The sequence below is a fragment of the Streptomyces viridiviolaceus genome (assembly GCF_014650995.1).
GTDB lineage: Bacteria > Actinomycetota > Actinomycetes > Streptomycetales > Streptomycetaceae > Streptomyces > Streptomyces viridiviolaceus.
This window is the reverse complement of record NZ_BMWA01000005.1, coordinates 199,338-314,680: the sequence shown is the minus strand read 5'-3', so window position 1 is coordinate 314,680 and position 115,343 is coordinate 199,338. Positions and strand designations below refer to the sequence as shown.

General features: G+C 73.3%; 92 protein-coding genes and 2 pseudogenes (2 of these 94 cut by a window edge). 44 read left to right on the top strand and 50 right to left on the bottom strand.

Annotation, left to right across the window (positions count from 1 at the left end):
• Positions 1–259, top strand: partial view of a DUF4142 domain-containing protein gene (locus IE260_RS09205; RefSeq protein WP_189869993.1) — the final stretch only. Its footprint begins 482 nt before the window's first position; the window shows 259 of its 741 coding nt (coding positions 483–741); its start codon lies off the left edge, out of view; the stop codon is at positions 257–259.
• Between the two features lie 24 nt (positions 260–283).
• Here the strand turns inward: IE260_RS09205 and IE260_RS09200 are convergent, their stop codons facing one another.
• Positions 284–1,042: a LysR substrate-binding domain-containing protein gene (locus IE260_RS09200; protein ID WP_189869992.1), complete on the bottom strand. Its 759-nt coding sequence runs from the start codon at positions 1,040–1,042 to the stop codon at positions 284–286.
• Between the two features lie 109 nt (positions 1,043–1,151).
• Between IE260_RS09200 and IE260_RS09195 the strand changes: the two genes are divergently transcribed.
• Positions 1,152–1,541: a DUF5997 family protein gene (locus IE260_RS09195; protein WP_189869991.1), complete on the top strand. Its 390-nt coding sequence runs from the start codon at positions 1,152–1,154 to the stop codon at positions 1,539–1,541.
• A gap of 97 nt (positions 1,542–1,638) precedes the next feature.
• Positions 1,639–2,067: a DUF2267 domain-containing protein gene (locus IE260_RS09190; protein ID WP_189869990.1), complete on the top strand. Its 429-nt coding sequence runs from the start codon at positions 1,639–1,641 to the stop codon at positions 2,065–2,067.
• A 37-nt stretch (positions 2,068–2,104) separates the two neighbouring features.
• Here IE260_RS09190 and IE260_RS09185 read toward each other — a convergent pair whose 3' ends face one another.
• The 4 genes from IE260_RS09185 to IE260_RS09170 all read right to left on the bottom strand — a co-directional run bounded on the left by IE260_RS09185 (position 2,105) and on the right by IE260_RS09170 (position 4,851).
• Positions 2,105–2,635 carry an ATP-binding protein gene (locus IE260_RS09185; RefSeq protein ID WP_189870057.1) on the bottom strand — a complete coding sequence of 177 codons (531 nt, stop codon included), beginning with the start codon at positions 2,633–2,635 and terminating at the stop codon, positions 2,105–2,107.
• A gap of 5 nt (positions 2,636–2,640) precedes the next feature.
• A complete protein-coding gene (locus IE260_RS09180; RefSeq protein WP_189869989.1) occupies positions 2,641–3,132 on the bottom strand; it encodes a DUF1360 domain-containing protein in 492 nt (163 codons plus the stop codon).
• A gap of 97 nt (positions 3,133–3,229) precedes the next feature.
• Complete coding sequence (locus IE260_RS09175; protein ID WP_189869988.1) at positions 3,230–3,616, bottom strand: DUF2267 domain-containing protein; 387 nt, start codon at positions 3,614–3,616, stop codon at positions 3,230–3,232.
• Positions 3,617–3,690: 74 nt separating this feature from the next.
• Positions 3,691–4,851 carry an MGDG synthase family glycosyltransferase gene (locus tag IE260_RS09170; RefSeq protein WP_417847133.1) on the bottom strand — a complete coding sequence of 387 codons (1,161 nt, stop codon included), beginning with the start codon at positions 4,849–4,851 and terminating at the stop codon, positions 3,691–3,693.
• A 169-nt stretch (positions 4,852–5,020) separates the two neighbouring features.
• Between IE260_RS09170 and IE260_RS09165 the strand changes: the two genes are divergently transcribed.
• From IE260_RS09165 to IE260_RS09155, 3 genes are all read left to right on the top strand, one after another.
• Complete coding sequence (locus tag IE260_RS09165; RefSeq protein ID WP_189869987.1) at positions 5,021–5,872, top strand: SDR family NAD(P)-dependent oxidoreductase; 852 nt, start codon at positions 5,021–5,023, stop codon at positions 5,870–5,872.
• Between the two features lie 16 nt (positions 5,873–5,888).
• A complete protein-coding gene (locus IE260_RS09160) occupies positions 5,889–6,809 on the top strand; it encodes a DMT family transporter (RefSeq protein ID WP_189869986.1) in 921 nt (306 codons plus the stop codon).
• 300 nt (positions 6,810–7,109) lie between these two features.
• Positions 7,110–7,871, top strand: a complete 762-nt coding sequence (locus tag IE260_RS09155; RefSeq protein WP_189869985.1) for a polysaccharide deacetylase family protein — start codon at positions 7,110–7,112, stop codon at positions 7,869–7,871.
• Positions 7,872–8,086: 215 nt separating this feature from the next.
• Here IE260_RS09155 and IE260_RS09150 read toward each other — a convergent pair whose 3' ends face one another.
• Genes IE260_RS09150 through IE260_RS09135 form a run of 4 tightly spaced genes read right to left on the bottom strand, consistent with a single transcriptional unit; the run spans position 8,087 to position 12,909 of the window.
• The gene (locus IE260_RS09150) at positions 8,087–9,229 is read right to left on the bottom strand and encodes an XdhC family protein (protein ID WP_189869984.1); all 1,143 of its coding nucleotides are present in this window, start codon (positions 9,227–9,229) and stop codon (positions 8,087–8,089) included.
• Positions 9,222–11,357: a xanthine dehydrogenase family protein molybdopterin-binding subunit gene (locus IE260_RS09145; protein ID WP_189869983.1), complete on the bottom strand. Its 2,136-nt coding sequence runs from the start codon at positions 11,355–11,357 to the stop codon at positions 9,222–9,224. The genes IE260_RS09150 and IE260_RS09145 overlap by 8 nt, the downstream gene beginning before the upstream one ends.
• Complete coding sequence (locus IE260_RS09140) at positions 11,354–12,346, bottom strand: FAD binding domain-containing protein (protein WP_189869982.1); 993 nt, start codon at positions 12,344–12,346, stop codon at positions 11,354–11,356. The genes IE260_RS09145 and IE260_RS09140 overlap by 4 nt, the downstream gene beginning before the upstream one ends.
• A complete protein-coding gene (locus IE260_RS09135) occupies positions 12,343–12,909 on the bottom strand; it encodes a (2Fe-2S)-binding protein (RefSeq protein ID WP_189869981.1) in 567 nt (188 codons plus the stop codon). Before IE260_RS09135 ends, IE260_RS09140 begins: the two co-directional genes overlap by 4 nt.
• A gap of 254 nt (positions 12,910–13,163) precedes the next feature.
• Here IE260_RS09135 and IE260_RS09130 point away from each other — a divergent pair, with 254 nt between their 5' ends.
• The gene (locus IE260_RS09130) at positions 13,164–13,745 is read left to right on the top strand and encodes a TetR/AcrR family transcriptional regulator (RefSeq protein ID WP_229880574.1); all 582 of its coding nucleotides are present in this window, start codon (positions 13,164–13,166) and stop codon (positions 13,743–13,745) included.
• A 68-nt stretch (positions 13,746–13,813) separates the two neighbouring features.
• On the opposite strand, the gene IE260_RS09125 is transcribed toward IE260_RS09130, so the two are convergent.
• The gene (locus IE260_RS09125) at positions 13,814–14,668 is read right to left on the bottom strand and encodes a response regulator (protein WP_229880571.1); all 855 of its coding nucleotides are present in this window, start codon (positions 14,666–14,668) and stop codon (positions 13,814–13,816) included.
• Complete coding sequence (locus IE260_RS09120) at positions 14,665–16,311, bottom strand: sensor histidine kinase (RefSeq protein ID WP_189869979.1); 1,647 nt, start codon at positions 16,309–16,311, stop codon at positions 14,665–14,667. Before IE260_RS09120 ends, IE260_RS09125 begins: the two co-directional genes overlap by 4 nt.
• 489 nt (positions 16,312–16,800) lie before the next feature.
• Between IE260_RS09120 and IE260_RS09115 the strand changes: the two genes are divergently transcribed.
• From IE260_RS09115 to IE260_RS09105, 3 genes are read left to right on the top strand one after another with little or no spacing between them, the layout of a single operon-like run.
• Entirely contained in the window at positions 16,801–17,787 is a 987-nt protein-coding gene (locus IE260_RS09115; RefSeq protein WP_189869978.1) for a Bug family tripartite tricarboxylate transporter substrate binding protein, read from the top strand.
• Entirely contained in the window at positions 17,784–18,320 is a 537-nt protein-coding gene (locus tag IE260_RS09110) for a tripartite tricarboxylate transporter TctB family protein (RefSeq protein WP_189869977.1), read from the top strand. The genes IE260_RS09115 and IE260_RS09110 overlap by 4 nt, the downstream gene beginning before the upstream one ends.
• Before the next feature lies 1 nt (position 18,321).
• Positions 18,322–19,815 (top strand): tripartite tricarboxylate transporter permease, encoded by a 1,494-nt coding sequence (locus IE260_RS09105; protein ID WP_189869976.1) that lies wholly within the window; start codon positions 18,322–18,324, stop codon positions 19,813–19,815.
• Positions 19,816–19,911: 96 nt separating this feature from the next.
• Here the strand turns inward: IE260_RS09105 and IE260_RS09100 are convergent, their stop codons facing one another.
• Entirely contained in the window at positions 19,912–20,877 is a 966-nt protein-coding gene (locus tag IE260_RS09100) for a hypothetical protein (protein WP_189869975.1), read from the bottom strand.
• A gap of 7 nt (positions 20,878–20,884) precedes the next feature.
• The gene (locus tag IE260_RS09095; RefSeq protein WP_189869974.1) at positions 20,885–21,382 is read right to left on the bottom strand and encodes a hypothetical protein; all 498 of its coding nucleotides are present in this window, start codon (positions 21,380–21,382) and stop codon (positions 20,885–20,887) included.
• 215 nt (positions 21,383–21,597) lie between these two features.
• Between IE260_RS09095 and IE260_RS09090 the strand changes: the two genes are divergently transcribed.
• Together IE260_RS09090 and IE260_RS09085 are read left to right on the top strand one after the other, a co-directional pair.
• Positions 21,598–24,141, top strand: a complete 2,544-nt coding sequence (locus IE260_RS09090) for a CHAT domain-containing protein (protein ID WP_189869973.1) — start codon at positions 21,598–21,600, stop codon at positions 24,139–24,141.
• Positions 24,141–33,401 (top strand): hypothetical protein, encoded by a 9,261-nt coding sequence (locus tag IE260_RS09085; protein ID WP_189869972.1) that lies wholly within the window; start codon positions 24,141–24,143, stop codon positions 33,399–33,401. The genes IE260_RS09090 and IE260_RS09085 overlap by 1 nt, the downstream gene beginning before the upstream one ends.
• Positions 33,402–33,850: 449 nt before the next feature.
• Here IE260_RS09085 and IE260_RS09080 read toward each other — a convergent pair whose 3' ends face one another.
• Complete coding sequence (locus tag IE260_RS09080) at positions 33,851–34,276, bottom strand: secondary thiamine-phosphate synthase enzyme YjbQ (RefSeq protein WP_189869971.1); 426 nt, start codon at positions 34,274–34,276, stop codon at positions 33,851–33,853.
• 98 nt (positions 34,277–34,374) lie between these two features.
• On the opposite strand from IE260_RS09080, the gene IE260_RS09075 reads away from it, so the two are divergent.
• Positions 34,375–35,454 (top strand): NAD(P)-binding domain-containing protein, encoded by a 1,080-nt coding sequence (locus tag IE260_RS09075; RefSeq protein WP_189869970.1) that lies wholly within the window; start codon positions 34,375–34,377, stop codon positions 35,452–35,454.
• A gap of 12 nt (positions 35,455–35,466) precedes the next feature.
• On the opposite strand, the gene mltG is transcribed toward IE260_RS09075, so the two are convergent.
• Both mltG and IE260_RS09065 read right to left on the bottom strand, forming a co-directional pair.
• Positions 35,467–36,342, bottom strand: coding sequence for an endolytic transglycosylase MltG (gene mltG, locus IE260_RS09070; RefSeq protein WP_189869969.1), 876 nt, complete (start codon positions 36,340–36,342; stop codon positions 35,467–35,469).
• Between the two features lie 43 nt (positions 36,343–36,385).
• On the bottom strand, positions 36,386–38,188 hold the full coding sequence (locus IE260_RS09065; protein WP_189869968.1) for an ABC transporter ATP-binding protein: 1,803 nt from the start codon (positions 38,186–38,188) through the stop codon (positions 36,386–36,388).
• 104 nt (positions 38,189–38,292) lie between these two features.
• Between IE260_RS09065 and IE260_RS09060 the strand changes: the two genes are divergently transcribed.
• Positions 38,293–38,757: a MarR family winged helix-turn-helix transcriptional regulator gene (locus tag IE260_RS09060; protein ID WP_189869967.1), complete on the top strand. Its 465-nt coding sequence runs from the start codon at positions 38,293–38,295 to the stop codon at positions 38,755–38,757.
• A gap of 15 nt (positions 38,758–38,772) precedes the next feature.
• Here IE260_RS09060 and IE260_RS09055 read toward each other — a convergent pair whose 3' ends face one another.
• The gene (locus IE260_RS09055; RefSeq protein WP_189869966.1) at positions 38,773–39,522 is read right to left on the bottom strand and encodes a hypothetical protein; all 750 of its coding nucleotides are present in this window, start codon (positions 39,520–39,522) and stop codon (positions 38,773–38,775) included.
• Positions 39,523–39,756: 234 nt separating this feature from the next.
• On the opposite strand from IE260_RS09055, the gene IE260_RS09050 reads away from it, so the two are divergent.
• The 4 genes from IE260_RS09050 (at position 39,757) to IE260_RS09035 (ending at position 44,999) form a co-directional block, all read left to right on the top strand.
• Positions 39,757–41,652 carry an ABC transporter ATP-binding protein gene (locus IE260_RS09050; protein ID WP_189869965.1) on the top strand — a complete coding sequence of 632 codons (1,896 nt, stop codon included), beginning with the start codon at positions 39,757–39,759 and terminating at the stop codon, positions 41,650–41,652.
• Complete coding sequence (locus IE260_RS09045; protein WP_189869964.1) at positions 41,649–43,430, top strand: ABC transporter ATP-binding protein; 1,782 nt, start codon at positions 41,649–41,651, stop codon at positions 43,428–43,430. Before IE260_RS09050 ends, IE260_RS09045 begins: the two co-directional genes overlap by 4 nt.
• Positions 43,431–44,195: 765 nt before the next feature.
• On the top strand, positions 44,196–44,666 hold the full coding sequence (locus IE260_RS09040) for a DUF5709 domain-containing protein (RefSeq protein ID WP_189869963.1): 471 nt from the start codon (positions 44,196–44,198) through the stop codon (positions 44,664–44,666).
• 60 nt (positions 44,667–44,726) lie between these two features.
• The gene (locus IE260_RS09035) at positions 44,727–44,999 is read left to right on the top strand and encodes a type B 50S ribosomal protein L31 (RefSeq protein ID WP_189869962.1); all 273 of its coding nucleotides are present in this window, start codon (positions 44,727–44,729) and stop codon (positions 44,997–44,999) included.
• Positions 45,000–45,067: 68 nt separating this feature from the next.
• Here the strand turns inward: IE260_RS09035 and IE260_RS09030 are convergent, their stop codons facing one another.
• Positions 45,068–45,862, bottom strand: coding sequence for a metal-dependent hydrolase (locus IE260_RS09030; protein ID WP_189869961.1), 795 nt, complete (start codon positions 45,860–45,862; stop codon positions 45,068–45,070).
• Positions 45,863–46,007: 145 nt separating this feature from the next.
• On the opposite strand from IE260_RS09030, the gene IE260_RS09025 reads away from it, so the two are divergent.
• Both IE260_RS09025 and IE260_RS09020 read left to right on the top strand, forming a co-directional pair.
• Positions 46,008–48,521 (top strand): DEAD/DEAH box helicase, encoded by a 2,514-nt coding sequence (locus IE260_RS09025; RefSeq protein ID WP_189869960.1) that lies wholly within the window; start codon positions 46,008–46,010, stop codon positions 48,519–48,521.
• Between the two features lie 19 nt (positions 48,522–48,540).
• Entirely contained in the window at positions 48,541–49,407 is an 867-nt protein-coding gene (locus tag IE260_RS09020; RefSeq protein WP_189869959.1) for an acyl-CoA thioesterase, read from the top strand.
• Between the two features lies 1 nt (position 49,408).
• On the opposite strand, the gene IE260_RS09015 is transcribed toward IE260_RS09020, so the two are convergent.
• Positions 49,409–50,449, bottom strand: coding sequence for a DUF6397 family protein (locus IE260_RS09015; RefSeq protein WP_189869958.1), 1,041 nt, complete (start codon positions 50,447–50,449; stop codon positions 49,409–49,411).
• 137 nt (positions 50,450–50,586) lie between these two features.
• Positions 50,587–51,000 carry a roadblock/LC7 domain-containing protein gene (locus IE260_RS09010; protein ID WP_189869957.1) on the bottom strand — a complete coding sequence of 138 codons (414 nt, stop codon included), beginning with the start codon at positions 50,998–51,000 and terminating at the stop codon, positions 50,587–50,589.
• A gap of 104 nt (positions 51,001–51,104) precedes the next feature.
• On the opposite strand from IE260_RS09010, the gene IE260_RS09005 reads away from it, so the two are divergent.
• A complete protein-coding gene (locus IE260_RS09005; protein ID WP_189869956.1) occupies positions 51,105–51,533 on the top strand; it encodes a PPOX class F420-dependent oxidoreductase in 429 nt (142 codons plus the stop codon).
• A 28-nt stretch (positions 51,534–51,561) separates the two neighbouring features.
• Here IE260_RS09005 and IE260_RS09000 read toward each other — a convergent pair whose 3' ends face one another.
• From IE260_RS09000 to IE260_RS08980, 5 genes are all read right to left on the bottom strand, one after another.
• Positions 51,562–52,167, bottom strand: a complete 606-nt coding sequence (locus IE260_RS09000; RefSeq protein WP_189869955.1) for a GTP-binding protein — start codon at positions 52,165–52,167, stop codon at positions 51,562–51,564.
• Positions 52,168–52,262: 95 nt separating this feature from the next.
• Positions 52,263–52,673: a DUF742 domain-containing protein gene (locus IE260_RS08995; protein WP_189869954.1), complete on the bottom strand. Its 411-nt coding sequence runs from the start codon at positions 52,671–52,673 to the stop codon at positions 52,263–52,265.
• 22 nt (positions 52,674–52,695) lie between these two features.
• Positions 52,696–53,133, bottom strand: coding sequence for a roadblock/LC7 domain-containing protein (locus IE260_RS08990; RefSeq protein ID WP_189869953.1), 438 nt, complete (start codon positions 53,131–53,133; stop codon positions 52,696–52,698).
• Entirely contained in the window at positions 53,130–55,652 is a 2,523-nt protein-coding gene (locus tag IE260_RS08985) for a sensor histidine kinase (protein WP_189869952.1), read from the bottom strand. The genes IE260_RS08990 and IE260_RS08985 overlap by 4 nt, the downstream gene beginning before the upstream one ends.
• A 58-nt stretch (positions 55,653–55,710) precedes the next feature.
• Complete coding sequence (locus tag IE260_RS08980) at positions 55,711–56,484, bottom strand: MHYT domain-containing protein (protein ID WP_189869951.1); 774 nt, start codon at positions 56,482–56,484, stop codon at positions 55,711–55,713.
• Positions 56,485–56,636: 152 nt separating this feature from the next.
• Between IE260_RS08980 and IE260_RS08975 the strand changes: the two genes are divergently transcribed.
• The gene (locus tag IE260_RS08975) at positions 56,637–57,236 is read left to right on the top strand and encodes a class I SAM-dependent methyltransferase (protein WP_189869950.1); all 600 of its coding nucleotides are present in this window, start codon (positions 56,637–56,639) and stop codon (positions 57,234–57,236) included.
• A gap of 4 nt (positions 57,237–57,240) precedes the next feature.
• Here IE260_RS08975 and IE260_RS08970 read toward each other — a convergent pair whose 3' ends face one another.
• A complete protein-coding gene (locus tag IE260_RS08970; RefSeq protein ID WP_189869949.1) occupies positions 57,241–57,996 on the bottom strand; it encodes an alpha/beta fold hydrolase in 756 nt (251 codons plus the stop codon).
• A 125-nt stretch (positions 57,997–58,121) separates the two neighbouring features.
• On the opposite strand from IE260_RS08970, the gene IE260_RS08965 reads away from it, so the two are divergent.
• Positions 58,122–58,646, top strand: a complete 525-nt coding sequence (locus tag IE260_RS08965; RefSeq protein ID WP_189869948.1) for a PadR family transcriptional regulator — start codon at positions 58,122–58,124, stop codon at positions 58,644–58,646.
• On the opposite strand, the gene IE260_RS08960 is transcribed toward IE260_RS08965, so the two are convergent.
• On the bottom strand, positions 58,632–59,528 hold the full coding sequence (locus IE260_RS08960; protein ID WP_189869947.1) for an oxygenase MpaB family protein: 897 nt from the start codon (positions 59,526–59,528) through the stop codon (positions 58,632–58,634). The two genes, IE260_RS08965 and IE260_RS08960, sit on opposite strands and share 15 nt — an antisense overlap.
• A gap of 98 nt (positions 59,529–59,626) precedes the next feature.
• Here IE260_RS08960 and IE260_RS08955 point away from each other — a divergent pair, with 98 nt between their 5' ends.
• The 3 genes from IE260_RS08955 (at position 59,627) to IE260_RS08945 (ending at position 62,522) form a co-directional block, all read left to right on the top strand.
• The gene (locus IE260_RS08955) at positions 59,627–59,923 is read left to right on the top strand and encodes a hypothetical protein (RefSeq protein WP_189869946.1); all 297 of its coding nucleotides are present in this window, start codon (positions 59,627–59,629) and stop codon (positions 59,921–59,923) included.
• Positions 59,924–60,061: 138 nt separating this feature from the next.
• Positions 60,062–60,943: a hypothetical protein gene (locus tag IE260_RS08950; protein ID WP_189869945.1), complete on the top strand. Its 882-nt coding sequence runs from the start codon at positions 60,062–60,064 to the stop codon at positions 60,941–60,943.
• A 190-nt stretch (positions 60,944–61,133) separates the two neighbouring features.
• Positions 61,134–62,522 (top strand): tannase/feruloyl esterase family alpha/beta hydrolase, encoded by a 1,389-nt coding sequence (locus IE260_RS08945; protein WP_189869944.1) that lies wholly within the window; start codon positions 61,134–61,136, stop codon positions 62,520–62,522.
• A 3-nt stretch (positions 62,523–62,525) separates the two neighbouring features.
• On the opposite strand, the gene IE260_RS08940 is transcribed toward IE260_RS08945, so the two are convergent.
• Positions 62,526–62,708 carry a tail-anchor membrane protein gene (locus IE260_RS08940; RefSeq protein WP_086731275.1) on the bottom strand — a complete coding sequence of 61 codons (183 nt, stop codon included), beginning with the start codon at positions 62,706–62,708 and terminating at the stop codon, positions 62,526–62,528.
• 325 nt (positions 62,709–63,033) lie between these two features.
• On the opposite strand from IE260_RS08940, the gene IE260_RS08935 reads away from it, so the two are divergent.
• A complete protein-coding gene (locus tag IE260_RS08935; RefSeq protein WP_373303325.1) occupies positions 63,034–65,841 on the top strand; it encodes an SCO1167/SCO6262 family helicase in 2,808 nt (935 codons plus the stop codon).
• Positions 65,838–67,103: an SWF or SNF family helicase gene (locus IE260_RS08930; protein ID WP_189869943.1), complete on the top strand. Its 1,266-nt coding sequence runs from the start codon at positions 65,838–65,840 to the stop codon at positions 67,101–67,103. The genes IE260_RS08935 and IE260_RS08930 overlap by 4 nt, the downstream gene beginning before the upstream one ends.
• A 657-nt stretch (positions 67,104–67,760) precedes the next feature.
• Here IE260_RS08930 and IE260_RS08925 read toward each other — a convergent pair.
• Both IE260_RS08925 and xylA read right to left on the bottom strand, forming a co-directional pair.
• Positions 67,761–68,207 carry an NUDIX hydrolase gene (locus tag IE260_RS08925; RefSeq protein ID WP_189869942.1) on the bottom strand — a complete coding sequence of 149 codons (447 nt, stop codon included), beginning with the start codon at positions 68,205–68,207 and terminating at the stop codon, positions 67,761–67,763.
• 276 nt (positions 68,208–68,483) lie between these two features.
• Positions 68,484–69,647, bottom strand: coding sequence for a xylose isomerase (gene xylA / locus IE260_RS08920; protein WP_189869941.1), 1,164 nt, complete (start codon positions 69,645–69,647; stop codon positions 68,484–68,486).
• Positions 69,648–69,828: 181 nt separating this feature from the next.
• Here xylA and xylB point away from each other — a divergent pair, with 181 nt between their 5' ends.
• From xylB to exaC, 6 genes are all read left to right on the top strand, one after another.
• Positions 69,829–71,274, top strand: a complete 1,446-nt coding sequence (xylB, locus tag IE260_RS08915) for a xylulokinase (protein WP_189869940.1) — start codon at positions 69,829–69,831, stop codon at positions 71,272–71,274.
• A gap of 175 nt (positions 71,275–71,449) precedes the next feature.
• The gene (locus tag IE260_RS08910) at positions 71,450–72,658 is read left to right on the top strand and encodes an ROK family transcriptional regulator (RefSeq protein WP_189869939.1); all 1,209 of its coding nucleotides are present in this window, start codon (positions 71,450–71,452) and stop codon (positions 72,656–72,658) included.
• Between the two features lie 338 nt (positions 72,659–72,996).
• Entirely contained in the window at positions 72,997–74,010 is a 1,014-nt protein-coding gene (locus IE260_RS08905; RefSeq protein ID WP_189869938.1) for an acetamidase/formamidase family protein, read from the top strand.
• Between the two features lie 73 nt (positions 74,011–74,083).
• Positions 74,084–74,641, top strand: coding sequence for an N-acetylmuramoyl-L-alanine amidase (locus IE260_RS08900; RefSeq protein WP_189870054.1), 558 nt, complete (start codon positions 74,084–74,086; stop codon positions 74,639–74,641).
• Between the two features lie 107 nt (positions 74,642–74,748).
• Positions 74,749–76,008, top strand: coding sequence for a GAF domain-containing protein (locus IE260_RS08895; RefSeq protein WP_189869937.1), 1,260 nt, complete (start codon positions 74,749–74,751; stop codon positions 76,006–76,008).
• A 134-nt stretch (positions 76,009–76,142) separates the two neighbouring features.
• Positions 76,143–77,666, top strand: coding sequence for an acetaldehyde dehydrogenase ExaC (exaC, locus tag IE260_RS08890; RefSeq protein WP_189869936.1), 1,524 nt, complete (start codon positions 76,143–76,145; stop codon positions 77,664–77,666).
• A gap of 501 nt (positions 77,667–78,167) precedes the next feature.
• Here the strand turns inward: exaC and IE260_RS08885 are convergent.
• The 5 genes from IE260_RS08885 to IE260_RS41545 form a co-directional block, all read right to left on the bottom strand.
• Positions 78,168–79,769, bottom strand: a complete 1,602-nt coding sequence (locus IE260_RS08885) for a sensor histidine kinase (RefSeq protein ID WP_229880564.1) — start codon at positions 79,767–79,769, stop codon at positions 78,168–78,170.
• On the bottom strand, positions 79,766–80,503 hold the full coding sequence (locus tag IE260_RS08880) for a response regulator transcription factor (RefSeq protein ID WP_189869935.1): 738 nt from the start codon (positions 80,501–80,503) through the stop codon (positions 79,766–79,768). The genes IE260_RS08885 and IE260_RS08880 overlap by 4 nt, the downstream gene beginning before the upstream one ends.
• Before the next feature lie 65 nt (positions 80,504–80,568).
• Positions 80,569–82,059 carry a streptophobe family protein gene (locus IE260_RS08875; RefSeq protein WP_189869934.1) on the bottom strand — a complete coding sequence of 497 codons (1,491 nt, stop codon included), beginning with the start codon at positions 82,057–82,059 and terminating at the stop codon, positions 80,569–80,571.
• Between the two features lie 29 nt (positions 82,060–82,088).
• Positions 82,089–84,293, bottom strand: a complete 2,205-nt coding sequence (locus IE260_RS08870) for an MMPL family transporter (protein ID WP_189869933.1) — start codon at positions 84,291–84,293, stop codon at positions 82,089–82,091.
• A 184-nt stretch (positions 84,294–84,477) separates the two neighbouring features.
• Entirely contained in the window at positions 84,478–84,636 is a 159-nt protein-coding gene (locus IE260_RS41545; protein WP_229880561.1) for a hypothetical protein, read from the bottom strand.
• Between IE260_RS41545 and IE260_RS41540 the strand changes: the two are divergent.
• Positions 84,635–84,940 (top strand): annotated as a pseudogene (locus IE260_RS41540) (hypothetical protein); the annotation flags it as partial. The gene IE260_RS41545 and the pseudogene IE260_RS41540 sit on opposite strands and share 2 nt — an antisense overlap.
• Before the next feature lie 86 nt (positions 84,941–85,026).
• Here IE260_RS41540 and IE260_RS08855 read toward each other — a convergent pair.
• From IE260_RS08855 to IE260_RS08840, 4 genes are all read right to left on the bottom strand, one after another.
• Positions 85,027–85,815 (bottom strand): OBAP family protein, encoded by a 789-nt coding sequence (locus tag IE260_RS08855; RefSeq protein ID WP_189869932.1) that lies wholly within the window; start codon positions 85,813–85,815, stop codon positions 85,027–85,029.
• A 331-nt stretch (positions 85,816–86,146) separates the two neighbouring features.
• Positions 86,147–87,658, bottom strand: a complete 1,512-nt coding sequence (locus tag IE260_RS08850) for an APC family permease (RefSeq protein ID WP_229880560.1) — start codon at positions 87,656–87,658, stop codon at positions 86,147–86,149.
• Between the two features lie 129 nt (positions 87,659–87,787).
• Positions 87,788–89,155 (bottom strand): aminotransferase family protein, encoded by a 1,368-nt coding sequence (locus IE260_RS08845; RefSeq protein ID WP_189869931.1) that lies wholly within the window; start codon positions 89,153–89,155, stop codon positions 87,788–87,790.
• 70 nt (positions 89,156–89,225) lie between these two features.
• Positions 89,226–90,698 carry an aldehyde dehydrogenase gene (locus IE260_RS08840; RefSeq protein WP_189869930.1) on the bottom strand — a complete coding sequence of 491 codons (1,473 nt, stop codon included), beginning with the start codon at positions 90,696–90,698 and terminating at the stop codon, positions 89,226–89,228.
• Between the two features lie 240 nt (positions 90,699–90,938).
• Here IE260_RS08840 and IE260_RS08835 point away from each other — a divergent pair, with 240 nt between their 5' ends.
• Positions 90,939–91,556, top strand: coding sequence for a TetR/AcrR family transcriptional regulator (locus IE260_RS08835; protein ID WP_189869929.1), 618 nt, complete (start codon positions 90,939–90,941; stop codon positions 91,554–91,556).
• A gap of 215 nt (positions 91,557–91,771) precedes the next feature.
• On the opposite strand, the gene IE260_RS08830 is transcribed toward IE260_RS08835, so the two are convergent.
• The 8 genes from IE260_RS08830 to IE260_RS08795 all read right to left on the bottom strand — a co-directional run bounded on the left by IE260_RS08830 (position 91,772) and on the right by IE260_RS08795 (position 99,970).
• Positions 91,772–92,698 carry a LysR family transcriptional regulator gene (locus tag IE260_RS08830; protein WP_189869928.1) on the bottom strand — a complete coding sequence of 309 codons (927 nt, stop codon included), beginning with the start codon at positions 92,696–92,698 and terminating at the stop codon, positions 91,772–91,774.
• A gap of 54 nt (positions 92,699–92,752) precedes the next feature.
• Positions 92,753–94,108, bottom strand: a complete 1,356-nt coding sequence (locus IE260_RS08825; protein WP_189869927.1) for an MFS transporter — start codon at positions 94,106–94,108, stop codon at positions 92,753–92,755.
• Between the two features lie 66 nt (positions 94,109–94,174).
• Positions 94,175–95,617 carry an aspartate ammonia-lyase gene (locus IE260_RS08820; RefSeq protein ID WP_189869926.1) on the bottom strand — a complete coding sequence of 481 codons (1,443 nt, stop codon included), beginning with the start codon at positions 95,615–95,617 and terminating at the stop codon, positions 94,175–94,177.
• Between the two features lie 293 nt (positions 95,618–95,910).
• Positions 95,911–97,062: a M20 family metallopeptidase gene (locus tag IE260_RS08815; RefSeq protein ID WP_229880558.1), complete on the bottom strand. Its 1,152-nt coding sequence runs from the start codon at positions 97,060–97,062 to the stop codon at positions 95,911–95,913.
• Positions 97,059–97,733, bottom strand: a complete 675-nt coding sequence (locus tag IE260_RS08810; RefSeq protein WP_189869925.1) for a DUF1028 domain-containing protein — start codon at positions 97,731–97,733, stop codon at positions 97,059–97,061. The genes IE260_RS08815 and IE260_RS08810 overlap by 4 nt, the downstream gene beginning before the upstream one ends.
• Positions 97,730–98,200 (bottom strand): RidA family protein, encoded by a 471-nt coding sequence (locus IE260_RS08805; RefSeq protein WP_189869924.1) that lies wholly within the window; start codon positions 98,198–98,200, stop codon positions 97,730–97,732. The genes IE260_RS08810 and IE260_RS08805 overlap by 4 nt, the downstream gene beginning before the upstream one ends.
• 12 nt (positions 98,201–98,212) lie before the next feature.
• A complete protein-coding gene (locus IE260_RS08800; protein ID WP_189869923.1) occupies positions 98,213–99,499 on the bottom strand; it encodes a flavin-containing monooxygenase in 1,287 nt (428 codons plus the stop codon).
• A gap of 171 nt (positions 99,500–99,670) precedes the next feature.
• Positions 99,671–99,970 carry a hypothetical protein gene (locus IE260_RS08795; RefSeq protein ID WP_189869922.1) on the bottom strand — a complete coding sequence of 100 codons (300 nt, stop codon included), beginning with the start codon at positions 99,968–99,970 and terminating at the stop codon, positions 99,671–99,673.
• 111 nt (positions 99,971–100,081) lie between these two features.
• On the opposite strand from IE260_RS08795, the gene hutG reads away from it, so the two are divergent.
• The gene (gene hutG, locus IE260_RS08790) at positions 100,082–101,071 is read left to right on the top strand and encodes a formimidoylglutamase (protein WP_229880556.1); all 990 of its coding nucleotides are present in this window, start codon (positions 100,082–100,084) and stop codon (positions 101,069–101,071) included.
• Between the two features lie 116 nt (positions 101,072–101,187).
• Here hutG and IE260_RS08785 read toward each other — a convergent pair whose 3' ends face one another.
• From IE260_RS08785 to hutH, 3 genes and pseudogenes are all read right to left on the bottom strand, one after another.
• The gene (locus IE260_RS08785; RefSeq protein ID WP_189869920.1) at positions 101,188–101,760 is read right to left on the bottom strand and encodes a HutD/Ves family protein; all 573 of its coding nucleotides are present in this window, start codon (positions 101,758–101,760) and stop codon (positions 101,188–101,190) included.
• 87 nt (positions 101,761–101,847) lie between these two features.
• Positions 101,848–102,039 (bottom strand): annotated as a pseudogene (locus IE260_RS41535) (imidazolonepropionase); the annotation flags it as partial.
• A gap of 141 nt (positions 102,040–102,180) precedes the next feature.
• Complete coding sequence (hutH, locus tag IE260_RS08780; RefSeq protein ID WP_189869919.1) at positions 102,181–103,716, bottom strand: histidine ammonia-lyase; 1,536 nt, start codon at positions 103,714–103,716, stop codon at positions 102,181–102,183.
• Positions 103,717–103,845: 129 nt separating this feature from the next.
• Here hutH and IE260_RS08775 point away from each other — a divergent pair, with 129 nt between their 5' ends.
• From IE260_RS08775 to IE260_RS08745, 7 genes are all read left to right on the top strand, one after another.
• Entirely contained in the window at positions 103,846–104,619 is a 774-nt protein-coding gene (locus IE260_RS08775) for an IclR family transcriptional regulator (RefSeq protein WP_189869918.1), read from the top strand.
• A 327-nt stretch (positions 104,620–104,946) separates the two neighbouring features.
• Positions 104,947–105,897 (top strand): NUDIX hydrolase, encoded by a 951-nt coding sequence (locus IE260_RS08770; protein ID WP_189869917.1) that lies wholly within the window; start codon positions 104,947–104,949, stop codon positions 105,895–105,897.
• A gap of 134 nt (positions 105,898–106,031) precedes the next feature.
• A complete protein-coding gene (locus tag IE260_RS08765) occupies positions 106,032–107,129 on the top strand; it encodes a DNA polymerase III subunit beta family protein (RefSeq protein WP_189869916.1) in 1,098 nt (365 codons plus the stop codon).
• Between the two features lie 92 nt (positions 107,130–107,221).
• Positions 107,222–108,076: a DUF4132 domain-containing protein gene (locus tag IE260_RS08760; protein WP_189869915.1), complete on the top strand. Its 855-nt coding sequence runs from the start codon at positions 107,222–107,224 to the stop codon at positions 108,074–108,076.
• Positions 108,073–113,148, top strand: a complete 5,076-nt coding sequence (locus IE260_RS08755) for a hypothetical protein (protein ID WP_189869914.1) — start codon at positions 108,073–108,075, stop codon at positions 113,146–113,148. Before IE260_RS08760 ends, IE260_RS08755 begins: the two co-directional genes overlap by 4 nt.
• Before the next feature lie 275 nt (positions 113,149–113,423).
• Positions 113,424–114,593: an ATP-binding protein gene (locus tag IE260_RS08750; RefSeq protein WP_189869913.1), complete on the top strand. Its 1,170-nt coding sequence runs from the start codon at positions 113,424–113,426 to the stop codon at positions 114,591–114,593.
• Between the two features lie 2 nt (positions 114,594–114,595).
• Positions 114,596–115,343 carry the 5' portion of a vWA domain-containing protein gene (locus tag IE260_RS08745; protein WP_373303324.1) on the top strand. The gene runs 2,885 nt beyond the window's last position, so the window shows 748 of its 3,633 coding nt (coding positions 1–748); it begins with the start codon at positions 114,596–114,598; its stop codon lies beyond the right edge, outside the window.

The window sequence follows — 115,343 nt, the reverse complement described above, 5'->3', positions numbered from 1 at the left end:
CAACACCAAGAACGCCCTGGTGCGGCAGCTGGCCGATCAGGCCAACGACACCGTGCTGGACCACATCACGGTCCTGGAGAAGACCGGACTGGTCAACTTCGACCAGGTCAACCTCCAGCAGTCGGCCCCGCCCAGCCTGCCGAAGGCGCAGCTCACCCCGCCCGCGCCGCAGCCGGGGGAGCCGGTTCTCACCCTGACCGAGCCGCCCGGACTGGACGTCGAGACCGGTTCTCCGACGCCGAGTCCGACGGTCCGCTGAACCACCCGGCCGGGCCAGGTCACGTCATCGGCGGCGGGGTTTGCCGCGCCTGCCGCCCTTGGGGTTGTTCGAGCCGCGCCGCGCGCCCCCACCGGCCGGTTTCCTGGCCGCCGCCCCCCGCCGCGCGGCGGCGGTGCCGGTGCGCTCGGCCTTCGACTCCGCCGGGGCCGGCCGCCGGCCCCGGGTGCTGTTGACGGTCCTCCCCCGGACGATCCCGATGAAGTCCTCCACCAGGTCCGTGTGCGCCTCCTCCGGCCAGGACAGCGCCACGCCCGACCCCGGGGCGTCCGTGACCGTCCGGTACGTGAGGTCCTTGCGGTGGTGCAGCCGGGCCAGCGACAGCGGTACGACCAGCACCCCCACTCCGGCCGCGACCAGTTCCACGGCGTCCGCCGTGGTGGCGGGGCGCTCGAGGGCGGGCCGGCCCGGCAGCCGCTCCCAGCCGAGGACGTCGTCGAGGGGGTGCAGCACGATCTCGTCGGAGAGGTCCTCGACGGCCACCTCGTCGACCGCGGTGACGAGGTGGTCCTTGGGGACGACCACGACCGTGGTCTCGGTGTAAAGGGGGATCGCGCTGAGGACGGTCCGGTCGACCGGCAGCCGCACCAGTCCGGCGTCGGCGCCGCCGTCCAGCAGTACGCCGCCCGCCTCGGCGGCGGACACCTGGGTCAGGGACACCGGGACGTCCGGCAGCCGCTCGTTCCAGATGCGCACCCATTTGTCGGGCGTCACCCCCGGGACGTACGCGAGCCGGAACGAGGGGGGTTCTTCCGAGCCTGTCACCCGGCCAGGTTACCCGGCGTGGCCAGGGGCGGCGGTGGCCGGTCCCCGGCGGCGGTCCCGGTCACCCGGCGTGGTCGGAGGTCGCGCACATGCTCGATACCCTGGAGCCATGACGTCGCACCAGAGCACCCAGACCATGAAGCCCGCGACCGCGGCGAAGAAGCTGGGTGTGTACCTCGAGGCCACGCCCGCCGAGTTCCGGGAGGGCGTCGTCTCGCGCGCCGAGCTGAACGCGCTGCAGTCCGACCCGCCCCAGTGGCTGCGCGACCTGCGGCGCGACGGACCGCACCCGCGGCCGGTGGTGGCGGCGAAGCTGGGTGTCTCCATCGCGGGCCTGCACCGGGGCGGGGTCACGCAGCCGCTGACCACGGAGCAGATCGAGGCGCTGAAGGACGAGCGTCCCGAGTGGCTGGAGCGGGAGCAGGCCGTGCAGGCCGACGTCCGCAAGGAGGCGGCCCGCGTCAAGAAGCTGCACGCCGAACGCGCCGCGCACGCCTGACCGCTTCCCCCTGCCGTTCGGCCGGCGCCCCGCGGTGTCACCGTCCTCCCCCGGGAAACCCGAGGAGCGGGTGCTCCGGCGAAGGGAGTGAGGGCTCATGAAGTACGCCGATCTGGTCCGGACGGTCCAGGAGCAGAGCCATGCGGTCGGCCGTGAGGAGGCCGAGGCCACGGTGACGGCCGTGCTGCGGACCCTCGCCGAACGGCTTCCCGAGGGGCTGGCCGGGCATCTGGTCGCCCAGCTGCCGCACGAACTGGCCGGGGAGATCCGGCCGATGGCGGACGCGGAACCGGAGGGGCACGGGCAGCCGTCGGGTGCCGAGCGCTTCGGGCTGACCGCGTTCGCGGGCCGGGTGGCCTGGCGGGCCGGGATCGACGAGGAGGCCGCGCTCCAGCGCTCGGCCGTGGTGCTGAACGTGCTGGACGCCGTCGTCTCTCCCGAGCAGATGACGAAGGTCGCGGGGGCGCTGCCGGCGGACATCCGGGAGCTGCTGCCCTCGACGCGCGCCGTGGAGACGGAGGTCTGATCCGGACGCCGGCCGCCCGCGTCGGTGCCCGGCCGGGTCAGCCGACCGGTGCCGGGGTCGCGCGTACGTCGAAGCCGCCACGGCCGTCGAACCGGACGTCGAACACGGCGTCGAAGCCGTCGGCCCGCGAAGGGCGGCGCAGCCGTTTCAGCGTGGCGTGGACACCGACGTCCGGGACGCGTTCGCGCGCGGTCCGGGTGGCGTTGCGCCGCAGGGATCCCCCGATGTCGGGAGCGAACCAGTAGGCGACGACGCGGGCTCCGTGGGCATGGGCGGCCGCGACCAGCGGGCCCCATTCCTCGGGAGAGGGGTTGGTGTTGTCGACCGCCACCGAACGGCCTGCGCCGAGGGCTTCCTCGACCAGCCGCATCTGCCGGGCCTGCTTGTTGCGGGCGCCGCGCGGGAAGAGGTCCTTGCTCACCAGGACGTGGCCCTCTGCGAGGCGCTGCCGGTAGAACGTGGACTTCCCCGTCGCCTGCAGACCGACGAAGACGGCCAGCTCCGGGTGTCCTTGCCCGGTCGTCCCGGTCGCCCCCGTGCCCTCGCCGGCGCCGGCCGCCGCCCGCATCGCCTTCAGCCCTCGGCCTTCTGCTCGGTCAGGCTCCACGCGTACTGCAGCCAGTCCGACAGGGTGACGGCGCTCAGTCCCGCGGAGAGCAGCCGGGCCGCGCGGGGCGCGCAGGCGTAGGTGCCGACGAGCGCGCCGCCGACCCAGGCCGAGGTGCAGAACGGGCAGGTCACCAGATCGCCGACGGCACGACGCAGACCGTCCCCGCGGGGCGCGTCCATCACCTCGCCCGCCTCGCTGTCCCGCTCGCGGCGGGTGAACGGCGCCCGCAAGAAGCTGGTGACCTTGTCCTTGGACAGCAGCCGTGACGCCTTGAACGTCGCCGTCCCCAGCAGGGCCACGTCCCAGGGCGGTACGGCGTCGGGCAACGGCAGCCCGCGGCGCCGCGCCACCGCGGTGAACAGTCCGACGCCCACGGCGAATGCCGTCGCCAGCGCGGCATACCCCGCGAGGGGCGTCTCGTCCCCGTCGTCGTAGCGCCGCTCACCGTCCGTCATGGGGTTCCTCCTCGGGCTGCCGGTCCGACCGGTCCCGGGTGCCCTGGTCGGGCTGTCTCCATACGCCCCCGTCCGGGGACGGGGGCGGGGCGGGCCGTCATTCCGGTGCCGGTCTGCCGAAGAGTTCCGCGCAGTCCGCCGGCAGCTGGGCCAGGAGGTGGTCGAGCTGTCCGTCGGGGACCGCGTCGGCGACGGTGGAGAGCACCGCGCCCGCGTCCCACTCCGCCGTCCGCGGCCGGGCACCGGTCTGCTGGGCCACGCGGCGCAGGAACTCCTCGCGGCCGAAGGACTCGGGGCGCCCCCGCTCCAGGCGCAGCGCGTCGTCCAATGGAGCCGGCAGCCGTTCGGCCAGGCCGGCGGCCTCCTCGGGGTCGATCCGGGACGCGAGTACCCAGAGCACGGCCGTGCTGACCTGTTCTGACTCGTCCCGGCTGTGGTACTCCCCGCGGTCACGAACCTGGGCCAGGAACTCGTCGAGCGTCACGCCGCGCCTCCTTCCGCCGGTTCCCGAGCCCGCACCGGGTGCCCGTCGGCGGGCCGGGAAAACGGGCCTGTTCCTCACCCGCGTGCGCGCGCGGCCGCGGCCAGGTCCGTCACCCGGGCAACGGCGTCCTCCCGGAACAGCGCGTGCCCGGCGGCGATCCGCTCCCGCCTGGCCGGGCCGGGTGCCGTGAGCCGCCGCAGGGCCGCGAGCAGGGCGGCGTCGTCGGCGGCGACCTCCGACACCCCGAGCGCGGCCATCCGCCGGACGCCGTCGGCGCCGTGCCCGGGCAGGGGGCGGTGCCCCACGACGGGCAGGCCGGCGGCGAGGGCCTGTACGGCGGTCTGTCCGGCGGCGTTGTCGACCAGGGCGCGGGCCGCGTGCAGCAGACCGGGCATGTCGGTCACCCAGCCCAGCGCGAGCACGCCGGATGAGCCGGACAGGGCGCGGCGCAGCCGTTCGTTGCCGCCGCACAGCACGACCGGCAGGAAGCCGTGGTCCGCGAGCAGCCGGACGGTGGCGGCCGGGTGCGCGGCGACTCCCCACGCCCCGGCGGACAGCACGACGGGGGGCCGCCCGGGGCCCGCGCGGTCGAAGAGCCGCCGCCAGCCCGCCGCACCGGGAGCGTCGGCGAAGAACTCCGGAGCCACCACCGGACCGCACGCCTCGGCGGACCCGCCGGTGCTCTCCCGCACCTCGCGCGCGGCGTCGTCGGTGAGGCACAGGCAGTGGTCGTTGCCGGGGTGAAGCCACTGCCGGTGGACGGCGAAGTCGATCACGAGGACGACGCTGGGCACGGGCAGCAGTCCGCGTGCGCGGAGGTGACCGGTCAGCTGGGCGCCGAGGTGGAAGACGGGGACCACCACGTCCGCGTCCGTGCGCTCGGCCAGCTCTCTGAGGCGGCGGCCGGCGAGCCGGGCCAGCGGGGTGCCGCTGGGGCGCCGACCGGGGCCGGGGCGCAGGAAGAGGCGGTACACGGTGGCGTAGATCCAGGGTGCGTACCGGACCGAGCCGCGGTAGAAGTGCCGCAGTGCGCTGCCCAGGCCGTACGGGAGCAGCGCCAGGACGTCGACGACCAGGGCGTCGTCTCCGCGTTCCCGGGCCCGGCGGACCACTTCGGCGGCGACCGTGTCGTGACCGGCGCCCATGCTCGCGCTGACGACCAGCAGGCGTCGGGCGTCCTGCCGGGGGCGCGCGGCCGCCGGTCGGCGGGGCGTGGATGAGCTGCGAGGATGCACGGCTGTGCAGGTTGCCCTCCCCGCCCGCCCCAAACCGCTGCACACCGGGGCGTTTCGGGTGGCGTGGCCCGGGATACTCCTTGACCGCCGGTCCTGTCGGACGGGCGGAGCCCCGACCCCCCGGTCGGCCGCTCTCGTGGCGTCCGCCCCGCAGCCAAGGTGGTCCCCCATGGTCCATGCGTTCTCCCGCACCCGGCCCGCGCCCGGCCCGCCGGTCGCCGCACCCGACGTGGACCGGGCCAAGCCCCGGCAGCGGCCCCGCGGCGGGGTGACACGGACCCGCACGGCCCTGGTGACCGGGGCCTCCTCCGGCATCGGCGCGGCCGTCGCCCGAAGGCTGAGTGCCGAGGGCGCCTGGCGGCTGGTGCTCAGCGGACGTGACCCGGCGCGGCTGCGCAGGGTCGCCGAGGACACGTCGGCCACCGCCTTCGCCATGGACCTCACGCTGCCCGGCGCCGACCGGCAGCTCGCCGACTACACCCTCGCCGCGGCGGGTCCGGTGGATCTGCTGGTGGCCGGGGCCGGGATCGGCTGGGCCGGGGAGTTCCTCGACATGCCTCCGCACACCATCGACGAGCTGCTGGACACCGATGTGCTGGCCACGATGCGACTGGTGCGGGCGGTGCTGCCGGGCATGGTGGAGGCCGGGTCGGGGCGCATCGTGCTCATCGGGTCGCTGGCGGGCTGTGTCGGGGTGCGCGACGAGGCCGTCTACTCCGCCGCGAAGGCCGCCCTCGGCGCCTTCGCGGACGCGCTGCGCTACGAGCTGCGGGGCACCGGCGTCGGCGTCACCCATGTGGTGCCCGGGGTGGTCGACACGCCCTTCTTCGAGCACCGCGGTGCTCCCTACCGGCGGTCGCGTCCGCGGCCGGTGCCGCCCGAGCGCGTGGCCGACGCGGTCCGCAGAGCGGTGGTCCGGGGCCGGGACGAGGTGTACGTGCCCGGCTGGCTGCGGTTGCCGTGCCGGGTCCGTGGCGCGGCTCCGGGGCTGTACCGGTGGTTGGCGGCGCGGTTCGGATGAGCGGGAGCGCGCGACGGTGAGTGTCCTCACCGTCGTCCTCGCTCTGTTCGCGGCGCTGTCGAACGCCGCGGCGTCGGTGCTGCAGCGGCGGGCCGCGGCGCAGGACGCGAGCCACGGCGGCGCCCCCTCGGTGCTGCGCTCGATGCTGCGTCTGGTGCGCGACCGGTACTGGGTGGGGGGCGCGGCGCTCCTCGCCGTCACCACGGTGCTGCAGGCTGCGGCCCTGGCCGTGGGGAGTCTGGCCGTGGTCCAGCCGCTGATGGCGACCGAACTGCTGTTCACCCTGGTGGTGGGCAGCCTGGTGTTCCACCGGCGTCCCGACCCTCGGACCTGGCTCGCGTTCGTGGCCCTGGCCGTGGGGCTGGCCGGGTTCCTCAGTGCCGCGGCCCCCTCGGCCGGGCACGCCACCGCGGCCCCGGACCGCTGGGCGTGGGCGGGTGTGGCGCTGTTCGGCGTGGTGGCCGCTCTGGTGGTGGTCGGCCGTCTGGTGCACGGCTCGCCCCGCGCCGCGCTGTTCGGATTGGCGTCCGCGGTGGCGTTCGGTGGGACGGCGGCGTTGCTCAAGGAGGTCACGGGGCGGCTTCCCCAAGGGGTGGGTGCGGTGCTGACGCAGTGGCCGCCGTACGCCACGGCGGTCGTCGGCGTGATCAGTTTCCTGCTGCTGCAGAGCGCGTTGCGGGCCGGGACCCTCGCGGCCTCGCAACCGGCGCTCACGCTCGGGGACGCGCTGACCAGCGTCGCGCTCGGCTCGGCCCTGTTCGGCGAGCAGATCGCCCTCGGTGTGCGGGTGCTGCCCGAGCTGATCGGCGTGGCCCTGATCGGCCTCGGCAGCGTCGGACTGGCCCGCGCGCCGTCGGTCCACGGCGCGTGGGACACCGCCCAGGCACGCGACGGCCCGGGGTCCGGCGTACGCAAACCCGAGCGGCAGGAGTCGTGAACGGCGGGGTGTGAGGGGCGGAGGGTGGGCTGGGGGTGAGAATGGGCGGGTCGCGTTGGTGCTGAGCTGGGGGGCGAGGGGCGCTGAGCGAGGGCTTGGGGCGGGCGAATCGCGAGAGGGCCCCCTGAGCGGGGAACGGTGGACTCTGGTCACCAACGGGGATGGTTGGCGGGGACCGGCCGTGGTCCGGGGAACGATCGGGGATGGATGGCGTTCGGGGACGGTTGGCGATCGGGGCATCGTGATCGCGGATGGCCCGTGATCCGGCGGTCGTGTTCCGGCGGCGAGGAGGCACAGCGGATGGGTGATCGGTCGCGGGCCGGGCGGGCGGCGTACGCCGTGGTGCCGGTCGTCGTCGCGCTGGCCCACATCGGTCCGGCCGCGACCTGGCTGCCGGGTCTGCGCCGGCGATGGTTCCCGGGTCTGGCCGGGCAGGGCAGACCCGACCACGTCGCGCTCACCTTCGACGACGGCCCCGATCCGGCGTCCACCCCGCACTTCCTCGACGCTCTCGACGGACTCGGTGTGCGGGCGACCTTCTTCCTCCTGGGCGAGAGGGTCGTACGCCACCCGGCGCTGGCCCGTGAGGTGGCGCTCCGGGGCCACGAACTCGCCGTCCACGGCTGGACGCACGAGCGTCCCTGGCGGCCGTCGCCCGGGCGCGACGCACGCGAGCTGCGCCGCGCCGTCCACGCGGTGGGCGAGGCCGCCGGCCGGAACCGTCCGCACTGGTACCGCCCGCCCTACGGCATCCTCACCTCCGGACGCTGGGCAGCGGCCCGGCGGGCCGGACTGCGGCCGGTCCTGTGGACGGCGTGGGGCGAGGACTGGCGGCGGGACGCCACGCCCGACTCGGTGCGGGCGACCGTCGCGGCGGACCTGCGCGGCGGCGGCACGATCCTCCTGCACGACACCGACCACGCGTCGGCCCCGGACAGCTGGCGAGCCGCCCTCGGCGCCCTGCCGCACCTCGTCGCCCACTGCCACGCCACCGGCCTGGCGGTGGGCCCGCTCTCCGAACACGCAGTGGCCGGGACGGACGGACCCGAGAAGCGGGGCTGAGCGGGCACGCCCTCGGCCCCGGACAACTGCCCGCCGGTTCGAACGGACCCGGGCGGCGTGCGGGCCGCCCGGGTTGTTCGCCGAGGAGTACGACGTGCGTCAGCGGCAGCTGCGCGGCAACCTTCCGCAGGCGTTCGTGCACGCCCTGCTGCCGGAGTGCGCCGTCCGGCTGGGCGGTGTCTCGCCGCTGCCGCGACGGCGGTTGCCGTGCGCGATCACGCCGCGGCCGGCGCGCCCCGCTGCCCGCCGTCCCGGTGGATCGGTGCCGCCCCGCCGGTCAGCGGCACGCCGGTGCCGCCGCGCCGGGCGGCGACGATCTCCGCCGCGATGGACAGGGCGGTCTCCTCGGGCGTGCGGGCACCGAGGTCCAGGCCGATGGGTGAGCGCAGCCGGGCCAGTTCCCGCTCGCTCACGCCGGCTTCGCGCAGCCGGCGGGCGCGGTCCTCGTGGGTGCGGCGGGAGCCCATGGCGCCGACGAACGCGACGGGCATGCGCAGGGCCTCCGTGAGCAGCGGTACGTCGAACTTGGCGTCGTGGGTGAGCACGCACAGCACCGTGCGCCCGTCGGTGGGGGTGCTCCGCAGATAGCGGTGCGGCCAGTCGACCACGACCTCGTCCGCGTCGGGGAAGCGGGCCGGGGTGGCGAAGACGGGCCGGGCGTCACACACGGTCACGTGGTGGCCGAGGAACTTGCCGGCCCGCACCAGCGCCGCCGCGAAGTCGACCGCGCCGAAGACGATCATGCGGGGCGGCGGCACGCTCGACTCGACGAGCAGGGTGACACCACCGGGGCAGTGCGACCCGTCCTCCGACAGCGCGATCGTGCCGGTGCGTCCGGCCTCGAGCAGGGCCCGGGCCTCCGCGGTCGCCGTGCGGTCCAGCTCCCGGTGGCCGCCGAGGCCACCCCGGGCCGAGCCGTCGGGCCCTACGAGCAGGGCCCGCCCGAGGAGCTCCGCCGGACCCCGCACCACCCGGGCGAGGGCCGCCGGCTCCTGCCGCGCGAACGCCGACACCGCCGCCCCGAGCACCGCGCGTAAGGGTGTGTCGGCGGCGACCGGCGTGACCATCACGTCGATGACCCCTCCGCAGGTCAGGCCGACCGCGAAGGCGTCCTCGTCGCTGTAGCCGAACCGTTCGCGCACCGTCTCGCCGTCCCTGAGGGCCCGCTCGCACAGCTCGTACACCGCCGACTCCACGCAGCCGCCGGACACGGAGCCGATCGCGGTGCCCTCGCGGTCGACGGCGAGCGCGGCGCCGGGCCCGCGCGGTGCGCTGCCGCCGACGGAGACGACGGTGGCGACGGCGAAGTCCCGGCCCTGCTCGATCCAGCGGTTCAGCTCGTCCGCGATGTCAAGCATCGGGTGCTCCCGTGGCCGCCGCCAGGACGCGGTCGGGCCGGATGGGCAGGCTGCGGTGGCGGGCCCCGGTCGCGTGCCAGACGGCGTTGGCGATCGCCGCCGCGGCGCCCACGATGCCGATCTCCCCGACGCCCTTGATGCCGACCGGGTCGTCCGGGTCGGGGTCGTCCACCCAGTCGGCCTCGACGCGGGGCACGTCGGCGTGGGTGGCGACGTGGTAGCCCGCGAGGTCGGGGCCGTAGTGGCCGCCGGTGTTGCGGTCCCGGACCGCCTCCTCGTGCAGGGCCATGGAGATGCCCCAGGTCATGCCGCCGACGAGCTGGCTGCGGGCGGTGAGCGGGTTGACGATCTTGCCGGCCGCGAAGATGCCGAGCATGCGGCGCACCCGCACCTCGCCGGTGGCGGTGTCCACGGCGACCTCGGCGAACTGCGCCCCGTAGGCGTGCCGTTCCTTCTGCGTGAGGGCGCCGAGGGCCTCGGTGGTGTCGGACCGTACGGTGATGCCCTCCGGCGGGATGCTCGTGCCCAGGGCGAGCCGTTCACGCAGCTCCCGGGCCGCGGCCGTGACCGCCCATGCCCAGGAACGGGTGCCCATCGAGCCGCCGGCGATCATCGCCGGCCCGAAGTCGCTGTCGCCGATCCGCACCCGGACCCGCTCGGGCGTGACCTCGAGGGCGTCGGCGGCGACCAGGGTGAGGGCGGTACGGGCGCCGGTGCCGATGTCGGCGGCGGCGATCCGCACGGTGAACCCGCCGTCCGCCTCCGCGGTGACCAGCGCCGTGGACGGCCCGGCCCCGGCGCCGAAGGAGGCCGCCGCCGTGCCGGTGCCGAGCAGCCAGCGCCCGTCGCGGCGCAGCCCGGGGCGGGGGTCGCGGTCCGCCCAGCCGAACCGGCGGGCGCCCTCCCGGAAGCAGGCGGCGAGGTTGCGGCTGCCGAACGGCAGGCCGGACACCGGGCCCGCCTCGGGCTCGTTACGCAGCCGCAGTTCGATCGGGTCGACGCCGCACCGCTCGGCGAGTTCGTCGAGCGCCGCCTCCAGTGCGAACGACCCGGGTGCCTCACCCGGGGCGCGCATCCAGGTCGGTGACGGCACGTCGAGCCGTACGACGTGGTTGGCGGTGCGGTGGGCGTCGGCGTCGTACATCACCCTGGCCACGCCGGCGCTCGGCTCGACGAACTCGTACACGGTGGACGTCTGGTTCAGCGAGCGGTGCTCCAGGGCGCGCAGCCGGCCGTCGGCGTCGGCGCCGAGCCTGACCCGCTGGGAGGTGGGGCTGCGGTAGCCGGTGAGGGAGAACATCTGGCGGCGGGTCAGCACGACGCGCACGGGGCGCTGCAGCGTGGTCGCGGCCATCACGGCGGACACCTGGTGGGCGCGGACTCCCTTGCTGCCGAAGCCGCCGCCGACGTGCTCGGACCGGACCCGTACCGCGGACTCGTCGAGCGAGAACAGCTTCGCGAGCTCGCCACGGACCCAGGTGGCGCCCTGGTTGGAGTCGATGACCTCGAGCCGGCCGCCGTCCCACCGGGCGGTCGCCGCGTGCGGCTCCATCATGGCGTGGTGCTCTTCGGGGGTGGTGTACTCGGCGTCCACGACGTGGGCCGAGGCGGCGAGTTCGGCCTCCAGGTCGCCCTTCTCGGTCACCGCGGGCATGAATCCGTCGGCGGCGTAGGCGTCCGGGTGGGTGGCGACGAACGCGGTGTCGTGCGGCTCCCGCTCGTAGATCACGACGAGTGCTTCGGCGGCTTCCCTGGCCTGCTCGGGCGTCTCGGCGACGACCAGCGCCACCGGCCAGCCCGAGTGCGGGACCCGGTCGTGCTGGAAGACGGCGGCGGTCGGGTCCGGGAGGCCCAGCATGCCGACGTAGTCGGTGGTCAGCCGCGGGGCGTTGCCGTGGTGCAGGACGGTGAGCACGCCCGGCATGTCCAGGACGGGGCCGGTCTCGACCGAGCGGACGCGTCCGCGGGTGACGGTGGACAGCACCAGCCAGCCGTGCGCCAGGTCGGCGAAGGGGACCTCCCCGGCGTAGCGGGCGGCTCCGGTGACCTTGTCGCGGCCCTCGATGCGGGTGTGTGCCGTGCCGACGGCGCCCCGTACCGTCGTACGGCCGGTCGTGGCGGTGGTCATCGGGCGGCCTCCTCGGCGAGTTCGGTCAGCACGGCCACCACGAGGTTGCGCATGAGGGTCACCTTGTATCCGTTGTCGGGCAGCGGCCTGGCGGCGGCCAGTTCGGCGTCCGCGGCGGCGGCGAAGGTGTCGCCCACGGCGGGTGCGCCGCTCAGCACGGCTTCGGCGGCCCGGGCCCGCCACGGCCGGGAGGCGACCGCGCCGAGTGCCAGCCGTGCGTCGCGCACGACGCCGTCCCGCACGTCGAGCGCGGCGGCCACCGAGCCGATCGCGAAGGCGTACGAGGCGCGTTCGCGCACCTTGCGGTAGCGGGAGCGGGCGGCGACCGGAGCGGGCGGGAGGGTGACGCCGGTGATCAGGGCGCCGGAGGGCAGGGCGGTCTCGCGGTGCGGGGTGTCGCCGACGGGCAGGTAGAGGTCGGCGAGCGGCAACGCGCCGGGTCCGTCGGCCGTTTCGTAGGAGACGACGGCGTCGAAGGCCGTCAGGGCCACGCCCATGTCGGAGGGGTGCACGGCCACGCAGTGGTCGGAGGCGCCCAGGACGGCGTGGTTGTGGTGCTCGCCCTCGACGGCGGGGCAACCGCTGCCGGGGACACGCTTGTTGCAGGGCCCGGCCACGTCGGTGAAGTATCCGCAGCGGGTGCGCTGGAGCAGGTTGCCGCCGACGGTGGCCATGTTGCGGAGCTGTCCGGAGGCGCCGGCCAGCACCGCCTGGGTGAGCGCCGGGTAGCGGCGGCGGACTTCGGGGTGGGCGGCGAGGTCGCTGTTGGTGACGGTGGCGCCGATGCGCAGGCCGCCGTCGTCGGTCGACTCGATCCGGTCCAGCGGGAGTTCGCGGACGTCGACGAGCAGCGCGGGGCGTTCGACGCCGGTCTTCATCAGGTCGACGAGGTTGGTGCCGCCGCCGAGGAAGCGCGCGTCGGGGTCGGCGGCGAGCAGCGCCACGGCGCCCGCCACGTCGGGGGCGCGCCGGTAGTCGAACTCCCTCATGCCGACGCCTCCTTCGCGGTCTCCTCGTGGGCCTCGGCGGCGCGGGCGACCGCCTGGACGATGGAGACGTAGGCGCCGCAGCGGCACAGGTTGCCGCTCATCCGCTCGCGGATCTCGTCGGCGGTCAGCGGGGGCGGTCCGGCCTCGGGCCGTACGTCGTCGGTGACGGCGCTCGGCCAGCCCGCCGCGTGTTCCTCGATGACGGCGACGGCCGAGCAGATCTGGCCCGGCGTGCAGTAGCCGCACTGGTAGCCGTCGAGGTCGAGGAACGCCTGCTGCACCGGGTGCAGCCGGTCGCCCTCGGCCATGCCCTCGATGGTGGTGATCTCACGCCCCTCGGCGGCCACCGCGAGGTGCAGGCAGGAGACGGCTCGGCGTCCGTCGATCAGGACGGTGCAGGCGCCGCACTGCCCCTGGTCGCAGCCCTTCTTGGTGCCGGTCAGGTCGAGGCGCTCGCGCAGGGCGTCGAGCAGGGTGGTGCGGTGGTCGACGGAGAGCGGGTACTTCTCGCCGTTGATGTTCAGGGTGACGGCACTGTGCGTCGACGAGGAAGCTGGGGCCATGATCAGCCTTCTTTTGCGTCAGGAGACAAGGTGATGGCGCTGTGTTCGGCGTTTCGCGTCGGGAACGTGTCGGGACGACGTGTCGGACGTGGGGGGAGTCGGCCGTGGTCGGGGGCGACCGGACGCTCCTCGCGGGGCGCGTCCGCCGCTATGGTGTGAACACAACCGGACAGCTGTCCGTTCCATGGAAACGTAACGGACAGCTGTCCGGTTAGCAAGGACGGGATTCGGCCATGACCCCGGAGGGAGGACGAGTGCCGCAGCCGAAGAGGGACGCACCCCTGCGCTCGGACGCACAGCGCAACCGCGAGCGCATCCTGCAGGTGGCCACGGCAGAGCTGACGCGCTGCGCGGACGCCCCGTTGAGCACGATCGCCAAGAAAGCGGGCGTCGGCCAGGGCACGTTCTACCGTAACTTCCCCAGTCGTGAGGCGCTCGTCCTGGAGATCTACCGCTACGAGATGCAGCAGGTCGCCGACAGTGCGGCCACGTTGCTCGCGGCCCACCCGCCCGAGCAGGCCCTGCGCGAGTGGATGGACCGCTTCGCCCGTTTCGCCATGGCCAAGGCCGGCCTGGCGGACGCCATCCGCCAGGCCACCAGCGGTCCGGGCAGTCCCGCGAGACCGGGCAACGCCCCCGTGACGACGGCGGCCGACCTGCTCCTGCGGGCGAACGAGGAGGCCGGCACCATCCGCCCCGGGGTGAGCGCCGACGACTTCTTCCTCGCCATCGCCGGTCTCTGGCAGATCGATCCCCGCGGTGACTGGCAACCGCGCGCCACCCGGCTGCTGGACCTCGTCATGGACGGCCTGCGGGCGGGAGCGCCCGGACGGTGACCGCGCAGGCCGGCCGCCGGCGGTTCCCCGGGCGGCCCGGTGAGCCGCCCGGCACGCGACCGGGCGGGTCAGCCGGTGCGTCCATGTCCTCGGCGTCCGCGCACGCCCCCGGGCTGCGGCAGGTCCCGTGACGGCGCCGCGCCCTCGCCCGGCGCCCCGCCGGCCGGTCCCAGGCCCGTGGGACGGCCGCGGAAGCGGTAGCGGCGTTCGGGCCTGCCCGCCACCCCGTAGCGCAGGGAGACCTCCGCGCTGCCGACGGTGTGGAAGTACTCCAGGTAGCGGCGGGCGCTGACCCGGGAGACGCCGGTGAGAGCCGCGCACTCGCTCGCCGACAGGGTGCCGTCGGCGTCACGGAGAGCGCGTTCGACCAGCTCGGCGGTCTCCACGCTCATGCCCTTGGGCAGCCCGGGCACCGGGGCGGGCGGCGCCGTCGCCCCGGCCAGCACGCGGTCGACGTCTGCCTGGCTGCGCACGACCGCGCCCAGCAGACGGCCCCGCTGGGCGGCGTAGCGCTCCAGCCGGACCCGCAGGTCGTCGAACTCGAACGGTTTGAGCAGATAGTCGACGACGCCCTGCCGGACGGCGCCGCGCACCGTGTCCGCCTCCCGGGCCGCGCTGATCACCATGACGTCGCAGTCGTGCCCGGCGGCACGCAGCCGCGGGATGACGTCCAGGCCGAAGAGGTCCGGCAGGTACAGGTCCAGCAGGACCAGGTCGGGGCGGAGTTCGTCGACGGCGGCGACGGCCTGCTCACCGGTGCCGGCGACCCCGACGACCCGGAAGGGCTCGACGCGTTCGACGAAGGCACGGTGGACCCGGGCCACCATGAAGTCGTCGTCGACCACCAGGACGTCGATCACGTCGGTCGTGTCGATCACGTCGATCGCTCCGGCCGTGCCGGACAGGGCGCCCGTACCGGTCATGATGCTGCTCCTTCCGCCACCGCGTCGGTGAGGTGGCTGACGGTCATGCGTGCGGTGAACACGGCCCCCTCGGGGGTGTTGGTCACCGAGATCTCACCGCCGTGACGTTCGCAGACCAGCCGGGTGAGCGCCAGGCCGATGCCGCGCTCGCCCTGCCGGGCGGCCTTGGTGGTGAAGCCGTGGGAGAAGACCTCGCGGGCCAGTTCGGGCGCAACTCCCGGCCCGGAGTCGCGGACCACGATCTCCACGCTGGAGGCGTCCTGCCTGAGCTCGACCTCGACCCAGGCCTCCTGGCCGGCGCCGTGCGCCGCGGCGGCGTCCACGGCGTTGTCGACGAGGTTGCCCACCACGGTCGCCACGTCGGCGGCGTCCGCGGGAGCCAGCCGGTCCAGGGCGGTGCGGTCGGAGACGCGCAGGGAGACCTTCCGTTCGGCCGCGAGGGAGGACTTCGCCGTCAGAAGGGCGGCCACGGCCGTGTCGCGGACCCGGCGGCTGAGGGTGACGTCCAGGGACTGGCGCCGCTGGTTGAGGGCCCGGATGTAGCGCACCACCTCGTCCTGCTCGCCGATCTCGATGAGCCCCGAGATGGTGTGCAGCTGGTTGGCGAACTCGTGGGCCTGGGCGCGCAGCAGCTCGGAGGTGCTGCGGAAGGCGCCGATCTCCCGCTCCAGACGGGCCAGTTCGGTGCGGTCGCGCAGGGTGGTGACCGAGCCGAGCGGGCGGCCGTCCTTGGTGACGGTCATGCGGTTCATCACCAGGACCCGGCCGCGGCGGACGACCACCTCGTCGCGGCGGCCGGCCGCGTCCGCCCCGGTCCCGGCCAGGACGTCCCGCAGTCGGCCGTCGATGCCGAGGCCGTCCAGGCTCTGTCCCACGCAGTCCTCGGGCAGGTCGAGCAGGCGCCGGCCCACCTCGTTGACCAAGGTGATCCGGGCCCCCGGATCGAGGGCGACCACGCCCTCGGCGATGCCGTACAGCATCGCCTCCCGGTGCTCGGCGAGACCGGCGATCTCGCGCGGCTCCAGACCGAGGGTCTGCCGCTTCACGCGCCGGGCGAGCAGCCAGGAGCCGGCCACGCCGAGACCGCTGGCGATGCCGAGGTAGGCGAGGAGGTAGGAGGAGGCGCCGCTCAGACGCTGCCACACCGTCGGATCGGCTTCGCCGACCATCACCGTGCCCAGGTGCCTGCCGAGGTTCTCGCGGGTGGCTCCGAGTACGGGGACCTGGGCGACGAGTTCACGGCTGCCGTGCAGCGTCAGCGCCCCCGACCAGCCGCGTCCCTCGGCGGCGCCCGCACCGAGGGGCAGCCGGCCGCCGATCGCGGTGGGGTCGGTGGAACTGACGATCCGGCCGTCGGCGTCGGCCACCGTGACGGAGGTGACCCCGGACTGCGTCTGCGTGGAGTTCACCAGCGGAGCGAGGGCCTCCTGCGGCTCGGGACGCAGCAGCTGGCTGCGTACCAGAGGCGTGGCGGCCAGTTGTTCGGCCAGCGCTCCGACGCGGCGGCCCTCGACCCGGTTGAAGGTCGCCCTGGACTGGGCGAGCGAGACGGCGGCGACCGCGAGCAGCACGACCACGACGATGGCGAGCTGGAGGACCAGCATCTCGCCCGCGAGGGTCTGACGGCGGAAGGTGGGGGCCACGGCGGACTCGATCTCGGCTGACGGGGGCGGGGGACGGGGAGGCGCGGGTACGGCAGGTCCGCCGGCACGGCGGGTCCGCCGGCACGGCGGGTCCGCCGGCACGGCGGGTCCGCCGGCACGGCGGGTGCGCCAGCACGACGCGTGCGGGTGCGCGGGTCTCGCGCGTGTGCGGGTCTCGCAGGTGCGCGGCTCCCGCGCGTGTGCAGGTCCCGCAGGTGCGCGGCTCCCGCGCGTGTGCAGGTCCCGCAGGTGTGCGGTACCGCGGGTGTGCGGGTCCCGCGCGTGTGCGAGTCGCCATCATGGCGCCCACCTGCGGCGAAGGAAAGGGATGCGGGCCGCGCGGTGGGAATTGGCGACCGCAATGACCACAACCTCCCTTGGTTCCGCAAGGCAGACAGACCGCGGGCGCACGGGCACCATGTGGCCCACCTCACCCTCCCCCACAGGGCTCCCCTTACCGCTCGACACAACCGACAGGTGGTGACATCCGTGCGCCTGCGCACCCCCCTGGCCCTGCTCGGGGCCGCCGTGCTCGTGCTCGCGGGACCGCCGCTGCTCTCCACGGGCAGCGGCACCGAGACCGGCACCCAGATCCCGGGCCTGCGCTTCATGGTCCCCAACACGCCCGGCGGCGGCTACGACATCACCGCCCGCACGGCCGCGAAGAACGCCGAGGACGCCGGGCTCACGCACGGCATCGAGGTGTTCAACCTGCCCGGCGCCGGCGGAACCGTCGGCCTGAGCCGGCTGGTGAGCGAGCACGGCAACGGCCGGCTCGCGATGTCGATGGGCCTCGGTGTCGTGGGCGCCGTCCGCTCCAACCACGCGCCGAAGACCCTGGCCGACACCACGCCGATCGCCCGGCTCACCGAGGAGCAGGACGTCGTCGTGGTCGCCAAGGACTCCCCGTACCGGACCATCGACGAGCTGATCGCCGCCTGGAAGAAGAACCCGGGCAAGCTTCCCGTGGGCGGCGGCTCGTCGCCCGGCGGGCCGGACCATCTCGCGCCGATGCTGATGGCGCGGGCCGCCGGGATCTCCCCCAAGGCGGTCAACTACATCCCCTTCGACGGCGGCGGTGAGCTGCTCGCCTCGATCCTCGGCAACAAGGTCGCCTTCGGCGTCTCCGGCGTCGGCGAGTACCTGGACCAGATCAAGGCGGGCGAACTGCGGGTGCTGGCGGTGACCGGCCCGGAGCGCGTCGACGAGCTGAAGGACGCCCCCACGCTGAAGGAGTCCGGCTACGACGTGAACTTCACCAACTGGCGCGGCATCGTCGCCCCGCCCGGCCTGTCCGACGCCGAGCGCAGCAAGCTGACCCGTCTCATCGAGGAGCTGCACGACTCCCCCGAGTGGAAGAAGTCCCTGGAGCAGAACGGCTGGGACGACGCCTTCCTCAGCGGCGAGAAGTTCGGCGCGTTCCTGGACGCCCAGGACAAGCGTGTGGTGTCCGTGCTGAAGGAGCTGGGACTGTGACGACGCGTACGGAACCCTCTTCGGCCCGGACGGCCGAGCGCCGCTCGTGGCTGCGCGAACACTCCGAACTCGGCGTGTGCGTCCTGCTGCTGGTGCTCGGCGTGCTCGTCCTGACCGACGCGCTCACCATGGACGTCGACATCGCCCAGCGCGGACCCGTCGGCCCGAAGACCGTGCCCGTCGTGGTCGGCACCGGGCTGCTCGTCATCGCCGCCCTGCTCGCCGTCGACGTCCTGCGCGGGGGCCGGGGACAGGCCGAGGGCGGCGAGGACGTCGACCTGTCCGAACCGGCGGACTGGCGCACGGTCCTGCTGCTCGCCGGGATCTTCCTGGGCACGTCCGTGCTCATCGAACCCCTCGGGTTCCCCGCCGCGGGCGCCCTTCTCTTCTGGGGAGCCGCCTTCGCGCTCGGCAGCCGCCGCCTCGACCGCGATCCGCTCATCGCCGCGGCGCTGTCCCTGGTCACCTACGTCGTCTTCGACAAGCTGCTCGGAGTGCCGCTGCCCGGCGGTCCGCTGATGGGAGTGCTGTGACGTGAACGCCCTCAACTCCCTTCTGGACGGCTTCGGTACGGCCCTCACCCCGCTCAACCTCCTCTGGGCCGCCCTCGGCGTCCTGCTCGGCACGGCCATCGGTGTGCTGCCCGGCATCGGCCCCGCGATGGCGGTCGCGCTCCTGCTGCCCGTGACGTACGGGCTCGATCCGGTCGCGGCGTTCATCATGTTCGCCGGCATCTACTACGGCGCCATGTTCGGCGGCTCGACCACCTCGATCCTGCTCAACACGCCCGGCGAGAGCGCCGCCGTCGTCGCGGCGATGGAGGGCAACCCGATGGCCAGGTCGGGGCGCGGCGCCCAGGCGCTCGCGGCGGCCGCCATCGGCCACTTCGCGGGCGGCATGGTCGGCACGGTGCTGCTGGTGGCGCTCGCGCCGACGGTCGCGGACCTGGCGGTGGACATCGGCGCTCCGGACTACTTCGCCATCATGGTGCTGGCGTTCATCGCCGTGACGTCGGTGCTGGGCTCCTCGCGCATCAGAGGTCTGGCCTCCCTGCTGATCGGCCTGACGATCGGCCTGGTGGGCCTGGACCAGATGACCGGCCAGCAGCGCCTGACGTTCGGCTCCCTCCAACTCGCCGACGGTGTCGACGTGGTGATCGTCGCGGTCGGTCTGTTCGCGATCGGCGAGGCGCTGTGGGTGGCGGCCCATCTTCGGCGCAGGCCGGCCGAGCCGATCCCGGTGGGCCGCCCGTGGCTCGGCCGCGGGGACGTCCGCCGTACCTGGAAGTCGTGGCTGCGCGGCCCGTTCATCGGCTTCCCGTTCGGCGCGATACCGGCGGGCGGCGCGGAGATCCCCACCTTCCTCTCCTACGTCACGGAGAAGCGCCTGTCCAAGCACAAGGACGAGTGGGGCAAGGGCGCCATCGAGGGCGTGGCCGGCCCGGAGTCGGCGGCGTCGGCCTCGGCGGCGGGCACGCTGGTGTCGATGCTGACCCTGGGCCTGCCGACCACGGCGGTCGCCGCGGTCATGCTGGCCGCGTTCCAGCAGTACGGCATCCAGCCCGGCCCGCTCCTCTTCGAACGCGAACCCGAGCTGGTGTGGGGCCTGATCGCCTCCCTCTTCGTCGGCATGGTGCTGCTGCTCGCGCTCAACCTGCCGCTGGCGCCGGTCTGGGCCAAGCTGCTGCGCATCCCGCGGCCGTACCTGTACGCGGGGATCATGTTCTTCGCGGCGGTCGGCGCCTACGCGGTCGGCGGCGAGGTCGTGGACCTGGTGACCCTGCTGATCATCGGCCTGGTCGGCTTCGGCATGCGCCGCTACGGCCTGCCGATCCTGCCCGCCGTGATCGGCGTCATCCTCGGCCCGAACGCCGAGCAACAACTGCGCCGCGCCCTGCAGATCAGCGACGGCAGTGTCACGGGCCTGGTGAACACGCCGTTCGCGGTGACGGTGTACGCGGTGATCGTGCTGCTGCTGGCGTGGCCGCTGGTGCGTCGGGTGGGACGGCGGGGACCGGCCCGCACCTGACCCGGGCCGGGTGCCGGACGAGGGCGGAGCACGCCGGCCGAATGCCGGACGGCGTGCTCCGCCGACGGCCCTCGCCCCGGCTCGGCACCGCCCGGCTCACACCACGGGAGGCCAGTCGTACGCGGGGCCCGCGGGGGGACCGCCCACCTGGAAGGACTTCAACGTCCCGGTGAGCGCTTCCCCCGACGCCTTCTCGGTGTCCGGACTCGCCGGGAGCGGCAGCCCGAACGCCCGGTACACCGGCGCGCGATGGGTCACGACCGCGGTGTGCACCTGCTCGGCGAACGCCTCGGTCTCCCTGACGAGCCCGTGCCGGAACGCGAGCAGCGCCACCGCGCAGCCCAGCGCCCACCAGATGCCGTATCGCCAGGGGAACAGCGGCGTGAGACCGAGACCCAGCAGCGCGATCAGGATCTGCTGGCACCGCTGGAGCACCGCCTGGCTCGCAGCCACGAGGGACGCGCGGCCGGCCTCCGGCAGCGCCGCGACCAGCGGCTGCCAGACCACCGTCAGATCGAGCCCCATGTGCACGGCCAGCCGCTCCGAAACCGCGGCGAGAACGTTTCCGCACGCCGTGGGCTTCACCCACTCGTCGTCCAGTGGGTAGCGGCGGGCCAGACGGGCGTCGAGCACGGCCTCCCGCTGACCGGCACGTCCGCCGCCCGCGGACCCCGCCGCCAGGGCGGCGGCGCTCAGCCTGTCCCTTCGCCGGATGTGCCGGCGTACGAGCAACTCTCCCGCCCAGCGCACCGGGCGGCCTCTGCCGAGCCAGTCGTCGGTCGTGAGCGCGGTGTACAGCCCGGGCGTGACACCGGCGGCGAGAAAGGCCGTACCGACCACGGCGCCCACCGCCGCGAGCAGCAGCAGCCCCGGGCCGGCGGGGCCGGACTCGGCGATGCGGCAGACCGGGCTGCGTGAGCCCGCGCAGGTGCCGGACTCCGGGCGGGCCAGCACGTGGAGCAGCACCGCGGCGAGCCAGAGGGCCGCGGACGTGCCGAGTGCCGTGGCGCGCCAGCGTGCGGCGAGCGGTTCGACGACGGCCTTCGCCAGTCCTTCGATCACGACCGTGTCAGGGGCGCTTGGTCAGTGGTGTGCCCGGGTGCGCGGCGCAGTCCGTCCGGCCGGTGGGACGGGTGTGATCGCCCTTGACGAGGGTCGTGCAGCCGGCGACCGGGCAGCCCCAGCTGGGCCGGGCACTGGCCTTCCCGGCGACTCCGAGCACGTCCAGGTCCTCGGAGTCCTGCGCGCGCCTCAGGGAGTCGACGAGGATGTCCAGTTCGACGTCCCGCTCCTGGAGCAGGCCGGCCTCCTTCTCGAAGCGTCGCATGACCTCCGCCCGGGAGACGTCATCGTCGGCCAGCAGCACGGCCGTGGCGCGGTAGAGGTCCGCGACGGCCTGCCGTGTGGGCTCCTCGACGTCTCGCCAGGCGTCGTGGGTCATGGCCTTGCGCAGATACGCGTCGGTCCTGCCCAGATCGGGCAGTGAGTCGACGAGGGCCGTAAGGTCGTGCGGCTGTTGGACGTCGATGACGGACTCCGAGGTGGTGCGGCGGTTTCCTGCCCCCATGGGGAAGGGTCACTGTACGCTCCAACCACCGTGCGGAGCAGCCTTATTGACCAACATCACCGGATGCCGTCATCCGCCGGTCACCTGTGCTTCCCGTACGTCGGCCGGACGCTACAGTGGATCCTTCCTCAGGGTCCTCGGGCGGCGTCAGTGCCGTCCTGCCGCCTGCCTTCGGTGAAGCCCCCGTGGGCTGACGTGATGCCTGGAGCACTCCCATGGATGGCCGCCTGTACCGCCCCATCACGGACTTCGTACTGCGACTGGAGCGTTCCGGCCTGCCGTCACCGGACGTGAAGCCGGGTTACGTCCCGGTCCTGGTCGAGGCCACGGATCCCGAGGGGCGGGTGTGGCGATCCGACGGACACCAGCCGGTCTGCACGGACGCGAGGCAGCGGGAGAGGGGAGCCAACTGGCCGGCACGCGACGGCAAGTCGCTCCTGCCGGAGGGGCCGGTGCGCGACGCCTTCCACAACTCCGTGGCGCGTGCCGACGCGTCGGGCCTGCTGCTGCGGGTCTGCCTGGAGGTGACCGATCCCGACCTCGCCGACATACCGTGGGAACAGGCGCTGGTGCCCGAGAGGCAGGACGGCACGCCCGTCATCCGGCCCGGACCCGGGGTTCTGGCCCGCTATCGCGGCATCCTGCCGGTCCGCCGGGTGGCCGGGCTGCCCGCACGCTTGAACGACCCCCACCCGGACGACCTGACCGGTGCGCTGGTGCTGGGCAGTGCGCTGCAGGTGCGGGGCGAACTGGTGTGCCCGGACGGGCGGAAGGAGACGATCGAGCCGCTCGTCGGGGCCGACGCGGACGCGAGTGTCGCCGGGGAGCCCCTGGTGACGAGGACGCGTCACCCCGTGCGTCCGCTGGAGTACCCCCTCACCGCCTCGGCACTGCGCTCGGCACTGCGGGCGCCCGCCTGGTGCTTCGCCTTCCAGGGGCACGGCCTGCGCGACGGACTGGTGCTGGCCGGACCCGACGGGGTCACCCCCGAGTTCGTGGGCGCCGGTGAACTGGCCGAGGCGCTCACCGGAGCGGGAGTCGCGGTGGTCCTGCTCCTGGCCTGCCGGACCGCCGCCCCCGGACACGGGTCGGTGGACCCGAGCCTCGCCGAGGCGCTGGCACGCGGCGGTGTTCCGTACGTCATCGCCATGCGGACCCCGGTGAGGAACATCGACGCCCACCGGATGGCCCGGAACTTCTTCGAGGAGCTCGCCGCGAGCGGATCGGTCGACCGGGCCGTGATCAGCATCCGGGAACAGACCGCCGCCGACGAGTGGCTGCCGTCGGTCTACGTGGCCGCGCAGTCTCCCCGGCACCTCCCGATCCCGCCTCCGCCACTGCCCGCCCCGCAGTTGACGGGCCTGACGGCCTACCACGTTCCCGCGGACTGGGATCCGGACGAGCCGCGTCCGCTGGTCGGGGACGGCCATCCGGCGCGTATCGACGTGCTGTGGGGCCTGGACCGGGGGCCGCTGCGCGGGGTGCTGGTCGACCCGGCGCCGGACGGGGACGCCCGGCTGGCCGCGCTGCTCACGCACGTGGAGGAGTACGTCCTGCGGGAGGAGCCGGATTGGGTGCTCGAAGGCGTGCTCCCGACGCGCCGCTGGTTCGTCGTGCGCCCCGACTGGAGAGACCCCCCGGGCGACGCCACCCACCTCGCGCACTCGCTGACGGACCACCGCCAACTCGAGTGGTACCTGGAAGCGGGGCCCGGCGCGCCGGACGCGGACGACCCCGGGTACGGCCGGCGCGTCGGCCTCGTGCTCCCCTACGACCCGGCGAGCGGTCGGGACCGGGACGACGTCGCCGCGTTCTCCCGGCGGCTGGCGCTCGCGTTCCCGGGCGCCGCGCTGATCGTGCGGGTCCAGGGCCGCCTCGCCGGTTCCGATCTGGACCGGATCAAGGACCTGGTCGACGATCTGGCCCTCGCCCGGCCGTCGGTGGCCTGCCTCAGCCGGGTCGTGCCGGGACGGCTCCCGATGGGCGTGCCCGCGGTTCCGGCGGACGCGGAGGAACGGCACCGCGCAGAGGGATCGGGCGGCTCGGTGCGGGCGAGTTGGCGCACGGAGGCCGAGAAGCTCCTGGCACAGGCGCGTTCACTGCCCCCTCAGGAGTTCGAGAGGGCACTGGCGGGAGCCGCACGGGACGACGACACGGCCGTCCGTGCCGCCGCGCTGGTCGTCGCGTCCGCCCGGTACGCCGAACTGGACGTGGTCCGCAATGCCTGGCGTGACGCGTGGCCGCCCCACCCCGGCCGTCTCGGCCTGCGCGAACACGGCGACGCGATCGTTCCGGGCCTGCTGCGCAGCCGGTCCACCGACGCGGCCGCCGTCCTGCGCACCTGGGGGCGGCTGGTCCCCGACGAGGTCGCGATGGCAGCCGGCCACCTCATGACGGTGACGGCCGGGAAGACGGAGTCCGCCGCCGGTGACACGGCCGCCCTCGCCCACCTCCGGGACTGCGACACGCCGGCGCGGGCCACGGCCGCGCTCCGGTGCGGCATAGGCAGGGAGCTTCCCCTGCGAGCCCTGGTCGCTCCGCCCGCGGACGGGCCCGCCTTCCCGCTGAGGCATCCGGCGGTCTGGGCGCTGCTCGCCCGGTCTCCGCTCACGCCGGACGCGGTCGGACTGCTCCGCGGGTGGCCCCCGGCACTGCGCCGGGTGCTCGGCTTCGACACGGACCGCGAGAACGACCCCGAGGTCCGGGACCACCTCGAACCGCTGCAGCGGATCCTTCACCCGCGCATTCCCCGACGTTGATGAGGAGTTCAGTGCTCGCCGACTGGTACTTCAGCTCAGCTCTCAAGCTGACCGTCCATCAGTCCAGGGAATACCTGGACATCATGGAGATCCTGCGTTCACCGCACAGCGACTCCGCTCAACTCGGGGTGGCTCTCGACCGGTTGACCGAACAGGAGGGCTCGGTCCGGGTGCACGCCCTGCCGGCGGTCCTCGCCCTGGCCGACCGGTCGGCCGACGACGAGACGCTGGTGGAGCGCGCGTCCCTGGTCTGGTGGACGCTGCTGTTCGAGGACGCGGAGAACGGCCCCGAGGCTCCGGACGCGAACGTCCTCGCCCGCGACCTGCACGAATTGCTGTACGAAGCCCTGTACGGCAAGGCGGACGACTTCGCCGAGCGGGTCGGCCGGGTGGTGGCGCGGGTGCCCGTGCCCGCGCCACGGACCGAGGCCGGCACGGGAGCGCGCTGGTCCCCGGCTCCGTACCACGATCTCCACGACCACGCGGTGCCCGCCGTCGCGCTGGCTCTGCTGGAACACGCCGCGGCCCACCGTCCCGCGGTCGTCGCGACCGTGTGCCTGGGCGACCGGCGCATTCCGCTGGTGCAGCGGGCCGTGGACGGCGACCTGGGCAGGCTGCCGCTGCTCCTGGCCGGCGCCGTGCTCACGCGCACCGACCGCTCGGCGACCGGTGACGAGGTCCGCGCCAGGCTCGCCGAGGCGGGCCGGGGCGCCGCGGACCTGGAGCCCGACCTCCTCGCGGCCGCCGCGCGCTCCTGGTTCGGTCACCCGGGCGACGAGTACGGCCCCGAACCCGGACTGCTCGAACCGGAGATCGCCCGGGGTACGCTCCACCGCCTCTGGCGGCCCGGGCACCACACGGCCAAGGAGCAGCGCGACGCGGTCAAGGCACGCCTCGGCGTCCTCGACAACCGCCCCGACAGCGGCCTCGTCGCCGTGCTCTGGCAGCTCACCCTCTGGGAGCTCGCGGCCGCGCACAACCCGGTGGAGACCGCGCGGCGCACCGCCGACTGGTGGGGGCCACCGGCGGAGACGCGCCTGGCCGGAGCCGAGGACGCCGGGATCGACCCGCGGTGGGCGTCACCCGACGACCCGGCCGGGCTGTCGTGGCTGACGTCCACCGCGAAGATCCACGGAAGCGTGCCCGCGCTCGCCGCGGCCGAGGCCGGGCCCGGACGGGCACCGTGCGAGGCCTGCTCCCCCTGGGCCGAGCGCACCGACGACGCCTTCCCCAGCGACGGTGTGCGGAAGGAGAAGTTCTACCGCACCAGCGACCGTCCGGCGGTGCTGATCCAGCTCGCTGCGGTCTCGTCACTGGCCGTGCGGCTGCTGCGCGACCTGGGCGCCGCGGACGCCACCGGCTCCGAGGGCATGCCCGACCACCTGCTGGGCCTGCTGTTCCACGCCGAGGACGTGCTGCGGGACGGCCCCCTCGGACCCTTCGTCGCCGAGCTGCGCAACGGCAACCAGCGTCCGCCCGGGGCCCCGGTCACCGCCTCCCTGGCGGCTCTGGTGTGGCACGCCCAGCAGGCCGTGGAACGCACGGGCACCGGCCGTCATCCCCAGGTCACCGCCGGAGCCCTCGCGGACTTCCTGATCGGCGGCGCGGGGGCCGTCGAGACGGGACGGGACCACGACCGCGGACGCCAGTGGTCGTTGCTGTTCCGCCGGCCCGCCCTGCACGGGGCGCGCCGCTGGATCCGGGAGGCGGCGGCCGGATCCCGGCACGGGGCGGGTGCCGCGCGCAACACCCTGGGCTGGTACGGCGGTGACCAACCGCACGCACGGCGCGTACTGGCCGAGGCGGCGCAGCGGATGCAGGACCTCGACGCCGCCCGCGGCAGGGACCGGCACGGCGCGAGCGACGAGCTGTTCGTCAGCGCGCTGGTACAGGAGTTCGACGGCCACTTCACCGAGCGGCCGGACTGGCTCGGGCCGCTGACCGGCGTGTTCGACACGGGTGGGAGGCCGCGCCCGGTGCCGTACGAGCAGGTGCTGGCCGCCAAGCCGTATCCGCTGGAGGTCTGGCAGCGGTACGGGCTGGACATCCCGCGGGCCATGAAGGCCCTCCGGGGCCGGGACGCCATGCGGACCGTCCGGCTCGGCGCCCTGCTGGCCTCGCCGGGCTCCGATCACCTCGACCAGCTGCAGGGGTGGGTCCACGAGTGGTTCGACACGATGTCCGCCCTGAGCCAGCCACGGGACTGGCCGAGGGCGACCAGGGCCGCGGCGATCAATCTCCTCGCACCGCTGCCGGACGGTTCACCAGCGGCCGACGCCGACCGGCAGGAACAGCTGCGGCGGGTCTTCGAGACCGTCATCGACAGCGTCGTCGAGTTCAGTGCCGCCGCCCCCCGTTACTACGAGCTGTTGTTCGACCGGCTGCGCGCCACGGGCGGGCCGCTGTCCGACGAGAACATGAACCGGCTGAGGATCCGGGCCATCAGGGCCGTTCGCCGGCGCCGCGACGCCGAAGCCGGCCTGACGGCGCTGCGCGGTCCCTGGGAGGTACTGGAGAGCCACGTCGCCCGTGCGGCCGTCGAGGCGGGACTGCGGACGTTCGTGACCGCCATCTCCACGATCTCCCTCGCCTGGGACGAACGCAGGCTCCTCGGAGAGGTCGTCGACGAGAGCTGGCGGGACCTCACCCTCGGCCCCGATGCCGCGCTGCACGTGGCGCCCGCGGACGCGCCGGGCCATCGCACCGCGGATCCCCGGCTGGTGACCGCGCGAGTCCTGGACCGCTTCCACGGCCTCCAGCAGTCCCGGGTGCTCCGGCTCGACCTGGGCACCAGGGACGGCAAGGGTGAGTCCGAGGCGGCCCCGGCCGACGTGCACGCGCTGAACGGGGTGCGGCGCCGGCAGGTCCTCGACCAGTGGCGGAAGGAACGCCGGCACCACTATGTCTCCGGTGTCGTCTGCGGCGGGCCGCTCGACGGAGCGGACGGCGACGAGGACACGGCAGCCGACGGGGATCCCGGCACCGTGCTGGTCAACTGGGGCGCGGAGGAGCCCGTCTGCGCCCTGCCGGGCACGGAGAACTGGCGGATCGGTGATCCGTGCCGTCTTGCGGTGCTCTGGGACCGCGCGGCGGGACGCTGGGTGCAGGCACCCGGTTCCCGGGTGACGCGGCCGGTCAGGCCCGCACCGGTGCACGGCGAGCTCAGGCCGGCCGAGGTGGTCTGCGCACCCGGTGTCCGCCCGCAGGTCCTGGTGAGCGGCGTCGACGTCTCGGACCAGGCGTTCGGCAGCGCGTCGGAGCGCTGGGCCCCGGACCTGTCGACACGGACCGCGGCCCCCGCACCGTACGGGTCCCCCCGTCGCCCCACCGTCACCGTCGCCCGGTGGGACGAGGAACTCACCTGCTGGCTCCCCGCCGACCGGACCGCGACGGAACTCATCGCCCACGATCTGCCCTACCAGGGGCCGGCAGGCTGCCGGGCCACGGTGCTCGTCTGCACCGGAACCCAGGAAGCCACCGGTGCGGACAGGGCCGTCGGGCACCGTTTCGTCACCGACCCGGGGCGCAGCTACGTGCTGCGGCCGCAGGACTGGGTGGACCCCGCGGACAGCCTGGAGGCCGTACTCGCCCACGGCCGCGGCACCCTCGTCTACGCCGGACTGGCCCCGGACGGCCGGCTGTTCCTCCTCGACCAGCCGCCCAAGGGCGCCGAGGAGCGCTGGGAGAACCTCTCGGCGGGCGGCCACGACACCCGCAACTGCCGGTGGCAGGCTCTCTTCACGCGGGGCGAGGACGAGTACTGGCAAGCCGAGCGGCGGGCCGACGGCTCCTGGTACACCGCTCTCGGTCCGCGCGCCGTGCCGGGTTTCCCCACCGAGGTGACGGTCACCGACCTGGGCGGGGTGGCGGGCGACCGCTGCGCGTTCCGGCCCGTGGAATGGCGTCCCGACGCGGCTGTCGTCAAGGGACGGCCGGCCGAGTACCAGCTGCGGGACCACCACACGCCCACGCCGGAGCGCTTCGACGCACTGTGGAACATCACCGAGCACGACATCCTGAGCGTGAAGCGCTGCCTGGACCCGAACCGGTACAGCCTGGTGCGGGCCGTGACCACCGACGGCCTGACGGTCCGTCTCAACGGCAGCACCTTCGCCTTCGACGAGTCGGGGGCCGTCACCCGGGTCGTCGTGACCCACGTCAAGCACATCCACGACACCTCGCACGCCGAGGCGGAGGCGCCGGTCGACGACGGCCGGTTCCTGGAGCTGATCGGGTCCGGGTTCACGGAGCTTCCCGACCCGGCACTGCTCGGTGGCGTCGTCGTGCTCATGCCGCAGATCCGCCAGGGCAACGACTTCGACTACAAGGTGTGGCTGAAGATCGGCGGCAGCGTCGTCTCCTCGCTGCTCCCCGCCGGTGCGTTCAGCGAACCCGTCCACCACACCGGAACCACCTTCACAGCGCTGCGCCGCCCCGACGGGCGCGGCTGGGAATTCCGGCCCACCCGGCGGCTCGTCTACGGCAGCCCGCTCTACCGGTGCGTCGAGCAGGACCGTCCGCCGACGGAACCGCACCGCCTCCTGGGCCGGTCCGACGGACGCGCCTACTACGGCCGGGCCGGGAGCACGGAGCTCGTCTCGGTGCCGACCACCGCGGCGGAGGGGTTCCCGGCCGGCATGCAGGGCGTCGTCGTCTCACAGGTCGCCTCGGCCGCCTGGCACCGGGACGCCCAGTGGCAGCGCCTGCTGGTGCGGTCCGGGAAGGACGAGCTGATCGGTGACACGCCGCCCGACCGGCCCGGCAGCGGTGAGGTGTACGACGTCCGCCTGCGCGTGGACAGCGCCGGGGACGGGCTCGTCACCCTGTGGCGGGAGCTGGCGGTGCGGCCGCTGAAGCGCCGGCCCCGCCAGGGTGCGGCCCCGGCGCAGCGACCGCCCACCGAGGAGTGGCGCGAGCGGCTGGCCCAGGGCGTGCTGGTTCCGGTGACGGGCAGGCTGCACGGCGAGGTCCTGGAGTGCCGGGGCGCGCGCATCCCGCTGGTGGCGGGCGACGCCCCGTACGTGGGTGCCGTCGAGTACTCGGACCAGGCCCGGGCCGTACTCATCGAGCAGGACGGTGAGCTGCGGGCGTCCACTCGGGCGGCGCAGCCCTGCACCGCGGCCGAGTTCGCCGCTGCGGCCGCAGGTGTCGCGGAGGGCATGGCGGCGGACCGGTGCGGGCTCCAGCTCGACGTCCACTACGTGGGCAGGGAGACCGACGGCGGCCGCGACGTCCGGCGCTTCGAGTGGGGCCGCGGCTTCACCGTGCTCCTGTCGGACACCGAACTGACCGTCGGCGACGACCCGGTCGGCGACGAGTACGCCTTTCCGCTGCACCACGGCGACCGGCTCACCCGCATGGATGTGCGACTCGACGCGGCGGGCCGGACCGTGATCAACATCCGTCCCGAGGAGGATGTGGAGATCGGCGTCGGCAGGCGCACGTTCATCGAGGCCGGGCTGCGGGTGCTGCACCGTCTGACTCTGGCGGTCGACCCCGCCACGGGCCGGATCGCGGTCCGGGCCGTGCGGTTGCGCCGACGGACCCGGAGTCAGGACCTCGACCAGTCGCAGACCTACCCGGTCCAGGCCGAACTCGATCCCGACAGCCGCGCCCGTGTGCTCGCCGCGCTGGCCCGCGACCCGCGCGGTGCGAACGGAGCGCAGACCCTGGAGATCCTCGCCCGGTTCGACCGCGACGCCTACGCGGCGGACTCGCGGGTCCGCCGCTTCACCTACCTCGACACCGGAGTCGGGCCCGGCGGCATCGCCGACCGCGAGCACGTGTTCATGGTGGCCGGCGGGATCCGCCGCGACGGCAACGACACCACGATCGAGTTCCGGCTGCCCGAGGACGTACTGCGAGAACCGGACACGGATCCGCTGGTCGTCCACATCCCACGCCGCCAGTTCTCCTCCCGCGAGCACCTGCTGCCCCGGCTGCTGGACGAAGGACGTCAGGACCATTACCGGGACAAGGGCGTCATGCTGGTGCGTCTGCAGAGCGATGCCCGGGACGCCGGGCGCGTCCTCGGCGACATCACCGCTCCCCCGCCCCGGGAAGGGCTCCACAGTGCCGTGGAACATGCGGGCGGCAGCCTGATCGCCGCCGTCGCCGGCCCCGACACGGTGGAACTGCGTCCCGGCGTCGTGCACCGCACGCCCCAGCCCATGGGGTACACCCGGGGCGCGCTCGTGCGGCTGCAGTCGAGGGGCGACGACGTGTGGATCACTCCGGCGCAGGACGCCGACGCGGACTACATCCCCACCCACGAGGACCGGCCCGCCGTCGTCCTGCCGAAGAACAGCCTGCTGACCAAGGGCGGCAGGCCCGACATGCCGAACGGGTTCACCGTCGCCGGTCTGCGCGGCGCGTTCGGCACGGCCGACCGGAACCACGGGCAGGAGCTGCTCGCCACCCCGCACCCCAAGGTCGCCCTGCTGCGCCGGGGCGCGGGCGGGGTGAGGCTGCGCCCGGTGGGCGGCGCCGCGGGGGGCGACCCGCGCGCGGCCACCGTGGGCCTCCACCGTGCCGAGCCGCAGATCAGGGTGGTCGGCGCCCAGGGGACCGACGCGCCGGCCGTGCCCTGGGCGAGGCTGTCCTTCCGGGACGCGGACGCGGAGGAGGTCCGCAGGCTCTGCGGCATCCGCTGGGAGTACCACGACACCGCGACCTCGTTCCTGCAGAACGGCAGGGTCAAGTACCCGTGGAAGGACCTCACCGGGCGCGTCATGTCGGAGGAGCCGGTCTTCTTCGACGAGGAGGACGGCCACTGGACCCTGCGCTACCGGCCGGAGGCCATCCGCCGGTTCGGCGCCCCGGCGACGGCGCTCACGGAGGAGCCGCGCGACGACAAGTCCCTCTCCTCGTCCCTCGTGTACACGGTCGCCGCGCCCGCGCGGCACCCCAAGGACGGCAAACTCCGCGGCCTGTGGCTCGAACTCAGTCCCGGACGGGTCGTCGAGGTCGGCACCTCGCTGCTGCTGGGGCCGGGCGTCTACACGCTGGACCGGATGGACTGGAGCCTGTTCGGCCCGGGCGACCGGGTCTCCCTGGCCGTGGTCCGCGGGGACGTCACGGACCCCAGGCGGCTGCGGCTGCTGAAGTGGGAGCCGGGCCCGCGCAGTGCGCTCCTGCCCGACGCACCTGGTCGCTCGGTGCTGCCGGTCACCCAGGTCAACGCCAAGCGCGGCGGTCTGCGGCTCGGTTCCGGCGACTACGCCCTCACCTACCCCGCCGGCCCGGCGGCAGCGTCGTACCGCACGGGCGACGCCGTCGTCCTGGACCACACCAACCACGTGTGTCCGCTCGCCGGGGCGGCCCCCGTCGCACCGGGCGACACGGCGCTGCTCGGAGTGCGGGGGCCCGACGACTCCCTCTGTCTCCTGGGCCTCCACGACACACCCGTGCGCCTGTCCGCCGACCCGGCGCACTGGCGGGGTGGCGCCTGGCTGCGCGAACTGCTGGACGGGCCCCGCGTGAGCGACGTGCTCGCGGCACTGGGCGGGGCGCTGCCGGTCACGGTCGAGGAGGCGCGGGCCGACGGGACGCTCGTGGTCGCGCGAAGCAAGCAGCCGGCAGGTGGTCTCGACCGGGCCGGTCTGTTCCTCTGCCAGGCCGTCGCCGCCTTCGACGACCAGCTGGTGCTGCGCGCGGGCGCAGCCCTGTACCGGTTGCCCCTCACCGACGTGGTACGGGGGGTGCCGCCCCGGCACGCCGAGGCGACGGCCCGGACCCTCGCCGCCGAGCGGGCGCCCGTGTGGCTCAACCTCGTGTACGACCGGGCGTCGAAGAGGGTGGTGCCGTACACCCGGCTGAGGCAGGCGCAGCAACCCCACACCGATGAGTTCGAGGCCCATCCTCTGGCTCTCGTCACGTCGGAGGACACCGTCGTCGGTCTGCTGCTGCGCGCCCCGCACGACGAGGGCTACCGCTGGCTGCCGGCCGCGAGACTGTCCTGGGCGGGCGGGCTCACCGCGGACGAGATCACCGAGCACGTGATCAGGCTGGGCAGGGTCGGCAGTGCCCCGCTGCGGGTCAGGGAGCTGGGGAGCGCAGGGGTGTCGGCCGTCGACGTCCGGCAGGTGCGCCAGGCCCTGGGTCGGTTCGCGCTGGGCTCCACCCTGCGCGTCGAGCCACTGGCGGAGGTGTCCCGCGCGCACGCCGTCCTGGCCCGCTCCCAGCCGCACGGGATGCTCGTACGTCTCCAGCCGTCCGCGACGCACGACGGCCACCAGGCCGGCGAACCGCTGCTGGCGGAGATCGCCCGGCTCGACGACCGGGGCGACCAGGTACTGGTCGAAGTCGTGCCCCACGGCGGCCGGGCCGTCGCACTGGACCTGCCGCACCGGCTCATGAGAAGCCTGCCGAAGGCGGCCGAGGCACATGACAGAACGCGGGGTCTGTGCCGTGACTGGACGGACTCGCCGGACAAAAGGGCGACCGGTCCCGACATGGCCGTGATCCAGGCCGTCGCCCGGCTGGACGGTGAGACGGGCCCCGAGGACACGGCCCGGCTGACGGGGAACCTCGATTTCGCCGTGGAGCCGGACGGCGTCCCCGACACGGGCGCACGCGAGGCGCTCGAGTCCTGGCTGGTGCAGCGCGGAAGGTCGGCGTTCCAGCTGGACGGCTCGTCCGAGCTGGAACTGTTCCCGCTGCTCGCGGCATGCCTGACGATGGCCGAACTCGGCCGCGAGGACGAGGAACTCGCGCGGGGCGCGGTCCTGCTCGCCCGCTGCACGGGCATGCGGGCGGTCCGTTCCCTGCACGTGGAGCACATCGTCCGGACCTGGCTGCCGCTCGACGCCACGGGCGATCGGGAGCCTGGCGGCAGGAGCACGATGACGGAACGGCTGAAGGCCGTCCGGCTCGCACCGCAGGCACCCACCGAGAAACTGCGCGAGCTGCTCTGGTTCGGCAACGGCGTCCTCGGCCGCATCGACGACCACGGCACTCACCCGCGGGGGATGGCCCAGGCGGTCCTCGCCTCGGTGGGCCGGGTCGGCCCGGAGATGGACCTGGCGAAGGGCGCGGACATCCTCGCCCCCCTGGCCGGTCTCGGGCGGGCCCTGACACCGCCGTCCGATGCCGCCGTGGCCCAGCCCCGGCTCCTGAGGAGCCAGCTCGCCGAGCTCGAACGAGCTGTCTACCAGTGCTACCGGTTGGGGTCGCTGCCCCTCCTCGCCGATCCGAACGGACCGACGTACAAGGAGCGGGAGCTGGCGGAGCGCATCTTGGGGAGCGTGGGCGCGATGTAGGTCTTGCGACGGCCCTGCCCCCGCCGGGAGTCCCGGCGGGGGCAGGTTCCCGGCTCGGCCCAGGAAGCTCAGCGGTGTCCGCCCCGCCGTGGAAGTACTCGCCCCAGTCGCCGTCGGCGGTGTGGCCGCGGCCGACCTGAAGCGGGCCGGGGGCGCTCCAGGAGGCGTCGAACTCCGCGGTGGCCACCGGCTCGCCTCCGACGTACAGGGTGATGTGACCTTCGGAGTCGTCGTGGGGCGTGGAACCGTGACGATCCGTCATGGTCACAAGCAGGTGAAGACGCGTTCTCTCGGAGCGCTCGAACCGGGCGTACCTCTGGGGCAGGGATCGACCGGAGCAAGGGGTGCGCACGGTGGCGCGGCCCCGGCAGCAGACCCGGCCGGCCGGGACGAGAAGGCGACGGGCCGGGCAGGCTCGGATCACACCGCGTGCCCGGACCGCCCTCGGGTCATGCCCCGAGGAAGGACAGCCGGACCTGACGGTTGGCATTGTCCTTGTTCGTGTCGACCAGGCACACCGACTGCCAGGTCCCGAGCTCCAGCCGCCCGGCCAGCACCGGCAGCGTCGCGTGCGGTGGCACGAGGGCGGGCAGGACGTGGTCCCGGCCGTGGCCGGGGCTGCCGTGCCGGTGCTGCCAGCGGTCGTCGGCGGGCAGCAGGGTGTGCAGGGCGGCCAGCAGGTCGTCGTCGCTGCCCGCGCCCGTCTCGATGATCGCGATGCCGGCGGTGGCGTGCGGGACGAAGACGTTGAGGAGGCCGTCGCGGCCCGCCGCCACCTCGCGCAGGAAGGACTCGCAGTCACCGGTGATGTCGGCGACGCGCTCCGCGGAGCCGGTGGCCAGGTTCAGGACTCGGGTGGTGAAGGCATCTGGCATGGCTCCATCCTGACGCACGGCGCCGGGCGCGCACGGGAGGGTCGGGCCGGTGATCGCCCCGGGGGAAGATCTGATCGCCGGGCACTGTTTGTAGAAAGGTGAACAACACGCGCGAGGTCGAGGTCGTCGTCATCGGTGCCGGTCAGGCCGGACTGGCAGGTGCCTATCATCTGCGGCGTTCCGGGTTCGAACCGGAGAGCGATTTCGTGGTGCTGGACCACTCCCCCGGGCCGGGCGGTGCGTGGCAGTTCCGCTGGCCGTCGCTGACGTACGGCAAGGTGCACGGGATGCACTCGCTGCCGGGCATGGAACTGACCGGCGCGGATCCGGCGCGGCCGTCCTCCGAGGTCGTGGCCGAGTACTTCGCGGCCTACGAGCGCGCCTTCGATCTGCGGGTACGGCGGCCCGTCGACGTCCACGCCGTGCGCGAGGGGACCGCGGGGCGGCTGCTCGTGGAGACCTCGGCGGGAACCTGGTCGACGCGGGCCCTGATCAACGCGACCGGCACATGGGACCGGCCGTTCTGGCCGCGTTATCCGGGCCAGGAGACCTTCCGCGGGCGGCAGCTGCACACCGCGCAGTACGCCGGCCCCGAGGAGTTCGCCGGGCAGCGGGTGGTCGTGGTGGGCGGGGGCGCCTCGGGCACGCAGCACCTGCTGGAGCTCGCCCCGTACGCCGCGGCGACCACGTGGGTGACCCGGCGCCCGCCCGTCTTCCGCGAGGGGCCCTTCGACGAGAACGCGGGCCGGGCCGCGGTGGCACTGGTGGAGGAGCGGGTGCGGCAGGGGCTGCCGCCGAAGAGCGTGGTGTCGGTGACCGGGCTGCCGCTCAACGACGCGATCCGGGCGGGCATCGACTCCGGTGTGCTGGACCGCCGGCCCATGTTCGACCGGATCACGCCCGGTGGAGTGGCGTGGAGGGACGGACGGCAGGTGGCCGCCGACGTCATCCTGTGGGCGACCGGGTTCCGGGCCGCCATCGACCATCTGGCGCCGCTGCGGCTGCGCGAGGCGGGCGGCGGGATCCGCGTCGAGGGGACGCGCGCGGTCGCCGATCCCCGGGTCCACCTCGTCGGCTACGGGCCGTCGGCCAGCACCATCGGCGCCAACCGGGCGGGGCGCGCGGCCGTACGGGACATCAGGCGGCTGCTGACGGAGGAGGCAGCGCCCGCCGCATGACGCCCCGTCGGCTCATCCGGCCGTGGCCGTCGCCCGGGACGAGGCGCTGCGCCGGTTCCGTTCGGCCTCGGCGACGTTGCGCTCGTGTTCGGCTCGGTCGGCGGTGAAGCGGGTGTCGCCGGGCTTGACCGTGACGAAGTACAGCCAATCACCCGGGGTCGGGTTGATCGCGGCGCGCATCGCATCCTCACCGGGATTGTCGATGGGCGTGGGCGGCAGGCCCATGCGCTGATACGAGTTGTAGGGACTGTCGATCCGTGTGTCCTCGACGGTGGGCTGCAGCCCGGTTCGGCCCGTGGCGTAGTTGACGGTGGAGTTCATCTGCAGCGGCATGCCGCGCGCCAGGCGGTTGAAGATCACCCGGGCCACCCTGCCCATGTCGTCCTTCGTCGCGGCCTCGGCCTGCACGATGCTCGCGATGGTCACCGCCTGGTAGACGTTCAGCGCGTTGCGCTGGGCTCCGGCGGCGATCGGTGCGCCCAGGAACTTCCTGTTCGCGGTGTCGACCATGGCGGCGAGCAGCTTCTCCGGCGTCGGCTGGTCGCCGAGCGGGTACGTCGCCGGGTAGAGATAGCCCTCGGGGTTGCCCTCCGCGTCGTTCGGCAGGTCGAGCTCGGCCTGGGCCAGGGACTGCTGCGTGGTGCCCGCGGGCAGGTCGAGGGTCTTGTCGACGGCCTCGTAGACCTGGGTCGCGCGCCAGCCCGCCGGAATCACCAGGGACGTGGGGCGGGGCGGGGCCTCCTGGTCGGCGGGGACGAGCAGCAGCAGCGCCGCGGCGGTCCCGGCCCCGGCCGCTCCGGCCGCGACCAGGGCGAGGCGGCCCCGGGTCGTCAGGCGGATCGTTTTCCTCGTACTCCTCGCGCTCCGTGACGGAGAGTTCATCTGCATGCGGGCACGGTAACCCTCGAATCGCCGTAAACCCGGCATATCGTCATCTCGTCGGCTCCAGTCGGGCGTCCCTGCGGACCAGGGCCGCATAGCGCCCGTCCCGCTCCAGCAGTTCCTCGTGGGTGCCCCGTTCGGCCAGTCGACCGGAGTCGAGGACGACGATCTGGTCCGCGCCGCGGACGGTGGAAAGGCGGTGCGCGATGGTGAGCGTGGTGCGGTCGGCGGAGAGGGCGTCGATGGCCGCCTGCACGGCTGCCTCGGTGCGGGTGTCCAAGGCGCTGGTCGCCTCGTCGAGGATGAGGACGGGCGGGTCGCGCAGGATGGTGCGGGCGATGGCCAGGCGCTGCTTCTCGCCGCCGGAGAAGCGGTGGCCGCGCTCGCCGACCACGGTGTCGTAGCCGTCGGGCAGGGCGGCGATGTGGTCGTGGATCTGGGCGGCCTTCGCAGCCGCCACCAGTTCCTCGTCGGTGGCGTCCGGCTTGGCGAAGCGCAGGTTCTCGGCGACCGAGGCGTGGAAGAGGTACGTCTCCTGCGAGACGACGCCGACCGCACGGGCGAGGGTGTCGAAGTCGAGGTCGCGCACGTCGACCCCGTCCAGGGTCACCCGGCCGCCCGTCACGTCGTACAACCGCGGCACCAGGTAGCCGAGCGTGGACTTGCCGGCGCCGGTCGGACCGACGACGGCGAGGCTGCCGCCGGCGGGGACGGTGATGTCGACGCCCTCGAGGACCGGACCACCCTTGTCGTCGTAGCGGAACTCGACGCCCTCGAAGCGGACCTCGCCCTTGACGCGGTCGAGGTGGACGGGGTCTTCCCGCTCGGTGATGTCGATCGGCAGGTCGAGGTACTCGAAGATGCGCTGGAAGAGCGCGAGCGAGGTCTGGATCTGGACGCCGGTCGACAGCAGGCTGACGGTCGGGCGGAACAGGCCCTGCTGGAGGGAGACGAAGGCGACGATCGTGCCGAGGGAGACGTCGGGGCCGCCGAGTTGGAGGGCGATGCCCGCGGTCCAGTAGATGACGGCGGGCATGGCGGCCATGACGATCGTGATGACGGCCATGCGCCAGCGGCCCGCCATGTTCGACTTCACTTCCAGGTCGACCAGGCGTTCGGACTCCTCGGAGAAGGCGCGGGTGAGCGAGTCGGACCGTCCCATGGTGCGGCCGAGGAGGATGCCGCTGACGGAGAGCGACTCGGTGACGGTGGCGGCCATCGCGGCCATCTGCTTCTGACGCCGGGTGGTGATCTTCCTGCGCTCCCTGCCGACGCGGCGGCTGATCCACACGAACACCGGGAGGAGGAGCAGCGAGACGACGGTCAGCCGCCAGTCGAGGGCGACCATCGCGACGATCGTGGCGATCACGCTGGTGAGATTGGAGACCAGGGAGGTCGCCGTGGAGGTGACCGTGGCCTGCATGCCGCCGATGTCGTTGGCGATGCGGGACTGGACCTCGCCGGTGCGGGTGCGGGTGAAGAAGGCGAGCGACATGCGCTGCAGCCGGCCGTAGACGGCGGTGCGCAGGTCGTGCATGACGCGTTGGCCGACCGTCGTGGAGATCAGGGTCTGCAGCACGCCGAAGACGCTGGTGAGGACGGCGCCGAGGATCATGCCGAGGGCGAGCAGGCTCAACAGGCCCGCGCGCCGCTCGGGGATCGCGACGTCGAGGATCTCCTTGAGGAGGAAGGGCGTGGCGACGGAGACGAGCGAGGCGGCGCCGACGAGCAGCCCGACGACCGCGAGGCGCCCGCGGTAGGGGCGGAACAGCTTCAGGATGCGGCGCACCTGCCGGGGCTGTTCCTTCGCGTCGGCGGGCGGGGTCCAGGTGGATTCGTGATCGGGGTGCATGGGCTCCTACGGGGATCGACAGGGCGGGCCCTGGGGAGGGCGTTCGGATCGTAGCTCATTGTTACCTATACTCACAATGAACGTCGTCCTGATATTGTTCCCGCATGACCGCCCCCGACCCCGACGGCCTGCTCGCCGAGCAGTTGCTGCGGCTCACCCGCCGGGTGCACCGCATTCAGAAGCGCCACCTCGAGCTGCGCGACCTCGGCATCACACCGGCCCAGTCCCGACTGCTGCGCACCCTGGCGCACTACGGCTCGCCGCCCCGCATGGCCGACCTGGCCGAGCGCCTGGAGGTCGTGCCCCGGGCGGTGACGACGCTGGTCGACGGACTGGAGGCGGCGGGCAAGGTGCGCCGGGTTCCGGATCCGGCCAATCGCCGGGTGATCCGGATCGAACTCACGGACGACGGGCGAGCGGCCCTGCGGGAACTGCGCGGCGCGCGCCGGTCGGCCGCGGAGGAGATCCTGGCCCCGCTGACGGACGAGCAGCGCGCGGCGCTCGGCGGACTCCTCGACACGCTGATCGACGGGACCGCCGTCGATCCCGGCCGGCCTGCCGGCCCGTAGCCGACGGGCTCGCGGTCAGGCCTTCAGGTCCGCCCGGTCCCCCATCACCACCACGGGGTGCCGCTCCGGGTCCAGCGTGCGCAGCAGGTACTCCATCGCCCGTTCGGGCAGGCTGACACAGGCCGACGTACCACTGCCGTGGTCCAGGTGCAGCCATATCCCACCGCCCTTGGACGCGCCTTCCGGCCGGGTCGGATCGTTCGGCGCAGTGCCCTTCACCCGGTTGTAGTCGATGGCGATGACGTAGTCGAAGTCGTGCCAGTAGGCCTTGGCCCACCAGCGCGGCGCCGCGAAGGCGGCGGACCTGGTGTAGGGCAGTCCGTCGCCCGGGTCCGGGTCCGGCAGCACGCCGCCCGCGTCGCTGAGCGTGAACACACCGACCGGGCTGCGCTTGTCGTTCTCCCGATGGTCGGTCGTCCAGCCCTTCGTGCCGTTGTGCGCCGCCCAACTGCCCGCCCGGTGCCAGGCGGAGCCCTGCCTGGTGTACAGCACGACCGTGGAGTCGGCGGAGTCCTTGCCGTCGCCGTACACCGCGACGACCTGGCGGGACTCGGCGGGGATCCGCCGCTGGAACCGGTCGCCGACGCCGGGGATCCGGGTCGGGTCGGCGGTCGCGGGGCTCGTGCCGGCCGCGGCGCCCGGGGGCCGGCCCGCTCCGGCGTCCGCGCCGGCCCCAGAGGGGCCACCGCACGCCGACAGCGCCGTCAGCAGGGATCCAAGGGCCGCCAACGCGACCGCCGTACGTCGTGCACCACCACTCCGCATCGCTCCATCCTCGCATTCGCACCCGAAAGACCCCCACCGGCTCAGGACGCGCGCCGGCCCGCGGTTGTCCCTGCCGCGCTGGGGGCCGGTCCGCCGCGGACGGCAGCCGGATCCGTACCCCACCGCGGAAAACCGCTTGCTTTTGACCACACGGCGACGCGAACCTTGCACGGTTTGCAGCCACTTGATGCCGTGTTGCGCGCGGCACCCCCTGACCCGAGCAACTGGGACGTCATGCAGATCCAAGACCTTCCGTACCCCGACCCGGGCGTGCCTGACGCCCGCTCCGGTCCCCGATTCCTGTGGTGGCTCTTCCGGAACCAGCTGGGCGGGCAGCTCAAGTCGCTGGCCTGGGGGCTGCTCCACTTCGCCTCCGTCTCGGCCCTGCCGTTCTGCGTCGGCCTCGCCGTGCAGGCCGTCGTCGACCGCTCCGGCACGCGACTCGCCCTGGCGGGCGGCCTGCTGGCCCTGGCGTGCGTAGGCAACGCGCTCGGCGACACCTTCCTGCACCGCGCCGCGGTGACCAACTGGATCACCGCCGCCGCCCGCGTCCAGCAGTTGCTGGCCCGCAAGGCCGCGCTGCTGGGCTCGGCGCTGACCCGGCGCGTCGCGGCGGGCGAGGTCGTGGCCGTCTCCACGGGCGACGTGGAGAAGATCGGCTGGTTCGTGGAGGCCGTGTCCCGCTTCACCGCGGCGGCGCTGACCATCGTGCTGGTCTGCGTCGGCCTGGTGGTCTACGAGCCGGCGCTCGGCGCCGTCGTGGCCGTGGGCCTGCCGGTGCTCGCCCTCGCGGTGCTTCCCCTGCTCCCCCGGGCCACCCGGCGCGCCGACGTCCAGCGGGAGAAGGCCGGCCGCGCCACCGAACTGGCCTCGGACACCGTCGCCGGACTGCGCGTCCTCCGTGGCATCGGCGGCGAGGAACTGTTCCTCGACCGCTACCGCCGCGCCTCCCAGGAGGTCCGCCACGCGGCCGTGCGCAGTGCCCGCATGTGGTCCCTGATCTCCGCGATCCAGGTGCTGCTGCCGGGGCTGCTGCTGATCGCGGTGGTCTGGTACGGCGTGCACCTGGCCCGTGAGGGCCGGATCGGCGTCGGTGAACTCGTCACCGTCTACAGCTCCGTCATGATCCTCACCTACCCGCTGCGGCACTTCGAGGAGATCGCCATGGCGTACTCCTTCTCGCGGCCGTCGGCGAAGCGGGCCGCACGGGTGCTGTCGCTGGAACGCGCCACGGACACCACGGGATCGCGCCCCGCCGGCATCCCGTCCGGGGACCTGTACGACCCGGCCACCGGCCTGCTCGCGCCGACGGGCCGGCTCACCGCCGTGGTCTGCGGCGACCCCGACGCGGCCGGCCGCCTGGCGGAACGGCTCGGAGGGCACCCGTCGGAGCAAGGCGCGTCGGTGCTGCTGGGCGACGTCCCGCTCGACGAACTGCCGCTGGACTCCGCGCGCACCGCCGTCCTGGTGCAGGACAAGGACCCGGTGCTGCTCTCCGGCACGCTGCGCGAACTGCTCGACGTACCCGCGTCCGGCGCTGTCGGCGCCGAGGACGCTCTGGCCGCGGCCCAGTGCGGGGACGTGCTGGCGGCACTCGTGCAGGGGTCGCTCGGGGCCGAGGACCCGATGGACGCCCGCATCAGCGAACGGGGCCGCTCCCTCTCGGGCGGCCAGCGCCAGCGGCTCGCGCTGGCCCGGTCCCTGATCACCGACCCGGAGGTGCTCGTCCTGGACGAGCCGACCTCCGCCGTGGACTCGCACACCGAGGCGCGGATCGCCGAGGGCGTGAGGAGCCTGCGGGCCGGGCGCACGACAGTGGTGTTCACCTCGTCGCCGCTGCTGCTGGACCGGGCGGACCGGATCGTGTTCCTGGACGACGGGGAGGTCGCGGCGGTCGGCACCCACCGGGACCTGCTGCACACCGAGCCGCGGTACCGGGCGGTGGTGACGCGCGAGACCGACGAGGAGACCGCCGCCGCGCAGCGGGACGAGGACGCGCCGGCGGACGCCCACAGGGGAGACGGCGTCCTGGACGGCGCCGGCGTCGCCCTGGACAAGACCCTGGACGACGACGTCCTCGGTGACGACGACGTACTGCACCGACTGGAAGAGATCGAGGAGACGGCATGATCGGCGTGGCGCCACCGTCGTACGACCCGGCGGCCCCCACCACGGCGAGCACCCTGCCCGTCGGCGCCCCCACGACCGTACGCGCGTACGTGGGAGAGCTGCTGCGCCGGCACCGCCGTGCCTTCGTCTTCCTCGTCGCCGTCAACACCGTCGCCGTGGTCGCCTCGATGGTGGGCCCCTACCTGCTGGGCGGACTCGTGGAGCGGGTGTCGGACGACGCCCGCGAACTGCACCTCGGGCTGACGGCCACGCTGTTCGTGATCGCGCTCGTCGTCCAGGCGGTGTTCGTGCGGGAGGTGCGACTGCGCGGAGCCATGCTCGGCGAGCGGATGCTGGCCGATCTGCGCGAGGACTTCCTCGTGCGATCGGTCGGGCTGCCACCGGGCGTGCTGGAACGGGCCGGCACGGGTGATCTGCTCTCGCGGATCACGACGGACATCGACCGGCTCGCCAACGCCATGCGCGAGGCCGTGCCCCAGCTGTCGATCGGCGTCGTGTGGGTGGCGCTGCTGCTCGGCGGCCTCGTGATCACCGCACCGCCGCTGGCGCCCGCGGTGCTCCTCGCCGTGCCTCTCCTGGTGATCGGCTGCCGCTGGTACTTCCGCCGGGCACCCTCCGCCTACCGCTCCGAGGCCGCCGGGTACGCGGCCGTGGCCGCCGCGCTCGCCGAGACCGTGGACGCCGGGCGCACCGTCGAGGCCCACCGCCTCGGCGCCCGTCGCATCGAACTGTCGGAACGCCGGGTCCGCGAGTGGACCGCCTGGGAGCGCTACACGCTCTGGCTGCGGTCGGTGCTCTTCCCCGTCATCAACGTCACGCATGTGACCGTGCTCGCCTCCGTCCTGCTGATCGGCGGTGTGTTCGTCCTGCAGGGGTGGATCGGCGTCGGTCAGCTGACGACGGCGGCGCTGATCGCGCAGATGCTCGTCGACCCGGTCGGTCTGATCCTGCGCTGGTACGACGAGCTGCAGGTCGCCCAGGTGTCGCTGGCGCGGCTGGTCGGCGTCCGGGACATCGAGCCGGACGCCGGCGACCCGTCGTTGACCCCCGACGGCCGACATGTACACGCCGACCGGGTGCACTTCGGCTACGTCGAGGGCGTGGACGTCCTGCGCAAGGTGTCCCTCGAGGTCGCCCCCGGCACGAGGCTCGCCCTGGTCGGCCCCTCCGGCGCCGGCAAGTCCACCCTGGGCAGGCTGCTCGCCGGCATCTACGGGCCCAGGGACGGCCGGATCACCCTGGGCGACGCGGAACTGTCCCGCATGTCCGCCGAGGAGGTCCGCTCGCACGTGGCCCTGGTCAACCAGGAGCACCATGTCTTCGTGGGCTCCCTGCGCGACAACCTGCGCCTCGCCCGCACCGGCGCCACCGACGCCGAGCTGTGGGCGGCGCTGGGCGCCGTCGACGCAGACACGTGGGCCCGTGGGCTCGACGACGGCCTCGACACCGAGGTCGGCTCGGGCGGCTTCGCGCTCACGCCGGCGCAGGCCCAGCAGATCGCGCTGGCCCGTCTGGTGCTGGCGGACCCGCACACGCTGGTGCTGGACGAGGCCACGTCCCTGCTCGACCCGCGGGCCGCACGCCACCTCGAACGGTCCCTGGCCCGCGTCCTGGACGGGCGCACGGTGGTCGCCATCGCCCACCGGCTGCACACCGCCCACGACGCGGACGTCATCGCCGTCGTCGAGGACGGCCGAATCAGCGAGCTGGGCAGCCACGACGAGCTGGTCGCGGCGGACGGCGCCTACGCGGCCCTGTGGCGGTCCTGGCACGGCTGACCGGCCCGCCCCGGCCCGCCGGAGGGGGCCGGCCCCCGACCGGGAACCCGTGAACGGCCTCGTCCGGGCTGGGGACGGGCTCGGTCGCACGGAGGCCGGACTCGGACGGCCAGGGGCCGGGGCCCCACCCACGAAGGCCGGACGCGAACAGCCAGGGACCAGGACCCCGCAGACTGAAGCCGGACGCCAACGGCCAGAAGCCAGGACCTCACATACGAAGGCCGGACGCGGCCGGCCGAAGGCCGAGCCTGGACGGCCGAGGGCCCGGTCCGGACGGCCGAGGGCCGAGCCCGGAGGACTGAAGGCCGAGCCCGGAAGACCGAGGGACGAGCCCGGACGGCCGAGGGACGAGGCCGTGAGGCCGCGCGTCCGACTCGGATGCCCCGTGGCGGCCGGCCTCGGGTGCTCACGCCCCGGCCCCGGTCCGCCCAAGGCGCGGCTCGGGCGGCCCGGGGCCGGGCCGGGACCGCCCGGGACCGGGCCCTTGCCGCCGGAGGCCGAGTGCTGCGCTGGAACCGTCGGAGCCGGGCTCGGCACCGTCCCGTCGCCGGTCGGCCGGCGCGGGCCGGGGGCGCCGGGTCCCCGGCAGGGGCCCGTGCCGTTGCGCGGTCCCGAACGGGGGTGGAAGTCTGGAGGGAGGCACCGGCTCGGGGAACGCCCGCACGCCACGAGGTGCGGCCGCGGGCGACGCCAGTGCCCCGTGCAGCGGCGACCTGCCGCGGCCCACGGTGAGAAGGGGCCCGTCCCCACCCCCAGGAGGTACCCGTGAACAGCGCCGACGGATGGGGAGATGACGTCTACCAGCCCGACGGTTCCGAGCAGAGGGAAGACACCGGGCTGCTCGACGCGGAGGACACCCTGGAGTACGACGGTGTCGACGACCCCCTCGACCGGGGCTGGTCCCCGCCGGAGCGGCCATGGGCAGTGGAGCACACCGGCGTGACGGCCGAGGAACGCCACCGCGGCGAGACGCTCGAGCAGCGGCTCGCCGAGGAGCAGCCGGACTCCCTCGCACCCGACGGTGACGGCCTGGGCGACTCCCAGGGCACCGACGGCGAACTGTTGGACAACGAGGTCGGGGCGGCCCGCTCCGGCCGGCTCGTGGCACCCGACGAAGGAACGCACGAGGACGAGGAAGCCGCCCTGGTCGCCAGGGACGTGGGGATCGACGGGGCCGCCGCCTCCGCCGAGGAGGCCGCGATGCACATCGTCGACGAGGACTCCCTGCCCCGCTGACCCCACCGGCCGCGCCGTTCGTGAATCTCCGCCCCGACCCGCGCCGTACAAGGAGCAGCCATGCAGCAGGACAAGCACCCCGACTACCACCCCGTGGTCTTCCGCGACCGCGCCGCCGGTTACGCCTTCCTGACCCGGTCGACCGCCACCAGCGACCAGACCATTGCGTGGGACGACGGCGAGACCTACCCGGTGGTGGACGTGGAGATCTCCTCGGAGAGCCACCCGTTCTACACGGGCAAGGCGCGGACGGTGGACTCGGAGGGGCGCGTCGCACGATTCGAGCGGCGCTACGGCGGAGGTGAGGGGCAAGACGCCGGCGGGACGGGCTGAACGGCCGGGACGGACCCGACGCCCCCGACGCAGCAGCCCGAGCAGCCGGACCGGCGGAACCGGCCGGGTCAGATGACGTTGAGCGCCGCCGCGCAGCCCACTCCGCCGAGGAGCATGAACGCCGGCATCAGCACCTTCAGCTCCACCCAGCTGCCTGCCCGGAACCGCATGCCCTTCGGCGGGCCGATGGGATACCAGCGCTTGCGGCCCACCGGTATCGGCCACAGTATCGGGCAGCCCGAGACGGTCAGCGCGTCCCCGATGTCGTGCACCAGGGCGCCGAGCACGATCGGCAGCCCCAGCCACAGGTACTCCTGGCCTGGCGCGGTGAACAGCCAGTCCGAGCCGCCGTCCGGCTTGTCCAGGATCCCGGCGAGGATCCACGCGCTGGTCGCGGCCAGCAACCAGACCAGGACGTCGCTGCTGGAGCCGCGGGCCGCCCGCCACAGCAGGCCCTCGATGGCGAGCACCATGTGCACGAAGAGAATGGCCAGCACCGCCCAGCGGCCGCCCGTGATGGCCAGGACCGAGGTGCCCGCTCCGATCAGTACGGCCCACAGCCAGGTGTGCGTCAGGGTGCGGTGGCCACCGGAGCGGCGTGGGTCGCCCTGCTTCTTGGTGGCCTTGTAGACGGCGTACGAGAGCTTGTCGACGATCTCGCACAGGCCCCGTGAGACGGGCCCGAAGGCCCGGGAGATGGTGGCGGCCTTGTGATCGAGGTCCGGGGCGAGCGCGGCCCCGGCGCAGATCAGCGCTCCGGCGAGCAGGACCGGCCAGGGCATCGGGTGCCCGGCGGCGGCGGTCGCCGCCCCGACGCCGAGCCAGGCCGCGGCGCCCGACAGTGAGTGTGCTGGTCCCATCATCGCCGTTGCCCGCCCCATTCCTCGTGTGCCGCTGTCCAGTTGACCGGGTCCGCTGACGCGCAGTCGGCGACCCAGCGTAGCGTTCGTGATCTTCGTACGGGCATCCGATTCCCGCATCGCGGCCCGGGCCAGGCAAGATGGGGGCGTGACCCTCATCGATCAGCTGCCGCCGACCGCCGACCCCGACGCCCTCTACGAAGCCTTCGAGTCGTGGGCCCAGGAGCGCGGTCTCACGCTCTACCCCCATCAGGAGGAAGCGCTGATCGAGGTGGTGTCCGGTGCGAACGTGATCGTGTCGACGCCCACCGGCTCCGGCAAGAGCATGATCGCCGCGGGTGCCCACTTCGCGGCGCTGGCCCGGGACGAGGTCACCTTCTACACGGCTCCGATCAAGGCGCTGGTGTCGGAGAAGTTCTTCGAGCTGTGCAAGCTCTTCGGTACCGAGAACGTCGGCATGCTGACCGGCGACGCCTCCGTGAACGCCGACGCCCCCGTGATCTGCTGCACGGCCGAGGTACTGGCCTCGATCGCGCTGCGTGACGGCAAGGACGCGGACATCGGCCAGGTGGTGATGGACGAGTTCCATTTCTACGCGGAGCCGGACCGCGGCTGGGCCTGGCAGATTCCGCTGCTGGAACTGCCGCAGGCGCAGTTCGTCCTGATGTCGGCCACGCTCGGTGACGTCTCGTTCTTCGAGAAGGACCTCACGCGCCGCACCGGCCGCCCCACGGCGGTGGTCCGCTCGGCCACCCGGCCGGTACCGCTCTCCTACGAGTACCGCTACACGCCGCTGACCGAGACGCTCACCGACCTGCTGGAGGCCCGGCAGGCGCCCGTCTACATCGTGCACTTCACGCAGGCGCAGGCCGTCGAGCGTGCGCAGGCGCTGATGAGCATCAACATGTGCACGCGGGAGGAGAAGGACAAGATCGCCGAGCTGATCGGCAATTTCCGTTTCACCACGAAGTTCGGCCGCAACCTCTCCCGCTACGTACGGCACGGCATCGGCGTGCACCACGCCGGCATGCTGCCCAAGTACCGGCGTCTGGTGGAGAAGCTCGCGCAGGCCGGCCTGCTGAAGGTGATCTGCGGTACCGACACGCTCGGCGTGGGGGTCAACGTCCCGATCCGCACCGTGCTGTTCACGGCGCTCACCAAGTACGACGGCAACCGTGTGCGCACGCTGCGGGCCCGGGAGTTCCACCAGATCGCCGGGCGGGCCGGGCGCGCGGGCTTCGACACGGAGGGCTTCGTCGTCGCGCAGGCCCCCGAGCACGTCATCGAGAACGAGAAGGCGCTCGCCAAGGCCGGCGACGACCCGAAGAAGCGCCGGAAGGTCGTCCGCAAGAAGGCGCCCGAGGGCTTCGTCGCCTGGACGGAGAACACCTTCGACAAGCTCATCGCCTCCGAGCCGGAGCCGCTGACGTCCCGCTTCCGGGTCACCCACACCATGCTGCTGTCGGTGATCGCCCGTCCCGGCAACGCCTTCGCCGCGATGCGGCGCCTGCTGGAGGACAACCACGAGCCGCGCAAGCAGCAGCTCCGCCACATCCGGCGGGCGATCGCGATCTACCGCTCGCTGCTGGACGGCGGCATCGTGGAGAAGCTCGACGAACCGGACGCCGAGGGCCGGATCGTCCGCCTCACGGTGGACCTGCAGCAGGACTTCGCGCTGAACCAGCCGCTGTCCACCTTCGCCCTGGCCGCGTTCGAACTGCTGGACCCGGAGTCGCCGTCGTACGCGCTGGACATGGTGTCCGTCGTGGAGTCCACCCTGGACGACCCCCGGCAGATCCTGGCCGCCCAGCAGAACAAGGCGCGCGGCGAGGCCGTGGCCGCCATGAAGGCGGACGGCGTCGAGTACGAGGAGCGCATGGAGCGTCTCCAGGACGTCACGTACCCGAAGCCCCTGGAGGAGCTGCTCTTCCACGCGTACGGCACCTACCGCAGGAGTCACCCCTGGGTCGGCGACCACCCGCTGTCGCCGAAGTCGGTGATCCGGGACATGTACGAGCGGGCGCTGTCCTTCACGGAGCTGGTCTCCTTCTACGAACTGGCCCGCACCGAAGGCATCGTGCTGCGCTACCTCGCCAGCGCCTACAAGGCCCTGGACCACACCATCCCGGACGACCTGAAGTCCGACGACCTCCAGGATCTGGTCGAGTGGCTGGGCGAGATGGTGCGCCAGGTCGACTCCAGCCTGCTGGACGAGTGGGAACAGCTCGCCAACCCGGAGGAGATGACCGCCGAGGAGGCGCAGGAGAAGGCCGACCAGGTGCGGCCGGTCACCACCAACGCGCGTGCCTTCCGCGTCCTCGTCCGCAACGCCCTGTTCCGCCGCGTCGAACTCGCCGCCCTCGACCAGGTCGCGGAGCTCGGCGAGATGGACGCCGACGCCGGCTGGGACGCCGATGCCTGGGGCGAGGCGATGGACAAGTACTGGGACGAGTACGAGGACCTCGGGACCGGACCCGACGCCCGCGGCCCCAAGCTGCTGGTGATCGAGGAGGAGCCGGAGAACGGTCTTTGGCGCGTCCGGCAGATCTTCGACGACCCCAACGGCGACCACGACTGGGGCATCAGCGCCGAGGTCGACCTCGCGGCCTCCGACGCCGAAGGCCGGGCGGTCGTCCGCGTCACCGATGTCGGCCAGCTGTGAACACAGGAGAATCCCACCGATGACGAATCCGGCCGAGAGCCTCGTCGACCTGCTCGACCTGGAGCAGATCGAGGTCAACATCTTCCGTGGCCGAAGCCCCGAGGAATCCCTCCAGCGGGTCTTCGGCGGCCAGGTGGCCGGACAGGCGCTGGTCGCCGCCGGCCGCACCACGGAGAGCGACCGCCCCGTGCACTCCCTGCACGCGTATTTCCTGCGCCCCGGACGCCCGGGCGTGCCGATCGTGTACCAGGTCGAACGGGTCCGGGACGGGCGGTCGTTCACCACCCGCCGGGTCACCGCCGTGCAGCAGGGCCGCACGATCTTCAATCTCACCGCCTCCTTTCACAAGCCCGAGCAGGGAAGCTTCGAACACCAGCTGCCGCCGGCCCGCAAGGTCCCGGCGCCCGAGTCCCTGCCGACCGTCGCCGACGAGGTCCGGCAGCACCTGGGTGCGCTGCCCGAGCAGTTGGAGCGGATGGCTCGCCGGCAGCCCTTCGACATCCGCTATGTCGACCGGCTGCGCTGGAGTGCCGAGGAGGTCGAGGACGCCGAGCCGCGCAGCGCCGTGTGGATGCGCGCTGTGGGACCGCTGGGCGACGACCCGCTCGTGCACACCTGCGCCCTGACCTACGCCAGTGACATGACTCTGCTGGACGCCGTGCGCATCCCCGTGGAGCCCCTGTGGGGCCCGAGGGGCTTCGACATGGCGTCGCTGGACCACGCCATGTGGTTCCACCGGCCGTTCCGCGCGGACGAGTGGTTCCTGTACGACCAGGAGTCGCCGATCGCGACGGGTGGGCGGGGTCTGGCCCGTGGGCGCATCTACGACGTGGAGGGGCGCCTGCTGGTGTCCGTCGTCCAGGAAGGGCTGTTCCGGGCCCTGTAGGTCAGGAGCCTCTGTGCCAGAGCCGACGCAGCAGGCCACGGGGCCGTGGATGCTCCTGGGCCCGCTGCCGCCCCGGTTCGGGGCAGGGCGTGGTGGGCGCCGGCCGACGGGCCGGATGCGGTGCGGGACCGGGCCCGTGTGCCATGGGGGCGGGATGCGCGACCGGGCCGTGCCCGCGCTGCCCGGGGGCCGCGTGCGGGACGGCGCCGTGAACGCGTGCCCGCGGCACAGGTCGTGGCGCCGGGTGCCACTCCCGGGCGGCGTCCACGGCGCGGGCCAAGTCCCTGCGGAGCCGGTCGACCTCGTCCGGATCGGCCGCTGTCATGATGTCCTCGGCGATCTGCGCCGCCGGCGTGCCCGGCGAGCCGTGGGACGGTGGGGCCGGGCGGAACCGGTTCAGACGGGACCGCTCGTACGGATCCGTCACGACCTCCGAGACATCCACCGGATCGAGCAGCGACGCCACGGCGGCGGCACGGGCCCACGGGTCCTCGGCCTGCCGGAGCAAGAACTCCAGGTACCGGCCCCGCCAGTTGCGGGGACGCAGGTCGAGTCCCTCCTTCAGCTGGTCCCGCATTCCCTCGGGTGTACGGCCCGTGAGCAGTGGTGCGTTGCTCTCATCGGCCGCGAACCGCTCCAGTTCCTCGGCCCGGTACATCCAGACGACAGCCCGGTAGCGGTTGAGGTGGAACGCCACGGGGACCAGCAGGCCGAGCCGTGCCAGGCGGGTGAACCGGGCCTTCGTCACCTGCATGAGGGCGGCGCCCTCCGTCGTCCTCACGGTCCGGACGCCGTCCCGGAGCGTCTGCGGGAATCCGTCCTCCGTACGGACCCGGTCGATCTCGGACCGGGCGACGCGTCGGCCGCCTCCCCCTTCGTCGGGTACGGTGCGGATGCGTCCGAGGCGCACTGCGAGGTCGAACTCGCTCCGCTTCAGGCCGAGTTCCCGTGCCGCACGGCTCGGTGCGACCGAGGGGTCGCCGGAGGTGGTGGTCCGCTCCGCCCCGTCCGTGACCTCGTGCGTGATGTTGTTGCCGGACATGCTCGTCTCCCCCGTGGAGTGTGCGGACCGCCGCTGTCTGCGCCCGCCTGACACAAGAACCGTAGCCGCTGCCACGACGTCCGTGGCGAGCCTGTGGATAACTCTGCGGCCGACTCAACGGGGTGGAAAACCGCAGGTCAAAGGTCTATGGACGGCGTCCGGTCCGGCTGCCGCGCATCGACGTCGAGGTGCTCGCCGACCCGGTTCACGAGGAGTGTCATCTCGTAGGCGATCTGACCGATGTCGGCTTCCGCACCGCTGAGCACGCACAGACAGCTGCCGGAGCCCGCCGCGGTGACGAACAGCACCGCGTCGTCGAATTCGACCATCGTCTGACGGACCTGGCCGGCGCCGAAGTGGCGGCCGGAGCCCTTGGCCAGGCTGTGCAGTCCGGACGAGACGGCGGCGAGGTGCTCCGCGTCCTCGCGCCGCAGGCCGGTGCTGGCTCCGGTCACCAGTCCGTCGTTGGACAGGACCAACGCATGGCGCACGTGCTCGACGCGTTCGGTCAGGTCGTCCAGCAGCCAGCCGAGTCCCTGGTTCTGTGCCATGTTCCGGTCTCCCCGTGTGGTCTCCATGCGCGGTCTCCCCCTGGCCGGGGGACCTGCCAGCCAGCCTTCCCCACCCCCGGGCTCCGGGCAAGGAGGATGGGGGCATGGCACAGAAGATGACCGATGAGGAGTGGCGGGAGTTCGTCTCGTACGGCACCCGCACGGGAAAGCTCTCGACCGTCCGCGCGGACGGCAGTCCGCACGTGGCACCGATCTGGTTCCTGCTCGACGGGGACGACGTGGTGTTCAACACCGGCAAGGAGACCGTGAAGGGACGCAATCTCGCCCGTGACGGCCGGGTCGCCCTGTGTGTGGACGACGACCGGCCTCCCTTCGACTACGTCGTGCTCCAGGGCCGCGCCCGGATCTCGGAGGACCTGGACGACCTGCGGCACTGGGCCGCACGCATCGGCGCCCGGTACATGGGCGAGGAACGCGCCGAGGAGTTCGGGGCCCGCAACGGTGTTCCCGGCGAACTCCTCGTCCGCGTCACCGTGGACAAGGTCCTGGCCCAGAAGGCCGTGGCGGGCTGAGGCCGGCTCCCCGGGCGGAGGGAGCCGGTCAGCCCACCGAGTCCAGCAGCCGGGCGGTGTGCATCCGCCCGGCGTACTCGACGAGCCGGATCAGCACCTCCTTTCCCGAGTCGCGGTCCCGGGCGTCGCACAGCACCACGGGCGTTCCCCGGTCGAGGTCGAGGGCGCGCGAGACGTCCTGGGGGCCGTGACGTCGCGCGCCCGCGAAGCAGTTGACGGCGACGACGAACGGGATGCGCCGGTGCTCGAAGTAGTCCACCGCCGGGAAGCAGTCCTCCAGGCGCCTGGTGTCCGCGAGGACGACGGCGCCGAGGGCCCCCTGTGACAGTTCGTCCCACAGGAACCAGAAGCGGTCCTGGCCCGGTGTGCCGAAGAGGTACAGGGAGAGTCCGGACCGGATGGTGATGCGACCGAAGTCCATGGCGACGGTCGTGGTGACCTTCTGGTCGACGCCGTCGAGGTCGTCCACCGACTGTCCCGCCTCGCTGAGCAGTTCCTCCGTACGCAGCGGCCTGATCTCACTGACCGCGCCCACCAGGGTGGTCTTGCCCACGCCGAAACCTCCGGCGACCAGTATCTTCAGTGCCAGCGCGGCCGTCTCGCCGCCCGTGGCGTCGGAGTGCTCGGAGACCATCGATCACTTCTCTCGGGAGTGCGGGCAGCGGGAGACACCGCGGATGTCGGGACGGTCGTGAACGTTCTTTCCTGTCATGGCTTCTCGGCTCTCCTCTACAGCGCGCGCAGTCCGTCGATCACTTCGCGCAGGATCCGCTCGTCGGGCAGCTGCGCGGGCGGTACGGGACGGCTGACGGTGACGGAGCCGAGTTCCACCAGGTCGCCCAGGAGCACCCTCACGACGCCCACCGGCAGGTCGGCGCCTGCGGCGAGTTCGGCGACCGACTGGGTCTCGGTGCGGCACAGGTCGATCAGGGCCCGGTGTTCCGGTCCGAGCGCGGTCTCGTCGGCTCCGGGTGCGCCGGGGTCCAGCGTCACGAGGGAGATGAGGTCGAAACGCACGCCGGCGGGGCCTGACCGGGTGCGTCCGCCCGTCATCGCGTACGGGCGGACGAGGGGCCCGGCCTCGCTGTCGTACCACTGGCTGCCCAGCCGGTTCGGGCCGCCCGTCGTGTCCTCGGTCATCTGTACGGACCGCCCTCCCGGATCATCCGGCGGCGGACGGACGCGCGGTGGCGCGGGGCGCCGTGTAGAGGTGCTCCCCTACGCGTTTGACCAGTCGGGCCATCTCGTAGGCCACCAGTCCTATGTCGGCCGTCACGGCGGTGAGGACGGCGAGGCAGGAGCCGTCGCCCGCGGCGGCCACGAACAGGAATCCGTCGTCCATCTCCACCATGGTCTGCCGCACGCCCCCCGCGCCGAAGTGCCGGCCCGCGCCCTTGGCCAGGCTGTGGAAGCCGGAGGCGACCGCGGCCAGGTGCTCGGCGTCCTCGCGGCCGAGGCCGCTCGACGCGCCCACCGCGAGACCGTCGTTCGACAGCACCACGGCGTGCCGCACTTCGCCCACACGCACGACCAAGTCGTCCAGCAGCCAGTCGAGTTCGCCGGACCGCTGGGCGGTCTTCATGCTCGGGTCCTGGATCATGCGGGGTCTCCTTCGCTGCTGTTGCTGCCGACCGTCGGTGCGGGCGGGGCCCCACGGCCGGGTTTCCGGCCGCCACCGCGCGTCCAGCCGTCCCGGTAGGCCGCCATGCGGTCCCGTACGAGTTCGGGGGTGCGCTCGTCGTCTCCGTGGGCCGGGGGCGGCGCGGGTTCCGCCGGTCGCCCGTCGCGCAGTTGGGGGGCGAGGCTGGCCTGCCGCACGCGACGGGGCAGGTCGTCGGTGTCCGCGGAGTCGTCGTGGGGCCGGTGCAGTCGCAAGGCGGAGACTCCTCGGGGTGGGCTCGGCGCCGTGTTCTCCGCCGCGGCCGGTACGGGTGCCACCAGTGCCGGCCGGTCCGCCGGTGCGGCGACGGGCTCCTGGTCCGGCACGGCGTCCGGCACGCGCGCGTACGAGCGCTCCTGGAGCTGCGGTGTCTCCGGTGTCTCCGGGAGGGAAGGTTCCGCCGCACCACTGTGCAGCAGAGCGGTGGGCAGCAGCACGACGGCGGTGGTGCCGCCGTAGGGCGAGGTCCGCAGGTGCACCTTGATGCCGTGCCGGGCCGCGAGCCGGCTCACCACGAACAGGCCAAGCCGGTCGCTGTCGAACAGGTCGAGTGCCTCGGACTGGGCGATGCGGCGGTTGGCCTCGGCCAGGGTTTCCCTGCCCATGCCGAGCCCGCGGTCCTCCACCTCGACCGCGTAGCCGTTGCCGACGGGCTCGCCGGTGACGCGCACGCGCGTGTGGGGCGGCGAGAACTGGGCGGCGTTCTCGATGATCTCGGCCAGGAGGTGGGTGAGGTCGGCGACCGCGGCCCCGATGACGGACGCCTCGGGAAGCCGGCGCACCTCCACGCGCGCGTAGTCCTCGATCTCGGAGACGGCCGCGCGGACCACGTTCGTCAGGGATACCGGCATGCGCCAGGCCCGCCCGGGTGCCGCGCCGGAGAGGATGATCAGGCTCTCGGCGTGGCGCCGCATCCGCGTGGTGAGGTGGTCCAGACGGAAGAGGTCGCTCAGCTCGTTCGGGTCGTCGGAGCGGCGTTCCATGCTGTCCAGGAGGCTCAGCTGGCGGTGGACGAGGACCTGGCTGCGGCGGGCGAGGTTGACGAAGACCCCGGAGATGCCGCTGGCGAGCTCGGCGCGTTCCACGGCGGCACGCAGCGCGGCGCGGTGCACGGTGCCCAGGGCCTCGGCCACCTGACCGGTCTCGTCCTCGGCGGGCGGCTTGGGCGGGGCCTCGGAGCGGATGTCGATCTCCTCCCCCGCGCGCAGTCGCCGCATGGCCTCGGGGAGTTTGCGCCGGGCGATCCCCAGGGCGCTGTTGCGCAGGCTGATCAGCTCGACGACGAGACCGCGGCCGATGCGGACGGAGATGACGAGCGACGCGGCGACCGCGGCGAGGCCGAGGAGGACCGCGGCCCCGGCCGGGGTGAGCACGCCCCGGGTGAAGGGGTCGGCCCGGTCCGCGACGTCTCGCGCGGCGTCCCGTTCGATCGACCGCATGCCGTCCTGTACGCGCGCGTGCACCCCGTCCCAGGTGGTCCGGGGTGCTGCCGTGCCGAGCGCCCGTGCGCCCGGACCGCCGGCCAGCAGCTTGTCCTCGGCGGCGCTCAGGGTCGCGTAGTCGCCGCCGGCGGCGAGCTCCTGCCAGGCGGTGCGTTGCGAGCCGCCCAGGTCGGCGACGGCCGACTCGGTCAGGGCCCGCCGTGTGGCGACGGCGCCGGTGAACAGCCGCAGCCGCTCGCCGTCGAGGCCTCCGTCGAGGCGGCCACTGGCGAGCACCGCGTCCTCCTGGGCCAACGCCTCGCCCGCGCGGGAGAATTCGACCAGCACGCGCGCGTCGGACCCGGGATCGGCGTCCTGGATGCCGCTCAGCGCGCCGCCCACCCCGAAGGCCGCCGAGATGGCCTTCGTGTACTGCCTGTACGTCTCCTCCCAGCCCGTACGGCGGTCCAGCACGGCGGTACGCAGGGGACCCAGCCCCTCGACGCCGCTGACGAAACCTTCGAGCCGCCGAGCCACCCCGGCGGGCAGTTCCTCGCTGTCGGCGACGGTGTTGCGCTCGCCGAGCCGCAGTTTCCGCACGGCCCCGTCGGTCCGTGCGGAAAGCTCCTTGTAGTCGTCTTCCGGCACGGCCGTCGGATCGGTGGCGAGGCGCACCGCGGCCAGGCGCTCTGCCTGCAACGCGGCCACGGCGGCGCGCACGGGAGTCCGGACCTGGGCGTCCACGCGCTGCACCTGCCGCAGCCGGGAGATGTCCTGGGCGGTGGTGACGGTGGCGTACGCCCAGAGGGCCAGCAGGGAGACGACCGGCACCATCAGCAGGCAGACGATCTTGGCGCGCACGGTGCGGGGCCGGACACGTCGGCGCCAGGCACGCGGGGCGGCCGCTTCCGGTGCCGCGTCCGCAGGCTCGGCCGGGCCTTCGTCGGCTGGTGGCCCGGCGTGCGCCCGTCGGCCGCGCACGGGGGGCGGGGACGGCGTCTCGGCGCCGGCTGCGGGGGTCGTACGGGGTGTACGCATGGCCTCCTCGCTGGGTACTGGTTCGGGGCGTTCCGTCCGGGCCGTCGAGGGTGCGCCGCTAGCGGGCGGCGCTCTCGACGGGCTGCTGGGCCGAGGCGGACGCCTCGCGCTCTCCCGCCGTCGGCGACAGCGCGACGAAGGCCGAGGTCAGGAACAGGTAGGAGCCGAGGCCGACGGCGAGCGGGAAGATGAACTGCATCGCCGTGGCCCCGGACAGAGACTCGCTCGACGGCGTGACACGCACGCTCACCGCGAGCATCCCGGTGTAGTGCATGCTGCTCACCGCCGCCCCCATGATCAGCGAGGCGAGTGTGACCGCGACGGGCGACTTGATGTTGAGCGCCGCCCACAGGGCCGCCGTGGCCGCGGCGACGGCGATCAGGACGGAGAGTCCGACGAGCATCGGGTCGTAGCTCACGTCACCGTGCAGTCGCACGGCCGCCATGCCGAGGTAGTGCATGCTCGCGACGCCGAGGCCGGTGGTGAGCCCGCCGAGCAGGAGTGCACGGCCGCGGTCCCGGCCGTAGCCGACCGCGAAGACCCCGGCGCAGACGACGATCACGGCCACCAGCAGACTCGTGAGGGTGAGCGGCACGTCGTAGCGGATGTCGGTGCCGCTGGCGCGGAAGCCGAGCATGGCCACGAAGTGCATCGTCCAGATGCCCGTGCCGATCGCCGAGGCGGCGGTGAGGAGCCAGTTGCGGCGCGAGCGTCCGGTGGCGCCGAGGGCGCGCACGGTGCAGCGCAGTCCGAGGGCGGCGCCCGTACAGGCCATCGCGTACGACAGCACGGGGGTCAGCCAGCCCAGGGCGGCGTGGTCCAGGTGTCCCATGGCCCCGGGACGCTAGTCCGGGCAGGGGTGCACAACAGGGGCGCATTTCGAAAGCTGCTGGGATATGACGCAGCGGTGTGCTGGAACGATCGCGTCACGCCCGAACATGCGCACTGCGGCGTCATCCGTGCCGGTGAGGAATCATGCGGAACATGAGCGACGACCACACACACGTCCAGGAATTCTTCACCGCCCGCGCCGCCGACTGGGACAGCCGGTTTCCCGACGACGGCCCCGCCTACGCGGCCGCGGTCGCCGAGCTGGGCCTGCGTCCGGGGGACCACGTGCTCGACGCGGGCTGCGGCACCGGACGCGCCCTGCCGCCGCTTCGGGCGGCCGTGGGACCGTCAGGGACGGTCGTCGGGGCCGATCTGACGCCCGCCATGCTCCAGGCCGCCGTACGGGCCGGCCGGGACCGTGACGGGCGGCTGCTGCTGGCCGATGTCGCCGCGCTGCCGCTGCGGTCGCGGTCGCTCGACGCCGTGTTCGCCGCGGGCCTCGTCGCGCATCTGCCGGACCCGGCGGGAAACCTGCGGGAGCTGGCGCGCGTGGTGCGTCCCGGTGGTGTGCTGGCGCTGTTCCACCCGATCGGGAGGGCGGCGCTCGCGGCCCGGCAAGGACGGCAGATCACGCCCGGCGACCTGCGCGCGGAGCCCAACCTCCGTCCGCTGCTGGCCGGTTCCGGGTGGCGCATGACGTCGTACGTCGACGAGGACGCCCGGTTCCTGGCTCTGGCCGTCCGCGAGGGCTGATCGTTCAGCCCTGGCCCGCGACAGCCGCCGCGAACGCGTCGGGGTTGTCGAACATGACGTTGTGCCCGGCGCCGGGCACGGTCACCACGCGCACGCCCGCGGCGCGAAGCGCCTCCCGGCCCTCCAGCTCGCCGCTGAGTTCGCCCTGGAGGTACACGCGGTCGACCGGCAGCGCTTCGAGGATCGTGCGCATCGGGGGCTCCGATCCGTTCCGGAGCCCGACGGCGGAACGGTGCAGTGCGCGCGGGTCGGCCAGCCGCATGGTCGCCGCCCACAGGGGTCCGACGCTCTGCAGTACGCGCGCGTACGCGCCGGTGACGAAGTCGTCCTCCTCGTGGGCGGCGATGCCGCTGCTGCCCGCGCTCGGCGGCGGGAAGGCGTCCAGGTTGGCCTCCGCGAGGACCAGGCGGGAGACGAGTTCGGGCCGCCGGTGGGCGAGGACGAGGGCGACGGCGCCGCCCATGCTGTGTGCGATCAGTTCGGCGCCGGTCAGGCCCGCCGCGTCCAGCGCCGCCGCCAGGGCGTCGGCGTGGTCCTCGAGCGAGTAGCCGAAGTCCTGGGGCCGGTCGCTGATGCCGTGGCCGGGCAGGTCGACGAACAGGCTGCGCCGGCCGGCGAGTTCGGGACGGGCGGCGATGTGGGCGTGGTACACGGCCGAGACCGATCCCAGCCCGTGCACGTACACACGCGCGGGTTCCGCCCCCGGCGTCTCGGTCCAGCGGATACGGCTCCCCCTGCCGTCGAACTCGGCCTGCTCCATCGTGTCCTCCCTCGGTCGGGCAGCGACGTTCCCGCCCACGAGGAGAGGATACCTCGACTACGAGGTATTGCGTCAGTGGAGTATGAAGACACCGATGTACACCGGCGATGAGAGAGAATGCGGGCATGCTGGAGCTCGCCATCCTCGGATTCCTGTACGACGCCCCGCTGCACGGCTACGAACTGCGCAAGCGCATCACGGCGCTCACCGGGCACGTGCGTCCCGTCGCCGAGAGCACGCTGTACCCCGCGATCAAGCGTCTGGAGAAGGCGGGTCTCCTCGCGCGTGCCACGCAGCCCGGCTCCGTGGCCGCCCCGCGTCATGTCCTGACGCTCACCGAGGAGGGCCGGCAGGAACTCCGCCGCCGGCTCGCCGAGCCCGCCCAGCGCGACATCACCGACGAGAACCGCTGGTTCACGGTGCTCGCCTTCCTGCGGCACCTCGATGATTCCGCCGCCCAGGCCGCGGTGCTCCGCCGCCGGCTGGCCTTTCTGGAGGAGCCCGCCAGCTTCTTCTACGACGGTGACCGGCCACTGCGGGCCGAGGAACTGGACGACCCCTTCCGACGGGGCGTCCTGACCATCGCGCGGGCCACCTCACGGGCCGAACTCAGCTGGCTGAGGGACACGATCCGCTCACTCGACGGCTGACGCGTCGACGTGCCGCACGGGGCAGCCCCGTACGCCGGGAACCGGGCGGGTGCCCAGATCCTCCAGCCGGTAGCCGTTCGGGTAGCCCTTGACCTCCCAGTTCTGCCGGGCGTGGTGGGCGGCGCTCCGCGGTGGCATCAGTCGGACCGCACGGCCGCGCAGCCGTACCGCTCGGCGCACGAGCGCGCGGGTGGCGGGACTCGGCGGGGAGTAGCGGAAGGCCCGCAGCAGGGGATCGTCGAGCAGGGCCAGCGTGGCCGTGCGCAGCACAGGAGCGAGCGGGCGCGGGTACCAGGAGGTCATGAGGTCGAGCGTGGCGTCGGAAACCCGTCGCGCGCCCTCGTCCCAGGCGAAGTGGGCCGCCTCGTAGGCGTCGAGACAGGCTTCGAACTCCTCGTACGACTCGGGGATGTCCCTGATGCCCATGTGCCGCCCCAGCGTTCGGTAGTGAACAGCGCAGGCGATGGTCTCGTGGCGGGACAACCTGCGCCATCCGTAGGCGTCGATCCAGCGCTTGGGCATCACGACGAACGTGCACAGGACGTACCGCATGTCGTCGTTGCTGATGTCGTAGCTGCGGTGCATCTGGTTGACGCGGCGGATCGCCGTGCGCCCCTGTTCGCTGCCGAACCCGTGCTCGACGACGGCGTCGAGGAGCAGCACCGTGTCGTCGTACCGCTTCTGCGACCGGTCGGTCAGCTCCGCCGTTTCGGCCAGCAGCCGGCCGATGCTGGGGACGGCGTAGGTGCGGTAGAGGGCCAGCTCGAGCGCACGGGTGAAGTCCCACGGGAACTCGTAGGCCGATGCGAGCCGATAGATCTCCGAAGCGTCCCGGTACGGGTCCATCCGCCGGATCTGTCCCAGCCGCTCGAAGCGCTTCACCGTGGCCGTCCCCTTCTGCCGTCGAAGGTTCAACTCTACGTTGAACAGCAGGACATGAACGACCGGTCATGGCAACCACAGGGGGGAACGTGGTCAGCTTGTTCAGCAGTATCCGCGAGGCGTGGGGCAGATTCTCCGACGGTCGGCGTGCGGAGGGGAAACCGGGGCGGGAGACGCGCTCGCACAATCTCTTCGAGGCAGCCGCCACGTACGTCTCGGCGTGTGCGGAGGACGACCAGGAGCGGATGGACGAGGCGGCGGGCTGGGTCTCGCCCGAGGCGCTGTCGTTCGGGGTGAACGAGCTGGCGTGCCGGGCCGTCATCGCGCTCGCACGCGAACGCGGCGAGTCGACGCGGGACGTGGCCCGGGGGCTCCTCGGGCTTCCGGCAGTGTGAGCCACACGGCGTCACCGGTGGTCGATTTCGCCCCCTCCAGCCGGAAAACTGCAGCTCGGCCGCGCCGAGGAGTCGTGACAAGCGCCTTCCGGTCGCACTAGGGTGCGCGCCGATGGACGAACCGATGGGGAGGCTGGGATGGCCGGGACGGACGAGGACGCCGTCGCCGCCGAGGACGATGCGCTCTACGTGCTCACGGCGGTGCTGCTGACGCCGGCGAAGTTCCCGAGCGTGCTGGGCGACGACTATCCGGAGGCGTGCGCGGCGCTCGGTCTCCCGCCGCTGGCCGACGGTTACGGTCTGGTGCTCGGCCAGGACGGGGACGGCGCCCGGTGGACCGTCGTCATCGACGACGTCTCGCTGGTCGCGGTCGCCATCGCGTCCTGGGACTGCGGCATGGAGTACGACCTGTCGCCGGACGAGCGCACGGTCGTCGCCGCCTTGCCCGGCTGGCCTCTCGCGGTCGCCGTGGCGGCTCCCGGCGTGCCGGCGCCCCACGACCCCGGCCCCGAGTCCGCCGACCGGCCTCCGCTGTCGCCGCCGGACACCAGCCTGTGGGGGCCCGCGCAGCGGCGTCTCGGGGCCGACGAGATCGCCATGCAGTGGGCGCAGTGGCGGGAACAGGTCGACGACGCGGACTTTCCGGTGCCCAACGGCGGCTCCGGCTCCGTCGGGGGACCGGGCCGGGGGTCCGAGGAGACCGAGGAGGCGGGTGCCGAGGAAGAGGCCGAGGCCGGGCACGGGGCCGCGGGGCACAGCGGTGTCCGGCGGGTGCTCGCGGAGGTCCGGGCCTACGTCGACACTCCCCCTCCGCTCGGGCGGGTCCGGTCGTCGTTCGCGCCGGGCGACGCGCGGACCCTGCGCGCCGACGGCCCGGGCTGGTCGCTCGTGGCCAGGACCGACGACATCGCGTTCGTCCTGCTCGACGAGGAACCCGGTGAAGTGCTGCCGGTGGGCCGTGGACCGGAGCTGCCCGGGCTCCTGGAGGCCCTCGACAAGATGGCCGTACGGCCGAGCTGACACAGGCGTCCCGGGAGGTTTCCCCCTCTGCGGCGGGAAGCACCCTCTCCCCGACTGTCTTCAGCACCTATGCCCGGCCTTCCCTCCATGTGGCTTCAACCCATGGATGTGGTCGGGGTGGGCCCGCACCATGGGGCAGCCCTCGGCTGCAACGTCCGCCGTGACTCCCCGTCGTGCCCTGGAGGCCCCGATGCGTCTGTCCCGTGGTGTTCCGTTCCTGACCGCCGTCCTGACGGCAGCCACGCTCGCCGGGCCCGCCCCGGCCGCCGCGACGGTGGAGGGTCAGCACTGTGCACGCCAGGACCGCGTGCGCGTGCCGGGTGCGGAGTTCCAGCGCACCGCCTGTCTGGGCGACCTGACCACCACCGGGCTGGCGGGCACCCCGTACACCGACCTGGCCGACCAGGCCGGGCTGACGGCCGCCGCCACCCGCACACCGTCCGGCGTCCCGGGGATCCAGGTCGACGGCTACTTCCCGGATTCCTCGCGCTTCAACGCCACCCATGGCTGGCGGCACGACGCGCAGTTCGTGATCCGGCTGCCGGACCACTGGAACGGCGGCCTCGTCGTGACGGGCGCGCCGGGCACGCGCAAGCAGTACGCCACGGACCGGGCGATCTCCGACCGGGTCCTGGCCCAGGGGTATGCGTACGCCGCGACCGACAAGGGCAACAGCGGGGCGGACTTCTACCGGGACGGCCGCCGACCGGGGGACGCGGTGGCCGAGTGGAACAAGCGGACGACCGAACTCACCCGGGCGGCCCGGCGTGCGGTGGCCCAGCGCTACGGCCACGCGCCGCGCCGCACGTACATCGCCGGCATCTCCAACGGCGGCTACCTCACTCGCTGGCAGCTGGAGAACCACCCGGAGCTGTACGACGGCGGCGTGGACTGGGAGGGCGCGCTGTGGACCGCCGACGGACCCAACCTGCTCACGTCCCTTCCCCCGACGGTGGCCCGGATGTCCGGCGCGGCACGGGACGAGGACCTGTACGCGGTGGGCTTCGCGCGTGGCTCCGAGTTCCTGTGGCCGTACCACGAGAAGGCCTACTGGGGTCTGACGCAGAAGATCTACCGCGCCGAGTTCGACCCGTCCTACGATCCCGGCTGCCCCGGGCCGACCGCCGGCTCCTCGCTCGAGCAGATCCTGGCACCCTGCCCCGCCGACGCGGCGTACGACTACGCGGCGCGCCCCGCGTCCGTGCACCGCGCCGTGGCCCGCGTCGCCCTGACTGGTCGCATCGGCAAGCCGCTGATCACGCTGCACGGCGATCTCGACGCGCTGCTGCCCAAGTCGGCCGACTCAGACGTGTACGCGCGCATGGTGGACGCCAGCGGGCGAGGCGCGCTGCACCGCTACTACGCGATCCAGGGCGGAACCCACGTCGACGGGCTGTACGACACGTATCCGCAGCGGCTGCGGCCGATCCTGCCCTGCTTCCAGTCGGCGTTCGACGCGCTGGCCGGATGGGCGGAGCGGGGCACCCCGCCGCCTGCCGACCGGACGGTCGACAGGCCCGCGGACGGTGACGTGGTCAACTCCTGCTCCCTGGCCGACGGGTCCCCGAAGCGGGGTTAGCCGCTAACGGCCGAGCTCCTTGCGTGTCACGCGGCGCAGCCTGCGCCGCTGCGAGGGGTCCAGCGTCAGATATGCGGCGGCCGGAACTCCGAGCACGATCAGGAGGGCGGCCCACCAGGGCAGCCAGATCAACAGGATGAGCCCGGCCGCCACACCCCCTGCGGCGATCTTGGCGTTCTTCGACATGGTGTCGCCTCCTTCGCGGCCACTGCCGCTCTCTGTCCTGAAAACGGGCCCGCGCTCCCCGCGGTTCCGCACCGCGACCCTGAGACGTCCCTGAGACGGGACCCTTACGCCTCCCCGAGAACCCGTCACCGACTTCGTCCGGACGGGCCACGCCTCACCCGAACAGTGACCCAGAACACAGGTCGGGCACACCTCACCGACCCGGGAATCATGTACAGTCGGCGACCCGGATTCACTAGTCAAATTTGAGGAATACGTCATCACTGCGCAGCCGCCTCTCCCGGCAACATCCTCCGAGATCTCCGAACTCGCCCGCTGCCGAGCCGTGTTCGTCCCCGGTGATCCCGCACGCACCGGCAGCGTCGCCTTCTGGCGGGCCGACGGCGGGGCACCTTCGGCCGTCCCGTCGGCGGCCACCGAGGAACTGAGGGTCGTCGTGCCGGTGGGTGACGGCGACGGTGTCGAACTGGTGAGTGTGCCCGCGGTCCTACTGCCGGTGCGGGAGGCTCTGCCGGTCCTCACGCGCGCGCGTGCCTGCGCCGACGGGCACCGTGCGGCAATTTTCTGGGGCACGGCCGCCGTGGAAGCCCTGCATCTCGTGGCACGCGGGCTGCTCCTGCCCGGCCTGTCCGGGGCCGACCACGACGCCTGGCGCACCGGTGCGCTGGGCGCGCGGGACATCGAGCGGATCCGTCACCTCGCCGCCGCGATGCCGCCCGAGGCGCATGCCGTGCCGGTCGACGATTCCGGACCGCTGCGGCTGCCCGACCCGGAACGGCTGGTGCGTGCCTTCCTCGACGCCGTCGCCGACACGCTGCCCCGCTCCCCCGCCGCCGCACTGGTGACGGGCGGGCCGGCCTACGCGGCGCGGCATCCCGTGCACGCGCCCGAGCTGCGCGCCTGGGCCGCCGATGTGGCAGCGGGACACGACGCGGGCGTACGGCTGTCGCTGCGTGTCGAGGTGCGCGGCCTGTCGGCCGTGGCCGCCGAGGATGCGGCACCGGTCTTCCGGGCGGTACTGCAGGTCCACAGCGTGAGCGATCCCGCGCTCGTCGCGGACGCCGCCGACGTGTGGGCCGGCACCGTGGACGACGCCTTCGGCCCGCGCGCGCGGATGGACGCCCTGCTGGCACTGCGCGGTGCCGCACGGGCCTGGCCCACGCTCACGCCCCTGCTGTCGGCCGCCGTGCCGGATGCCGTCGAGCTCGCCGACGACGAGGTCACCGAACTCCTCGGAGCGGGCACCCGGGCACTCGCCGGCACGGGAGTCGAGGTGCACTGGCCGAAGGACCTGACCCGGGATCTGACCGCCCGCGCGGAGGTCGGGCCGTCCGACGACGAGCAACACTCGCGGGCGGTCTCTTCGGACGGCGGGACGTCCTTCCTCTCCGCGGACGCGCTGCTCGCCTTCAACTGGCGGTTCTCCCTGGGCGACCAGCGGCTCACCCGCGAGGAGCTGGACCGTCTCGCGGAGGCCAACCGTCCTGTGGTGCGGCTGCGCGACCAGTGGGTCCTCGTCGATCCGCAGGAGGCGCGCCGCGCCCGCGCGCAGCAGGATCGCAAGGTCACGCCCGTCGACGCGCTCGCCGCCGCCCTGACGGGTTCCACGGAGGTCGACGGGCGCCGCGTCGAGGTGCAGCCCACGGGATGGCTGGCGGCCTTGCGGGAACGGCTCGCCGACCCGGAGACGCAGGAGCCCGTCGACCAGCCGGCGGCCCTCGCCGCCACGCTGCGCGACTACCAGCGGCGCGGCCTGAACTGGCTGGCCCGCATGACTTCGTTGGGCCTGGGCTGCTGTCTCGCCGACGACATGGGCCTCGGCAAGACCATCACGCTGATCGCCCTCCACCTGCACCGGCAGACCCACGCGGCGACGGCCGGGCCCACCCTGGTGGTCTGCCCGACGTCCCTGATGGGCAACTGGCAGCGGGAGATCGAGCGGTTCGCGCCCGGCACGCCCGTTCGGCGCTTCCACGGCGCGCGGCGCGACCTGGCGGACCTGGCCGACGGCGAGTTCGTCCTCACCACCTACGGCACCATGCGCCTGGACGCGGGCCGGCTCGCCGCCGTGCCGTGGGGCATGGTCGTGGCGGACGAGGCCCAGCACGTGAAGAACCCGTACTCGGAGACCGCCCGGCAGCTGCGCTCCATCGGCGCACGCGCGCACGTGGCGCTCACGGGCACGCCGGTGGAGAACAACCTCTCGGAACTGTGGGCGATCCTCGACTGGGCCACCCCGGGGCTGCTGGGCCGGCTCGGCACCTTCCGCAGACGCTACGCGCGGGCCGTCGAGGGCGGTCAGGATCCGGCCGCGGCGGAGCGGCTGGCCCGGCTCGTCCGGCCGTTCCTGCTGCGCCGCCGCAAGTCGGACCCGGGCATCGCGCCCGAACTGCCTCCGAAGACCGAGACCGACCACCCCGTGTCGCTGACGCAGGAGCAGACCGGCCTGTACGAGGCCGTGGTGCGCGAGGCGCTCGCGGAGATCGCGGGCGCCGACAGCATGGCGCGGCGCGGGCTGATCGTGAAGCTGCTGACGGGCCTGAAGCAGATCTGCAACCACCCGGCGCAGTTCCTCAAGGAGGACCGCCCGAGGATCGCGGGCCGTTCGGGGAAGCTGGAGCTCCTGGACGAGCTGCTCGACACGATCCTCGCCGAGGAGGCGGGTGTTCTGGTCTTCACCCAGTACGTGCAGATGGCACGACTCCTCGAACGGCATCTGACCTCCCGGGGAGTGGCCTCGCTGTTCCTGCACGGCGGGACGTCCGTCACCGAGCGGGAGACGATGGTGCGCCGCTTCCAGGACGGCGAGGTGCCCGTCTTCCTGCTGTCGTTGAAGGCGGCGGGCACCGGGCTGAACCTCACGCGCGCGGAGCATGTCGTCCACTACGACCGCTGGTGGAACCCGGCCGTCGAGGCGCAGGCCACCGACCGCGCCCACCGCATCGGCCAGACCCGGCCCGTCCAGGTGCACCGGCTGGTGGCCGAGGGGACGATCGAGGACCGCATCGCCGCCCTGCTGAGCCGCAAGAAGGAGCTGGCCGACTCGGTGCTGGGGGCCGGCGAGGCGGCGCTCACGGAACTGACGGACGCCGAACTGGCCGATCTGGTCGAGCTGCGAGGGGGCGGGCGATGACCGCGTACGACGATGACACCGAGCGCACGTTCGCCGCGCTGCCGCCCGCGCACGGGCGGGGCTTCGCGCAGAGCTGGTGGGGCCTGGCCTGGCTGAAGGCGCTGGAGGACGCGGCACTGGACGCGGCGCAGGTGAAGACGGGCCGCAGGCTCGCGCGGGCGGGAGCGGTCGGCGCGGTGTCGGTGCGGCCAGGGCGCCTGACTGCCGTCGTCCAGGACCGGGACGGCACCGCGCACCGGGCCGACGTCCTGCTGGAGGAACTGCCGGACGAACAATGGGATCGCCTCGTCGACATGGCGGTCGAGCGGGCCGGTCATGTGGCCGCCCTGCTGGACCGCGAGATGCCACCGCACCTGGTCGAGGACGCCGCGACCGCAGGGATCGACCTGCTGCCGGGCCTCGGGGATCTGGAACCGCAGTGCGACTGCGGCGCATGGGACCACTGCGGGCACACAGCGGCGCTCTGCTACCAGGTGGCACGCCTCCTCGACCAGGACCCGTTCGTCCTGCTGCTGATGCGCGGACGAGGCGAACGCGCCCTGCTGGACGCCCTGCAGACGCACGGCGGCGCACCTGCCGAGCGTGCCCCCCGGCCGGAGGGCGTGGACGCGGCGGAGGCGTACGCGGCGGGGCACGTACTGCCTCCGCCGCCCGCAGCGCCCGGGCTGCCACAGGCGCCGGGTGTACCGCCGTCCCTGGACACCGAAACCGTGCCCGCGCCCGCGGTCGACCCGACCGCCCTGTCGTTCCTGGCCTCCCGAGCGGCGGCGGAGGCGCACCGTCTGCTCGCCGAGGCGCTGCGGTCCGGGCACGACCGGCATGCCGTGGACGGGGAGCCGACGGCGGCCGAGGACGCGGTGCGGCTGGCCGCGGGCGGCCCCGGACCGGCTGTGCTGGAGCGCCTGGCCGAGGGGTCGGGACGCACCCGGGAGGCGCTCGATACGGCCGTACGCGCTTGGCGGCTCGGAGGCCGCGCCGCGGTGGCCGTGCTCGAGGACGAGTGGGAGGTCGAGGGCGACGTGCTCGCACGCGCGCGTGCCGCCCTGGAGTCGGCGTGGGACGAGGACGAGCGGCCGTCCTTGCGGGCTCGGGCCAACCGATGGACCGTCGTCGACGCGCCGTACCAGCTCCGTCTGGACCGCGACGGCCGTTGGTGGCCCTACCGCGAGGAACGCGGCCATTGGGTGCCCGTGGCCGCCGCGTGCCAGGACCCGGCGACGGCGCTGGCCTCCGCCGCACTGGCGGCCGGGGACGATCTCTGAGGGACCCGGTCGGGCGCCGGAGGCGGACGCTAGCTGTCCGGAGTCCCGGTGCCGCCCCGTGCGGGTGCCAGGGCGTGCCCTGGGGTTCGCCGGACGCGCACACCGGGTCGGCACCGGATCCGGACGAGAACTGTCCGGAGTGCCGGTGCCACCACGGTACGGATGCCAGGGCGCGCCCTCGGGTTCGCCGGACGCGCACACCGGATCGGCACCGGATCCGGACGAGAACTGTCCGGCGTCCCAGTGCCACCACGGTACGGATGCCAGGGCGCGCCCTCGGGTTCGCCCGACGCGCACACCGGATAGGCACCGGATCCGGACGAGAACTGTCCGGCGTCCCAGTGCCACCACGGTACGGATACCAGGGCGCGCCCTGGGGTTCGCCCGACGCGCACACCGGATAGGCACCGGATCCGGACGAGAACTGTCCGGTGTCCGGGAGCTCCCGGTGGCGCACCGATCGCGCCCGCCGGACGGCGGTCGGGCGGCTCGTCTCGCCTCCGGTTACCGGCTCTGACCGGCGGTGTCCCGCTCGCCGGACCGGGGCATGACTTCGTGCCCCGACTCCCGGCCGAGTGGGTGCAGCGGCCCGGCAAGAGGCCCTGCGGGGCGGCGAGTGGGAGGCCGGCGTGCGCCTTCCCCCGGCCGCACCGTGCGCTACGCGGCCAGGGAGCCGGATTGCCTCAGCAGCGGCAGGACGTGGTCCGTGACGGCGGGCGCGAGCCGTACGTCGCGTTCGTGGCCGGAGATCCATTTCATGCCGGCGAGCTCCGCCGCGGGCCGGGGCAGCCCTTCGATGCGCGCCTGGAAGAGCGTCAGCCGCATGGGGACACCTTCCAGCGCCGCCACCGACTCGACGTGTGCCAGCAGACGGGGCTCCAGGGGGTGGACGCCCAGTTCCTCGTCCAGTTCGCGGGTCAGCGCCTCCAGCGGTTCCTCGCCCGCGTCGGGCTTGCCCCCCGGCAGGTAGAAGATCTCCGGTGCGGCCTGCTTGCTCACGACCAGCAGGCGGCCCCGCTGCACGATCGCCGCCGCGACCACGGCCAGCGACTCCTCCGAACCGGTGCCCCGGGCAACCGTCACTTCGCTCTTCTCACGCGTCATGGGTGCCATGCTCCCAGGGGCGACGACTGCTCGTTCCGCCCCCGGCCCGCTGCCGCCCGACGTCTGGCGTTCGTCCGGTGGGAGCGCGACCTTCCGTGCGGGGCCCGAGTCCAGCACCGGCACCGCACTTGCTGCCGCACGGCGTCCGGCAGCCGGCAGGGATCCGTTCCCGGAACACCGTCGCCTCGGGTCGGTCGCCAGGTGTCCGCCACCTGGGAGGTCGCTCCGGCCCCGTCCGCGAACCGGACGGGACCTGAGCCATCCGCCGGGGTCGGCTCAGCGGACGCCGAGCAGGTGGTCCATGGCGAGTTGGTCGAGCTGCTCGAAGGCCATGCCGCGGGCGGCGGCCGCGTCGGCGTCGAAGGTGTCGTAGGCGGACGCGTCGGCGAGCAGACCGGCCAGTCCGTCCGGGGCGGTGGGCTGGGCGAGCTGGTCCAGGCGGGCCGCTGCGAGGGCTTCCTGCACAGCCGGGTCGGCACGGAAGGCGGCGGCGCGGTCCTTGAGGATCAGGTAGTTGCGCATGCAGCCCGCGGCGGACGCCCACACCCCGTCGATGTCCTCGGTACGCGGCGGCTTGAAGTCGAAGTGCCGCGGACCGGCGTACCCCGCCGACTCCAGCAGGTCCACCAGCCAGAACGCGGAGCGGAGGTCACCGGCACCGAACCGCAGGTCCTGGTCGTACTTGATCCCGGACTGGCCGTTGAGATCGATGTGGAACAGCTTGCCCGCCCACAGCGCCTGCGCGATACCGTGCGGGAAGTTCAGCCCCGCCATCTGCTCGTGCCCGACCTCCGGGTTCACCCCGTACAGCTCGGGCCGCTCGAGCCGCTCGATGAACGCCAGGGCGTGGCCCACCGTGGGCAGCAGGATGTCCCCACGCGGCTCGTTCGGCTTCGGCTCGATCGCGAACTTCAGGTCGTAGCCCTGCTCCGTGACGTACTCGCCCAGCAGATCGAAGGCCTCCTTCATCCGCTCCAGCGCGTCCCGGACGTCCTTGGCGGCACCCGACTCCGCTCCCTCGCGGCCACCCCAGGCGACGTACACGCGCGCGCCCAGTTCCACGGCCAGATCGATGTTCCGGATCGTCTTGCGCAGCGCGAATCGCCGCACGTCCCGGTCGTTGGCGGTGAACGCCCCGTCCTTGAACACCGGATGCGTGAACAGGTTCGTCGTCGCCATCGGCACCTTCATGCCGGTCGCGTCCAGCGCCTGCCGGAACCGCTTGACGATCGCCTCCCGCTCGCTGTCGCCGGCCCCGAACGGGATCAGGTCGTCGTCGTGGAAGGTCACCCCGTAGGCGCCCAGCTCGGCCAGCCGCCGCACCGACTCCACCGGGTCCAGCACCCCCCGGGTGGCATCACCGAAGGGGTCCCGGCCCTGCCAGCCGACCGTCCACAAACCGAACGTGAACTTGTCCTCGGGGGTGGGCTGATAGTTCATTCCGCGGCTCCTTGCTCGCTCGCCCCTATTTCGTCATGGCAGTTTACAAATTAGTATGCGGACGCGTCCCTGGGAAGGGACAAGGTGTCCTCGAAAGAGTGGCGTCCGGGTCACACCGACCCGGATGCACCGCAAAACCCCAGGTCAGATGCCGCAGAGCCGCGGAAGAGGGAGTAGCCCGATGTCAGCAGCCGAGGGTCCGCTCGTCGTCGGCGTGGACACGTCCACCCAGTCCACGAAGGCGCTGGTCGTCGACGCGGCCACCGGCCGGGTCGTCGCGAGCGGCCAGGCACCCCACGCCGTGTCCTCCGGGGCCGGCCGTGAGAGCGACCCGCGCCAGTGGTGGGACGCCCTGTGCCAGGCGCTGAGCCAGTGCGGCGAGGCGGCGCACGAGGCCGCCGCGGTGTCGATCGGCGGGCAGCAGCACGGACTCGTCACCCTGGACGACCGGGGCGAACCGGTGCGTCCTGCCCTGCTGTGGAACGACGTGCGCTCCGCGCCGCAGGCCCGCCGCCTGGTCGAGGAACTGGGCGGCCCCAAGACCTGGGCGGAGCGCACGGGCAGCGTGCCCAGCGCGTCCTTCACGGTCACCAAGTGGGCCTGGCTGGCGGAGCACGAACCGGAGTCGCTCCGCGCGACCAGGTCCGTCCGTCTCCCCCACGACTACCTCACCGAGCGCCTCACGGGTCAGGGCACCACCGACCGCGGCGACGCGTCCGGTACCGGCTGGTGGGCGTCCGGGACGGAGTCGTACGACGAGGAGATCCTCGCGCACGTGGGGCTCGATCCGGCGCTGCTGCCGCGGGTGGTGCGGCCCGGTGAGGTCGCCGGCACCGTGCGCGACAGCCACGACCTGCCGTTCTCCAAGGGCACCCTGGTCGCCCCCGGCACCGGCGACAACGCCGCCGCCGCGATGGGACTCGGTCTGCGGCCGGGGGTGCCGGTGATGAGCCTCGGTACGTCCGGCACGGTGTACGCCGTGTCGCGGCACCGGCCCGCCGACCCGACCGGCACCGTGGCGGGCTTCGCCGACGCGCACGGCGACTGGCTGCCCCTGGCCTGCACCCTGAACTGCACCCTCGCCGTCGACCGCGTCGCCGCCCTGCTGCGCCTGGACCGCGACGCCGTCGAGCCGGGCACGAGCGTCACCCTCCTGCCCTACCTGGACGGCGAACGCACCCCGAACCTGCCCGACTCCTCGGGCCTGCTGCACGGCCTGCGCCACGACACGACCCCCGGCCAACTGCTGCAGGCCGCCTACGACGGAGCCGTCCACTCCCTGCTCGGCGCGCTCGACCTGGTCCTCGACGAGGAAGCGGACCCCTCCGCTCCACTCCTGCTGATCGGTGGCGGCGCACGCGGGACGGCCTGGCAGCAGACCGTGCGACGGCTGTCGGGACGCCCCGTCCTGATCCCCGAGGCCAAGGAGCTCGTCGCCCTCGGCGCCGCGGCGCAGGCGGCCGGTCTGCTGACCGGAGAGGACCCGGCCGCTGTCGCCCGGCGCTGGAACACGGCGGCCGGTCCGGTGCTCGAGGCGGTCGAACGGGACGAGGCGACGCTGACCAGGATCGCCGGGGTACTCTCCGACGCGGCCCCGCTGCTGGAGCGGAGCGCGGACAAGCGCTGACGGACGCGTTCCCGCGGGCGACGCCCTCCACGGCTCGTCCGGGAGTGTGCCCGCGGGCGCCCTGCCGATCGGACCGCCGGAGAACGCGTCCCCGCGGACAGCCCTCGGCGGGCACCGAGGGAGACGTCCGCCGGACATCCGCCGAAGGACACGTGACCGAGGACTGACGTCAGGCATGACCGCACCGCCGCACGAAGCACACCCCGCCCGCACCGGGCGTTCCCTGCCGGACACCCAGCAGGGCATGCGCCGTCGCAACCTGGCCCGGGTGATGCACACCGTCAGCTCCGAGGGGCCGCTGTCCCGGGCCGCCGTCGCCTCACGGATCGGTCTGACGCGCGCGGCGGTGTCGACGCTGGTGGACGAGCTCATCCGGTCGGGTCTGCTGGAGGAACTGGGCCCCGAGCGTCCCGGCAGGGTGGGCCGCCCCGGATCGGCGCTCGCGGTCAGCGCGAACGGCCCGGCGGGCATCGGCGCCGAGGTCGGAGTCGACCACCTCGCGGTCTGCGCGGTCGACCTGCGCGGCCGGGTGCGCTCACGGGCCGTGCGGTACGGCAGCAACCGGAGCCGCTCGCCGGCGCCGGTGATCGAGCAGCTCACCGGGCTGGTGCGGCGGGTCGTCGACGAGGCGGAGGGCGAGGGGCTGTGGCCGGCGGGGCTCGCCGTGGCCGTACCGGGCCTCGTGGCGCGGGACGCCCGGACCGTCGTGCGCGCCCCGAACCTCGACTGGCACGACGCGGACCTCGGTGCGCTGCTGCCCGCCGGCCTGCCCCTGACCGTGGACAACGAGGCCAACTTCGGCGCGCTCGCCGAACTCTGGCTCGGCGACGGCACGCCTCGGGACTTCCTGCACGTCTCGGCCGAGATCGGCATCGGTGCCGCCGTGGTCGTCGACGGGCGGCTGCTGCGGGGGACCCGCGGGTTCGCGGGTGAGCTGGGACACGTGCCCGTGCATCCCGACGGGCCGGAGTGCGCCTGCGGCGGGCGCGGGTGTCTGGAGCAGTACGCCGGCGAGAAGGCGGTGCTGCGCGCGGCCGGAGTGGAGGCGGGCGAGGACCGCGTCGGACTGCTCGCGGGGCGCGCCGAGGAGGGCGACGAGGCCGTGCGGCGTGCGCTGCGCGAGGCGGGAACGGCGCTCGGGATCGCCCTGACGGGTGCGGTGAACCTGCTGGATCCCGAGAGTGTGGTGCTGGGCGGTGCCCTGGCCGGACTGGCTCCCTGGCTGCTGCCGTCGCTGCGGGCCGAGCTGGCCCGGCGTACGGCGGGCCCGGCCTGCCCCGTCTCCGTGTCGGAGCTGGGTCCGCAGGGGCCGCTGCTCGGCGCCGCGCACTCGGTGGTCCGGGCTGTGCTGGACGATCCGGCGGCGGTGGCGGAGCGCGTCTGACCGATGTGCCGGGCCCGGGCCCACCGCGTGGCGCGTGGCCGGGACGGGATCTTCTCACCCGGGCTGCGCGCCGTCGCGCTCGAGCCGCAAGCCTCACGCTCGGTCCTCGTTCTCCCTCATGACTCGCCCTTCTCCTGGCCCACTCGGGCGAGTTGCTCACTCGATCGAGTGAGCGAGTTGTCCACAAGCCGGGGGCCGTCCACCGTGCCACGGTGTCCTCTTCTGCCCAACACGTCGGCGCCGTACGGTGATTCGCACGGACGCGGCCGTCACGACGACGGTCGGGTGTGTCCCCTTCCCGTCTCGACCGGCATGCGGCAGAACGGAGCTGTGCAGCGATGAGCGATCCCCGGATCCTGACCGTGCGACCCCAACCGGACGAGTACGCCTGGACGTTCGGCGGCGCACCGCCCGTGGCCCGGATCGCGCCCGGCACGGTCCTCGATGTGTACACGGAGGACTGCTTCGCCGGCCGGGTGCGGTCCGAGAAGGACCTGGTGTCCGAGGTGTGCGAGTTCCCCTACCTCAACCCCCAGACGGGGCCGTTCCACGTGGAGGGCGCGGAGCCCGGGGACACGGTCGCGGTCCACTTCGTGTCGGTCGAACCGGCCCGGGACTGGGCCGCTTCGACCACCGTTCCCCTGTTCGGTGCGCTGACCTCCACGCACACCACGGCCACGCTTCAGCCACCGCTCCCTGAGACCGTGTGGATCTGGCAGCTCGACCGGGCACGCCGCACGGCGCTGTTCCGGGCGCGGGACAGTGACATCGAGCTGGAGCTTCCTCTCGACCCGATGCACGGCACGGTGGGTGTGGCCCCGGCCAACCTGGAGGTGCGCTCGGCGCTGGTGCCCGACGCCCACGGCGGGAACATGGACACGCCGGAGATGCGGGCCGGCGTCACCTGCTACCTCGGGGTCAACGTGGACGGCGCGTTGCTCAGCCTCGGCGACGGGCACGCCCGGCAGGGCGAGGGGGAAACCTGCGGCGTCGCCGTCGAGTGTGCGATGAACACTGTGGTGATCGTCGAACTGCTCAAGGGCGTGACCACGTCCTGGCCGCGCATCGAGTCGGACACGCACATCATCTCGACGGGCTCGGCGCGTCCGCTCGAGGACGCCTTCCGGATATCCCAGCTGGACATGGTGCAGTGGCTGGTGCGCGACTACGGGTTCAGTGAGCTGGACGCGTACCAGTTCGCCACCCAGGCCGTCGAATCTCCCGTGGCCAACGTCTGCGACACCAATTACACCTGCGTGGCCAAGATCCGCAAGGAGTGGCTGCCGGCGCGCGAGACTCACCGCGGAGTGCACGCGCGGCTGCGCGAGACGGCGGCCACGCTGCGGAACTGACGACTCCCCCCACCGACGAAAGGCAGTTCCCGTGGAACGGGCTACACCGATTCCCAGCAGGCGGCGGCTCCTGATGGGCGCCGCGCTCGCCACCGTGCCGACCGCACTGCTCACCGGCGTGCGGGCCGGCGCACGGCCCCAGGACGTCGACTACCCGTCCGCCGAGTGGCAGGCGGCCAGCACCTCCAACTACACCCCGTCGGACCGCCCCACGGCCTACTCCCTGAACTACGTGGTCGTCCACGTCACCCAGGAGACCTACGCCGACACCCTGTCCATCTTCCGGGACCCGAAGACGCAGGTGTCCGCCCACTACGTCGTCCGATCCGCCGACGGGCACGTCGCGCAGTGCGTCCGCGAGGCGGATGTCGCCTGGCACGCGGGGAACTGGGACTACAACACTCGCAGCATCGGCATCGAGCACGAGGGCTGGGTGGACCAGGCGGCGTATTTCACCGACGCGATGTACGAGCAGTCGGCGAGACTCACCGCGGCGATCTGCACCAAGTACGGCATCCCCAAGGACCGCGAACACATCATCGGGCACCACGAGGTACCGGGCAGCGACCACACGGATCCGGGGCCGCTGTGGGACTGGTCCCGCTACATCAGACTGGTCAACTTCGCCTGACGAAGACGGACGGGCACGTTCGGGTGAGCCGACCGGTCGAAGAGGTTGTCCATGCCTGTCCCCGGAGCGACGATGTCCCCAGTCGCATCGCCGTCCGGGAGGCCGAGTTGACCGATCCGTGGCTCGCTCTGGAACCGGGAGCCGACCCCGTCGAACGGGCGCGGGCGCTGCATCGGGCCCACGAGGCGTTCACCGAGGCGGGCACGGTGCCGCGGCCGGTGCGGGCCGTGGTGGCGGAGTCGTGGCGGCGTTCGGTGCGGGCCGGGGTCGGCCCGGACGGCACGGCGAGCGTGGAGCTCATGGACGGCGATCTGGGCGCCTACCGGGCCGAGCATCCGCTGGCGCGGGTGATGCCGCTGGTCCGCGAGCTCCTGGGCACCTTCGCCGCGGACGGCGAGCATCTGCTCGCGGTGTGCGACGCGCACGGCAGGCTGCTGTGGGTCGAGGGCGATCCGGCCACTCGGCGCCGCGCCGGCCGGATGAACTTCGTGCCGGGTGCCCGGTGGGCGGAGTCCGCGGTCGGAACCAACGCGCCGGGCACGGCGGTGGCCGTCGGCCGGCCGGTACAGGTGTTCGCGGCCGAGCACTTCATCCGGCGGGTGCAGCCATGGACGTGTGCGGCGGCCCCGGTGCACGATCCGCGCACCGGCCGGGTGCTCGGTGCCGTGGACATCACCGGCGGGAACGGGCTGGCCCATCCGCACAGCCTTGGTTTCGTCCAGGCGGTCGCCCGTGCCGCCGAGTCCCAGCTGGCGCTGCTGATGCCGGAGCGGCCCGACGCCGACGCGGCCGAGCTGACCGCGTTGGGCCGTGACGAAGCCGTGCTGAGCGTCGGTGGTCACCGGATCCGGCTCAGTCGACGGCACAGCGAGATCGTCGTGCTCCTGGCCCAGCATCCGGAGGGGCTGACCGGTGACGAGCTGCTGTGCGCGCTGTATGAGGACGAGACGGTGACACCGGTGACGTTGCGGGCCGAACTCGCCCGGCTGCGCCGGGTTCTGGGGCCCGGCCGGCTGGCCTCGCGCCCGTACCGGCTCACGGTGCCCGTCGAGTCCGACCTCGCAGTCGTCGAGCGGCGCCTGCGGGTCGGCGCGGTGACGGCGGCGGCGACGGCGTACGCCGGCCCGCTGCTGCCCGGTTCACAGGCTCCGGCGGTGGCACGGCTCAGGCGCCGGCTCGCCGACGGTCTGCGCACGGCGCTGATCGCCTGTGGCGATCCCGACCTGCTGGCCGACTGGGCGCACGCGCCGTGGGGCGAGGACGACCTCGACGTCTGGCGCGCGCTGACCGCCCTGCGGCCCACGGCGGCGGCCCGGTCCCGGCTGGCCGCGCTGGAGTCCGAACTGGCCGCGCCGGACGTGTGGTGACGGCCCCGCACGTGAGCGGTGCCCTGGCGCCCGGGGCCGCGGCGCACGCAACGTCGCTGCAACGTCCCGCTCCCTAGCTTCGCGGGGAGAGCTGCCCAACGGCGGGCAGGGCTTGACGAGGGAGGCAGAACAGGATGACCCGTTACGCGGCGCCCGGCACCGAGGGCGCGATCGTCTCCTACCAGCCGCGTTACGACCACTTCATCGGCGGGGAGTACGTGCCGCCGGCGGGCGGGCAGTACTTCGAGAACCCGTCACCGGTGAACGGTCAGCCGTTCACCGAGGTGGCTCGGGGTACGGCGGAGGACGTGGAGCGTGCGCTCGACGCGGCGCACGAGGCCGCCCCCGGCTGGGGCCGTACCTCGGTGACCGAGCGTTCCGACATCCTGCTGAAGATCGCCGACCGCATGGAGGCGAACCTGGAGCGGCTCGCGGTCGCCGAGAGCTGGGAGAACGGCAAGCCGGTGCGCGAGACACTGGCGGCCGACATCCCGCTCGCCATCGACCACTTCCGCTACTTCGCGGGGGCGATCCGCGCCCAGGAGGGCTCGCTCGGCGAGGTCGACGACGACACGGTGGCGTACCACTTCCACGAGCCGCTGGGCGTGGTGGCGCAGATCATCCCGTGGAACTTCCCCATCCTGATGGCGACCTGGAAGCTCGCCCCCGCCCTCGCCGCCGGCAACGCGGTGGTCCTGAAGCCCGCCGAGCAGACACCGGCCTCGATCCACTACTGGCTGAGCCTGGTGGCGGACCTGCTGCCGCCGGGCGTCCTGAACGTCGTCAACGGCTTCGGGGTCGAGGCGGGCAAGCCGCTCGCGTCGAGCCCGCGGGTGGCGAAGGTGGCGTTCACCGGTGAGACGACCACCGGGCGGCTGATCATGCAGTACGCCTCGGAGAACATCAAGCCGGTCACCCTGGAGCTCGGTGGCAAGTCGCCGAACATCTTCTTCGACGACGTGTGGGCGCAGGACGACGACTTCCGCGACAAGGCGCTCGAAGGCTTCACGATGTTCGCGCTCAACCAGGGCGAGGTGTGCACCTGCCCGTCCAGGGCGCTGATCCAGCGGGGCAACTACGCCGAGTTCGTCGAGGCCGCGGTCGCCCGCACGGAGCTGATCACGCCGGGGCACCCGCTGGACACAGACACGATGATCGGCGCCCAGGCTTCGAACGACCAGCTGGAGAAGATCCTCTCCTACTTCGACATCGGCCGGCAGGAGGGTGCCAAGGTCCTGACGGGCGGGGAACGCGTCGAGCACGACGGCGAACTGAAGGGCGGTTACTACGTCCGGCCGACGATCTTCGAGGGCCACAACCGCATGCGGATCTTCCAGGAGGAGATCTTCGGCCCTGTCGTGTCCGTGACCTCGTTCAACGACTTCGACGACGCCATCAAGGTCGCCAACGACACGCTGTACGGCCTCGGTGCCGGTGTGTGGACCCGTGACATCAACACGGCGTACCGCGCGGGCCGCGCGATCCAGGCGGGCCGCGTCTGGACGAACTGCTACCACGCCTATCCGGCGCACGCCGCCTTCGGCGGCTACAAGCAGTCGGGGATCGGGCGGGAGACGCACAAGATGATGCTGGAGCACTACCAGCAGACGAAGAATCTGCTGGTGTCATACTCGCCGAAGAAGCTCGGCTTCTTCTAGAGGCACGAGGAAGGGCGCCTGACCTGGGTTTTCACCCGTCAGGCGCCCTTCACTCGACCCGCTCAGGCCACGGCCTGGTTTGCGCGCTCGATGAGGCGGTTGGCCTGCTCCCGCACGCCGTCCAGGAACTTGGCGTAGTGGCGGAAGAGGACCTCGATGCTCTGACCGGCCCGGCGGGCGCAGCCGGCTCCACACCGGAGTAGAGCCAGAACGAGATCCCGGCGTGCCGGAGATCGCAGGGTCGCTTGGCCGGCCCAGAGGCGCGTTTCGTGCGGGTCAGAACGTACTCCCGTGGCCCTCGCCCAGGTCGCGTCATACGCTGCGGCGTCCACATAGTTGCCCTTCTGGTTCCGGAACAGCCGGCCGTCTGGCGCCACCCCGAACCGATCGATGTGCGCACGGAGGAGGAGCACGAACTGCGGCGGGACAGGCACAGGCCGGGTCGCGGAAGCCGCGCGGCGCTTGGGTGAATGCGCCTCGTTCGGGTGAGCTGTCAGGACCTCAGAGCGTCGGACGAGCGTCATTCCAGGATTTCTCGCTCAGCTCGTCACGCAGGTGGTCGTCCTGCGGCGGATCGGGCAGGGGCAGCAGGATGCGGAAGGTGCAGCCCTGGCCGGGGGCGGTGTCGAGGGTGATGCGGCCGGCGTGGGCGGTGACGAGGGCGTGGGCGATGGTGAGGCCGAGGCCGGAGCCGCCGGTGGCGCGGGTGCGCGAGTCGTCGGTGCGGTAGAAGCGGTCGAAGACGTGGTCGCGTTCGGTGGCGGTGAGGCCGGGCCCCTGGTCGGCGACTTCCAGGACGGCGTGGGGCCCAACGATGCCGACGCCGATACGGATGGGAGTGCCGGGAGGGGTGTGGGTGACGGCGTTGCCGATGAGGTTGGTGACGACCTGGCGCAGCCGGGCCTCGTCGGCGTGCGCGGGAGCAGTGGCGGGTTTTCCGCCGCCGGGCCCGGTCAGGGTCACCGGGCGCGTGGGGTCCAGTGCACGTACGTCGTGGAGGGCGTCGGCGGCCAGGGTGCGCAGATCCATGGGGGCGAGGTCGAGGCCGAAGGCGGGCGCGCGGCCGGCGGTTGTGCCGTCGACGCCCGTGCGCTCGGTGTCCTCATCGAGGCGGGCGAGAAGGAACATCTCCTCGACGAGCCGTGTGAGGCGTTCGGACTCCTCCGCGATCCGGGTCATCGTCTTGTCGACATCCTCGCGGGTGGGCATCGCGCCCATGCGGTACAGGTCGGTGTAGCCCTTGATACCGACGAGTGGCGTGCGGAGCTCGTGGCTGGCGTCGGCGAAGAAGCGCCGGCTTCGCGCCTCGGCTTCCGCGCGGGCGCGGAAGGCCGTGTCGATGCGGTCGAGCATCTGATTGAGGCAGGCGGTGAGGCGTCCCACCTCGGTGTGCGGCGCGGCCAGTTCGGGGACGCGGTGGGAGTAGTCGCCGGACGTGATCGCGGTCGCGGTCTTCTCGATCCGGGTCAGCGGGCGCAGTCCGGAGCGGACGGCGAACCAGCCGGCGGCCCCCAGGACCGCGAGCAGGACGACGCCTGCCGTCAGGAAGAGGTTCCGGGTCTTGGCGATGGTGCGGTCCACCTCCTCCAGCGAGGTGGCCACGACGACACTCCCGCGGGTCTCGGAGCGGTCGGGCGCGAAGACCTGGGCGGGTTGGGTCAGGGCGATGACCCGCCAGCTGTCCTCGCCCTCACGTGCGGGCACGGTGAAGGGCCTGCCCTCGTGGGCGAGGACGGCCGCGCGGTCGAGGCGGGGCAGGTCGGGGCCGCCGCCCGGTGGCGCGGTGCTGGCGTCGAACGCACTGCGGATGGCACCGGTGTCGTCCACATACGTCACGACGGTGTCGCCGAGCACGCTGATGGCCCGCACACTCGGCGGGGTGTCGGTGCCGGCAGGAGAAGCCAGCCGGGCGGCGACCTGGCCGATCAGGGCGAGCCGGTCGTCGACCCGGCCCTGGAGGTAGCCGTGCAAGGTCGTGGTGACGAGCAGGCCCATGCCGAAGAGGCCGACGGCGACCAGGGCGAAGGACAGGCACAGCAGGCGGGTGCGCAGCGACAACCGGCCCAGCCACGCCCTGGGTGACGTCAGGTCGGGGCGCTTCACGGCCGGGGCTCGCGGATGACGTAGCCGACGCCGCGGACGGTATGGATGAGTTTGGGCCCGTCGGTGTCGACCTTACGGCGCAGATAGCTGATGTAAGTGTCGACGATGCTGGGGTCGCCACCGAAGTCGTACTCCCACACGCTGTCCAGGATCTGGTTCTTCGTCACGGTCCGTCCAGCGTTGGCGACCAGGAAGTGCAGCAGGCGGAACTCGGTCGGGGACAGCCGCACGGTCCGGCCCGCCCGGGTGACATGGTGGCTGTCGGGTTCGAGGTACAGATCGCCGACAGCGAGGCGGGCCGGCAGCTCGCCGCGGGTGCGGCGCAGTACGGCGTGGATACGGGCGATCAGTTCCTCGAGGTCGAAGGGCTTGGTGACGTAGTCGTCGCCGCCGAGGGCCAGTCCGTTCAGCCGGTCCTGCCGGTCCTCGCGTGCGGTGACGAAGAGGACCGGCACGTCGCCACCCCGTCCGGGCACCGGTGACCGGGGCTGGGCGCGCAGCCGGCGAATCACCTCGAAGCCGTCCATGTCCGGGAGCATGACGTCGAGGAGGACGAGGTCGGGGGTGTGCCGTGCGGCCCGGTCGAGGGCTTCCTGGCCGGATGCGGCGGCGTCCACATCGAAGCCGGCGTAGCGCAGGGCGGTGCGCAGCAGTTCCCGGACGGTGGGCTCGTCGTCGACGACGAGCAGGTGGTCCGGGCGGTCAGCGGTGTGTGAGGGGGGTGTGGGTGCCATGATCGTTGTCGCCGCCTTCCCGGATGCCACGGTGCCCTTTTCACAGGCAGTGCTCAAACCTCTTCTCAGGAGATCACACGGCCCTCGGGAGACCGGGCCCGACGTGAGGACACGGCGCCGCGGCGCGGTGCCGGGCTCCCTGTCGGGTGTTCGCGACGCCGGGCCCGTCGGCCCCGCAGGCGGCTTCCGCCGTACGCGGCGAGGGCTGCCACGACGAACGCGGTGAGCGCGGACAGCCGAGGGCTCGTGTCGAGGCCTGCGCTGAGGCCGCCCATCTCACTGCCCATGAGGCTGACGCCGATCCGCAGCGAGCCGCGCGCGAGGAAAGGAAGCAGGAACGTCGCGACGGCGACCGCGACGCCCATGCGCAGGGCGGTGTCCGTGTAGCGGTCCAGGAGCGCGTCGGCGTCCTCCCGCGGCGTGCGGGCCGGGGTACGGGCGGCGGCGACGTACCCGGCGAACAGCAGAAGGAGCAGAGCGAGCAGCAGTCCGATCACCCACAGCGGTACGCCGGCGCCCGCCCAGTGCCCGAGGTTCACGGACTGGTCCCCGCCCGCCGTGTCGTCCTGCCCGACCGCGCCGAGCATGCCGGCCATCCCGCCGCCTTCGGGCTGCAGCCGCTGCACCCCCGCTTCCCAGGAGGTGCCCATCCCGGCGGTGAGCAGTACGGCGATGAGATTGGGTCCGGCGAGCAGCAGTACACCCGCAGCCTGGGCCGCCTGCTCCCGGCCGGTCGGAGCCGCGGCCCCGGCGAGGACGGCGACAGCCAGGGCGGCACAGCACAACACGGCCGCGGTCCCCGTGAGGGTGGACATGGCGGCGTTCCACTTCAACCGCGGCCCGCCCAGGGCGAGGGAGCGCGGCAGCATCGTCCGGCGGGCGGCGAGGCAGCCGACCGCGAGTACGGCGGCCACGCCTGCGAGGCCGAGGAAGGCGGTGGCGACGGCATCGGTCCGGAAGCTCACGGAGGACAACGCCGAGGTGAGGCCACCGCCACCCCCGCCGCCGCCGAACCCGCCGGTCCGACCCGACCCGGCACGTTCGCCGATCCGGTCCTTCACGCTCTCCGGCAGCCGGGCCGTCCCCCGCGCCACGACGGCGCACACCGGGAGGGCCACCGCAGCGGTCACCAGTGCGCCGCCGCACCGCGCCCACAGCATCGCCGGGGTGGGCCGCGCCCTCCGGCGCAGCGGCCGGAAGAACGCGATCGCCAGGACGGCCGTACCCAGGAAGGACAGCGTCAGGGGCGTCAGCGCGACCTCACCGGCCAGCGAGAGGCTCAGGCCGCCGCCCCTGCCGAGCAGCCCGCCGAGCCCCCCTCCGTCGGCGGACCCGTTGGACTCGGTGGCGGACTCCAGGGTGACGCCGCCGCCGACAGCCAGGCTGACCAGCGTCGGCACCAGTCGGGAGAGCGGTGCGACGGTGCCGGCGTCGAGGAGGGTCAGGGCCGCCCAGGCGGTGACGGCCATGGTGACGAGAGCGGCTACAGCGGCGAGGGCGCCTTCGAGGGCGTGGCGCCACGCGGGAGGGGAAGGGTGGGGCAGCGGTGCGGACATGGGCAGGCTCCTCTGAGCGGGGGACGGGTTCAGTTGCCGGGGACGTGGCTCGCAGCCTCACCGACGGGGTCGGCACCGCTCGCCTCGGCCATGACGCCGCGCGGGCCGCGCTCCAGCCGCTCTCCCTCCACGTCGAGGTCGGGCACGAACCGGTCCAGCCACCTGGGCAGGCTCCAGGCGCTCCGGCCGAGCAGGGCCAGCACCGCCGGGACGAGCGTCATCCGGACGACGAACGCGTCGAAGAGGACTGCGGCGGCGAGCCCGAAGCCGATCGTCTTGAGGATCTGCTCGTCGGAGCCCAGGAACGCGGCGAACACCGAGATCATGATCACCGCGGCGGCGGTCACCACCCGCGCGCTGTGCTCGAATCCGCTGACCACGGAGTCCTTCGGCGACCGCCCGTGGACGTACGCCTCGCGCATCCTGGTCACCAGGAACACCTCGTAGTCCATGGCGAGGCCGAAGACGACACCGACCATGAAGATCGGCATGATCGACACGATCGGACCCGGCTCCGTGACCCCGAGGACGGAGCCCAGCCATCCCCACTGGAAGACCGCGACCACCGCGCCCAGACCGGCCAGCACCGACAGCAGGAAGCCGAGCGCCGCCTTGAGCGGGACGCGCAGCGAGCGGAAGACGGCGATCAGCAGCACGAACGCCAGACCGACCACGAGGGCCAGGTACGGGATCAGCGCGTCGGACAGCTTCTGCGAGACGTCCGCGTTCATCGCGGTCGTACCGGTGACGAGCACCTGTGCGTCGGTGTGCTCGGCGAGCGCCGGTTCGCGCAGGGCGTGCACCAGGTCGGCGGTCTCCGTGCTGCTCGGGGAGGCGGCCGGTACGACGCTCAGTACGGCGGTGTCGCCGAACGTGCTCAGGCGGGGCTGCCCGACGGCGGCGACGTCCCGGCGTCCGTCGATCTGCCGGGTGACGCGCCGCGCGGCCTGCTCGGCGCTGCCATCGCCGTCGGCCTGGACGACCACGGTGAGCGGGCCGTTGTAGCCCGGGCCGAAGCCCTCGGCGATCATGTCGTAGGCCCGGCGCTGGGTCGTGGAGAGGGGCTGGCTGTCGTCGCCGGGCAGGCCCAACTCCAGCGAGGTGACGGGAATCGCGACCACGCCGAGAAGTGCGGCGCCGGCGAGGAGGACGGCGACCGGGCGGCGGACGACGAACCGGGCCCAGCGCACGCCCATGGCCTGCCGCCGTGGGCTCTTGCGCCGCGGTCGGGCCGGGCCGATCCGGCGGCCGCAGAGACCGAGCAGGGCCGGGATGAGGGTGACGGCGATCAGCACCGCGATGACAACCGTGCCGGCCGCGGCGAGGCCCATCTGCGTCAGCAGCGGGATCCCCACCACGGCGAGTCCCGCGAGGGCGATGACCACGGTGAGCCCGGCGAACACGACCGCCGATCCGGCGGTGCCCACCGCGTGCGCGGCGGCGTCCTCGCGGCTGCGGCCGTGTGCGAGTTCGGCGCGGTAGCGGGAGACCACGAACAGGGCGTAGTCGATGCCGACCGCCAGCCCGATCATCACGGCGAGGCTGGTCGTCGTGGAGCCGAGGCTCAATGGTTCGGCCAGCACCCGGATGGTCAGCGCACCGATGCCGACGCCGAGCACGGCGGTCAGCAGTGGCAGACCTGCCGCGAGCAGCGAGCCGAAGGTGATGACGAGGACCACGGCGGCCACCGCCAGGCCAACGGCCTCCGAGGAGTGACCGGCGGTCTTGGAGTCGACGGCGTTGCCACCCATCTCGACGGCCAGTTCCGGCGAGGCGGCCTGCTCGACGGTCTCCCGGAGCGCGGTGCGCGAGTCCTCCGCCAGCTCCGAGGCGGAGACATCGTAGGAGACCTGCGCGTAGGCGGTGGTGCCGTCCTGGCTCACGGACCGGGTGGCGAATGGGTCCGTGACCCGGGCGACCTGCGGATCCTCACCGAGGGCGCGGACCGTCTCCCCGATCGCCCCGCGCGTCTCGGGGTCGGTGACCGTGCCGTCCTCGGCACGGAACACCACTCGGGCGGTCGCTCCGTCGGCGTTCAGCTCCGGGAAGTTCTTCTCCAGCAGGTCGTACGCCTGCTGCGCCTCGGTGCCGGGCATGGAGAAGTCGTTGGGAGGCGCGGCGGGGGCCCGGCCGGCCAACACCCCCGTTCCCACGAGCAGTACCACCCACAGCAGTGCGACCAGCCGGCGCCTCCGGAAGGAGAACCGGCCCAGCCGGGAGAGGAATGTCGCCACGGAGAGGGCTCCAAGTCAGGTCGAGGCTCACGGAACATCTGGAGCCCCGACGCTGTCAGCCCTCTCTGACCGGACCCGGAGAGATCCTGGGAGCTTTCTGGGAGTTCCGGCCGCCATCGGCAGGAGCCGACGGACTTGTCGGGGGCGTCGCGCCCCGATTCACAGAGAGTTCCCGGACTCGCGGTCAGCCCAGGCCCGCCAGGTGCGTCCCGATCCGCAGGAACGCCTGGACGGGCGGGGCGACCGGCACGGCGGGCGGGACGACCTGGGAGCCGAAGTGGACGACGACGAGGTCGAGACCGGGTGAGACGAAGAGCCGCCGGCCGTGGATACCGCTGGCCATGTGGGAGTCGTACGGGTCGTTCAGGATCCACCACAGGTCGTGGTACGACAGCGTGGCGGACGAGGCCGGGGGTGCGGCGGGGAAGCGTACGCGGCTCGGAGCCGTCGGGGACGCCGCCGGTGACGGACTTGACCACCTCCTCCGGTACGATCCCGGCGTCCTGCACGTGCAGGACTGGAGTGCCGAGCGGTGGACGTCCCCGTCCACCGTCCAGCGCCTCGCCGAACACTCCCTCTTCGGCCACCCCCTCTACCGGCGGCCGGCGCTGGACGGCCGACTGCACTGCGCGTCGACCGGGACGGCGACCGACCACTCCGGGCACATCGCAGGCGCCCTCGCGGCAGGAGAGCGAGCAGCACGGGCCCGTACTGGCGGTGCCCGGCGCGGCGGCTATCGCTTGAAGTCCATCTCCTCAAGGCGTGTCTGCACGGTCCTGCCGCTCTCCCACGCATTGGCGCCCGGCGCCACCTCCGGGACCGGAATGTCCGCCCGGTTCTGGCGCTTGTGCGACGTCGAGAGACCGAGCTTCCGGTCCCGGGCCTGGATCATTTCCTCCGCGGCCTGACCGTCCTCCGTGAAACCCATCATCAGCTGCGGAATGCCGTAAGGGAAGTCGTCGCGATCGTACTGCCACGTATGGAACGTCTTCCCATAGGTCGTCACGAGGTCTTCGAAGTAGGCGTGTTCAGCCATGTCAGGAATGCCCGGGGCAGTGAGACTGCCGGACGAGACCTCGTAGTGGTGGCTGTGCCACAGCCGCTTCTCGTCGTCGGGCAGGCTGCGGAAACGCTGCTCGCTGATGATGTACTCGATGCCGATCAAGCGCGCGTCAGGCGCGTTGCGGTCGAAGATCACGCATTGGTGCAGGTCGTGCCGGAGATGAATGCAGAAATGGGTGGCCTCCACCTGCCGGCCCATGTCGTCGGCGTACATGTGGAAGCCGTTGAGGTAGGTGCTCATCGCGTCGAGCGGGTACTTCGGCTGCATGGCACCGGCCGCGAGGTCCAGCGCGCGGTGCTTGAGGGGGTGGCCCTTGCCGATCTTGCTGATCGTGGCCGCCTTGCGGCCGAACCGGAGCCCGGCCGCAGCCGTCACGCCTGCTGCGACACCGATGCCGATGGTCGCGGCCGGCCTCCGGCCCGAGCCGCGCGAACGGTACCTGCCGTGTGTGAGTGCCATGGGCGGCGAGTGCCCAGCGTCCGGTGGCCGTAACCGCCGGGGCGTTTCCGCCGCTGGAGCGCCCCGGGGGCCGCCTTCCGGCCCTGCTGCGGCCGACTGTCGTTTCCGATGACAGGCGACCGTTCGGACGGGGTTCAACCATGCGTGGACCGGCCGGGCCGGCCGCACCTCACACCGGGTGGCGCGGTGGTCGGCGCCCCCCATAAGCGCTGCCTGTGCAGGGATTGAGCGAGCTTGCCCACCGGAGCAGGGCGTGCATGCCTGGCTTGTCCGGTGCCCCGTGCCTGCCGCCGCGCACATCGACAGTCAGGAAGTCACGTGGAGACACGCCCTACATCCGACCCCGGGAACCGGCCTCGTCGGCCGTGCCCGGTACGGCGTCCTCGCGGCGGGCCACCACCACGCCGATGACACCGACGATCAGCAGCACCGCGACGGTGCCGAGTGTGAACGCCTCGAACGCGGCCCGCGACACACCCCAGTTGTCGAGGAAGTCGTAGTCGATGCCGACGAGTTGTTCCAGGACTCCGGGAAAGAGCGCCGACCACGATCCGATCAGGATCCAGGCGTAGACCAGAGCCGCGCACCCCATGAAGCCACGGTGCCCGAACGGGACGCGATAGGGCCGCGGCACGTCCGGCCGGCGGACCCGCAGTACGACCAGCGCGGGAACGACGACCAGGTAGGACAGCAACAGGGTGGTGACCGCGACGGTGAGCACGACGGCGAACACATCGGCCGCGTCACCGTCCGCCAGCTGCATGGCGGCCAGCATGAACACCGTGGCCACGGCTCCGGAGAGCAGGTTCGTGCGCACCGGCGTCCCGAGCCGCGGGTGGAACGCACCGAGCGCGCGCCTGAAGAAGCCCCCGTCGGCCGCGGCCATGGCCTGCATGCGGTCGCTGACGATCATCCACGCGCTGCCCTGCGTGAGCAGGGCGAGGACGAACATGACGGCGGTGGCCTTCAGCACGGGGGCGGCCGCCCCGCCGTAGACGCCGAAGACGAGGCGGGCGCCCTCCATGAAGCCGCCGACCCCGGTGAGGTGCTCCTTGGGCACCACGGCCAGGAGGGCGAGGACGGGCAGCAGGTAGCAGCAGGCCGCGATGGTCGCGGATCGCCCGAGTGCGGCGGGCACGTCCCGCTGGGGGTCGTGCATCTCCTCACCGGCGGCGTTGGGGGCCTCGAAGCCGACGTAGGCGAACAGCAGGATCGGCACGAGGGCGAGGAAGCCGGCGGTCGTCGGCGCGAAGCCGGCGTCGTCGAGGCCCTGGAAGCCGTGCTGCACCCCGTAGAGCACGGCCGTGAGGGTGAACAGGCCTAGGGTGAACACCTTCATCGCCGCGCCGGCCGTGGTGATCCATTTGCCGCGGCGCAGGGAGACGACGGCCGTGAGGATGGCGACCCAGACGAACAGCAGCTTGAAGGTGTAGTCGGCGACCGTGCCCGAGCCCAGGTGGAAGACGAATCCGTCCCAGGTCTCCGCGGCGAGGAAGACCAGCGAGCCGCCCAGCCAGATCGGGTTGGTCACCCAGTACATCAGTGTCGTGAGTGCGGCCGCGGAACGGCCGAAGGCGAGCTTCACCCAGACGTACGGGCCGCCTTCCTGAGGGAACGCGGCGCCGGTCTCGGCGAACAACAGGGCGTAGGGGACGAGGAAGAAGAGGGCGATGACCGCCGTCCAGGTGGCGGCCTCGCCCCCGCCGGTGGCGATCTGCCCGAGGGTGTCGAAGGAGATGACCGCGGCGACGGCCATGGCGGTGATGTCGAAGCGCTTGAGGCTGCGCTGCAGGGGCGTGGCTGCCGCTCGGGGTGCGCGGCGCGACGTGAGATCGGAGGACACGGGCAGTTCCTAGGGGAGGGGGATGACTGCGAGGTGGCGCGTGCGGTGCGCCGGCGACGGTGTGGGGTTCCGTGTCGTGTGCTGCTGGGTGGGGAGGCCCGGTGACGTGCCGGGCCTCCCCCGCAGGTGTCAGGCGGCGCGTATCTCACCGGAGGGTTCGGTGCGCTCCAGGACGCTGCGCAGGGCGGAGGCCGCTTCCTTGGCCTCGGCCTCGGTCATGACGAGCGGCGGGGACAGCACCAGGCTGTGCGCGGAGTCGCGCACGATCACACCGGTCTCGCGGCGGATGACGTCGTGCGGCATCCGGTCGGGGTCGAGGGGCAGGGGTGCGCGGGTGGCGCGGTCCTGCACGAGTTCGACGGCGAGCATCATGCCGACCGAGCGGATCTCGCCGACGATCGGCAACTCGCCCAGTTGGGCCTGGAGTTCGCCGTGGAGGAAGGCGCCGAGGCTCGTCGCGCGGGCGAGGAGCCCCTCCTTCTCGATGATGTCCAGGTTGGCGGTGGCCACCGCGGTGGCGACGGGGTGGCCGTTGTAGGTGTAGCCCATGGGGAAGCCGTGGTCGCGCAGCAGGACCTCGGCGACATGGTCCCCGACCAGGAGCGCGCCCAGCGGGACGTAGCCGGAGGTGATGCCCTTGGCGGTGACGATGATGTCCGGGGTGACGCCGAAGTACTGTGCGGCGAACCACTCACCGACGCGGCCGTAGGCGGTGACCACCTCGTCGAAGATCAGCAGGATGCCGTGCCGGTCGAGGACCTCACGCACCCGGGGCCAGTAGTCGGCCGGCGGGACGAGCATGCCGCCGACCCCCATGATGGGTTCGCCGATCATCGCCGCGATGTTGCGCGCGCCGATCTCCGCGATGCGCTCCTCCAGTTCGCGGATGAGGAAGTCGGTGACCTGCTCGGGGCTCAGCGGCCGGTCGCCGTAGAGCTCGCTGCGGTACGGCCACGGGGGCGTGAGGTGGGAGACGTGCGGCATCATCGGGGCGAAGCCCTCGTGGTAGAGGGGGAAGCCGGTGGCCGAGCCGCCGCCGTAGCCGATGCCGTGGTAGGCCTTGCTGCGCGCCAGGATCCAGGTCCGGCTGCTCTCGCCGCGCCGGTGGTGGTGGTAGCGGGCCATCTTGATGGCCGCCTCGTTGCCCTCGGAGCCGCCCGAGGTGAAGTAGACGTGGTTGAGGGGGTCGGGGGCGATGGAGGCCAGGCGCGCGGCGAGTTCGATGGCTCGTTCGTTGGAGAACTCCCAGAAGCTGGTGAAGTACTCCAGCTTCTTCATCTGCTCGTGGGCGACGTCGGCCAGTTCGGTGCGGCCGTGGCCGACCTGGGCGAGCCAGAGGCCGCCGGTGGCGTCGAGGTAGCCGCGGCCCTCGGTGTCGGTGAGGCGGCAGCCGGAGCCGGAGGTCATGACGACGCGCTCGGTGGCGCTGCCCGGCAGGTAGGGGTGGATGATGTGCGCTCGGTCCAGCCGGGTGAGGTCTGCGGCGTCGAGGGTCATGAGCGGTGCGTCCTTTGTTCGGTACCGGTGGCGGATGCCGTGCCGGAGAGGGTGTCGGTCGCCGGCACGGTCAGCCGTGGGCGATCCAGGTCGTCTTCAGGCCGGTGTACTTGTCGAAGGAGTGCAGGGAGAGGTCGCGGCCGTGGCCCGACTGCTTGAATCCGCCGAAGGGGGTGAACGGGCTGAGCGCGTCGACGGTGTTGACGGACACGGTGCCCGCCCGCAGGGCGTCGGCGACGCGGTGGGCCCTGCCCAGGTCCCGGGTCCACACCGAGGCGGCCAGTCCGTAGGCGCTGTCGTTGGCGAGGCGGACGGCCTCGGCCTCGTCGTGGAAGGGCAGCACTGTCAGCACCGGACCGAACAGTTCCTCCCGGACGAGGGGGGCATCGGGTCCGAGGCCCGTGACGACGGTGGGGTCGAGGTAGGCGCCGTCGCGGTCGGGCCGCGTACCGCCGCACACGAGCGTGCCGCCCGATGACCGCAGGGCTGCGAGGATGCGGTCCACCTGGGACTCGTCGACGAGCGGTCCCAGACGGGTCGCGGGGTCGAGCGGGTCGCCCGGCAGCCAGGCCCGGGCGTGTTCGGCGACCCTGGCCGTGAACTCGTCCGCGACGGAGGCCTCGATGAGCAGGCGGGTGTTGGCGGAGCACACCTGCCCGGAGTTGTAGACGAAGCCCCAGGCCGCCCGTTCCGCGGCGGCGTCGAGGTCGGCGTCGGCGAAGACCAGGTTGGGGCTCTTGCCGCCGGCCTCGGGCCACACCTGCTTCATGTTCGACTCGGCCGAGTAGGCGAGGAACCGCCGGGCCACGGCGGTGGAGCCGGTGAAGACCAGGCTGTCCACGTCCATGTGGAGGCCGAGAGCCCGCCCGGTCGTCGCGCCGGGTCCGGGGACGACGTTCAGTACGCCGTCGGGAAGGCCGGCCCGCAAGGCGAGTTCGGCCAGCAGCAGCGCCGACAGCGGGGACTGCTCGGCCGGCTTCAGTACGACGCTGTTGCCCGCGGCCAGGGCGGGTGCCAGCTTCCAGCTCGCGATGTCGAGGGGGAAGTTCCAGGGCACTACCGCGCCCACGACGCCCAGCGGGGCGCGGCGCACGAGGGCGAGGTTGCCGGGCGGGGCCGGTGCGACCTCGTCGTAGAGCTTGTCGACGGCCTCCGCGTACCAGGCGAAGACGCCGGCCGCACCGGGCACGTCGGTGCCGTGGGCCTCCGTGATGGGCTTGCCCATGTCGAGGGTGTCGCAGAGGGCGAGTTCCTCGCCGTTCTCCTCGATGAGGCGGGCGAGGGCGAGCAGGACCCGCTTGCGCTCGGTGGGTGCGGTACGCGACCAGCGGCCGTCCTCGAAGGCGGTGCGGGCCGCGGTCACGGCCCGGTCGACGTCGGCGGCCGAGCCGGCCGCCACGTGCGCGGTGGTCTTGCCGGTCGCGGGGTTCACGGTCGGGATCCACCGGTCGTCGGCGGGGTCGGTCCACGCTCCGTCGATGAACAGGCGCGTGCGTGGCGTGAGGTCGGCGGCGCGCTGCCGCCAGTGGGCGTACGTCTGCATGCTGTGGCCTTCGATTGCGTCGTGGGACGTGGGAGCCGGTGCCCGTTCGGATCGGGTGGCCTGGGCCGTCTCAGGAGGTGCCGCCCCGGAACGGCGGGTGCGGCAGGGCGAGGAGCTCGGCAGCGAGTGCCTGCGCCGGTTTCTTTGAGCCGAGATTCAAACAATAGGCGGACCGGCCGTCAATGCTCCGAGCGGAATCTTCTTGCGAAAACTGATGCGGACAGCAGAGAATCGACCACCATGGGGAAAGCGGGTAGACCACGCAACCAGACGGCACGCAGGCAGGCGCTCGTCTCCGCCGCGGGACGGGCCATCGCGGAGCGCGGGCTGGAGGGCCTGCGCATCAAGGACATCGCGGACGCGGCGGGCGTCTCCCAGGGCTCGGTCCTGTACTACTACCCCGAGCTCGACGGCCTCGTCCTCGAGGTGCACCGGGGCGCGGTGGAGAGCTACCTGGCATCCCGGCAGCGCGCCTACGAGGAGGCCCCTGCCGAAGACCCGGCGGCACGGCTGCGTGCCCTGCTGCACAGCGGCCTGCCGAGCATGACGGACGATCCCGTCCACGGCCTGCTGTACGAACTGCACCGGCGAGCCGGCCGCAGCCCGGGCCACGCCGAGCTGATGACCTCCCTGTTCGCCCGGGAGGTCGCGATCTACACGACCGCCCTGGAGGTCGGCGCGGCGACCGGTGTCTTCTCCCTCGCCGCGTCCGCGCACGATCTGGCGCACGGGCTGGTGGCCCTGGAGGACGGCTACGGGCTGCACATCGTCAGCCACAACGCGGCTCTGCGCCCCGACCGAGCCCGTGAGCTGATCCTGGCGCATGCGCGGGCGGTGACGGGCTGTGCCGGTCTCTAGCGCTCACCGGGCGGCGCTTCGGGCCCCCAGGGGTGTCCGCGAAGTCGCCTGGTCCGCCCGGAGGGCGGGCCCCGCGGCGTCCGGTGCGCTCTCCGGGGGTCACTGGAGGGACCGCCCGTGTGCGGGCACCACCGGCGCTCGGGGAGCCGGGCGTGCCGGGTGTCGCGGGCAGCCGCGATTTCGCGGACGCCCCAGGCCGGTGAGCGGCTGCCGGCTCAGACCTCGGTGGACCGGGCGGCGATCTCCCGCAGCAGCTCCATCACCGCCCGGGCGCGGGCCGTCTGGGTCATGCCCTCCAACGAGGCGATCTTGACTTCGAGCGGGGGGCCGCCGTCCCGGAGCTGGAGCTCCGCGAGCTCGCCGCCGCTGTAGGTCTGACTGGTCGCCGGCCGCTGGTTGAGCACGGAGTAGCCGAGTCCCCGGGCCACCAGGGAGCGCACGGTCTCGTAGCTCTGCGTGCGGTAGCGGACATCGGGCGCGGTGCCGGTGGCGGCCACCAGCGAGCGGAAGTAGTCGCGGCTGTGCGGAAGGTCCAGCAGGACGAGCGGTTCCGCGGACAGTTCGACCAGGTCCACACTGCCGTGCCCGGCCAGCGGGTGATCGGCCGAGACGATGACATAGGCCGGGGCGCGGGCGATCGTCTCGCTGCGCAGGTCCGGCCCGGCCGACAGACCGAGGCCGTAGGTGAGAGCGAAGTCGATGCGTCCCGCCGCCAGGGCTTGGACGAGCTGGTCCGTCTCCGCCTCCACCACGTCGATCTCGATGCCCGGATAGCGCCTGGTGCACTCGCTGAACAGGGGCGGCAGGTAGTAGGGGGCCAGGGTGACGAAACAGCCGACGGCCACCGGCCCGGAGACGGTGCCACCGTCTCCCCGGGCCTCCCGTTCCACCTCGCGGGCACGGGCCAGCAGGTCCCGCGCCTGCTGCCGGAGCCTCTCCCCCGCCGGGGTGAGGGTCAGCCCCCGGCCCCGCCGGCGGACGAACAGCTGCACCTGGAGGTCCCGCTCCAGGTTGTAGACGGCCGCGGACACGGCGGACTGCGCGATGTGCAGCTCCGCCGAGGCCTCCGTCATCGAACCGCGTTCGGCGGCGACGAGGAAATAGCGGAGCTGAACGAGCGTGAAACCCACTGGTGACGTCATACGCGACCCCTGCGCCTGGTGATCCGTTCCGGTGCCGACCTTATGCGGCGCCTTCTAGCGGGCCTCGACGGCCGCCGCTTCGGACACGTCCCCGGGGTGCAGCAGGGCGGAACCGGCGGTCTCCCGCAGGGACAGGGCGGCGACGAGACCGCCGACGGCGAACACCATCAGGTACGGGCCGGGCACCAGGGTGCTGCCGGTCGCGGAGATGAGCACGGTCATCAGGTACGGCACGGTGCCGGCGAACAGGGCGGCGGTGACGTTGTAGGCGATGGACAGACCGCTCTGACGCGTGCGGGTGGGGAAGGCCTCCGCCGACCACACCGCGTACGTGCCGAGGATCGCCGCAAGGATCACGCCGAGCAGCAGACCGGCGATCCAGGTCCCGGCGAGCCCGGTCCGCATCAGCAGGAAGGCCGGGGTGGAGACGACGAGCAGCGCGGCCGTCGCCCCGACGAACACCGGCTTGCGTCCCACCCGGTCGGACAGCAGCCCGAACAGCGGCACGAGCACCAGTCCCAGCAGCGAGATCACCGTGGACAGCAGGGCGGCGCTGCCGGCCGAGTGCCCCAGGTGGTCGGTCTCGTAGGTGACGAGGTAGGTCAGCACCGCGTAGAAGGGCACGTGCATGGCCGCCATCAGGCCCGCCGCCTGGAGCAGTTGCCGCTTGTGGGAGCGCAGCAGCTCCCGCGCCGGGCTGCGCGGGACGGAGTCGCCGGCCACCAGCGTCCGGTACTCCGGGGTGTCCTCGATCTTGTTGCGGATGATGAAGCCGATGACGCCCAGCGGCGCGGAGACGAGGAAGGGGACGCGCCAGCCCCAGGAGGCCAGCTGATCGTCGTCGAGCCCGGTGGACAGCAGCAGGAAGACGAACGAGCCGGCGAGGAAGCCCAGCAGGGAGCCGACCTCCAGCCAGCTCACGCCGAATCCGCGACGGCGCCGGGGCGCCATCTCGGCGAGGAAGCTCGCCGCGCTGCCGAACTCGCCGCCCGCCGCGAAGCCCTGGATCAGGCGCAGGACGACGAGGAGCACCGGAGCGGCGATTCCGATCGACGCGTAGCCGGGCAGCAGCCCGATCGCCAGGGTCGCGCCGGACATCATGAAGATGACCAGCGACAGGGTGCGCTTGCGGCCGATCCGGTCGCCGAGCGGCCCGAACACCAGGGCGCCGATCGGCCGGATGCCGAACGAAACGGCGAACACACCGAACACGGCGAGCAGTCCGGTCGTGCTGTTCTCGGCCGGGAAGAACACGGTGGCGACGGTACCGGCGAGATAGGCGTAGGCCGCCCAGTCGAACCAGTGCACGAACACGCCGACGGCTCCCGCGGCGACGCTCCTGCGCAGTGCGACCGTGTCGGTGGCCACCGCGGCTTCGGTCGTCGTGGCGTCGCTGTTGAAGGTGCGCATACGCGCCTCCTTGGGTGGATGGGTGGAGAAGGCCGGAGGTGTGCGGGTGCCGCCGGCGCCGCGCCCTCAGAGCACGGGCAGGCCGGTGAGGGATGCGGGGCTGGTGAGCGCGCGGAGTTCCGCCTCGGTCAGCAGCTCGCGTTCGCGTACGAGGTCGAGCGCGGGCCTGCCGGTGTGGTGCGCCTCCAGCGCGATGGCGCAGGCGGTCTCGTAACCGAGTGCGGGGCCGAGCGCGGTGACCAGTCCGGTGGAGGCGGCGACGGTCCGCGCGAGCCGGGTCCGGTTGGCGGTGATGCCCCGCACGCAGTGCTCGGTGAGGACTCCGATCCCCGCGGTGAGGTGGTCGAGGCCCGCGCTCAGACTGCGGTGGATGACCGGCTCGAAGGCGTTCAGCTGGAGCTGGCCGCCCTCGGCGGCCAGGGTGACGGTCACGTCGTTGCCGATGACCTCGAACGCGATCTGGTTGACCGCCTCGGGGATCACCGGATTCACCTTGCCCGGCATGATGGACGATCCGGCCTGCCGCGCGGGGAGAACGATGTCGCCGAATCCGGCCTGCGGTCCCGAGGACAGCAGACGCAGGTCGTTGCAGATCTTGGACAGTTTCACGGCGACGCGCTTGAGCACACCGGACAGCTGGACGAAGACGCCGACGTCCTGGGTGGCCTCGACGAGGTCGGGCGAGGACTGGAGCGTCCCGATCCCCGTCAGCCGGCGCAGATGGTCCATCACGCGCTCCCGGTAGCCCGGTCGGGCGTTGAGTCCGGTGCCGATCGCCGTGCCGCCGAGGTTGAGTTCGTGCAGCAGCGGTCTGACCTCGGCGAGCCGCTGTTCGTCCTCGGCGAGGGTGACGGCGAACGCCCCGAACTCCTGGCCCAGCGTCATGGGTACGGCGTCCTGCAGCTGGGTGCGGCCCATCTTCAGCACGTCGGCGAACTCGGCGGACTTGGTCTCGAAGGCCTCGCGCAGGCCGGCCAGGGCGACGAGCAGTTCGGCGATGTGGGCGTCCAGCGCCAGTTTCACCGCGGTCGGATAGACGTCGTTGGTGCTCTGTCCGAGGTTGACGTGGTCGAGGGGGTGCAGGACCGCGTACTCCCCGCGGGAGCGTCCGAGCAGTTCCAGGGCGCGGTTGGCGATCACCTCGTTGGCGTTCATGTTGGTCGACGTGCCCGCGCCGCCCTGGATGAGGTCGACCACGAACTGGTCCCGCAGCGCGCCGCCGCGGATCTCGGCGCAGGCGTCCGCGATCGCCGAGGCGCGAGAGGCGTCCAGCGCGCCGATGTCGGCGTTGGCGCGGGCCGCGGCGTGCTTCACCGCCGCCAGGGCGCCGATCAGGTGCGGCCGGGCGGCGAGGGTCTCCCCGGTGAGGGGGAAGTTGGCCACCGCCCGGACGGTGTGGGCACCGTAGTAGGCGTCCGCCGGCACCTCGACGTCGCCGAGCATGTCGTGCTCCGTCCGGTGCCTGTCGTCCGCGGGGGCGATGCGCCGGGGTCCTGTGGTAGGGGTCATCGGTGTCCTCCGGGTCGTCGGGGATCGAGGGGCCGCTGAACGACGCGCCGAGACGGGTTCCGGCGGCGGCCGGAGCACCGCGCGGACACGCCCCGGACGCCGTGGGCCACGCGGCGTGCCCGTCCTTCCCCCGGCCTCGGTGCGGATCCGGACGGAGGACACGCCTGCGGCGCCCAGGACGACGGTGGGAAGGCCGGGCACGCCCGCGCAGTACGCACCGGGACGGTGCGCGGGGGTTCGCGACGCGGGAAGGCAGTCCGGGGTGAGCGGACCGGGCGGGTGGCGGACGGAGGTCATCGCGCCGCCCCTCCCCCGGCCGAGGCGCCGCGGTCCACGCCGGTCCAGGCCAGGGCGATCGCCCCGTCGAGCAGGGCCCGCTGCGCCGTCCCGCCCACGCAGTACGCGGCGAACTCGTGCTGGTGGTTGGTGGCGGGCAGGGATCCGATGCCGATGTAGGGGTGGATGGCCGGCACCACCTGCGAGACGTTGCCCATGTCGGTGGAGGCGCGGTTCATCCGCGCGGCCTGACCGGGCGGCGCGAACTCCCGGCCCAGGGCGAGGGCGTTCGCGCGGTAGTGCCCGAGGGCGGTCTCGTCCGTGCGGAACTCCGCGTACGGCTTGCTCTCCGGCTCGATCTCGAGTTCGCAGCCGGTCGCGAGGGCACCGGCCTCGAAGGCCCGCATCACCCGTGGCTCCAGCTCGGCCAGTTCGGCCAGCGTCTCCGCCCGCACGTACCACCGGCCGGTCGACCGCTCCGGGATGGCGTTCGGGGCGTCCCCGGCGTGCGTCACCACACCGTGCACCCTGGCCGAGGCCGGCAGCTGCTGGCGCAGCAGGCCGATCGCGACCTGGGCCACGGTGAAGGCGTCGGCCGCGTTGACCCCGGCCTCCGGGTAGGCCGCGGCATGCGCGGACTTCCCGGTGTAGGAGATCCGGGAGTGGCTGACGGCGAACGGGCGGGCCTCGGCGACGTCGACCGGCGCCGGGTGCACCATCATCGCGAGGTCCACTCCGCCGAAGGCGCCCCGGTCGAGCATCTCGATCTTGCCGCCGCCGCCTTCCTCCGCGGGGGTGCCGTAGACCTCCACCGTGAGGCCGGCGTCGTCGGCGACGGCGGCCAGTGCGAGCGCGGCCCCCACCGAACTCGCCGCGATGAGATTGTGCCCGCACGCGTGGCCGAGGCCCGGCAGCGCGTCGTACTCGGCGCACAGCGCGATCCGGACGGGCCCGCTCCCCGACCGGGCGAGGAACGCCGTCTCCAGGCCCAGGTAGGACGACGTGACGTCGAATCCGGCGCGGTCCAGCAGTTCCGGTACGGCGGCGGCGGCCCGGTGCTCCTCCCAGGCGGTCTCCGGGTCGGCGTGCAGCCGCTCGGACAGGCGGATCAGCTCCTCGGCACGACGGTCGACCGCCTGCCGGGCCGCCTCTTTCAGCGCGCCCGTCACAGGTCGCCCGGGACGCCGTACGAAGGAGCGGAGGCCGGGTCGAGTCCGCGGCGCACGTAGTCGTCCCGCTGCGGCAGCCAGACGTCCAGGAGTTCACCGAGCCGGTCGACGGGATCGTCGGCCCAGTCCACCCGCAGGTCGGTCACCCGCCAGTCCACGTCCGCGACGACCGCCAGGCCCGCGGAGTACACCGGCCCCTCCTCGCCGCCGGCCGCGACGGCTGCCTTCAGAGCGGTGACCAGACGCTCCTCGAGCTCTCCGGTGGCCGCCGTGTAGGCGTCGAGGAGTACGCGGGGGATGTGCTCGCCGGACAGCATGTTGCCGGCCGCCACCGCGCCGTCCGCGGTGGCGGAGGCGTGCGTGCCGAGCGTCCGCGAGCCGCTGAAGGCGAACCCGGCACCGGAGCGGCCCAGCACGGTCAACTGCCGGTACTCGATGGTCTTCTCGTTCCGCGCCGCGCCGGTGACGTCGGCCAGGGCGCGTTCCGCGTCGCCGTGCTCCGCCAGCCGCTCCAGCAGGCTCGTGCCGAGCGTGGGGTCGGTGACGTTCTGCGAAGCCGCCGCGCCGACCCCGGGCCGCAGATGGGCGACCCGGGCGGCGACCGCCGGACTCGACGAGCCGGCCACGATGCCGAACCGCTCGCCGTCGCGTACCACCAGGGACATGGTCATGCCCGGTCCTCCTCGGGGATCACGGCGACCGCGTCGATCTCGCACAGCCACTCCGGGCGCGCGAGGGCGGAGACCACCAGGCCGGTGGAGATGGGGTGCACCCCCTTGGTCCAGCGGCCCACGGTGCGGTACACCGCCTCGCGGTAGCGCGGGTCGATCAGGTAGATGGTCAGCTTGACCAGGTGCTCCATCCGGCTGCCCGCTTCTTCGAGCAGCATCTTGATGTTGGCCATGGCCTGCTCGGCCTGCGCCTCGGCGTCACCGATGCCCACGGACTCGCTGGTGTCGAGGTCCTGGCCGATCTGCCCCCGGACGTACACCGTGTCGCCGGCGACGACGGCCTGGCAGAGGTCGTTGTCGAGGTTCTGCTCGGGATAGGTGTCGCGCGTGTTGAACGGACGGATCCGGGTGTGCCCGCCGGCGACGATCGGGGCCTTCACCCGGCGGCCCTCGCTCGTGGAGGTCATGTCGTCTGCTCCTCAGTTCTTCGCGGTCGCCGGCGCGGTGCCGGGCCGGTCGGTGGTGCCGTACGCGAGATAGCCGCGCTGGATCGCTATGTGGTCGGCGACGTACCTGGCGTCGTGCCACACCCCCCAGATGAAGCTCGACCCGCGGCGGGACAGCCAGGGCAGGCCGAGGAAGTAGACGCCGGGCTCGCGGGACACTCCCCGTCGGTGGTCCGGCCGGCCGTTCTCGTCGAACGCGTCGACCTCGAGCCAGCTGTAGTCCGCGGCGAAGCCCGTGGCCCAGACGATCGAGGTGACGCCGGCCTCGGCCAGGTCGAGTTCCAGGAGGGGACTGGTCACGCAGTCCGGGTCCGGCCCGAGGACGTGGGCCTCCGGCTCCTCGGGGAAGTCGAGCCCGTTGCGCTCGACGTACTCGTCGGCCGCCCGGAGGAACGCGAGGTACTTGGCGTCGCCGAGCGCGATGTTCGTCGCGAGATCCGGCGCGAAGCGCAGTACGCCGTCGTCGTGGGCCGAGGTCATGCCGACGAGTTCGATGCCGGTGCCGGCCAGGGCGCGGAAGTCCACGGTGTGACCGCCGCGGGCGCCGCTGACCGCGATGGTGACGTGTTCGGCACCCCGGGGCGGCGTCTCCGCGTCCCAGATCCCGAGCACACCGAGCCACCAGCAGAAGTCACGCCCGCGGTACTCGCGGGGCGGGCGGTCGTGCGGACCGACCGACAGGAAGACCCGGCGGCCGGACCGGCGCAGCTCGTCGGCGATCTGGACCCCCGAGGAGCCGGCCCCCACCACGAGGACCGCGCCCTCGGGCAGCTGCTCCGGGTTGCGGTACCCACTGGAGTGGATCTGCACGGGGACGGCGCCGTCCGGGACGACGGGCGGGATCACGGGCCGCTGGAAGGGTCCGGTCGCGGCCACGACGAAGCGCGCGTCGACGGATCCCTCCGACGTCTCGACCCGGAAGCCGGGCCGACCGGCGTGCCGGCGCACCGAGGTCACCTCGACACCGCACCGGACCGGGGCGCCGATCTTCTCGGCGTACGTGACGAAGTAGTCCGCGACCTGCTCCTTCGAGGCGAAGGCATCGGGGTCGACGCCGGAGAACTCCAGCCCGGGGAACCGGTCGTGCCACGCGGGCCCGTTCGCGACCAGGGAGTCCCAGCGCTCCGAACGCCAGCGCTCGGCGATGCGGTGCCGCTCCAGGACGAGGTGCGGTACGCCGTGGGCTCCCAGGTGCTCGCTCACCGCCACGCCCGCCTGGCCCGCCCCGACGACGACCACTTCAGTCTGTTCACTCGGCATGTCAGCCTCCACTCAGGCGGTAGTCCATCCCGGTGTCGCGTTGACTGTGCTACCGCACGAGACATCCTCGGGCGCGGCCGAAAACCTGTCCAACAGATGTTTCCGCTGCAAGCAATCTGTTTTTCAGATTCATCGCGGCGCCCTGTGCCACGCCACGGTGGCCGGCGGATGTCATCGCGGTGCGTGAGCCGGCCCCTCCAGACCCGCCAGGTCACCGTCCGGCGTGTTGCCCATGGCCGTCGTCCCACCGGCCAGGACCGGTTGCGGGCCGGGACGCCGCCGCCGGACCCACAGGACGTGGACGACCGCGAGGAGCGCCAGCCACACGACGCCGACGACCAGGGCGATCCGCGTGCTCTCCTGGAAGCCGAGCAACTCCATCACCGCGGCCATGAAGACGACGGCGGCGATCTGGCCGTAGGGCCAGAAGGGGACGGGGAACCTCAGGGCCGCCGTCTCCTGCGCGGACATCGCCCGTCGGGCCTTGACCCGGCACGTCGACGCCGGGTACGAACACGCCGCCTCGGTGGCCGAGGAGCGCGGCGTGCGCATCCCGATGACGGAGACCGAAGGCGGCGCAGCGTGAGCGCCGTGGGCACGGACAGGGAAACCCCGCTCCTCCACGCGGACGTCCCGGCCGCACGGTGGACCGGGCGGGACGACGGCCCCGGCGCCGGCAACCTGCGCTGGCACCACGCCGTCCACCTCGATCCGACGGAGGCGGCCCCGGGGGACGTCGCCTTCGTCGGCTTCCGCAGCGACGAGGGCGTACGGCGCAACAAGGGCCGGCAGGGCGCCGCGAACGGCCCGCAGGCCCTGCGCCGCGCCCTCGCGTCCATGGCGCTGCCGCGACCGCTGCGGGCGCTCGATGCCGGCGACATCGAGGTCTCGGGGGACGGGGAGGGCGCCCTGGAATCGGGGCAGCAACGCCTGGGACGCGCGGTCGCCGCGCTCGTCGACCGCGGCCACCAGGTCATGGTGCTGGGCGGCGGCCACGAGGTCGCGTACGGCAGCTACTGCGGGCTGGAACAGACGCGGGCGCTGCGCGAGGGCGGCCGTCTCGGGGTGCTCAACCTCGACGCGCACTTCGACCTGCGCGATGACGTCCGGCCCAGCTCCGGCACGCCCTTCCTGCAGATGGCGCAGAGCGAGGAGCGGCACGGCCGGGAGTTCGACTACTGGGTGCTGGGCATCAGCCAGCCGAGCAACACGGAGCGGCTGTTCCGCACCGCGGACAGGCTCGGCGTCCGCTATCTGCCGGACACCGAATGCGGCCTGCTCGGCCTGGCGCGCACCGAGAGGTTCGTCGACGAGTTCCTCGCGAGCTGCGACGTCGTGCACCTGAGCATCGACCTCGACGTGCTCCCCGCCGCCGTCGCGCCGGGTGTCAGCGCCCCCGCCGCCCACGGCGTGCCCATGGACGTCATCGAGCGCGTCTGCACCCGGGTGGCGGCGAGCGGCAGGCTCGCGGTCTGCGACATCGCCGAGCTGAACCCCGAGTTCGACGTGGACCAGCGCACGGCACGCACGGGTGCCCGCCTGATCCACCGCATGGTGACCGCCCGGCCGTGACACCCCCGCGGGCTGCACCCGGCCCGCCCATCGGCAGGTCGCCGGGCCGTGAGAAGCGACGAGAGCCGCGGCCCGGCGGCCGCGGCTTCTCACCTCAGGGACGGGGACCGGCCCGGTCAGCGGCCGGTCCGGCCGACGAGGACGACGACCGCGAGGACCCCGTCGACGCCGACGGCGTCGGAGTCCCCTTCGGAGAGCAGGACGGCGTCCAGACGGCCGAGACGGACGGACGCCCCGTGGAGCAGGGCCGACCCCTCCAGGACGATCGCGAGGACGCGGGTCCCGGCGTCGGGACGCACCGAGGTGTGCGAGCGCACGATGTGGACCCGTGCCGTCGTCTCGGCGCGCCGGACCATCACGTTGAAGTCGACGACGGGCCCGCCGAGCAGCCGGCACTCCGTGGCTGCGTCACCGGGGAAGGCGAAGGGCTCGTACGGGGTGTCCACCACGTGTGAGGTCCCGTCGACGGTCAGGGCCATGCCCGGTCCGTCGACGACGGTGATGATCCTGTCGACGCCGTCGAACGTGGAGAACCGTCCGCTGCGTGCGACGTCGGCGACGCTGACCCGCCACGCGAAGTCGTCGGTCCCCGCGCCCTCCGGGTGGGCGGCGACCTCCGAGGTCACGCCTCCGCCGTTCTTCCACGGAGCGGGCGTCCTCGTCTGCGCGCGGAGAATCTTTGGTGCCATGGGGTTTCCTTCCGGATCGAACAGCGAAAGGCCCCGCCCTGCGGCGCGGCCGCCTGCCGTGCCGCGGGCGTACCGGCGGTCGGCAGGTCACGCACCGGGAGGAACCCCTTCGCACGGACGGCCCGCCCGCCGGACCGCCGACACCGGCGGAACTCCCGGCCGGTAGGCCGGATGCACGGGCGAGGGGGCGTCCAGGACGACGAGGCCGGCGCGCGCCCCCGCCGAGAAGTGGCCGACGTCCGTGCGGCGCAGGGCACGCGCGCCCCCGGCCGTGGGTGAGCGTGGACTCCCCCGTGACGGCGCGGGGTGCGCAGGCTGTCCCTCCTCGACGGGGAGGACCCCGTCACGAACGCGCCGGACCTGGCTGCGGCACCTGCCGGGCCCTCGGGCACCGGCAGGTGTGCGGGTCGAACGGCTCGGTCAGACCAGCGGGCCGGTGACCGACTCCGCGGCGGCCAGGGCGCCGCCGGAGGTGACGTACTGGACGGTCGCCTCGATCTCGGGGGCCAGCCAGCGGTCGGTGCCGGGGCCGTCGACCGTCTCGCGCAGGCCGTCGCGGACGGCGGCGGTGGCCGGCGCCGGGGTCAGCGGGGCCCGCAGGTCGAGCGCGCGGGCGGCGGTGTAGATCTCCACCGCGAGGACACGGCCGAGTCCGTCGATGGCGCGGCGCAGCTTACGGGCGGCGGACCAGCCCATGGAGACGTGGTCCTCCTGCATGGCGCTGGAGGGGATCGAGTCGGTGGAGGCCGGTACGGCGAGCCGCTTGAGCTCGGAGACGATCGCGGCCTGCGTGTACTGCGCGATCATGTGGCCGGAGTCGACGCCGGGGTCGTCGGCCAGGAAGGCGTTGAGGCCCCGGTTGCGGGCGGTGTCGAGGAACCGGTCCGTGCGGCGCTCGGAGATCGAGGCGAGGTCGGCGACCGAGATGGCCAGGAAGTCGAGGACGGCGGCGACCGGGGCACCGTGGAAGTTGCCGTTGCTCTCCACCCGGCCGTCGAGGGTGACGACGGGGTTGTCGATCGCGGCGGCCAGCTCGCGGGAGGCCACCAGTTCGGCGTGGGCGAGGGTGTCGCGGGCCGTCCCGTGGACCTGCGGCGAGCAGCGCAGCGAGTACGCGTCCTGCACACGGGTGCATTCCGGTCCCTTGTGACTGGCGACGATCGCCGAGTCGGCGAGCAGGGAGCGCAGGTTGCCGGCGCTGTCCCCCTGGCCCGGATGCGGGCGCAGCGCCTGCAGGTCGGCGGCGAACACGGCGTCGGTGCCGAGCTGGCCCTCGACGCTCATCGCGGCGGCGATGTCGGCCGTGCGCAGCAGGCGGCGCAGGTCGTGGGCGGCGAGGACGAGCATGCCGAGCATGCCGTCGGTGCCGTTGATGAGGGCGAGGCCCTCCTTCTCCTCCAGAACGACCGGGGTGATGCCCGCGTCGGCGAGCGCCTCGGCGGCGGGCTTGCGCACGCCGTCGGCGGTGCGCACCTCGCCCTCGCCCATGACGGCGAGGGCGCAGTGCGCGAGGGGGGCGAGGTCGCCGGAGCAGCCGAGCGAGCCGTACTCGTGGACGACCGGGGTGATGCCGGCGTTCAGCAGTGCGGCGTAGGCCTCCGCGGTCTGCGTCCGTACGCCCGTACGGCCCGTGGCGAGGGTGGACAGGCGCAGCAGCATCAGCGCGCGGACCACCTCACGCTCGACCTCGGGACCCGAACCCGCGGCGTGCGAACGCACCAGGCTGCGCTGGAGCTGGGCACGCAGCTCGGTGGGGATGTGACGGGTGGCCAGGGCGCCGAAACCGGTGGAGACGCCGTAGTGGGGCTTGGCGTCGTCGGCGAGGGCCTGGATGACCTCGCGACTGCGGGCGATCTCCTTGAGCGCCTCCGGGGCGAGGGCCACCGGGGTACCGAGACGGGCAACGGACACGACTTCGTCAGCGGAGAGCGCACCGACACCAACAACAACGGTCATGTCCCTATGAAGCCGCAGTTCGACGGGGGTCTGCGAGAGGGGTCGAACCGGTAGTGTCTGGGATCCCAGACACTACCGTCTGGGATCCCAGACATTCGGTCTGCGCAGCCACTGGTCTACTCTCGCCCCATGAGCATCGTCCCGGCCGCCGCCCAGGTGCTGGCTGTGCTGCGCTACCTGGCGCGGCAGGCCGCGCCCGTGCCGGCAGCCGCCATCAGCCGCGACGTGGGTCTGCCCCGCTCGACGACCTACCACCTGCTCGACACGCTCGCCGCCGACGGCTTCGTCGTCCATCTGCCGGAGGAACGGCGCTACGGCCTCGGCGTCAGCGCCTTCGAACTGGCCTCCGGATACGAGCGTCAGGCGCCGTTCCAGCGGCTGGCACGGGCGCCGCTGGCCACGCTCGTGGACCGCACCGGGCACAACGCGAACCTCGCCGTGCTGCACGGCCGCGAGGTCATCTACGTCATCGAGGAGCGCGCCCCGGGCCGGGCACCGCTCGTCAGCGAGGTGGGCGTGCGGCTGCCGGCGCACCTGACCGCCAGCGGCCGGGCGGTGCTGGCGCTGCTGCCGCCCGCGCAGGTGCGGGCGATCTTCCCGGACCGGTCGGCCTTCGTACTGCGGCACGGCGTCGGTCCGGCGTCGCTGACGGCACTGCGGGGCCTGCTGGCCCAGGTGCGACGCCGGGGGTACGCGACGGAGGAGGGCGAGGTCACCCCCGGCCTCTCCTCCGTCGCCGCGCCGGTGCTGGACCACCACGCCCACCCCATCGCCGGCGTCTCCGTCACCTTCCCCGGCGAGTCGGCCGACGAGTCGGAACGCCACCGGATCGCGGGCCACGTGGCGCAGACGGCGCGGGAGCTGACCCGCCGGGTGGGAGGCGTCACCGCGGCGCGGCGCTGACCGCGACGGAGGACAGCCGTCGGTGCGGGGACGGTGTCAGCGTTCCTTCGGAGGACGTCCGGGCTCCCGCATACGGGTGCCTCGGTGCGGTCCGGTCGCCGCTCGCGGGCCCGCGAAAGTACGCGGAGGCGCGTCGCGGACGTGCTCGGCGTTTCGGTCACGCGGCCGTGCCTGCGAGCCCCGGCCTGCCAGGGGCGGAGGCGTCGCCCACCCCCGACCGGCGAGTGGCCGTACGGAATCCGCTTCGTCCGAAACACCTGTGTTCGATATCGCCGCCCGTCTCGTTTACTTCCGTGCCGCCACCGACCGCACAGGAGGTACCCACCGGTGACCACCCACGACATGAACGCGTCCGCCTCCGGCCTGCCGGCCGAAGAGCCACGCGACACGGCGGCCCTCCTGATCAACGACGCGGGCCAGTACCTGCTGCACCTGCGCGACGCGAACAAGCCCATTCGGTGCCCCGGCACCTGGGCGCTCCCCGGCGGACACGCTGAACCCGGCGAGTCATGTGACGAGGCCATCGCCCGTGAACTGCTGGAGGAGACCGGGCTGTCCGTGCCCGGGCTGCGCCCCTTCAGCGTCGTGGAAAGGGTCGACGGCTCCGGCACGGTGACCGACCGCGTGCTCGTCTACCTCGGTACCTGGAACGGCGCAGCCCACGAGATCGACCTGCGGGAGGGCATCCAGCTGCGGTGGACGGACGCCGCGGAGACCGCCCACATGACCATGGACCCCGGCACCCTCGCCGTCATCCACGAACACCGGCTCCGCGGGCCCGCCCGCAACCGGGACGGGGTCCGGCCGGCCGTCGTGCGCCTGCGGGAACCCCGGTCGGCCACCGAGCGCAACATCATCGGCGGCCACCTCTACCTCGAACGCGACGGCACCGTCCTGCTCGGCAAACGCCACCCCGACTCCGCCTACGCCCCCTCGACCTGGCACGTGCCCGCCGGGCACTGCGAGCTCGAACCCGTCCGCCGCTGCGTCGTGCGCGAGGTGGCCGAGGAGACCGGAATCGTCGTCGCCGAGGAGGACCTCACCCTCGTCCACACCGTGCACCTGCTGGACCCCGTCAGTCCCGTCCCCCGTATGCAACTGTTCTTCCGGCCCTCCCGCTGGCGCGGTGAGCCCCGGCTGCTGGAGCCCGACCGCTGCCTGGAGTGGCGCTGGTGGCCCCTCGACGCCCTGCCCGAACCGCTCGTGCACTACACCCGGGCCGCGCTCGGCGCCATCGCCCGCGGAGAGACGTACTCACAACTGGGCTGGCCGACATGACCGTTCCTCCACTTCGGCCACCGCACCGGACGTCGGCCTCCCAGCACAGACGAGGGCCGGAGGCGACGTGGATGCCCGCCGGGTTTGACCCTCGACCTGGTGGAGGGCCCAGAGTTCCTGCTGTGGAGAACGAGATGCGCAGCATTGGCGAGATGGCCGGGGACAGCGGGCTGAGTGTGAGTGCCCTGCGGTTCTACGACGGGGCGGGGGTGCTGGTACCCGCCTGGGTGGATCCGGTCAGTGGCTACCGTTGGTACGGTCCCGAGCAGCTCGACGAGGCGCGGCTGCTGGCCCGGCTGCGCCGGGCGGGGATGCCGCTCGCGGACATCCGGCTGGTGCTGGCGGGCTGGTCCAGTGCGGACGCCGCCCTGGTGCGAGAACTCCTCCAGACGCATCTGCGCCGTCTCGAAGCAGGGCTCTCCGAGGCCCGGAGGGAGTTCTCCACGCTCCGAGCACTACTCGAACGCAGGGAGAAAACCTTGACGTCGCTCCGCACCGCCACCGTCCGGCTGAGTGTCCGCGCACCCGAGCTGGCCGACGCGCTGGACGCGGTCCGGTTCGCGGCCGCCGCCGACCCCGAGCTGCCGATGCTCGGCGGTGTCCTGTTCGACATCGAGGGCGAGGAACTGCGGCTCGTGGCCACCGACCGGTACCGGATGGCCGTCGCGCGGGCCGGCACCACCGGATACGACGGCTCCCGCGAGCAGGTCGTCGTGCCGCTTCCCCTCGCCGGCGCGATGCGGGCGTTGCTGACCGGTGAGGAGGACGTCCGGCTCGCCGTCGACGGCGACCGCGTGGCTTTGGAGGCCGGGGACCGCCAGGCCGCCGGCCAGTTCCTCGACCACGACTTTCCCGACTACCGCCGCCTGGTCCGCGTGCCGGACGGGTGCCGCGCCGTCGTGGACGTCCCGGCCTTCCAGGAGGCGGTGCGAACCGGACCCGTCGTCAGCGGTGACGTACGCGGGCAGGACGGCACCCCCCGCGATCTCACCCTGCTCCGGGTGACGCCCGACGGCACCGTGACCGTCTCCGGGGACGGCGACGAGGAGCCCACCGGCCGCGAACACGTCCGCGTGGCCGTCGACCGCGCGTTCCTGCTGGACGCGCTCGCCGCCGGCGCGCGGGACCGGCTGGTCCTGGAGTTCGGTGCCCCCACGGCGCCCGTCACGATCCGCCGTCCCGACGACGAGGACACGTTCTCGATGCTGATGCCGGTCCGCCTGGAGAACTGACCGCAGCTCACCGGGGAAGAGGCCCGGCGGCGTTGTCAGTGGTCTGGCCTAGAGTTCCCAGCACTTGATCACTGCGGTGCGGGGAGGCACGGATGGGGTGGGTCACGGCCGGCGACTACGAGGTCGCCCTGGACGACGGGAAGGTGGTGTGCCGCAACGCGTCCGGGCGGCGGTTGAAGTCGGTCCCGGCCAAGCTCGCGGACGAGCCGGCCGTCGTCGGGCTGCGGCAGCTCGCCGAGTGGCTTGAGCGTCACGAACGCCAGTGCCTCACCGACGTGGAGCGGTGGATGGTGCGATCGCTGCCCGTGCCCCTCGCCGTCATCGCCCGGGTGTGGCCCGACCCGGCGTGGCGGTCGGCCCTGCGCGACCTGGTGGTCACCGGTGCGGACGGCGAGGTCGCGGGCTTCCTGCGGGACGCCGACTCCGAGCGCGGGCTCGGCCTCGTCGACCTCGACGGCGACACGGTGCGCATCGCCCCCGACCTCGTCCGCCTGCCGCATCCCGTGCTGCTGGAGGACCTGGAGGAACTGCGGGAGTTCGCCGTCGAACTCGGCGTCGAGCAGCGTGCCCAGCAGCTCTTCCGCGAGGTGTGGCACCGCCCGGCCGCGCTCGACACGGAGGGCACGGCGGTCGAGGAGTACGCGGGCGGCATGTTCAAGGAGCTGCGCTTCCTGCACGGACGGGTCGCCCAGCTCGGCTACCGCGTGCGCGGCGGGCACGCCGTGTGCTCCGTGCGGGAGCACGGCCGCGGCGTCGAGGCCCGGGTCTGGGTCGGCGACTACGACGGCTACGAGGAGACGGAGACCGGCCCGCTGATGTGGACCGACGCCGCCGGACAGGTGCTCCGGCTCGGCCAGGTCGGGCCGGTGGCCTGGTCGGAGGGCATGCGCATGGCCGCCGCGCTGTACGCCGGGCGCGACATCGAGGACGAGGAGCGGGCGGCATGAGCACGATGAGTGAGACCACCGCGCCCGGCGCCACCGCGAACGGCCCCGCCGACGACGCCACCTCCGCACCAGCCCGCCCCGCCGACGACGCCACCGCCGCCGCCCTGCTCGACGCCGGAGCCGTCCTGCCGCCGGGCAGCACCGCCCGCGAGGACGCCGACACCCTCACTGTCCGTACCTACACCCACCCCGCCCTGGACGGCCGCAGCGTCGTCCGGCTCGTGCCCGGCACCCTCGGAGAGGCCGAGGACCTCGCCCTGGACTTCCTCGGACTGGCCCGGGATCCGGAGACGCCCGAGGTCGGGCAGGTACGCCGCGAGACCCTCGGCTTCCCCGCCTGGGCGCTGGTCAACGACCCGGCGAACGGACATCACGCACTCGCCCTGGTCAAGGACGTCGAACGGCTCGCGCGGCAGGCCAAGTCCCGCCCCGGCACCGCCAAGGAGGGCTTCGAGGCGCTCGGCGACCGGCTCGGCCGGGCCGTGCCGCACTTCCTGCCCACCTTCTACGAGCAGGCCGCCCGCATCTTCCTGCAGTACGACAACACGACGTACGCCGCCGCCTTCTTCGGCAAGGCGCGCGAGGCCGAGCGGGTGCACGCGCTGGGCGTCGACGAGGAGCGGCAGCGCGCGGTCTTCCTGGAGTTCGCCTTCGCCGGCGCGCTCACGGTCAAGGCGCTCAAACAGCATGTGAAGGACCTCGCCGGCCGGCTCGACGCCGCCGAGGCGTGGGAGCAGTTCCGGCAGCTGACCGTGGAGCGCTGCGCGGCCGGTATGCCGCCGTACGCGTCGCTGCCGCAGGACGCGCGCGGTCTGATCAAGGCCGCCGGGCTGCCGCGGGTCGCCGCGGAGTGCGCCCTCGTCGCCGATCTCGTCGCCTCCCCCGCCGCCGTACGGGCACCCGCCTCCTTCTGGAACGCCTACCGGGCAACGCTGGCCGTCCTCGCCGAGGAGCAGCCGGCCGTCCGGAGCCGGTTGCTGGAGATCATGCCGGCCGGGCTGGGCCGCAGCACCGAGGACGACGAGTTCTGGCTGACGCTGCTGACCGAGTGCGGCGCCGACCTGCTGCTGACCGGCGAGGCCGGCGAGGCGTCCGACGGTGTGGACGCGGCGGACTGGCTCAGCCGCTGGGCCGCCCACCGCAAGCACGGCGCCACCCTCTGCGACCGTTCCGCCGCCACCCTCGGTCTGGTCGCGCGGATGGCGCCCCGGCTGCGCGCCGACGGCCGGGCCGTCGACCTGTTCGCGGGCCGCCGGCACACGGGAGTCGACCTCGACCTGCTGGACCTGTGCGCGGCCGAGGGCATCCCCCTCGCCCTGCCGGACGCCGATGCCGAGGTCCACCTCGGGCTGGACCGCTGGGTGTGTGACACCCTGCCGGGCCGGCGCGATCTGGCCGCCGCCGCGGCCGATCCGCGGCTGCGTCCCCTGCTGCTGCGGGCCGTCGGCGCCGTGGGTGACGTCCGGGCGGCCTCCCGGCTGCTGGACCGGCTCGCCGACCATCCCGTGCTGAGCGAGGTCCTGCGCGAGTGGCTGGACGACGCGGCCGCGGAACTCACCGCGGCGGCGGGCCTGCCGGGGGCCCGCGAGGCGCTGTACCGGCTGCGCCCCTTCCGCGTGGTGGCCCCCCGGGTCAACCCCGCGGCCGTCTCCCGCATCGCCGCCTACGAGGTCGCGCCCGTGCTCGGGCGCACGCTGCGGGCCGGGATCCTGGACGAGCTGGGCTGGTCCGCCCTCGACGACGCCCTGCGGCTGCTCGACACCGAGACGCGCAAGGACCGCGACAACACGCTGATCGTGAACGAGGCGTGGCCCCACCTGATCCTGAGCCGCGGCCACAAGGCGGTCGTCGTCGGCCCGGACGAGGTACTCCTCGAGCACGACCTGCGCCTGCCCGCCGATCTGGACCGCTGGCAGCGCCCGCGGTTCCGCTACACCGACGGCGAGTTGCTGGTGATGTGGTGGCACGGGGGCAAGCAGCGCGGCTACTGGTCGGCCCGGCCCGCCGACGTGTTCACCCTCGGCGGCGAGCCGGTGAACTGGTGGAGCAACGACGCCGACACACCGTCGATCCCCCTGCCCGGCGGCGGCCGGGCCACCGGCGGGCGCACCCTGCACGCGGGCGACACCGTCCTGCCGGCCGGCCGCCCCGTCATCGGTGACGGCGCCATGTACTGGCGCCAGGGCCGCCAGGGCCGCCGGCAGGTGTGGCTGGAGTACGACCCGGAGACCGGCACCCACGGGCGCGCGTCCCTGCCCGCCTTCCTCCGGTCCGGCATCCGCGACGACGCGGCTCTCCTGCAGGACCGGTGCCAGGTGCTTCCGCTGCAACCGGGCCTGCAACAGAGCCCGTTCGGCACCGACGGGACCGTACTCGGCCGCTGGGTGCGCGTCGACGACGAGGGCGCCGAGGTCCGCACGACCACCGGGACGCCGGACGGCCGCACCGTCACCCTGCGGAGCGACCGGCGACGGGGGCGTGCGGTACCGCTCGGTGCGCTGCGGCTGCCCGGCGGGGCCGAACCCGTCGCCGCGCTCCTCCACCGCGGGGTGGCACTGTTCTCGCAGGACGATGCCACCGGCGCCGGTGAGCTGGCCCGGGTGACGCCGGGCGAGCGGGGCGGCGAGTTCGCCGCGGGCACCCCGCTCGTGCCGCCGGTCGCGTTCTGGCACGCCCTGCGTCCGCGTGACGAGCGCGCGTCCGGTGTGCTGCGCGACCTGACCGACGAGCACGTGGGGCAGGTGCTGCGCGTCGCTGTCGAGGCCCTGGCCGAACGCCAGGCGCGGGTGGAGGCGGCGGGCGGCGCCTCCGGGACGACCGCCGAGGGCAAGCCCGTCGTGCCGACCGCGGAGGAAGTCGTCCGGCGCTCCCTGACCCGCTCCCTTCCCGGCCTCACCGACGAACGGCTCCTGACCGGCGTGGCGGCCCTGGTCCGCGCGGCGCTCCAGATCGCCCACCTCGTCACCGGGTTCGTGACGCCGCCCGCCGAGCGGCCGAAGCCGGACCCGCGGCGGACCGACGGCATGTTCGCGGACCACCGGCCCGAACACGGCGACGACCGGACGCTGCGCGCGGCCACCGCCGGACTCGCCTCCCTGTGGGGAGGCTGGGGCGGCGACCAGCGCTGGACGACCCTGCGGCAGGTCCGCGCCGTGAACCACGTGCTGTCCGGGAAGCCCGCCGACGGCAAGCCGCTGCCCGACCGGGCCCGCCTCACCGCCCTGGGCGACGGCTGGCACAGCGACGAGCACACGATCCCCGCCTTCGGCATGGTCTGGCCCTCCGTCCTGACCGTGCTGCGGCCACTGGCCCACCGCGCTGCCTCACCGGTCCTGCCGGACGCCGAACGCGAGGCGTTGCTCCTGCTGTTCGAGGCGCTGGCCGAAGGGCCGCTCGCGGATCCCCGGAGCGCGCTGCGCGAGATCGTGCTGAGCGAGCCGCACGACAAGCAGCAGCGCGCGGGTCAGGTGCTGCGCCGGGACGGCCGCACGGTGGTCGTCCTCGGTTGCCAGAACGTCGACCACCTCCGCGACCGCGTCAACTGGCTCGCCCTCGACCACGACCCGTCCGGCGGATTCGGAGCCGTCGCCCACTTCACGCTGGAGAAGGAGACCCGGCACACCTCGGCCTTCCCGGCCGACGGGCTCGCCGCCGTCGCCCGGTTGATCCGGGACAAGGGCCCCGCACCCTGGCGGCCCGAGTCGCCCTCCGCGCTCGTGGGGGCGACGCGTGGCGGCCTGGGTCCGGTCCAGGCCGCGGTGCTCCTCGCGGGGCAGCCGCAGAAGCTCGACGCCGACGCGCTGGCCGTGGTGGGGCTGAAACCGCGTCAGCTCGACGCGGGCAACGGCATGCTGGGCTCGCTTCCCGCCGACGACCGGCGGGCCCTTCTCGCCGCCCTGCTGCCGGACGATCCCGCGCGGCTGTGGACGACCGGGCCGGACACGGACGCCGCGGGCCGGGTGTGGGGCGAACGCCTGGCTTCCCTGCTCCGCCTGCCGGAGGACCTGACCGCCGACCTCGCCGGCCTGCCCACCGGCTACGCCGAGGACGTACTCAACCCGGCACGCACCGCCTGGCTCAGCCGCACCACCGTCCAACGCCCGGACAAGGACGGCAGGCTGGTCCCGGACGATCCCGGCGCGCTGCCCGCAGGACACACTCTGTCCGGTGCGGTCGCCGCCCTCGCGGCGCTCGCCTACGCCCTGCCTCACGGCCACCGCCTGCGCGCCGCCCTGCCGGACGGTCTCGCCGCCCTGCGTCGGCGCGTCGCCGACCCGGGACTGCTGCTCGACCTCGACGTCGCGTGGACCGAGAAGGGCGGACCGACGGCCGCCGAGCTGCGCAAGGCGTACGGACTGCCCGCCACCGGTGGTGCCGACGCGGACGGCATGACGCGGCTCGGCGAGGCGCTGGTGCTCCTGCCCTGGTACGGCGACCAGGAGACGGTGCTCGTCCGCCCGGCCGGCGTCACCGGGCCGGACGACGCCGTCTTCGGCCTGCTCGAAGGGCTGGTGGGCGCCGGGCGGGGTGCCGGACTGCGGGCGCTGCGGACGATCCTCGGCGACGAACTCGCCCGGGCCCTCTCCGTCGGCATCGATCCCGAAGGACCCACCGGACACGCCCAGGACCCGGTGGTCGGTGCTCCGGCGCTCGTGGCCGAGGTCGCCGCGGCCCACGGACTGAGCGAGGACGCGGCGGCGCTGTATCTGCAGTTGCTCGCCCTGCCCGATCCGACGGACCGCAACTGCGCCCGCTGGACCGGCTGGAAGCCCGCCCGGCTGAAGAAGGCCCGCGCCGAACTCGCCGGGACGGATCTGGTCGTCGAGGCCAAGCGGCCCCGGGCCGGACGTGCGCTCTTCCTGCCCTGCGGCTGGCACGACCTCAAGGCGCCCGCCCTGCCGGTGGAGACCTGGAAGGAGGGCCTCTACCCGGTCCGGGCAGACATACGGACGGTGCCGCTGCTGCCGGTGCCCGACCTGTTCGCCCGCGCCTGGGAGCGGGTCCGCGCGGGTGACGCACCCGCCTACGAGGAGCTCACCACCCGTGCCACGCGCAAGGGCCGCCGCCGGTGACGGCCGTCCCGTGCCGCCGGCGGAGCAGTGGGTGAGCAGCGGGTGACGACCGCCCGAGCCTCGCGGGGAACCAGCGACGACCAAGGCCCGCCTCCCCGTCGGGGCTCCCCCAATGCCCGCACCGCCTGCGGCTCCACCACCGGCCACGGCCGCGTCCAGGGGGCCGCGGATGCCCCTTGCCTGCCGCCCCGGAGAGCACGACCGGAGACGACCGGCCGTACCCTCCGGGGCCGCCACAGATGACCACCCGTCCCGTCCACCGGAAGACCCCGCCGATGACGACCACTCTCGCCTCCGACACCGCACGCCAGATCGTCCCGCCCGAGGACCGGTACGCCACCGAGCTGGCCTTCCTCGCCGCGTACGACGACGGACCGCGCCCACCCGCCTGGCGGCTCACGCCCCGTGCCGTCGTCCTGTTCGTCATGGGCAGCGACGGCCGGACCCTGCGGCTGCCCGACGCCGCCGAGGTGCCCGAGGGCGTACCGCGCCGCCTCGTGGTGCAGGGCAAGTTCGTCGGCGACCGGGCGCTGGTCGAGCGGTGCGTCGTCACCCTGGCCGGCGAGCGCGGTCTGCTGCTCGTCGGTGAGCCCGGCACCGCGAAGTCCATGCTCTCCGAGCTGCTGTCGGCGGCCGTGTGCGGCACCAGCGGCCTGGTCGTGCAGGGCACGGCGGGCACGACCGAGGACCAGCTCAAGTACGGCTGGAACTACTCCCTGCTGCTGGCCCAGGGCCCCAGCCGGCAGGCGCTGGTGCCCTCCCCCGTCCTGACCGCGATGACGCGGGGCGGCATCGCCCGGGTCGAGGAGGTGACCCGCTGTCTGCCGGAGGTGCAGGACTCCCTCGTCTCCCTGCTCTCCGAGCGGCGCATCGCCGTTCCCGAGCTCGCGGGCACGGACGACGCACTGGCGCACGCGGCACCCGGCTTCAACCTCATCGCCACCGCCAACCTCCGCGACAAGGGCGTCTCCGAGATGTCCGCCGCGCTCAAGCGTCGCTTCAACTTCGAGACCGTCGGCCCCATCCCGGACCTCGACGCCGAGACGGCACTGGTCCGCAGCCAGGCGCGGGCCTCCGTGGAACGCTCCGGGGCTCCGTTCCGGGTCGACGACGCCGTGCTGGAGGCCCTCGTCACCGCCTTCCGCGACCTGCGCGAGGGCCGGTCGGCGGAGGGCTGGGAGGTCGAGCGGCCCTCCACCGTGATGAGCACCGCCGAGGCCGTGTCCGTCGCGGGCGCGCTGGGGCTGGCCGCGGCGTACTTCCCGGGCGACCGGGACGTCCTGGGGCTGCTGCCGGGACACCTCCTCGGGGTGGTCCGCAAGGACGATCCCGCCGACGCCGCCCGGCTGCGCGGCTACTGGGACGGTCCGGTCCGGCGCCGGGCCGAGCAGGGTTCGGCCACCTGGCGCACCCTGTGGGACCTGCGCACGGTCCTGGAGGACTGACGGTGTCCGCGTCCCCGTCGCCGTCCCCCGACGAGGCGATCAGCGCCCTCACGGATCCGTCGGCGCCCTACCTCATCGGCGTACGGCACCACGCGCCCTCCCTGGCCGCGGCCGTCCCGGCGCTGCTCGACGGGGCCGCCCCGGACGTCCTGCTGGTCGAACTGCCCGCGGAGATGCAGCAGTGGCTGCCCTGGCTCGGTCACGAGGAGACCCGGGCGCCGGTCGCCCTGGCCGCCGCACCGGCCGGGGGCGGCGGGCCGGCCTTCTACCCCTTCGCCGACTTCTCCCCCGAACTCGCCGCCGTGCGCTGGGCCGCCCGGCACGGCGTCCCGGTCGTCGCCTGCGACCTTCCGCTGGCCGACCGGGCCTGGCACGAGGGCCGCCCCACGGCACCCGCGCCCGGCCCGCCCCGCCCGGGCGACGCCCCGCCACCGCCGGCCGGTTCCGGCCCGTCCGCGACCCCGGCCTCCGACGCACCGGTGCCCGGTCGCCCCGGCCTCACGGCCGCGCTCCGCGCACGGCTCACGGGTCGCGTCGGTGAGGATCTCTGGGACCGTCTCGTCGAGGCCACCGCGCCCGGCTCACCGCCGGAGGCGCTGCGCCGCGCTGCCCTCCTCACCGGGTGGGCGCTGCGCGAGGAGGCCGCCGCCCGCGGTGGCGTGCCCGAGCTGGACCTGCGGCGCGAGCGGTGGATGCGCTCCTGCCTCGCCCACGCCACCATGAAGGGCGAGCGCGCGGCCGTGCTCGTCG

Excerpts from the sequence above, each read along its gene's own strand:
- IE260_RS08810 (WP_189869925.1), bottom strand. The coding sequence starts at position 97,733 with ATGACCATGTCCCTGGTGGTACGCGACGGCGAGCGGTTCGGCATCGTG.
- IE260_RS08795 (WP_189869922.1), bottom strand. The coding sequence starts at position 99,970 with ATGTCCGCGCAGGAGACGGCGGCCCTGAGGTTCCCCGTCCCCTTCTGG.
- IE260_RS08880 (WP_189869935.1), bottom strand. The coding sequence starts at position 80,503 with ATGGCACCCACACCCCCCTCACACACCGCTGACCGCCCGGACCACCTG.
- IE260_RS08985 (WP_189869952.1), bottom strand. The coding sequence starts at position 55,652 with ATGCGTACACCCCGTACGACCCCCGCAGCCGGCGCCGAGACGCCGTCC.
- IE260_RS09135 (WP_189869981.1), bottom strand. The coding sequence starts at position 12,909 with ATGGCCCCAGCTTCCTCGTCGACGCACAGTGCCGTCACCCTGAACATC.
- IE260_RS09035 (WP_189869962.1), top strand. The coding sequence starts at position 44,727 with ATGCAGCAGGACAAGCACCCCGACTACCACCCCGTGGTCTTCCGCGAC.
- IE260_RS08995 (WP_189869954.1), bottom strand. The coding sequence starts at position 52,673 with ATGACCGAGGACACGACGGGCGGCCCGAACCGGCTGGGCAGCCAGTGG.
- IE260_RS09065 (WP_189869968.1), bottom strand. The coding sequence starts at position 38,188 with ATGCACCCCGATCACGAATCCACCTGGACCCCGCCCGCCGACGCGAAG.
- IE260_RS08805 (WP_189869924.1), bottom strand. The coding sequence starts at position 98,200 with ATGACCTCCACGAGCGAGGGCCGCCGGGTGAAGGCCCCGATCGTCGCC.
- IE260_RS08945 (WP_189869944.1), top strand. The coding sequence starts at position 61,134 with ATGCGTCTGTCCCGTGGTGTTCCGTTCCTGACCGCCGTCCTGACGGCA.
- hutH (WP_189869919.1), bottom strand. The coding sequence starts at position 103,716 with ATGACCGTTGTTGTTGGTGTCGGTGCGCTCTCCGCTGACGAAGTCGTG.
- IE260_RS08930 (WP_189869943.1), top strand. The coding sequence starts at position 65,838 with ATGACCGCGTACGACGATGACACCGAGCGCACGTTCGCCGCGCTGCCG.
- IE260_RS09150 (WP_189869984.1), bottom strand. The coding sequence starts at position 9,229 with ATGCTTGACATCGCGGACGAGCTGAACCGCTGGATCGAGCAGGGCCGG.
- IE260_RS08765 (WP_189869916.1), top strand. The coding sequence starts at position 106,032 with ATGCGCAGCATTGGCGAGATGGCCGGGGACAGCGGGCTGAGTGTGAGT.
- IE260_RS09145 (WP_189869983.1), bottom strand. The coding sequence starts at position 11,357 with ATGACCACCGCCACGACCGGCCGTACGACGGTACGGGGCGCCGTCGGC.
- IE260_RS09050 (WP_189869965.1), top strand. The coding sequence starts at position 39,757 with ATGCAGATCCAAGACCTTCCGTACCCCGACCCGGGCGTGCCTGACGCC.
- IE260_RS08900 (WP_189870054.1), top strand. The coding sequence starts at position 74,084 with ATGGGCGCCGCGCTCGCCACCGTGCCGACCGCACTGCTCACCGGCGTG.
- IE260_RS09020 (WP_189869959.1), top strand. The coding sequence starts at position 48,541 with ATGACGAATCCGGCCGAGAGCCTCGTCGACCTGCTCGACCTGGAGCAG.
- IE260_RS08825 (WP_189869927.1), bottom strand. The coding sequence starts at position 94,108 with ATGCGCACCTTCAACAGCGACGCCACGACGACCGAAGCCGCGGTGGCC.
- IE260_RS08830 (WP_189869928.1), bottom strand. The coding sequence starts at position 92,698 with ATGACGTCACCAGTGGGTTTCACGCTCGTTCAGCTCCGCTATTTCCTC.
- IE260_RS09140 (WP_189869982.1), bottom strand. The coding sequence starts at position 12,346 with ATGAGGGAGTTCGACTACCGGCGCGCCCCCGACGTGGCGGGCGCCGTG.
- IE260_RS08785 (WP_189869920.1), bottom strand. The coding sequence starts at position 101,760 with ATGGCACCAAAGATTCTCCGCGCGCAGACGAGGACGCCCGCTCCGTGG.
- IE260_RS08750 (WP_189869913.1), top strand. The coding sequence starts at position 113,424 with ATGACGACCACTCTCGCCTCCGACACCGCACGCCAGATCGTCCCGCCC.
- IE260_RS09090 (WP_189869973.1), top strand. The coding sequence starts at position 21,598 with ATGGATGGCCGCCTGTACCGCCCCATCACGGACTTCGTACTGCGACTG.
- IE260_RS08855 (WP_189869932.1), bottom strand. The coding sequence starts at position 85,815 with ATGGCACTCACACACGGCAGGTACCGTTCGCGCGGCTCGGGCCGGAGG.
- IE260_RS08990 (WP_189869953.1), bottom strand. The coding sequence starts at position 53,133 with ATGATCCAGGACCCGAGCATGAAGACCGCCCAGCGGTCCGGCGAACTC.
- IE260_RS08800 (WP_189869923.1), bottom strand. The coding sequence starts at position 99,499 with ATGCCGAGTGAACAGACTGAAGTGGTCGTCGTCGGGGCGGGCCAGGCG.
- IE260_RS08975 (WP_189869950.1), top strand. The coding sequence starts at position 56,637 with ATGAGCGACGACCACACACACGTCCAGGAATTCTTCACCGCCCGCGCC.
- IE260_RS09195 (WP_189869991.1), top strand. The coding sequence starts at position 1,152 with ATGACGTCGCACCAGAGCACCCAGACCATGAAGCCCGCGACCGCGGCG.
- IE260_RS08910 (WP_189869939.1), top strand. The coding sequence starts at position 71,450 with ATGACCGCACCGCCGCACGAAGCACACCCCGCCCGCACCGGGCGTTCC.
- IE260_RS09005 (WP_189869956.1), top strand. The coding sequence starts at position 51,105 with ATGGCACAGAAGATGACCGATGAGGAGTGGCGGGAGTTCGTCTCGTAC.
- mltG (WP_189869969.1), bottom strand. The coding sequence starts at position 36,342 with ATGCAGATGAACTCTCCGTCACGGAGCGCGAGGAGTACGAGGAAAACG.
- xylB (WP_189869940.1), top strand. The coding sequence starts at position 69,829 with ATGTCAGCAGCCGAGGGTCCGCTCGTCGTCGGCGTGGACACGTCCACC.
- exaC (WP_189869936.1), top strand. The coding sequence starts at position 76,143 with ATGACCCGTTACGCGGCGCCCGGCACCGAGGGCGCGATCGTCTCCTAC.
- IE260_RS08775 (WP_189869918.1), top strand. The coding sequence starts at position 103,846 with ATGAGCATCGTCCCGGCCGCCGCCCAGGTGCTGGCTGTGCTGCGCTAC.
- IE260_RS09015 (WP_189869958.1), bottom strand. The coding sequence starts at position 50,449 with ATGTCCGGCAACAACATCACGCACGAGGTCACGGACGGGGCGGAGCGG.
- IE260_RS08760 (WP_189869915.1), top strand. The coding sequence starts at position 107,222 with ATGGGGTGGGTCACGGCCGGCGACTACGAGGTCGCCCTGGACGACGGG.
- IE260_RS08980 (WP_189869951.1), bottom strand. The coding sequence starts at position 56,484 with ATGGGACACCTGGACCACGCCGCCCTGGGCTGGCTGACCCCCGTGCTG.
- IE260_RS09155 (WP_189869985.1), top strand. The coding sequence starts at position 7,110 with ATGGGTGATCGGTCGCGGGCCGGGCGGGCGGCGTACGCCGTGGTGCCG.
- IE260_RS09125 (WP_229880571.1), bottom strand. The coding sequence starts at position 14,668 with ATGACCGGTACGGGCGCCCTGTCCGGCACGGCCGGAGCGATCGACGTG.
- IE260_RS09055 (WP_189869966.1), bottom strand. The coding sequence starts at position 39,522 with ATGCGGAGTGGTGGTGCACGACGTACGGCGGTCGCGTTGGCGGCCCTT.
- IE260_RS08970 (WP_189869949.1), bottom strand. The coding sequence starts at position 57,996 with ATGGAGCAGGCCGAGTTCGACGGCAGGGGGAGCCGTATCCGCTGGACC.
- IE260_RS08925 (WP_189869942.1), bottom strand. The coding sequence starts at position 68,207 with ATGACGCGTGAGAAGAGCGAAGTGACGGTTGCCCGGGGCACCGGTTCG.
- IE260_RS08845 (WP_189869931.1), bottom strand. The coding sequence starts at position 89,155 with ATGACCCTCGACGCCGCAGACCTCACCCGGCTGGACCGAGCGCACATC.
- IE260_RS08755 (WP_189869914.1), top strand. The coding sequence starts at position 108,073 with ATGAGCACGATGAGTGAGACCACCGCGCCCGGCGCCACCGCGAACGGC.
- IE260_RS08820 (WP_189869926.1), bottom strand. The coding sequence starts at position 95,617 with ATGACCCCTACCACAGGACCCCGGCGCATCGCCCCCGCGGACGACAGG.
- IE260_RS08950 (WP_189869945.1), top strand. The coding sequence starts at position 60,062 with ATGGCCGGGACGGACGAGGACGCCGTCGCCGCCGAGGACGATGCGCTC.
- IE260_RS09190 (WP_189869990.1), top strand. The coding sequence starts at position 1,639 with ATGAAGTACGCCGATCTGGTCCGGACGGTCCAGGAGCAGAGCCATGCG.
- IE260_RS09165 (WP_189869987.1), top strand. The coding sequence starts at position 5,021 with ATGGTCCATGCGTTCTCCCGCACCCGGCCCGCGCCCGGCCCGCCGGTC.
- IE260_RS08905 (WP_189869938.1), top strand. The coding sequence starts at position 72,997 with ATGAGCGATCCCCGGATCCTGACCGTGCGACCCCAACCGGACGAGTAC.
- IE260_RS09010 (WP_189869957.1), bottom strand. The coding sequence starts at position 51,000 with ATGGCACAGAACCAGGGACTCGGCTGGCTGCTGGACGACCTGACCGAA.
- IE260_RS09080 (WP_189869971.1), bottom strand. The coding sequence starts at position 34,276 with ATGCCAGATGCCTTCACCACCCGAGTCCTGAACCTGGCCACCGGCTCC.
- IE260_RS09030 (WP_189869961.1), bottom strand. The coding sequence starts at position 45,862 with ATGATGGGACCAGCACACTCACTGTCGGGCGCCGCGGCCTGGCTCGGC.
- IE260_RS09000 (WP_189869955.1), bottom strand. The coding sequence starts at position 52,167 with ATGGTCTCCGAGCACTCCGACGCCACGGGCGGCGAGACGGCCGCGCTG.
- IE260_RS09060 (WP_189869967.1), top strand. The coding sequence starts at position 38,293 with ATGACCGCCCCCGACCCCGACGGCCTGCTCGCCGAGCAGTTGCTGCGG.
- IE260_RS09045 (WP_189869964.1), top strand. The coding sequence starts at position 41,649 with ATGATCGGCGTGGCGCCACCGTCGTACGACCCGGCGGCCCCCACCACG.
- IE260_RS08965 (WP_189869948.1), top strand. The coding sequence starts at position 58,122 with ATGCTGGAGCTCGCCATCCTCGGATTCCTGTACGACGCCCCGCTGCAC.
- IE260_RS41545 (WP_229880561.1), bottom strand. The coding sequence starts at position 84,636 with ATGGCCAGCGGTATCCACGGCCGGCGGCTCTTCGTCTCACCCGGTCTC.
- IE260_RS08875 (WP_189869934.1), bottom strand. The coding sequence starts at position 82,059 with ATGTCCGCACCGCTGCCCCACCCTTCCCCTCCCGCGTGGCGCCACGCC.
- IE260_RS08940 (WP_086731275.1), bottom strand. The coding sequence starts at position 62,708 with ATGTCGAAGAACGCCAAGATCGCCGCAGGGGGTGTGGCGGCCGGGCTC.
- IE260_RS09095 (WP_189869974.1), bottom strand. The coding sequence starts at position 21,382 with ATGGGGGCAGGAAACCGCCGCACCACCTCGGAGTCCGTCATCGACGTC.
- IE260_RS08840 (WP_189869930.1), bottom strand. The coding sequence starts at position 90,698 with ATGCAGACGTACGCCCACTGGCGGCAGCGCGCCGCCGACCTCACGCCA.
- IE260_RS09180 (WP_189869989.1), bottom strand. The coding sequence starts at position 3,132 with ATGACGGACGGTGAGCGGCGCTACGACGACGGGGACGAGACGCCCCTC.
- IE260_RS08835 (WP_189869929.1), top strand. The coding sequence starts at position 90,939 with ATGGGGAAAGCGGGTAGACCACGCAACCAGACGGCACGCAGGCAGGCG.
- IE260_RS09185 (WP_189870057.1), bottom strand. The coding sequence starts at position 2,635 with ATGCGGGCGGCGGCCGGCGCCGGCGAGGGCACGGGGGCGACCGGGACG.
- xylA (WP_189869941.1), bottom strand. The coding sequence starts at position 69,647 with ATGAACTATCAGCCCACCCCCGAGGACAAGTTCACGTTCGGTTTGTGG.
- IE260_RS09085 (WP_189869972.1), top strand. The coding sequence starts at position 24,141 with ATGAGGAGTTCAGTGCTCGCCGACTGGTACTTCAGCTCAGCTCTCAAG.